Origin of the sequence: Stenotrophomonas sp. 24(2023) (assembly GCF_030913365.1) — a bacterium.
GTDB lineage: Bacteria > Pseudomonadota > Gammaproteobacteria > Xanthomonadales > Xanthomonadaceae > Stenotrophomonas.
This window is the reverse complement of the sequence record NZ_CP133160.1, coordinates 2942115-3054392: the sequence shown is the minus strand read 5'-3', so window position 1 is coordinate 3054392 and position 112278 is coordinate 2942115. Positions and strand designations below refer to the sequence as shown.

The 112278-nt window shown below is 68.6% G+C and carries 107 protein-coding genes (1 of these 107 cut by a window edge); 52 read left to right on the top strand and 55 right to left on the bottom strand.

Annotation, left to right across the window (positions count from 1 at the left end; translation table 11 throughout):
- Together Q9R17_RS13795 and Q9R17_RS13790 are read right to left on the bottom strand one after the other, a co-directional pair.
- Positions 1 to 109: the start of an MFS transporter gene (locus Q9R17_RS13795; protein ID WP_308155175.1), read on the bottom strand. Its footprint begins 1172 nt before the window's first position; only the first 109 of its 1281 coding nucleotides appear in the window; its start codon is at positions 107 to 109; its stop codon lies beyond the left edge, outside the window.
- 91 nt (positions 110 to 200) lie between these two features.
- Complete coding sequence (locus Q9R17_RS13790; RefSeq protein WP_308155174.1) at positions 201 to 1115, bottom strand: LysR family transcriptional regulator; 915 nt, start codon at positions 1113 to 1115, stop codon at positions 201 to 203.
- Positions 1116 to 1211: 96 nt separating this feature from the next.
- On the opposite strand from Q9R17_RS13790, the gene Q9R17_RS13785 reads away from it, so the two are divergent.
- The gene (locus Q9R17_RS13785) at positions 1212 to 2054 is read left to right on the top strand and encodes a type 1 glutamine amidotransferase domain-containing protein (RefSeq protein WP_308155173.1); all 843 of its coding nucleotides are present in this window, start codon (positions 1212 to 1214) and stop codon (positions 2052 to 2054) included.
- Positions 2055 to 2063: 9 nt separating this feature from the next.
- Here the strand turns inward: Q9R17_RS13785 and Q9R17_RS13780 are convergent, their stop codons facing one another.
- The 7 genes from Q9R17_RS13780 to Q9R17_RS13750 form a co-directional block, all read right to left on the bottom strand.
- Positions 2064 to 2837, bottom strand: a complete 774-nt coding sequence (locus Q9R17_RS13780; protein WP_308155172.1) for a LytTR family DNA-binding domain-containing protein — start codon at positions 2835 to 2837, stop codon at positions 2064 to 2066.
- Complete coding sequence (locus tag Q9R17_RS13775; protein ID WP_308155171.1) at positions 2828 to 3895, bottom strand: histidine kinase; 1068 nt, start codon at positions 3893 to 3895, stop codon at positions 2828 to 2830. Before Q9R17_RS13775 ends, Q9R17_RS13780 begins: the two co-directional genes overlap by 10 nt.
- Before the next feature lie 34 nt (positions 3896 to 3929).
- Entirely contained in the window at positions 3930 to 4763 is an 834-nt protein-coding gene (locus Q9R17_RS13770) for a DUF2306 domain-containing protein (RefSeq protein WP_308155170.1), read from the bottom strand.
- A gap of 134 nt (positions 4764 to 4897) precedes the next feature.
- Positions 4898 to 6232, bottom strand: a complete 1335-nt coding sequence (locus Q9R17_RS13765) for a HAMP domain-containing sensor histidine kinase (RefSeq protein WP_308155169.1) — start codon at positions 6230 to 6232, stop codon at positions 4898 to 4900.
- On the bottom strand, positions 6229 to 6969 hold the full coding sequence (locus tag Q9R17_RS13760; protein WP_308155168.1) for a response regulator transcription factor: 741 nt from the start codon (positions 6967 to 6969) through the stop codon (positions 6229 to 6231). The genes Q9R17_RS13765 and Q9R17_RS13760 overlap by 4 nt, the downstream gene beginning before the upstream one ends.
- A gap of 58 nt (positions 6970 to 7027) precedes the next feature.
- Positions 7028 to 7573 carry a thioredoxin family protein gene (locus Q9R17_RS13755; protein WP_308158346.1) on the bottom strand — a complete coding sequence of 182 codons (546 nt, stop codon included), beginning with the start codon at positions 7571 to 7573 and terminating at the stop codon, positions 7028 to 7030.
- A gap of 19 nt (positions 7574 to 7592) precedes the next feature.
- A complete protein-coding gene (locus Q9R17_RS13750) occupies positions 7593 to 8387 on the bottom strand; it encodes an alpha/beta hydrolase (protein WP_308155167.1) in 795 nt (264 codons plus the stop codon).
- A 470-nt stretch (positions 8388 to 8857) separates the two neighbouring features.
- On the opposite strand from Q9R17_RS13750, the gene Q9R17_RS13745 reads away from it, so the two are divergent.
- The 5 genes from Q9R17_RS13745 (at position 8858) to Q9R17_RS13725 (ending at position 12432) form a co-directional block, all read left to right on the top strand.
- A complete protein-coding gene (locus Q9R17_RS13745; protein ID WP_308155166.1) occupies positions 8858 to 9502 on the top strand; it encodes a DoxX family protein in 645 nt (214 codons plus the stop codon).
- A 107-nt stretch (positions 9503 to 9609) separates the two neighbouring features.
- Positions 9610 to 10101, top strand: coding sequence for an EF-hand domain-containing protein (locus Q9R17_RS13740; RefSeq protein ID WP_308155165.1), 492 nt, complete (start codon positions 9610 to 9612; stop codon positions 10099 to 10101).
- Positions 10102 to 10157: 56 nt separating this feature from the next.
- Complete coding sequence (locus Q9R17_RS13735; protein ID WP_308155164.1) at positions 10158 to 11009, top strand: DUF692 domain-containing protein; 852 nt, start codon at positions 10158 to 10160, stop codon at positions 11007 to 11009.
- Positions 11002 to 11745: a putative DNA-binding domain-containing protein gene (locus Q9R17_RS13730; RefSeq protein WP_308155163.1), complete on the top strand. Its 744-nt coding sequence runs from the start codon at positions 11002 to 11004 to the stop codon at positions 11743 to 11745. The genes Q9R17_RS13735 and Q9R17_RS13730 overlap by 8 nt, the downstream gene beginning before the upstream one ends.
- Before the next feature lie 42 nt (positions 11746 to 11787).
- A complete protein-coding gene (locus Q9R17_RS13725) occupies positions 11788 to 12432 on the top strand; it encodes a hypothetical protein (protein ID WP_308155162.1) in 645 nt (214 codons plus the stop codon).
- A gap of 6 nt (positions 12433 to 12438) precedes the next feature.
- On the opposite strand, the gene Q9R17_RS13720 is transcribed toward Q9R17_RS13725, so the two are convergent.
- Together Q9R17_RS13720 and Q9R17_RS13715 are read right to left on the bottom strand one after the other, a co-directional pair.
- Positions 12439 to 13476, bottom strand: coding sequence for a hypothetical protein (locus Q9R17_RS13720; protein ID WP_308155161.1), 1038 nt, complete (start codon positions 13474 to 13476; stop codon positions 12439 to 12441).
- 74 nt (positions 13477 to 13550) lie between these two features.
- On the bottom strand, positions 13551 to 14678 hold the full coding sequence (locus Q9R17_RS13715) for a metallophosphoesterase (protein ID WP_308155160.1): 1128 nt from the start codon (positions 14676 to 14678) through the stop codon (positions 13551 to 13553).
- 136 nt (positions 14679 to 14814) lie between these two features.
- Here Q9R17_RS13715 and Q9R17_RS13710 point away from each other — a divergent pair, with 136 nt between their 5' ends.
- Positions 14815 to 15483, top strand: coding sequence for an NAD(P)H-binding protein (locus Q9R17_RS13710; RefSeq protein ID WP_308155159.1), 669 nt, complete (start codon positions 14815 to 14817; stop codon positions 15481 to 15483).
- A 14-nt stretch (positions 15484 to 15497) separates the two neighbouring features.
- Here the strand turns inward: Q9R17_RS13710 and Q9R17_RS13705 are convergent, their stop codons facing one another.
- From Q9R17_RS13705 to Q9R17_RS13695, 3 genes are read right to left on the bottom strand one after another with little or no spacing between them, the layout of a single operon-like run.
- Positions 15498 to 17036 (bottom strand): TerC family protein, encoded by a 1539-nt coding sequence (locus tag Q9R17_RS13705; RefSeq protein ID WP_308155158.1) that lies wholly within the window; start codon positions 17034 to 17036, stop codon positions 15498 to 15500.
- Positions 17037 to 17087: 51 nt separating this feature from the next.
- On the bottom strand, positions 17088 to 17312 hold the full coding sequence (locus Q9R17_RS13700) for a helix-turn-helix transcriptional regulator (protein ID WP_308155157.1): 225 nt from the start codon (positions 17310 to 17312) through the stop codon (positions 17088 to 17090).
- A gap of 13 nt (positions 17313 to 17325) precedes the next feature.
- The gene (locus tag Q9R17_RS13695; protein ID WP_308158345.1) at positions 17326 to 17835 is read right to left on the bottom strand and encodes a DUF2975 domain-containing protein; all 510 of its coding nucleotides are present in this window, start codon (positions 17833 to 17835) and stop codon (positions 17326 to 17328) included.
- A 196-nt stretch (positions 17836 to 18031) separates the two neighbouring features.
- On the opposite strand from Q9R17_RS13695, the gene Q9R17_RS13690 reads away from it, so the two are divergent.
- Both Q9R17_RS13690 and Q9R17_RS13685 read left to right on the top strand, forming a co-directional pair.
- A complete protein-coding gene (locus tag Q9R17_RS13690) occupies positions 18032 to 18343 on the top strand; it encodes a metalloregulator ArsR/SmtB family transcription factor (RefSeq protein ID WP_308155156.1) in 312 nt (103 codons plus the stop codon).
- Between the two features lie 13 nt (positions 18344 to 18356).
- Positions 18357 to 19751 (top strand): DUF2867 domain-containing protein, encoded by a 1395-nt coding sequence (locus Q9R17_RS13685; RefSeq protein ID WP_308155155.1) that lies wholly within the window; start codon positions 18357 to 18359, stop codon positions 19749 to 19751.
- 18 nt (positions 19752 to 19769) lie between these two features.
- Here Q9R17_RS13685 and Q9R17_RS13680 read toward each other — a convergent pair whose 3' ends face one another.
- Together Q9R17_RS13680 and Q9R17_RS13675 are read right to left on the bottom strand one after the other, a co-directional pair.
- Positions 19770 to 20531, bottom strand: coding sequence for an SDR family oxidoreductase (locus Q9R17_RS13680; RefSeq protein ID WP_308155154.1), 762 nt, complete (start codon positions 20529 to 20531; stop codon positions 19770 to 19772).
- A gap of 26 nt (positions 20532 to 20557) precedes the next feature.
- A complete protein-coding gene (locus Q9R17_RS13675) occupies positions 20558 to 21547 on the bottom strand; it encodes a LysR substrate-binding domain-containing protein (protein ID WP_308155153.1) in 990 nt (329 codons plus the stop codon).
- 159 nt (positions 21548 to 21706) lie between these two features.
- Here Q9R17_RS13675 and Q9R17_RS13670 point away from each other — a divergent pair, with 159 nt between their 5' ends.
- Positions 21707 to 22189, top strand: a complete 483-nt coding sequence (locus Q9R17_RS13670) for a carboxymuconolactone decarboxylase family protein (RefSeq protein ID WP_308155152.1) — start codon at positions 21707 to 21709, stop codon at positions 22187 to 22189.
- Positions 22190 to 22255: 66 nt separating this feature from the next.
- Positions 22256 to 22675: a cupin domain-containing protein gene (locus Q9R17_RS13665; RefSeq protein ID WP_308155151.1), complete on the top strand. Its 420-nt coding sequence runs from the start codon at positions 22256 to 22258 to the stop codon at positions 22673 to 22675.
- Positions 22676 to 22696: 21 nt separating this feature from the next.
- Here Q9R17_RS13665 and Q9R17_RS13660 read toward each other — a convergent pair whose 3' ends face one another.
- Positions 22697 to 23212, bottom strand: a complete 516-nt coding sequence (locus Q9R17_RS13660) for a GNAT family N-acetyltransferase (RefSeq protein WP_308155150.1) — start codon at positions 23210 to 23212, stop codon at positions 22697 to 22699.
- Between the two features lie 136 nt (positions 23213 to 23348).
- Here Q9R17_RS13660 and Q9R17_RS13655 point away from each other — a divergent pair, with 136 nt between their 5' ends.
- Positions 23349 to 23780, top strand: coding sequence for a PaaI family thioesterase (locus Q9R17_RS13655; protein WP_308155149.1), 432 nt, complete (start codon positions 23349 to 23351; stop codon positions 23778 to 23780).
- Positions 23781 to 23789: 9 nt separating this feature from the next.
- Here Q9R17_RS13655 and Q9R17_RS13650 read toward each other — a convergent pair whose 3' ends face one another.
- The gene (locus Q9R17_RS13650) at positions 23790 to 24194 is read right to left on the bottom strand and encodes a helix-turn-helix domain-containing protein (RefSeq protein ID WP_308155148.1); all 405 of its coding nucleotides are present in this window, start codon (positions 24192 to 24194) and stop codon (positions 23790 to 23792) included.
- A 47-nt stretch (positions 24195 to 24241) separates the two neighbouring features.
- Here Q9R17_RS13650 and Q9R17_RS13645 point away from each other — a divergent pair, with 47 nt between their 5' ends.
- Entirely contained in the window at positions 24242 to 25054 is an 813-nt protein-coding gene (locus tag Q9R17_RS13645) for an SDR family NAD(P)-dependent oxidoreductase (RefSeq protein ID WP_308155147.1), read from the top strand.
- Positions 25055 to 25095: 41 nt separating this feature from the next.
- On the opposite strand, the gene Q9R17_RS13640 is transcribed toward Q9R17_RS13645, so the two are convergent.
- On the bottom strand, positions 25096 to 26112 hold the full coding sequence (locus Q9R17_RS13640; RefSeq protein WP_308155146.1) for a glycoside hydrolase family 43 protein: 1017 nt from the start codon (positions 26110 to 26112) through the stop codon (positions 25096 to 25098).
- Positions 26113 to 26215: 103 nt separating this feature from the next.
- Between Q9R17_RS13640 and Q9R17_RS13635 the strand changes: the two genes are divergently transcribed.
- The 11 genes from Q9R17_RS13635 (at position 26216) to Q9R17_RS13585 (ending at position 39393) form a co-directional block, all read left to right on the top strand.
- Entirely contained in the window at positions 26216 to 27142 is a 927-nt protein-coding gene (locus Q9R17_RS13635) for a 2-dehydro-3-deoxygalactonokinase (protein WP_308155145.1), read from the top strand.
- A gap of 121 nt (positions 27143 to 27263) precedes the next feature.
- Complete coding sequence (locus tag Q9R17_RS13630) at positions 27264 to 28379, top strand: aldose epimerase family protein (RefSeq protein ID WP_308155144.1); 1116 nt, start codon at positions 27264 to 27266, stop codon at positions 28377 to 28379.
- Between the two features lie 96 nt (positions 28380 to 28475).
- Entirely contained in the window at positions 28476 to 29624 is a 1149-nt protein-coding gene (locus Q9R17_RS13625) for a cellulase family glycosylhydrolase (protein ID WP_308155143.1), read from the top strand.
- Positions 29625 to 29702: 78 nt separating this feature from the next.
- A complete protein-coding gene (locus Q9R17_RS13620; RefSeq protein ID WP_308155142.1) occupies positions 29703 to 32456 on the top strand; it encodes a TonB-dependent receptor in 2754 nt (917 codons plus the stop codon).
- Between the two features lie 99 nt (positions 32457 to 32555).
- Positions 32556 to 33269 (top strand): FadR/GntR family transcriptional regulator, encoded by a 714-nt coding sequence (locus Q9R17_RS13615; RefSeq protein WP_308155141.1) that lies wholly within the window; start codon positions 32556 to 32558, stop codon positions 33267 to 33269.
- Between the two features lie 10 nt (positions 33270 to 33279).
- The gene (locus tag Q9R17_RS13610; protein WP_308155140.1) at positions 33280 to 33915 is read left to right on the top strand and encodes a 2-dehydro-3-deoxy-6-phosphogalactonate aldolase; all 636 of its coding nucleotides are present in this window, start codon (positions 33280 to 33282) and stop codon (positions 33913 to 33915) included.
- Positions 33912 to 35060 carry a galactonate dehydratase gene (dgoD, locus tag Q9R17_RS13605; protein ID WP_308155139.1) on the top strand — a complete coding sequence of 383 codons (1149 nt, stop codon included), beginning with the start codon at positions 33912 to 33914 and terminating at the stop codon, positions 35058 to 35060. Before Q9R17_RS13610 ends, dgoD begins: the two co-directional genes overlap by 4 nt.
- 5 nt (positions 35061 to 35065) lie before the next feature.
- Positions 35066 to 35854: an SDR family oxidoreductase gene (locus tag Q9R17_RS13600; RefSeq protein ID WP_308155138.1), complete on the top strand. Its 789-nt coding sequence runs from the start codon at positions 35066 to 35068 to the stop codon at positions 35852 to 35854.
- Positions 35851 to 36753: an SMP-30/gluconolactonase/LRE family protein gene (locus Q9R17_RS13595; protein ID WP_308155137.1), complete on the top strand. Its 903-nt coding sequence runs from the start codon at positions 35851 to 35853 to the stop codon at positions 36751 to 36753. Before Q9R17_RS13600 ends, Q9R17_RS13595 begins: the two co-directional genes overlap by 4 nt.
- 26 nt (positions 36754 to 36779) lie before the next feature.
- Positions 36780 to 38339 carry a sodium/sugar symporter gene (locus Q9R17_RS13590; RefSeq protein WP_308155136.1) on the top strand — a complete coding sequence of 520 codons (1560 nt, stop codon included), beginning with the start codon at positions 36780 to 36782 and terminating at the stop codon, positions 38337 to 38339.
- A 4-nt stretch (positions 38340 to 38343) separates the two neighbouring features.
- The gene (locus tag Q9R17_RS13585) at positions 38344 to 39393 is read left to right on the top strand and encodes a sialidase family protein (protein ID WP_308155135.1); all 1050 of its coding nucleotides are present in this window, start codon (positions 38344 to 38346) and stop codon (positions 39391 to 39393) included.
- A gap of 27 nt (positions 39394 to 39420) precedes the next feature.
- On the opposite strand, the gene Q9R17_RS13580 is transcribed toward Q9R17_RS13585, so the two are convergent.
- Together Q9R17_RS13580 and Q9R17_RS13575 are read right to left on the bottom strand one after the other, a co-directional pair.
- Positions 39421 to 40170, bottom strand: coding sequence for an SDR family oxidoreductase (locus tag Q9R17_RS13580; protein ID WP_308155134.1), 750 nt, complete (start codon positions 40168 to 40170; stop codon positions 39421 to 39423).
- A gap of 10 nt (positions 40171 to 40180) precedes the next feature.
- Complete coding sequence (locus Q9R17_RS13575; RefSeq protein WP_308155133.1) at positions 40181 to 40915, bottom strand: SDR family oxidoreductase; 735 nt, start codon at positions 40913 to 40915, stop codon at positions 40181 to 40183.
- Between the two features lie 175 nt (positions 40916 to 41090).
- Between Q9R17_RS13575 and Q9R17_RS13570 the strand changes: the two genes are divergently transcribed.
- Positions 41091 to 42005: a LysR family transcriptional regulator gene (locus Q9R17_RS13570; protein ID WP_308155132.1), complete on the top strand. Its 915-nt coding sequence runs from the start codon at positions 41091 to 41093 to the stop codon at positions 42003 to 42005.
- A 9-nt stretch (positions 42006 to 42014) separates the two neighbouring features.
- On the opposite strand, the gene Q9R17_RS13565 is transcribed toward Q9R17_RS13570, so the two are convergent.
- The 3 genes from Q9R17_RS13565 to Q9R17_RS13555 all read right to left on the bottom strand — a co-directional run bounded on the left by Q9R17_RS13565 (position 42015) and on the right by Q9R17_RS13555 (position 44104).
- On the bottom strand, positions 42015 to 42275 hold the full coding sequence (locus Q9R17_RS13565; RefSeq protein ID WP_308155131.1) for a hypothetical protein: 261 nt from the start codon (positions 42273 to 42275) through the stop codon (positions 42015 to 42017).
- Positions 42276 to 42775: 500 nt separating this feature from the next.
- A complete protein-coding gene (locus Q9R17_RS13560) occupies positions 42776 to 43447 on the bottom strand; it encodes an HAD family hydrolase (RefSeq protein ID WP_308155130.1) in 672 nt (223 codons plus the stop codon).
- 42 nt (positions 43448 to 43489) lie between these two features.
- On the bottom strand, positions 43490 to 44104 hold the full coding sequence (locus tag Q9R17_RS13555) for a TetR/AcrR family transcriptional regulator (protein ID WP_308155129.1): 615 nt from the start codon (positions 44102 to 44104) through the stop codon (positions 43490 to 43492).
- A gap of 82 nt (positions 44105 to 44186) precedes the next feature.
- Here Q9R17_RS13555 and Q9R17_RS13550 point away from each other — a divergent pair, with 82 nt between their 5' ends.
- Positions 44187 to 44834, top strand: coding sequence for an NAD-dependent epimerase/dehydratase family protein (locus tag Q9R17_RS13550; RefSeq protein ID WP_308155128.1), 648 nt, complete (start codon positions 44187 to 44189; stop codon positions 44832 to 44834).
- A gap of 136 nt (positions 44835 to 44970) precedes the next feature.
- On the opposite strand, the gene Q9R17_RS13545 is transcribed toward Q9R17_RS13550, so the two are convergent.
- Positions 44971 to 45999, bottom strand: coding sequence for an NAD(P)-dependent alcohol dehydrogenase (locus tag Q9R17_RS13545; RefSeq protein ID WP_308155127.1), 1029 nt, complete (start codon positions 45997 to 45999; stop codon positions 44971 to 44973).
- An 88-nt stretch (positions 46000 to 46087) separates the two neighbouring features.
- Here Q9R17_RS13545 and Q9R17_RS13540 point away from each other — a divergent pair, with 88 nt between their 5' ends.
- Positions 46088 to 47029, top strand: coding sequence for a LysR family transcriptional regulator (locus Q9R17_RS13540; protein WP_308155126.1), 942 nt, complete (start codon positions 46088 to 46090; stop codon positions 47027 to 47029).
- A gap of 21 nt (positions 47030 to 47050) precedes the next feature.
- Here the strand turns inward: Q9R17_RS13540 and Q9R17_RS13535 are convergent, their stop codons facing one another.
- The 11 genes from Q9R17_RS13535 to Q9R17_RS13485 form a co-directional block, all read right to left on the bottom strand.
- A complete protein-coding gene (locus Q9R17_RS13535; RefSeq protein WP_308155125.1) occupies positions 47051 to 47743 on the bottom strand; it encodes a DUF1349 domain-containing protein in 693 nt (230 codons plus the stop codon).
- Between the two features lie 112 nt (positions 47744 to 47855).
- Positions 47856 to 49232 (bottom strand): efflux transporter outer membrane subunit, encoded by a 1377-nt coding sequence (locus Q9R17_RS13530; protein ID WP_308155124.1) that lies wholly within the window; start codon positions 49230 to 49232, stop codon positions 47856 to 47858.
- Positions 49233 to 49337: 105 nt separating this feature from the next.
- Entirely contained in the window at positions 49338 to 50144 is an 807-nt protein-coding gene (locus tag Q9R17_RS13525; RefSeq protein ID WP_308155123.1) for a MipA/OmpV family protein, read from the bottom strand.
- Positions 50145 to 50295: 151 nt separating this feature from the next.
- Positions 50296 to 51636 (bottom strand): HAMP domain-containing sensor histidine kinase, encoded by a 1341-nt coding sequence (locus tag Q9R17_RS13520; protein WP_308155122.1) that lies wholly within the window; start codon positions 51634 to 51636, stop codon positions 50296 to 50298.
- Positions 51623 to 52309, bottom strand: a complete 687-nt coding sequence (locus Q9R17_RS13515) for a response regulator transcription factor (RefSeq protein ID WP_308158344.1) — start codon at positions 52307 to 52309, stop codon at positions 51623 to 51625. Before Q9R17_RS13515 ends, Q9R17_RS13520 begins: the two co-directional genes overlap by 14 nt.
- Before the next feature lie 58 nt (positions 52310 to 52367).
- Complete coding sequence (locus tag Q9R17_RS13510; protein WP_308155121.1) at positions 52368 to 53366, bottom strand: aspartyl/asparaginyl beta-hydroxylase domain-containing protein; 999 nt, start codon at positions 53364 to 53366, stop codon at positions 52368 to 52370.
- A 76-nt stretch (positions 53367 to 53442) separates the two neighbouring features.
- Entirely contained in the window at positions 53443 to 56547 is a 3105-nt protein-coding gene (locus Q9R17_RS13505; protein WP_308155120.1) for an efflux RND transporter permease subunit, read from the bottom strand.
- Complete coding sequence (locus Q9R17_RS13500; RefSeq protein ID WP_308155119.1) at positions 56544 to 57707, bottom strand: efflux RND transporter periplasmic adaptor subunit; 1164 nt, start codon at positions 57705 to 57707, stop codon at positions 56544 to 56546. Before Q9R17_RS13500 ends, Q9R17_RS13505 begins: the two co-directional genes overlap by 4 nt.
- Before the next feature lie 153 nt (positions 57708 to 57860).
- Positions 57861 to 58886, bottom strand: coding sequence for an AI-2E family transporter (locus Q9R17_RS13495; RefSeq protein ID WP_308155118.1), 1026 nt, complete (start codon positions 58884 to 58886; stop codon positions 57861 to 57863).
- Between the two features lie 164 nt (positions 58887 to 59050).
- Positions 59051 to 60103 (bottom strand): sensor domain-containing diguanylate cyclase, encoded by a 1053-nt coding sequence (locus tag Q9R17_RS13490; RefSeq protein ID WP_308155117.1) that lies wholly within the window; start codon positions 60101 to 60103, stop codon positions 59051 to 59053.
- Between the two features lie 231 nt (positions 60104 to 60334).
- Positions 60335 to 61342 carry a LacI family DNA-binding transcriptional regulator gene (locus Q9R17_RS13485; RefSeq protein ID WP_308155116.1) on the bottom strand — a complete coding sequence of 336 codons (1008 nt, stop codon included), beginning with the start codon at positions 61340 to 61342 and terminating at the stop codon, positions 60335 to 60337.
- A 94-nt stretch (positions 61343 to 61436) separates the two neighbouring features.
- Between Q9R17_RS13485 and Q9R17_RS13480 the strand changes: the two genes are divergently transcribed.
- Genes Q9R17_RS13480 through Q9R17_RS13460 form a run of 5 tightly spaced genes read left to right on the top strand, consistent with a single transcriptional unit; the run spans position 61437 to position 66071 of the window.
- Entirely contained in the window at positions 61437 to 62489 is a 1053-nt protein-coding gene (locus Q9R17_RS13480; RefSeq protein WP_308155115.1) for a sugar phosphate isomerase/epimerase family protein, read from the top strand.
- 27 nt (positions 62490 to 62516) lie between these two features.
- Positions 62517 to 63746 carry a nucleoside permease gene (locus Q9R17_RS13475; RefSeq protein ID WP_308155114.1) on the top strand — a complete coding sequence of 410 codons (1230 nt, stop codon included), beginning with the start codon at positions 62517 to 62519 and terminating at the stop codon, positions 63744 to 63746.
- Positions 63746 to 64870, top strand: a complete 1125-nt coding sequence (locus tag Q9R17_RS13470; protein WP_308155113.1) for a Gfo/Idh/MocA family oxidoreductase — start codon at positions 63746 to 63748, stop codon at positions 64868 to 64870. The genes Q9R17_RS13475 and Q9R17_RS13470 overlap by 1 nt, the downstream gene beginning before the upstream one ends.
- A gap of 19 nt (positions 64871 to 64889) precedes the next feature.
- Complete coding sequence (locus Q9R17_RS13465) at positions 64890 to 65756, top strand: sugar phosphate isomerase/epimerase (RefSeq protein WP_308155112.1); 867 nt, start codon at positions 64890 to 64892, stop codon at positions 65754 to 65756.
- 18 nt (positions 65757 to 65774) lie between these two features.
- On the top strand, positions 65775 to 66071 hold the full coding sequence (locus Q9R17_RS13460; RefSeq protein ID WP_308155111.1) for a cytochrome c: 297 nt from the start codon (positions 65775 to 65777) through the stop codon (positions 66069 to 66071).
- Positions 66072 to 66107: 36 nt separating this feature from the next.
- On the opposite strand, the gene Q9R17_RS13455 is transcribed toward Q9R17_RS13460, so the two are convergent.
- The 5 genes from Q9R17_RS13455 to Q9R17_RS13435 all read right to left on the bottom strand — a co-directional run bounded on the left by Q9R17_RS13455 (position 66108) and on the right by Q9R17_RS13435 (position 71129).
- On the bottom strand, positions 66108 to 66854 hold the full coding sequence (locus Q9R17_RS13455; RefSeq protein WP_308155110.1) for a DUF1080 domain-containing protein: 747 nt from the start codon (positions 66852 to 66854) through the stop codon (positions 66108 to 66110).
- A gap of 44 nt (positions 66855 to 66898) precedes the next feature.
- On the bottom strand, positions 66899 to 67486 hold the full coding sequence (locus tag Q9R17_RS13450) for a gluconate 2-dehydrogenase subunit 3 family protein (protein WP_308155109.1): 588 nt from the start codon (positions 67484 to 67486) through the stop codon (positions 66899 to 66901).
- Positions 67486 to 69171, bottom strand: a complete 1686-nt coding sequence (locus Q9R17_RS13445) for a GMC family oxidoreductase (protein WP_308155108.1) — start codon at positions 69169 to 69171, stop codon at positions 67486 to 67488. Before Q9R17_RS13445 ends, Q9R17_RS13450 begins: the two co-directional genes overlap by 1 nt.
- Before the next feature lie 30 nt (positions 69172 to 69201).
- The gene (locus tag Q9R17_RS13440) at positions 69202 to 70098 is read right to left on the bottom strand and encodes a TIM barrel protein (RefSeq protein ID WP_308158343.1); all 897 of its coding nucleotides are present in this window, start codon (positions 70096 to 70098) and stop codon (positions 69202 to 69204) included.
- Positions 70099 to 70559: 461 nt separating this feature from the next.
- Positions 70560 to 71129: a single-stranded DNA-binding protein gene (locus tag Q9R17_RS13435; RefSeq protein WP_308155107.1), complete on the bottom strand. Its 570-nt coding sequence runs from the start codon at positions 71127 to 71129 to the stop codon at positions 70560 to 70562.
- A 394-nt stretch (positions 71130 to 71523) separates the two neighbouring features.
- Between Q9R17_RS13435 and Q9R17_RS13430 the strand changes: the two genes are divergently transcribed.
- From Q9R17_RS13430 to Q9R17_RS13415, 4 genes are all read left to right on the top strand, one after another.
- Positions 71524 to 72078, top strand: a complete 555-nt coding sequence (locus Q9R17_RS13430; RefSeq protein WP_308155106.1) for a sigma-70 family RNA polymerase sigma factor — start codon at positions 71524 to 71526, stop codon at positions 72076 to 72078.
- Positions 72075 to 73052, top strand: coding sequence for a FecR domain-containing protein (locus tag Q9R17_RS13425; RefSeq protein WP_308155105.1), 978 nt, complete (start codon positions 72075 to 72077; stop codon positions 73050 to 73052). Before Q9R17_RS13430 ends, Q9R17_RS13425 begins: the two co-directional genes overlap by 4 nt.
- A gap of 99 nt (positions 73053 to 73151) precedes the next feature.
- On the top strand, positions 73152 to 75704 hold the full coding sequence (locus Q9R17_RS13420; protein WP_308155104.1) for a TonB-dependent receptor: 2553 nt from the start codon (positions 73152 to 73154) through the stop codon (positions 75702 to 75704).
- A gap of 150 nt (positions 75705 to 75854) precedes the next feature.
- A complete protein-coding gene (locus Q9R17_RS13415) occupies positions 75855 to 76886 on the top strand; it encodes a LacI family DNA-binding transcriptional regulator (protein ID WP_308155103.1) in 1032 nt (343 codons plus the stop codon).
- Between the two features lie 188 nt (positions 76887 to 77074).
- Here the strand turns inward: Q9R17_RS13415 and Q9R17_RS13410 are convergent, their stop codons facing one another.
- On the bottom strand, positions 77075 to 77470 hold the full coding sequence (locus tag Q9R17_RS13410; RefSeq protein WP_308155102.1) for a hypothetical protein: 396 nt from the start codon (positions 77468 to 77470) through the stop codon (positions 77075 to 77077).
- 351 nt (positions 77471 to 77821) lie between these two features.
- On the opposite strand from Q9R17_RS13410, the gene Q9R17_RS13405 reads away from it, so the two are divergent.
- Entirely contained in the window at positions 77822 to 78280 is a 459-nt protein-coding gene (locus Q9R17_RS13405) for a GNAT family N-acetyltransferase (RefSeq protein WP_308155101.1), read from the top strand.
- 283 nt (positions 78281 to 78563) lie between these two features.
- On the opposite strand, the gene Q9R17_RS13400 is transcribed toward Q9R17_RS13405, so the two are convergent.
- From Q9R17_RS13400 to Q9R17_RS13380, 5 genes are all read right to left on the bottom strand, one after another.
- Entirely contained in the window at positions 78564 to 78857 is a 294-nt protein-coding gene (locus Q9R17_RS13400; RefSeq protein WP_308155100.1) for a hypothetical protein, read from the bottom strand.
- Positions 78858 to 78945: 88 nt separating this feature from the next.
- Positions 78946 to 79332: an SseB family protein gene (locus Q9R17_RS13395; protein ID WP_308155099.1), complete on the bottom strand. Its 387-nt coding sequence runs from the start codon at positions 79330 to 79332 to the stop codon at positions 78946 to 78948.
- A 58-nt stretch (positions 79333 to 79390) separates the two neighbouring features.
- Positions 79391 to 81106 (bottom strand): alpha-amylase family glycosyl hydrolase, encoded by a 1716-nt coding sequence (locus Q9R17_RS13390; protein ID WP_308155098.1) that lies wholly within the window; start codon positions 81104 to 81106, stop codon positions 79391 to 79393.
- Complete coding sequence (locus Q9R17_RS13385; RefSeq protein ID WP_308155097.1) at positions 81106 to 82593, bottom strand: MFS transporter; 1488 nt, start codon at positions 82591 to 82593, stop codon at positions 81106 to 81108. Before Q9R17_RS13385 ends, Q9R17_RS13390 begins: the two co-directional genes overlap by 1 nt.
- Positions 82590 to 84782, bottom strand: coding sequence for a Six-hairpin glycosidase-like protein (locus Q9R17_RS13380; protein ID WP_308155096.1), 2193 nt, complete (start codon positions 84780 to 84782; stop codon positions 82590 to 82592). The genes Q9R17_RS13385 and Q9R17_RS13380 overlap by 4 nt, the downstream gene beginning before the upstream one ends.
- A gap of 227 nt (positions 84783 to 85009) precedes the next feature.
- On the opposite strand from Q9R17_RS13380, the gene Q9R17_RS13375 reads away from it, so the two are divergent.
- Complete coding sequence (locus tag Q9R17_RS13375) at positions 85010 to 87061, top strand: glycoside hydrolase family 97 protein (RefSeq protein WP_308155095.1); 2052 nt, start codon at positions 85010 to 85012, stop codon at positions 87059 to 87061.
- Positions 87062 to 87285: 224 nt separating this feature from the next.
- Positions 87286 to 90051 carry a TonB-dependent receptor gene (locus Q9R17_RS13370; RefSeq protein ID WP_308155094.1) on the top strand — a complete coding sequence of 922 codons (2766 nt, stop codon included), beginning with the start codon at positions 87286 to 87288 and terminating at the stop codon, positions 90049 to 90051.
- A 636-nt stretch (positions 90052 to 90687) separates the two neighbouring features.
- On the opposite strand, the gene Q9R17_RS13365 is transcribed toward Q9R17_RS13370, so the two are convergent.
- Positions 90688 to 92301: an alpha-glucosidase gene (locus tag Q9R17_RS13365; protein WP_308155093.1), complete on the bottom strand. Its 1614-nt coding sequence runs from the start codon at positions 92299 to 92301 to the stop codon at positions 90688 to 90690.
- Between the two features lie 225 nt (positions 92302 to 92526).
- Here Q9R17_RS13365 and Q9R17_RS13360 point away from each other — a divergent pair, with 225 nt between their 5' ends.
- Entirely contained in the window at positions 92527 to 93531 is a 1005-nt protein-coding gene (locus Q9R17_RS13360) for a polyprenyl synthetase family protein (RefSeq protein ID WP_308155092.1), read from the top strand.
- Between the two features lie 41 nt (positions 93532 to 93572).
- On the opposite strand, the gene Q9R17_RS13355 is transcribed toward Q9R17_RS13360, so the two are convergent.
- From Q9R17_RS13355 to Q9R17_RS13335, 5 genes are all read right to left on the bottom strand, one after another.
- Positions 93573 to 94364 (bottom strand): dienelactone hydrolase family protein, encoded by a 792-nt coding sequence (locus tag Q9R17_RS13355; RefSeq protein WP_308155091.1) that lies wholly within the window; start codon positions 94362 to 94364, stop codon positions 93573 to 93575.
- 177 nt (positions 94365 to 94541) lie between these two features.
- A complete protein-coding gene (locus tag Q9R17_RS13350) occupies positions 94542 to 95075 on the bottom strand; it encodes a hypothetical protein (protein WP_308155090.1) in 534 nt (177 codons plus the stop codon).
- A gap of 66 nt (positions 95076 to 95141) precedes the next feature.
- Positions 95142 to 96551: a UDP-N-acetylmuramoyl-L-alanine--D-glutamate ligase gene (murD, locus tag Q9R17_RS13345; protein ID WP_308155089.1), complete on the bottom strand. Its 1410-nt coding sequence runs from the start codon at positions 96549 to 96551 to the stop codon at positions 95142 to 95144.
- Positions 96532 to 97884 carry a UDP-N-acetyl-alpha-D-muramoyl-L-alanyl-L-glutamate epimerase gene (gene murL / locus Q9R17_RS13340; protein ID WP_308155088.1) on the bottom strand — a complete coding sequence of 451 codons (1353 nt, stop codon included), beginning with the start codon at positions 97882 to 97884 and terminating at the stop codon, positions 96532 to 96534. The genes murD and murL overlap by 20 nt, the downstream gene beginning before the upstream one ends.
- A gap of 88 nt (positions 97885 to 97972) precedes the next feature.
- Positions 97973 to 100567: a bifunctional aspartate kinase/diaminopimelate decarboxylase gene (locus Q9R17_RS13335; RefSeq protein ID WP_308155087.1), complete on the bottom strand. Its 2595-nt coding sequence runs from the start codon at positions 100565 to 100567 to the stop codon at positions 97973 to 97975.
- 76 nt (positions 100568 to 100643) lie between these two features.
- Here Q9R17_RS13335 and Q9R17_RS13330 point away from each other — a divergent pair, with 76 nt between their 5' ends.
- Complete coding sequence (locus Q9R17_RS13330) at positions 100644 to 101513, top strand: PhzF family phenazine biosynthesis protein (RefSeq protein ID WP_308155086.1); 870 nt, start codon at positions 100644 to 100646, stop codon at positions 101511 to 101513.
- Between the two features lie 150 nt (positions 101514 to 101663).
- Complete coding sequence (locus Q9R17_RS13325; protein ID WP_308155085.1) at positions 101664 to 102542, top strand: PhzF family phenazine biosynthesis protein; 879 nt, start codon at positions 101664 to 101666, stop codon at positions 102540 to 102542.
- A 70-nt stretch (positions 102543 to 102612) separates the two neighbouring features.
- Here Q9R17_RS13325 and Q9R17_RS13320 read toward each other — a convergent pair whose 3' ends face one another.
- A complete protein-coding gene (locus Q9R17_RS13320; RefSeq protein ID WP_308155084.1) occupies positions 102613 to 103044 on the bottom strand; it encodes an OsmC family protein in 432 nt (143 codons plus the stop codon).
- Between the two features lie 355 nt (positions 103045 to 103399).
- Here Q9R17_RS13320 and Q9R17_RS13315 point away from each other — a divergent pair, with 355 nt between their 5' ends.
- From Q9R17_RS13315 to Q9R17_RS13300, 4 genes are all read left to right on the top strand, one after another.
- Positions 103400 to 103798: an HU family DNA-binding protein gene (locus tag Q9R17_RS13315; protein ID WP_308155083.1), complete on the top strand. Its 399-nt coding sequence runs from the start codon at positions 103400 to 103402 to the stop codon at positions 103796 to 103798.
- Positions 103799 to 104054: 256 nt separating this feature from the next.
- A complete protein-coding gene (locus Q9R17_RS13310; RefSeq protein WP_308155082.1) occupies positions 104055 to 104363 on the top strand; it encodes a DUF3861 family protein in 309 nt (102 codons plus the stop codon).
- 58 nt (positions 104364 to 104421) lie between these two features.
- A complete protein-coding gene (locus Q9R17_RS13305; RefSeq protein WP_308155081.1) occupies positions 104422 to 104955 on the top strand; it encodes a hypothetical protein in 534 nt (177 codons plus the stop codon).
- A gap of 85 nt (positions 104956 to 105040) precedes the next feature.
- On the top strand, positions 105041 to 105637 hold the full coding sequence (locus Q9R17_RS13300; RefSeq protein ID WP_308155080.1) for a DUF1439 domain-containing protein: 597 nt from the start codon (positions 105041 to 105043) through the stop codon (positions 105635 to 105637).
- Positions 105638 to 105694: 57 nt separating this feature from the next.
- Here Q9R17_RS13300 and Q9R17_RS13295 read toward each other — a convergent pair whose 3' ends face one another.
- Positions 105695 to 106162 carry an SET domain-containing protein-lysine N-methyltransferase gene (locus Q9R17_RS13295; RefSeq protein WP_308155079.1) on the bottom strand — a complete coding sequence of 156 codons (468 nt, stop codon included), beginning with the start codon at positions 106160 to 106162 and terminating at the stop codon, positions 105695 to 105697.
- Positions 106163 to 106396: 234 nt separating this feature from the next.
- Here Q9R17_RS13295 and Q9R17_RS13290 point away from each other — a divergent pair, with 234 nt between their 5' ends.
- The 6 genes from Q9R17_RS13290 to Q9R17_RS13265 are packed head-to-tail and all read left to right on the top strand — an operon-like array spanning position 106397 to position 112083.
- Entirely contained in the window at positions 106397 to 106852 is a 456-nt protein-coding gene (locus tag Q9R17_RS13290; protein WP_308155078.1) for an SUF system Fe-S cluster assembly regulator, read from the top strand.
- A gap of 17 nt (positions 106853 to 106869) precedes the next feature.
- On the top strand, positions 106870 to 108345 hold the full coding sequence (sufB, locus tag Q9R17_RS13285; protein ID WP_308155077.1) for a Fe-S cluster assembly protein SufB: 1476 nt from the start codon (positions 106870 to 106872) through the stop codon (positions 108343 to 108345).
- Positions 108342 to 108758 (top strand): lysozyme inhibitor LprI family protein, encoded by a 417-nt coding sequence (locus Q9R17_RS13280; protein WP_308155076.1) that lies wholly within the window; start codon positions 108342 to 108344, stop codon positions 108756 to 108758. Before sufB ends, Q9R17_RS13280 begins: the two co-directional genes overlap by 4 nt.
- A 45-nt stretch (positions 108759 to 108803) precedes the next feature.
- On the top strand, positions 108804 to 109568 hold the full coding sequence (gene sufC / locus Q9R17_RS13275; RefSeq protein ID WP_308155075.1) for a Fe-S cluster assembly ATPase SufC: 765 nt from the start codon (positions 108804 to 108806) through the stop codon (positions 109566 to 109568).
- The gene (gene sufD / locus Q9R17_RS13270; RefSeq protein ID WP_308155074.1) at positions 109568 to 110830 is read left to right on the top strand and encodes a Fe-S cluster assembly protein SufD; all 1263 of its coding nucleotides are present in this window, start codon (positions 109568 to 109570) and stop codon (positions 110828 to 110830) included. Before sufC ends, sufD begins: the two co-directional genes overlap by 1 nt.
- Positions 110827 to 112083 (top strand): cysteine desulfurase, encoded by a 1257-nt coding sequence (locus Q9R17_RS13265; RefSeq protein ID WP_308155073.1) that lies wholly within the window; start codon positions 110827 to 110829, stop codon positions 112081 to 112083. Before sufD ends, Q9R17_RS13265 begins: the two co-directional genes overlap by 4 nt.
- Positions 112084 to 112278 lie beyond the last annotated feature (195 nt).

Sequence of the window (112278 nt, the reverse complement as noted above, 5' to 3'; positions counted from 1 at the left end):
ACACCCGCGACACCACCGTGGCGAAGTACAGGTACAGGGTGAAGTCATACCACTCCACCACGGTGGACAAGCCCGCCACCCACATCGAACGCTGGCGCGCCGCCGTCATTGCCTGTCTGCCTTCACTGCCTGCGGGTCCGTATTCGATGGGCCCGCAGCATGCCACGGCAGGGGTGAGGATGCGGTGGACCGCCGCGCGCTCATGGCACCGCCCCAACGGCACCGGCCAGCAGCACCTCGATCAGCGCGCGCGTTGCCGCCGACTGGTGCCGGTGCGGTGCGTACAGCAGCGAGAACGGCCGCGTGCGTCCACGCAGCTGCGGCAGCACTTCCACCAGCGCGCCGCGCGCCACGCGCTCGGCCACGATGAAATCGTAGCTCTGGCAGATGCCCAGGCCGTGTTCGGCCAGGGTGACCACGCCCAGCACATCATCGGACACCTCGATGCCCCCCCGCGGCACCCAGTCGATGTCCCGGCCGTCCTCGCGCAGGGCCCAGGCGGCGATGCGACCGGTGCGGGGCATCACGAACGGCAGGCAGGCGTGCTGCTGCAGCGCGGCCAGGTCCATGGGCATGCCGGCGCGGTGCAGGTAATCGGGCGAGGCCACCAGACACAGCGCGGCCTGTTCCAGCTCGCGCGCGACCAGGCCGCTGTCCGGCAGCGTGCCCAGGCGGATGGCCAGGTCCACGCCTTCGGCCACCAGATCGACATTGCGGTTGCTGATGTGCAGGTCCACCTGCACCTGCGGGTGCTGCTGGCGGAAGCGTGCCAGCAGCGGCGGCAACCGATGGTGGCCATAGGTGGTGGGCACGCTCAGGCGCACCCGCCCGGCCAGCGCAGCGCCCTGCCCCTGCGCCTGGCGCTGCGCATCGTCCAGCAGGGTGAAGGCGGTCCGCGCCTGCTCCAGATAGGCGCGCCCGGCCTCGGTCAGCCCCAGACGGCGGGTACTGCGCTGCAGCAGCTGCTGGCCCAGCCGGGCCTCCAGCCGGGCCAGCGCACGGCTGAGTACCGACGGCGTGCTGCCGAAGGCCGCCGCTGCCGCCGTGAACGAGCCCTGCTCGACCACGGCCAGGAACACCTCGACATCGGCCAGATAGTCGAACTGGCGGGCCATTTTGCTCTCCTGCGAACAGATGATTTGCATTCAAGGCGATTTTTACCTCAAAACGCATGCAATACAGTGCCCGGCATTCCCTTCCGGAGCAATGCCATGACCCGTTTCGCCCCCCTTCCTCTCGCCCTGGGCCTGCTGCTGGCCGCGCACGGCGCGCAGGCCGCCGATGTGCTGGTGGTGCTGTCCGACGCAGACCATCTGGACCTGCGCGACGGCGGCCGCTTCAGCACCGGCTTCTACCTCAACGAGCTGATGCAGCCGGTCAAGCGCCTGCGCGAGGCGGGCCACACGGTGGTGTTCGCCACGCCTGAAGGCCGCGCCCCGAGCCTGGACACCACCTCGGTCGATGCCCAGTACTTCGGCGGGGATGCCGCTGCCCTGCGCGAGCACCAGCAACTGCTGCTGCAGCTGCAGCTGACCGACCCGCGCCACTCACCCGTGCTGAGCCTGGCCCGGGTGGAACAGCAGGGCCTGGGACGCTTTGCCGCGGTCTACATTCCCGGTGGCCACGCGCCGATGCAGGACCTGCTCGACTCGCCGTCGGTAGGCCGCGTGCTGCGCTACTTCCACGACAACGCCAAGCCGACCGCGCTGGTCTGCCATGGCCCGATCGCGTTGCTGTCGACCCTGCCCGATGCGCGCGGCTTCACCACCACGCTGAAAACGGGCGGCACGCCCGCCGCCGTGCAGGACTGGATCTACCGCGGTTACCGCATGACCGTGATCAGCAACGCCGAGGAGGAACAGGCCAAGGGCCTGCTCAACGGCGGGCAGATGCAGTTCTATCCGCAGACCGCACTGCAGGCCGCCGGTGGCAGCTACCGCAGCAATGCGGCGCCCTGGCAGCCGAACGTGGTGATCGACCGCGAACTGATCACCGGGCAGAACCCGGCCTCGGCGATGGCCGTGGCCGACGCGCTGCTGCAGCGCCTGCACTGAACCGGCCGGCTACATCGCGCGGAATGCGCCCAGATAGCGCCGGCTGACCGGCAGCACCTCGTCACGGCCGCGCAGGTGGAGCTGCGCGGTTTCGTTGTCACCGCGCAGCAGCTGCCGCACCGCATGCCGGTTGACCACCGCCGAGCGATGCACCTGCACGAAGCTGTCCGGGTCGAGCTGCTGCAGCAGGTCCTTCAACGGCGTGGTGACCACCGCGTCGCAGGCACGCCCCTCATCGTCGCGCCAGCCGACGCGGGTGTACTTGCTGTCCGCGCGCAGGAAATCGATGGCCGTGCAGGGAATCACCTTGAGCACGCTGCCCACCTGCGCGTGCAGCCAGCGCAGCGGCGTCGGCGCGGGCAATGACAGCCGTGCAGCCAGCTGCTGCAGCTGTGCCTGCAGGTCCTGCAGCGGTGGCGGTGCCAGCAGCCGCTGCTGCAGGCGCTGCACGGTGTCGGCCAGGCGCTGCGGTTCCACCGGCTTGACCAGGTAGTCCAGCGCGCCATGGGCGAACGCCTGCACCGCATAGGCATCGTAGGCGGTGACGAACACCACCAGTGCACGCCGGGCGATGCGCGCGGCCACATCGATGCCGGACAGGCCCGGCATGTGGATGTCCAGGAAGCACACCTGCGGCGACAGGGTTTCAAAAGCCTGCAGCGCATCACGGCCATTGCGCGCCTGCGCCACCACCTGCAACTGCGGCCACGCCTGTGCCAGCTGCGCCGCCAGTGCCTGGCGCAGCAGCGGCTCGTCATCGGCGATCAATGCCGTCACGCGCATGCCGTTGCCCGCTGCGCCGGAAATCGCAGGCGGGCCACCGCCCCGCCCTGCACGCCCGGCTGCAACTGCAGCGAGGCCGCATCGCCGAACAGCAGCTGCAGCCGTTGCCGCAGCGTCGCCAGCCCGGTGCCCAGCCCCGGCGAGGCGCCGGCCAGGCCGGCACCATCATCGCTGACGGTGACCTCGCAGCGCGTGGCATCGGCGCTGACCTGTATGCAGATCTCACCGCCGTCCTCGCGCGGGTCGATGCCATGGCGCACCGCGTTCTCCACCAGCGTCAGCACGGCCAGCCCCGGGCAGGCCAGCGGCCGGGCTGCCTGCGCCACCTCCAGGCGATAGCGCAGACGGTCGGGCATGCGCAGGTGCATCAGTTCCAGATAGGCGGTGACCAGGGCCATCTCATCGGCCACCGGCACCAGTGGCTGCTGCAGGCGCGGCACGCTGCCGCGCAGGTAGGCCACCAGATGGCGCATCACCTGTGGCGCCTGCGGCGAACCACTGTCCACCAGCGCCTGCAGGTTGGCCAGTGTGTTGAACAGGAAGTGCGGCGCCACCTGCCGCTGCAGCAACTGCACCCGGGCTTCCAGTGCCTGCCGTTCCAGCTCGCTGCGCTCCAGCGCGAAAGCCAGCGCCTGATGGCGGGCCAATGCGTCCTTGTGCCGTACCAGCGCAGCCAATGCCACCCACGGTGCCACCAGCAGGCCGGCAATGCTGAGGGTGAGAAAACCGGTGCCGCGTTCGCTGTCTTCCCAGAACGGGGCCGCGCCCGCGGCGGTCCCTGCCAGGTAGATCGCCAGCGTGCCCAACGGCATGGCCATGGCCACCGCCACGATCTGCAGCACCCAGCGTGGCACGGCCACCGGCAGCTGCCGCGGCCAGCGTTCCAGCACGCTGAACACCGCCATCGCCAGCAGGCCCAGCCCCAGCGCGCGTGGCAACACGGCCCACCAGGGATTCCAGTCCAGCGTCAGCAGCGCGCCGACGGCCAGCGACAGCACCGCGCACCACAGCGCGCGGCGCAGCAGCGACACCGGCGGCGATGGCAGGGCATCAGGCATGCGCGGCAGCATAGCGGCTTTGTCGTGGCCCGGGTCACGATGCCAGCGGCGGCCACCACATCAACGCTGCCGCCGCCACGCTGCCGGCCAGCGTCAGCAGCGCGGCCAGGCCCAGCAACCCGCTGCCCAGCCAGGCCCGCCAGACCGTGCCTTGGCGCTGCGCACGCAGGTACAGCTCCAGCAGGGCCAGCGGCAGCAGGGTCTGGGCGAAGGCGAGCGTGGTCAGCGCCGGGCCGGTGAAGCGGTCCGGATCGAACCCCGCCGGGCCCTGGTTGATCACCACCCACAGCATCAGGCCGATACGGAAGAACCAGACCCCACTCACGGCCAGGAACAGACGCAGCGCCCACGGCCGATGCGCGCCGATGCGCCCCTGCCACGCCTGCCACCACGCGGCAGCCGCGAACCACAGCACCAGCAGCGCATTGAGCGAGGTGCCCAGGTGTTGGGCGGTATCACCGGCGGCCCCCCCACGTATCCAGACCATCGACAGCCCGCCAAGGGCCAGCAGCGCCGCCGCCAGCACGTAACCGCGGCCGACCCAGCGATGCAGCGCGGGAGCCGCGCGCCGCAACGGCGGCAACAGCTGCATCAGCCCGGCGATGACGATGGCCGCCGCCAGCAGCAGGTGCACTGCCAGCACCGCATTGAATGCCGTGGCGCCGGGCTGGTAGCCATGCGGCATCACCGCGTTCCAGCGCTGCGGCTGCCCGGCCAGCGTGGCCCGCCCATAGAACACGGCCACGTACAGCGCGAACAGCACCTGGCCCAGCGCGGCACAGGCCAGCCAGGCCGCCGCGCTTCGGCGCAGCAGGCGCTGCGCGCGGGCAGCAGAAGAAAGCGGCGCAGCAACAGCAGGTACGGACATGGCGGCCAATCCAGCGGGGAATGCCGCTTTCATAGCGCCCATGCCAGCGCGGGCGCTGCCACCACCACGACCGGTGACGGCCAGTGCCGATGGGTGACGGCGGGCGGCGACCGATGCCGCCCGCCGTCACCCCATCAGCGCCCGTTCGCGCGTGCCGGCAACTGCAGCAGTACCTGCAGGCCACCGCCCTGGCGGTTGCTCAACTGCAGGCTGCCGCCCAGCGACTGCACCAGCTGCACGGCAATGGCCAGGCCCAGGCCGGTGCCGCCGGTATCGCGGTTGCGCGACACCTCCAGCCGGTGGAACGGTGCCAGCACCGCCTGCAGCTCCGCCTCGGGAATACCCGGCCCACGGTCGCACACGCTGATCCACACCTTGCCGTCTTCGTCGCGCCCGGCAGCGACCTCGGCCGTGCCGGCATAGCGCAGCGCGTTGTCCACCAGGTTGCCCAGCACGCGGCGCAGCGGCTGCGGCCAGGTCTGCACGGTGATCGCCGCGTCGGTGCCGCCGCTGACCGGCTTGCCCATGTCCTGGTAATCACCGACCACGCTGGCCAGGAAGGCGCCCAGGTCCATCGCCACCGGCGCACCGTTGGCCACGTGGCTGCTGCGCGCGTAGGCCACGCCTTCGCGCACCAGCTGGCCCAGGTGGTCCAGATCGGCCAGCAGGCGTTCCTGCGGCGCACCGTCAGGCAGGGTTTCCACGCGCAGCTTCATCCGCGTGATCGGCGTCTGCAGATCGTGCGAGATCGCCGCCAGGATCTGCAGGCGCTCGCTGACGTGGCCGCGGATGCGCGACTGCAGGGCGTTCACCGCCGCGGCCGCCTTCACCACTTCGGCCGGGCCCTGCTCGGGCAATGGCGGGCTGTCCACACCCGGTTGCAGGTGTTCCACCGCGCGCGACAACTGTGCCAGCGGGCGCATCGCCAGGCGCACGGCCAGCCAGGCGCACAGCAGCAGCAGGCCCAGCTGCACCACCAGCACCACCGGCAACCAGCGTGCCAGCGGCAGCATCGAGGGCTTGACCTCGATGGTCAGCGGCTGGCCATCGTGCAGGTGCAGTTCCACCTCGAAACGTTCGGGAATGCGCGAGACCTGCCGTACCTGCAGCGGGTACTGGTGGCGCAGGCTGGCATCGATGATGCCGGTGACCATGCGCGCGCGCTCGGTCTGCAGTTCGGCGCCGGGCGCGGCCGGGCGCAGCAGGTAGCGGTAGGTGCGCCGTTCCAGCCGCGGCACCCACTGCTGGCGCTGGTCGGCCGGCAGGTGTTCCAGCAGGGCCACGCTGACGGCCACGTCCTCGTCCAGGTTGCGCAGCATCATGCCCACCGTGGACTGGTAGCGCTCGTAGAACAGCAGCCCGAAGGACAGGGCATGGGCCAGCACCAGCCCGCCCAGCAGCACCAGCAGCAGGCGTGCGGACAGCGTGCGCGGCCAGAACCAGAACCGGCGCGGGCGCGCGGTGCTCATTCGTCCGGCCCCAGCAGGCGTACCGGCTGGCAGAACACATAGCCTTCGCTGCGTACGGTCTTGATATAGGTCTGCTCGCGCGCATCATCGCGCAGGCGCTGGCGCAGGCGGCTGACCAGCAGGTCGATGGAACGGTCGAACAGTTCCGCATCCCGGCCCTGGGTCAGGCTGAGCAGCTGGTCGCGGCTGAGCACGCGGTTGGGATGGTCCAGGAACACCCGCAGCAGCCGGAACTCGGCACCGCTGAGCGGATAGGCGGTGTCCTGGGTATCGAGCAGGTGGCGTGCGGTGGTGTCCAGGCGCCAGTCACCGAAGGCCAGCTGGCGGCCGGCGTCGGTCACCTGCAGGTTCGGCGGCAGCATCTGCGTGCGTCGGATCACCGCATTGATGCGTGCCAGCAGTTCGCGCGAGGAGAACGGCTTGGTGACGTAGTCGTCGGCACCCATTTCCAGGCCGATGATGCGGTCGGTCTCATCATCGCGCGCGGTCAGCAGCACCACCGGCACCGCGCGGTGCTTGCTGGCCCGCAGGTTGCGGCACAGGCTCAGCCCATCCTCGCCGGGCATCATCACGTCCAGCACGACCAGGTCCACCGCATGGGTGTCCATCAGCGCGCGCATGGCGCGCCCATCGGCCACCTGGCTGACCCGCAGGCCGTTGCGCTGCAGGTAATCGGCCAGCATCTGGCGGATCTCGCTGTCATCGTCGACGACAAGGATGTGCGGTACGTGGTTCATCGCATTCTCGGTAGGCAGGCCAGGACAGTGCCGCGTGACGCGGCCATGGTAGCGCGGCTCATGGCAGGGCCAGCTGGCGTTCGATTTCCGCCTCGGTGCGTGCGTAGTCGCCTTCGCCGTAATGGCGATAGACCACCCGCCCCTGCCGGTCGACCAGGTACAGCGCCGGCCAGAAACGGTTGCCCCACGCATTCCAGATGCGGTACTGGTTGTCCTGTACCACCGGCCAGGTGATGTCCATGCGTTGCAGGGCGTCGCGCACGTTGCCGGTCAGCCGTTCATAGCCGAATTCAGGCGTGTGCACGCCGATCACCTGCAGGCCCTGCCCGGCATAGCGCGCATGCCACTGGTGCACGTACGGCGCCACGTGCAGGCAGTTGATGCAGCTGTAGGTCCAGAATTCCACCAGCACCACCTTGCCGCGCAGCTGCGCCAGCTCCAGCGGCGGGCTGTTGTGCCAGGGCCCGCCGCCGGCCAGTGCCGGGGCCATCGGGGCCTCCAGCGGCTGCGCACCGGCATCGGCCGACGGCCAGGCCAGCAGCAGCGCCGCCCCGCCGAGCACGGCCAGCAGCAGCGGGATGGCATAGGTGCGCACCGTGCGCAGCATCGTGGTGGCCATGGGGTCAGCCCGGCTGTTCGGCCAGCGGCAGCTCGGCCGGCTTCACACCGGCGGCTTCCAGGATGCTGTCGGCCACCTGCGCAGGGTGCGAGAGCAGCGAGACGTGGCTCGCGCCCAGCGTCTGCACCTGTGCACCGATGCGGCGGGCGGTGGCCATCTGCAGCTGCGGCGACAGCATGCGGTCATCCCGGCTGACCACATACCAGCTCGGCCGGGTGTGCCATGCGGCGGTGGTCACCGCCTCGCCCAGCGCACTGGCCTTCAGCGGTGCCTGGGTGGCGTACAGCACATCGGCCACCTTGCGGCGCACGTCGGGGGCGAAATCCTCGGCGAAGGCCGCTGCCGGCAGCGACAGGTAACCGTCGCGGTCCTGCAGCTGCTGCAGGCCCGGGCCCACCGGGAAACCTTCGCCCTGCTGGGCCGAGGTCTGGCCGGCGTCCGGCGCGAAGGCAGCCACGTAGACCAGGGCCTGCACCTTCGGGTCGTTGCCGGCCTCGGTGATCACCGTGCCGCCCCAGCTGTGGCCGACCAGCACCACCTTGCCCGGTGCGGCCGCAATCGCGCGGCGGGTCGCGGCCACGTCATCGGCGAGCGAGGACAACGGGTTCTGCACGGCCACCGCCGGCACGTGCCACGCGCGCAGCGCCTTGATCACGCGGGACCAACTGGAACCGTCGGCGAAGGCGCCGTGGACCAGGATGACGGTGGGCGGTGCTTCGCGGGCAGTCAGCGCGGCAAAGGCCGGGGTGGCGGCGCCGGCCAGGGCCAGTGCGGCGGCAAGAAGCGTGGTGCGGAACATGGGGGGACACTCGTGGGGAAGAGTGCCCATTTCGCCACGCCTGTGTATCGCCGCTGTTTGCCCGGGTGGGCGGAGTTGTACCCGAATGTAGGCCGATGGGGTGTTTCTACACTTTGATACAGAGATTGAAGCGGAGCGTTCATCCACGCATGGCGTGGATCTACCCGGGGCATGCCGGTGGTGGGGGATGTGGGAGGTTCATCCACGCATGGCGTGGATCTACCGGGGGCATGCTGGTGGTGGGGGATGTGGGGGGTTCATCCACGCATGGCGTGGATCTACCGGGGCATGCCGGTGGTGTGGAGATGTGGGTGGTTCATCCGGGTGGGGTGTGGCCGCTTTGTATCGGACTGTAGTGCGGCCCGGGGCTGGCCACAGTTGCTGACAAATCCCGGTGCAACGGCACACGTTGCCGATACCTGCACGGCGCGAAATGGCCTCCATCGACCACCGCCCTGCAGGACCACCCCATGATCCGCACTGCTGCTTCGCTGTACACGCCCCGCCTGGATGCCGTCGGCCGCTGGCTGTCCCCGCTCGCCCTGCGGGCACTGCTGGCCTGGGAATTCTATGAATCCGGCCGCGAGAAGCTGGGCGGTGCCAACTGGTTCGCCGATCTGGACGGTCGCTTCCCGTTCCCGTTCTCGGTACTGCCGGCATCGATCAACTGGCAGCTGGCCACCTGGCTGGAACTGGTCGGCAGCGTGCTGTTGCTGCTGGGCCTGGCCACCCGCTCGGTCGCCTATGTGTTCTGGGTGCTGACCATCGTCGCGGTGGCCGCGGTGCACTGGCCGGACCAGTGGCATGGCCTGGCCGAGCTGTGGCAGGGCTATGCGATCACCGACCAGGGCTACGGCAACTTCAAGCTGCCGCTGCTGTTCCTGGCCATGCTGCTGCCACTGATCCTCGGCGGTGGCGGTGCCCTGAGCCTGGACCACCTGCTGGCCCGCACACCGGCCACGGTACAGCGCGGTGATCGCCTGGGCTGGGGCGTGGCGCTGCTGGCGCTGAGCCTGCCGCTGGCGGCCGTGCTGCCCGGCATCGGCTTTGGCGGTGCGGCACTCGGTGCCCTGCTGCTGGTCCTGTTCGCACTGCGCCAACGCCGCAGCGCCTGATCGTCCCCCGGTCTGCCCGGTGCAGCCGCCCTCCCCCTTTCTTTCCACGCCGCCCTGTGGCGGCGTCCACCCCGCACGCCCTGCGTGCTTTGCAAGGAGTCACCACCATGTCCCACGCTTCTTCCGCTTCCCGTTCCGCCCGCCTGCCGCGTATCGGCGCCCTCGGTGTCGCCCTGGCCGGTGGCCTGATGCTGGCCGGCCACGCTGCCGCGTTCCAACCGCTGGCCATCGCAGCGGTCTCTGCCAGTGCCACTGCCGAAGGCAAGTGTGGCGAGGGCAAGTGCGGTGCCAACAAGGCCGGTCCCAGCGCCAAGGCGGCAGGCAAGACCGCCAGCAAGGCCAAGGTCGGCGAAGGCCAGTGCGGTGAAGGCAAGTGCGGCGATGCCTCGTTTGCCCGCACCGATGCGGACCACGACGGCAAGGTCTCGCGTGCCGAATTCCTGGCCGTGGCCCCCAAGCGCGCCAGCGAGTTCAACACCATCGATAGCGACCACGACGGCTACATCAGCGAACAGGAAGCGCACGACTACCTGCGCGCCACCTACCAGGCCAATGGCAAGCCGATGCCGAAGGGCCTGTTCGCCCGCGTCGCCGACTGACCCGGATGTTCCCCGGCGCCGCCTGCCGGCGGCGCCTTCCTGCTGAAGATGCCCCCATGACGATACCTACCGTCCTTCCCGCCGCCAGCGCCGGCCTCGGCCTGCGCCGTGGCCTGCTCGACGATCTGCTGGCGATGCCGGCTGGCGCCGTGGATTTCCTGGAATGCGCGCCGGACAACTGGATCGGCGTGGGCGGCGCGCACGGCGCGGCACTGCGCCAGCTGAGCGAGCGCTTTCCGCTGAGCTGCCATGGCCTGTCGCTGTCGCTGGGGGGCCCCGATCCGCTGGACCGCACGCTGCTGGCGCAGACCCGTGCCTTCCTGGACCTGCATGGCGTGCAGCTGTACAGCGAACACCTGAGCTACTGCGCCGCCGGCGGCCATGTCTACGACCTGCTGCCGCTGCCTTTCACCGCCGAAGCCGTGCGCCACGTCGCCGCGCGCATCGGCCAGGTGCAGGATGCGCTGGGCCGGCGCATCGCCGTGGAGAACATCTCCTACTACGCCGTTGCCGGTGCGGACATGAGCGAGATCGCGTTCATCAACGCGGTGCTGGCCGAAGCGGACTGCGACCTGCTGCTGGACGTCAACAACGTGTTCGTCAACGCCTGCAACAACGGCTACAACGCCTTCGATTTCCTCGCTGCGGTGCCCGCCGACCGGGTGGCATCGCTGCATGTGGCCGGCCATTTCGACGAGGCCGACGGCTTCAAGATCGACACCCATGGTGCGCCGGTGAAGGGCATCGTCTGGGCACTGCTGCACGAGGCCTATGCCCGGGTCGGCGTGCGCCCGACCCTGCTCGAACGTGATTTCAACTTCCCGCCACTGGACGAACTGCTGCAGGAAGTGCAGCAGATCCGCCAGGCCCAGGGCGACGCCACGCTGGCCGGGGTGCACCATGGCTGAGGCCCTGTCCATGGTGCAGCGCCGCTGGGCGGACCATGTGCGCGATCCCTCGCGTCCGGCGCCGGAGGGCATCGACGCACGCCGGCTGGCCATCTACCGGCGCCTGTGCATCGACAGCCTCGACGGCCTGCTGGCCGGCAGCCTGCCCCGCCTGCAGCAACGGCTGGACACCGCCACCTGGCGTGCCACGGTTGAACACTACTACGCACACCATGCCTGCCACACACCGTTGTTCCCGCAGGTCGCACAGGAGTTCAGCGAATGGCTGGGCAGCCAGCAGGAATGCGTCCTGCCGGCATGGGCCGCCGAGCTGGCACACTTTGAATGCTGCCAGCAGGCCCTGCGCATCGAGCCGCGTGAACCGGGTCCACCGGTGCAAGGGGCGCTGGCGCTGGACACCGTGCTGGCACTGTCGCCACAGGTACGCGTGCTCGGCTATCGGTGGCCGGTGCATGACGATGACGCGGCGTGGCCGGACATGGCCCCCGCCGAACCGACGCTGCTGCTGATGCGACGCCTGCCGGATTTCGACCTGCAGCTCGACGCGCTGGCCACGCTGGCCTATCCGCTGCTGCTGGTCTTCGGCGACGACGGCTGCACCATCGCCGATGCGCTGCAGGCCCTGGCCGATGCGCACGGCGTGGCCAAGGGTGAGCTGCTGCTGGCCTGCGCGCCGCTGCTCGACACGCTGTGCGCCCAAGGCGTGCTGCTGCCTGCCATCGCCTCCCTGCCCTGAACCCGCACGCCTGTCCACCGTTTCCCTTCCGAGGTTCCGACCATGACTTCCTCTCGCACCGCCTTCCTGCACGGCTGGCGCCTGTTCCTGGCCATTGCCGTGGTGGTACTGGCATGTGCCGCAGCGGCCTTCGCCATCGGCAGCGACGCCGCCGACGGCAGCCGCACCGCCATCCGGGTCACGGCCCGCAGCTCGTTCCTGCTGTTCCTGGCCGCGTTCACCGCCTCGTCGTTTGCCAGCCTGCTGCCGGGGCCGTTTACCCAATGGCTGCTGCGCGAGCGGCGCATCATCGGCCTGTCCTTCGCGTTCTCGCACCTGGTGCATGCCATCGCCATCACCACCTTCGGCGTGCTCAACCCGGCGTTCTGGCCGGGTCGCTCGGCGCTGACCAACCTGCCTGGCAGCATCGGCTACGTGGCGATCCTGGCCCTGGCCATCACCTCGCACCGGGGCATCGCACGGCAGATGGGGCCGACGGCGTGGCGGCGCCTGCATGTCACCGGCATGTGGATCATCGCGGCCGTGTTCACCTATTCCTACTTCAAGCGGGTGCCGGGCAACTTCTGGTATGCGGTGCCGTCGGCGCTGATCTTCACCGCCATCGTGGTGCGCTGGATCGCCAAGCGCGCGCAGGCCATCAAGCGTGTCTCCAGCCGCGCGCGCAGCGCCGCACCGGCGCTGCGCTGAACACCATCACGGGCGCATGTAGCGCGTGCGGTGGCCGGTGAAACGCTGGCCATCGAAACCGAAGCAGAAGCGCCCGTTCTCGACCGTGGCACCGGTGTGGAGCGCACCGAGCAGGCAGAACGTGTCGTCCTCGTCGGAGGTTTCGATGACGCCCAGCTCCGGCGCGTGGCCGTCGCGGTCGATCTCGCCGGTCATGGCATCGATCGGCACGGGGTACACCTTGCCATCCAGGCGATCGATCAGCATCAGCGAAAAGCGGGTATGTGCATCATCCAGCGGAACCGACACCAGCAGGTAGTGCTGCTTGAAGTTCGGCTGCTCCTCTGCGATGGCCTCCTCGATGCGCGCGCGGTGCGGCGCATCGCAGAAATCCACCGGGCTGCCCCGGTAGCGGCAGCCGTCGTGCCGATACGGCATCTGCACGCCGGAAAAGAACACGTTGCCGGCCGCACTGAGGTTCTCGCCCACCGCCGGGCTGGTGCAGACCAGCCACGAGCGCTGCGGATCATCCGGGTCGGCCGACAGCATCGGGCTCATCCCCGCCTCGGTGGACAGGTCGCCGCGGAACTCCTGGCCGAGCTGTTGCCGGGCGATGGCACGCGCCTGCTCCAGCGGCAGGGGAATGGTGGCCCCGCGCACACTGGCCACGGTCAGCGATGGCAGCAGCACGCCATCGATCGGCAGGCCTTTCCAGCGCCCGCGCACGCAGAAGGTGGCCAGTTCGAAGCCTTCATCGACCTTGCAGGGGGTGGGTGCATGGGCAGCCAGCCACGGCTGGGCGGGGCGATTGATCTGCAGGTCGATGTACCAGCCGTCCAGCGCGCAGCTGGGCAGGCCATCCAGCAGCGGCCCCAGGTCGGTTTCCGCAGCCGGCGCCCGCCCGTCTGCCGCTGCGGCACTGGCCGGTGCGGACGCCTGCCTGCCAGCGCTTTCCTGTTCCTGCGCCACGTGCGGGCCGGCCGGTTCCGCGCCCGGTGTGCAGGCCGACAGCAGTACCGCGACCACCAGCGCTGCCCACCCACCACGTCCGGCTACCTCCTGCATGTCCTGCTCCCCGGGGCTGCCCTGCCCGCCTGCACCGCATGATGGCAGCGGGCGGGCAGCGGCTCAATGCCCCGTCACGGCGCGCGGTGCAGCGTGAACACGGTGATTTCCGAGGGCACGCCGATGCGCGTGGCGAAGCCCGGCCACAGGCCGGCCCCGTTGCTGACGTACAGCAGCATGCCGTCCACCTGGTAGCGCCCGGATACGAAGCCGTTGTTGCTGCGCTTGACGATCTGGTCCAGGCCGATGATGTGGCCGCCATGGGTGTGCCCGGACAACTGCAGGGCGACGCCGTGCGCGGCATTGGCGCGTGCATCGCCGGGCCGGTGGTCCAGCAGGATGATCGGCGCACCGGGCGTGGCACCGGCCAGTGCGGCGTTGATGTCCGGCGGTGCCTGTCCGTGCTGGGCAGCCACCGGGTCGGTGACCCCGGCAATGGTCAGCACCGCATCGCCCCGGCGCACCTGCGTATGTGCGTTGTGCAGCAGGTGCAGTCCCAGGCCATGGAAGGCCTGCATCCATTGCGCATGTTGTTCGTAGTATTCGTGGTTGCCATTGATGGCGATGACGCCATCCGGCGCACGCAGTTCGCCCAGCGGCGGGTAATCGTTGCGACGGGCCTGCACGGTGCCATCGATCAGATCACCGGTGATGACGATCAGGTCCGGCTGCTGCGCGTTGGCAGCGGCCACCACCTGCTTCACCCAGGCACCGGTCAGCAGCCGGCTGGCATGGATGTCGGTCAGCTGCAGTACGCGGTAGCCCTCGAAAGCCGCCGGCAACCCGCGGATCGCCACGTCCACCGGTTTCACCTTGGGCACGGCCATGCCCTGGCTGACCCCGTACACCGACACCAGCACCACCAGTCCGGCCAGCACCGGGCGCAACGCGCGATGGCGCAGCGCTGCCAGCCCCTGCCGGCGGCGCAGCAACAAGGTCAGCAGCTGGGCGATGTCCAGCACCAGCAGCGCCACTGTCAGCAGCAGCACACTGGTGAAGCCCACGGCCAAGGCGGCAATGGCCAGCCGCGGAATCTCCGGCGAGGCCCACGTGCCCGCGACACTGGCGACGATGCGATGGTGGCAGGCCACGGCCACGGTCAGCAGCGACAACAGCACCTTCAGCGCGCGCGGCAGCCGCAGCGGCCACCACAACCGCCAGGCCACGTACAGCGCCAGCACGAATCCGATCACGCTCAGCATGGTTGTTTCCTGCAACAAGGGGAGGACAGCAGCCGACTATGCTGACGGCCCGCACCGGGCATTGCCACCCCATACGATGACGGCGCGGCAACACGACGGCGGGCACCATGGGCGTCCCCCCGCCGTGGAGCCTGGCATGAGCCACGTATTCGTCATCGGTGCCGCCGGCCAGATCGGCCACCACCTGGTCGCACAGCTGGCCGCGCGCGGCCACAGGGTGCGCGCCCTGCACCGCCAGCCCGGCCAGGCCACTGCACTGGCCGCCACCGGTGCCACGCCGGTCAGCGGTGATCTGGAACAGCTCGACGCCACCGGCCTGGCCGAGGCATTGCGTGGCAGCGAGGTGCTGGTGTTCACGGCCGGTGCCGGTGGCAAGGGCGGTGCCGAACGCACGCGCGCCATCGACGGGCGTGGGCTGGAACTGGCCGTGGCCGCCGCACGCCAGGCCGGCGTGCACCGGTTCCTGCTGGTCTCGGCGTTTCCCGAGGCCGGGCGCGGCAAGCACCTGTCGGACACCTTCGAGGTGTACATGGAGGTCAAGAAAGCCGCCGATGTGTGCCTGGCCCAGTCCGGGCTGGACTGGGTGATCCTGCGCCCGGGCACGCTGGTGGACACCCCCGGCACCGGCCGGGTCAGCGCCGGGCCGGCCATCGCCTACGGGCAGATCCCGCGCGAGGACGTGGCCACCACGCTGGTGGCGCTGGTCGAACGGCCGCAGGTGCGGCGGGTCATCATCGAACTGACGGCCGGCCCGCACGCCATCGCCGAAGCACTGGCCTACCTGGAACCCGGCGCCGTGGGCTGACGGCGCCGGCGGGGTCAGCTTTCAGCGGTCCGTTCCAGCGTGAGGCGGGCGATGCGCCGCTTTTCCATCGCCAGCACGGTGATGCGGTAGCCGGCCACGTCCACGGCATCGCCCACGTCCGGCAGGCGGCCCAGCTGTTCCAGCACCAGCCCGGAAATGGTCATGTAATCGGCACTGCGCGGCAGTGCGATGTGGGCCAGCCGCTGCAGATCGTCCAGGGTCAACGCGCCGTCGGCTTCCCAGCGATCCTCGCCCTGCGCCACCACGCCGTAACGCTCGTCCTGGGTATCGGCCAGGTCGCCGGCAATGGCCGCCAGCAGGTCGTTGGCGGTCACCAGGCCTTCCACGCTGCCGTACTCGTCAACGGCCACCGCCAACGGCACCGGATGCTGGCGGATCAGTTCCAGGGCCTGCAGCGCACTGGCGCTGGACAGCACGTACTGCGGCTCGCGCAGGTTGGTTTCCAGCTGCAGCGGCCTGCCCTGCAGCAGGTCGGCCAGCAGGTCGCGGCTCTGCACCACGCCACGCAGGCTGTCCAGGTCGCCCTCGCCCACCAGCAGGCGCGTATGCGGGGTGGCCACCAGCCGCGCCACCACCTCGTCGTGGCCGCGCGCCATGTCGATCCACTGCACATCGGCACGTACCGTCATCACGCTGGACACCGGCCGTTCGGCCAGACCCAGCACGCTGCGGATCATCTCGTGCTCGGCCGGCTGCAGGCGCTCCTCGCCCGCCTCGGCATCCTCGTCGTGCGCATCGTCCTGACCGTGGCTCGGGCGCGCGCCCAGCAGGCGCAGCACGGCATCGGCGGTGCGCTGGCGGAACGGCTGCCGGCGCTCGTTGCGTTCGCGGTTGAAGCGCACCCACTGGTTGAATGCTTCCACCAGGATCGAGAACGCGATGGCCGCGTACAGGTACCCCTTCGGGATCTTGTAGCCCAGGCCTTCGGCCACCAGGCTGAAGCCGATCATCAGCAGGAAGCCCAGGCACAGCACCACCACGGTGGGATGCCTGTTGACGAAGCGCGTGAGCGGCTTGCTGGCCAGCAGCATCACCGCCATCGCAATGGTGACCGCAGCGTACATCACGCCCAGGTTGTCGACCATGCCGACCGCGGTGATCACCGAATCCAGCGAGAACACCGCATCGAGCACCACGATCTGCGCCACCACCACCCCGAAACCGGCATAGACCTTCTTGCCGTCATCCTGGTGCGCGCGGCCTTCCAGCCGCTCGTGCAGCTCCATCGTGCCCTTGAACAGCAGGAACAGGCCACCGCCGAGCAGAATCAGGTCGCGGCCGGAAAAGCTCTGCCCGAACAGGGTCAGCAGCGGCTCGGTCAGCTTCATGATCCAGGCCAGCGCTGCCAGCAGCACCAGGCGCATCAGCAGGGCCAGGGTCAGGCCCAGCACGCGTGCGCGGTCGCGCTGGTGCGGCGGCAGCTTGTCGGCCAGGATCGCGATGAACACCAGGTTGTCGATGCCGAGCACGATCTCCAGCACCACCAGCGTTGCAAGGCCCATCCATATCGAGGGGTCAGCCAACCATTCCATTGCAGGTCCGTTTCGTCAGTAAAGGGAAAAGCGGGATCGATGCGGTGCGGCTCACTCGGCCTCCTGCGGCCGCGACGGATCGTGGCCCAGCAGGTCGCCCGGCGTGCATTGCAGCTCGCGGCAGATCGCATCGAGGGTGGAAAAACGGATGGCGCGCGCCTTGCCGGTCTTCAGTATCGACAGGTTGGCCAGCGTCAGGTCGACGCGCCCGGCCAGCTCGGACAGGGTCATGCCCCGTTCCTGCAGCATGCGGTCGAGGGTGATGATGATGGCCATCAGGTCACCTTCATCAGATCACACCGTCCAGGTCATCGCGCATCGCCGCGCCCACCGTGAACACCCGCGCCAGCACGAACAGCATCAGCACCGCGATCAGGCCGGTGATGGACATGCCGCCGCCGATTTCCATCCAGGCGAAATCCGGCCCCATCCAGCGGGCATAGACACCGATCACGATCGACAGCACTTCCATGGCCAGCATCAGCCATGCCATGCGCTGCAGGCGCTGGGCGTTGGCATGGGTGAACGGCCGCTCCGATGCCGCCGAACGCAGCAGCCGGCCCAGGTGGCGCAGGAACACCAGCGACAGCGCCAGCAGCGCCACGATGGCGACCAGGCCCAGGCAGAAATGCAGGAACAGGTGCGTGCCGTGGGCGGCCGCCGCCGTGGTGTCATGCACGGTATCGAGCAGCCAGCGGCGGTCATGGGCGACCAGCGGGATGGCCAGCAGCGCGGCCAGGATGCCCAGCCAGCACAGGGCGCGCACGGCCTGTACGGCAGCGTGGGCCAGGGTGAACAGGCCGCGCGCAGACTGTGCGCGGGCAGGACGACGGGTCAAGCGGCCTCCGGCAGGGGGCGGTGGTGCCGCCCGGGTGGGTTTATCGATAAACGATAACACAGGTGGGGCCGGCCGCAAGCCGGCTGCTCCCGCCCGTCCCTTGACAGCCTGCGGGCGGCGACGGATCATCAATTAACTTATTAATTAACTACACTCCATGGACCGCATCTTCGAAGCCCTGGCCTCCAGCGCTCGCCGCCAGATCCTGGCCTACCTCAGCGCCGGTGAACTGAGCGCAGGCGAACTGGCCGCGCGCTTCGACTTCAGCAAGCCCGCGCTGTCCAGCCACCTGCGCATCCTCGAAGAAGCCGGGCTGGTGGAACGCGAAAAGCGTGGCCAGTTCGTGTATTTCCGTCAGGTGCCCGACCGCTTGGCCAACACGCTGTTTTCCTGGGCCGCCGAAGTCTGTCCGGTCGGCGGCCCGATCAAGCGCGAAGCCCGCGCACGCCGCAAGTCCCCCGCCCGCTGAAAGGAATCCTGCGATGCCTGGTTCGACCCGCACCCGCCGTTCGTTTCCATGCCTCCAGTTGCCGGCACAAGCCGGAGCCGGTCCCGTCGAGGTCACCCTGATCGCCCAGCTGGGCATCGGTGCCGGCGATCCGCTGATCGCCGATGCGGTTGCCCGCCAGCAGCACCATCCGGATTTCATCGATGCGCTGGATGAACCGTCCGCACGCCTGGGGGGTATGCACACCGACCGGCAGGACCCTTCCTCGCTCTACAGCTTCGCAGTCGGCAACGACGGCCATCCGTTCCATCGCCATGCCGGCCCCCGCATGTTCACCGCCATCGCCGGCAGCAGCGGTGCGGAGCTTCGCTTTGCAATGACATCCGACGCACAGCTTGCACAGGACCCGGCGGCCTTCTCCCGCGCACTGCGGCGTGTGCAGATTCCACCGGACTGCCTGTTTACCGTCCGCTTCGGGGGTGGCACCTGGCATCAGTTCGTTCCGCGCCACCCCGGCCATCCGGCGCTGTTCGCACTCTCGTGCCACAGCAATGAACTGGCGGGCGCGTTGAGCATGCTGCAGCGCCGGCAGGTGCTGGACAACGCTGCGGATATCCCCTCGCTGACCCAGACCCTGCCAGCAGCCTGCCAGCCCAACCAGCAGGTGCTGCAGGCGGCGCCGCTGGTCCAGCTTTCCCTGCAGGCCACTGCGCCCAGCCTGGCCGGTCGCCTGTGCCGGCAGGCACGTGGGCTGGGCGGGCGCCTGCGCCGCTGGCGGCGTGGTGCCCTGCGCGGCTACGTCGAACGCGCCACGCCTGCCGCCCGCGTGCTCTCCAGCCGCGCCCCGGCTGCCGGGATGCTGGCCGATGCCCTGCCCCTCTGCCACCACGATGACCAGGCAACGCTGACCTTCCGCGCTGGACAGTTCGACGGGCTGCGCGCGTCACAGGTGCTGGCCCTGATACTGGAAGGCTTCCTGCTCAACCCACCCGGCACCGTGGGTTACCTGATGGCGCTGCGCAACCAGCTGGTCGCCCCGCTGCGCCTGCGCACATCACCGCTGGGCTGCCCGGTATCGTCGCTGCTGTCCACGGATGCGCGCCAGCACTTCGTCGGCCGGTTCCCGGTGCTCAGCCAGCACACCGATACAAGCGATCGCCATGCCGAGGTACTGCTGGGCGCCGATGATCGTCACCTGCGCTTCCGCAGCAGCGTCAGCGTGCAGCTGCTCGACGACGGGCAGGTCCAGGCCACACTGGCCACCCGCGTGCTGACCCTGAACCTGTTCGGCCGCCTCTACATGCAGCTGATCGATCCCGTACATCGCCACCACATCGCCCCGGCGCTGCTGCGACGCGCTGCCGAACATGCCGTGGCGCCGGAGCTGTACACCGCGACCTGCGAGCGTGCCAATCCCGCGCCCGCCTGAAACCGTGCGGTTGCCCACTCAGGCCGGCAACCGCACCGGCTGCCGCGCCCACCACGCACGGAAATCCAGCCGGCCCAGCCAGGCCTCACCAAAGGGCACCAGCGAGTCCGCCTGCAGGCGGGCGCCAAAGTAGGTGGCCTGCGGATCGCTCTGCACCGTGCGGGTGTCACCGCTGACACGCAGGAACTCGCGCGCCAATGCATCCAACTGCACGCGCTGCGGCCCGGCAATCTCGATCGTCGCGTTGGCCGGCACGCGCAGGACGGCGGCCACGACGGCATCGGCCACATCATCGGCAGCGATCGGCTGCACGGAAACCGGTGCCAGGTGGATGCGCCCTGCCTGCTCGGCGGCCTGCACGATGCCGCCCAGGAACTCGAAGAACTGGGTGGAACGCAGCAGCGTGTAGTCGCGGCCGGCGTCCTTCAGCAACGCTTCCTGGGCCAGCTTGCCACGCAGGTAGCCACTGTCGGGCAGGCGGTCCGCCCCCACCACCGACAGCGCCACATGATGGCGCACCGCGGCCGCCGCAGCGGCCTGCTGCAGGTGGCGGCCTGCGGTCTGGAAGAAATCCAGCACGTCGGCATCTGCGAACGAGGGCGCGTTGGCCAGATCCACCACCGCCGCCGCACCGGCCAGCGCATCGGCGAGGCCTTGCCCGGTATAGGCATCCACGCCGCTGGCCGGTGATGCAGCCAGCACGTCGTGGGCCTGCGCGCGCAGGCGTTGCACCACCTTGCCGCCAATCAGCCCGGTACCACCGATGACCACGATCTTCATGTACTGCACTCCGTTGGGAAAAGGGATCAGGCCGCCGCGGCAACCGGCGCAGGCGGTGCGTCCAGCGCGCGCAGGCGCGGGACGATGTAGTCGATGAAGGCGCGCGTACGCGCCGGCAGGTGCTGCCGGCTCGGGTAACAGAGCCAGTGCTGCTGCGGCGCCGGCATGCAGGCCGGCAGGCAGGCGATGAGCTGGCCGCTGCGCAGCCATGGGCCGGCCAGGCACGCAGGCAACTGCGCCAGCCCCTGCCCTGCCAGCACGGCCTCCAGCACCAGCGTGCTGTCATTGAACACGCAGGCCGCCGGCGGCAACAGCCGCTGCAGCTGCCCACCGGCCTGCAGCGTCCACGCCTGCCACTGCCCATCGGGCAGGCGGTGGTGCACGGCGGCGTGGCTGGCCAGCTCGGCCAGGGTGCGCGGCAGGCCATGGCCTGCGGCATAGGCGGGCGCCGCACACAGGTGCAGCGCCATCGGCAGCACCGGGCGGGCGATCAACGGGCTGTCGGCCAGCACGCCATCGTGGAAGGCGATGTCCACCCGGTCGCGCTCGAAGGCCGCCGCACGATCGTCCAGCTGCAGGTCCAGCACCACCTGCGGATACTGCGCGTGGAAGCCCGCCAGCAACGGGGCCAGCACCGCACGGCCGAAGCCGGTGGAGGCCTGGATGCGCACCGTGCCGCGGGGTGGCCCCTGGCGCAATGCGCGAAGCTCGTCCATGGCCTGCACGATGCTGGCAATGCCCGGCTGGCATTGCGCATGGAAGCGCTCGCCTTCGCGGGTCAATGCGGTGCGTCGCGTGGTGCGCAGGAACAGCCGCGCACCGAGCTGGTCTTCCAGCTTCTGCACCTGGCGGCTGACGGCGGACCGGCCAATGCCCAGCCGCCGCCCGGCCTGCGCGAAGCTGCCCTCGCGGGCCACCGCCAGGAACGCGACCACGCCGGTGTAGTGCGTGGCGAAACCATGGGCCAGCGGGTCGGGCAGTGGATCCGATGGCAACAGCGCAGGGCGATGGGACATGGGCGCATCCAGTCGGGGGGCATGGACCAGGACGCGGCGGCGGCCCGCGGCGTGACAACGCATTGGTGTGCCACCGGCAACACAGGGCCACCGCAGGCAGGCCTTCTGCACCGCCAGGCACCGGCCTAGCCTGTGCCCATCGCCTTCCACGGATCCCCCATGACACCCCGCCCCGACCACCTGCAGCTGGCCCCCGACCTGTTCCAGGCCTTTGCCAGGCTGTCGCAGCAGCTGAAGCAGAGCGCCCTTGCACCGCAACTGATCGAACTGGTGGACATCCGCGCCTCGCAGCTCAACGGCTGCACGTTCTGCGTGGATCTGCACGTCAAGCGCGCACGGCTGCACGGCGAACGGGAACTGCGCCTGCACCATGTCGCGACCTGGCGTGACTCGCCGCTGTTCACCGCGCGCGAGCGCGCCGCACTGGCCTGGACCGAAGCCGTGACCTCACTTACCGGCGGCCATGTGGCCGATGACGTGTACGTGCAGGTGCGCGCCGAACTGTCCGACCGCGAGCTGGTCGAGCTGACCTACGTGGTCATGGTGATCAACGGCTGGAACCGCCTGAACGTGGCCTTCCGCACGCCCCCCGGCGGCCTGGATACCGCCTTCGGGCTGGACAAGGCCGGCCTGTCCGGCTGAGCGGCGATGGCTGCCGCGCATGCACCACCGGCCTGCGCCGGTCTCCCCTTCCCCGAGGACCTGACCATGACCCGACACTTCGCCAGCACCCTGTTCCTGCTGGGTGTTTCCGCCCCCCTGCTGGCCAGCGCCGCACCCGCTGCACCAGCAGCCACGCCGCACGCGCGTGTCACTGAACTGATGACCCGCGCCCTGCCCGACATTCCCGGGCGGGAGGCCACGATGATCACCGTGGAGTACCCGCCCGGCGCGCGCGATGCCGGCCATCGCCACGATGCCGACGTCTTTGTGTATGTGCTTGAAGGCAGCATCGTGATGGGCGTGAAGGGACAGCCGGAGGTGACGCTGCATGCGGGCGACACCTGGTACGAAGGCCCCAACGATCTGCACACCGTGGGCCGCAATGCCAGCACCAGCGAACCGGCACGCTTCGTGGTGCTGCTGCTGAAGAAGCCCGGTGCGCCGATCCTGGTGCCCCTGGACTGAACCGCGCCGCCGCGGCGCCGGCTACGTGCCGGCCGCGGCCCTGCGGTAGCGGAACGCCAGATCCTGCGGATCGCTGCGCGCGGCCTGCGGGTCGAGCACGCCGCCCAGCCGCCGTGCCACCGCCTGCGAGGCCAGGTTGTCCGGCGCCATGTAGCTGACCAGCGTCTGCAGGCCGCCGGCACGGAAGGCCCAGTCGCGCAGCGCGATGGCCGCCTCGCTGGCATAGCCGTGCCCTTCATGGCCGTCGTACAGCAGCCAGCCCAGTTCCTTTTCCGGGAACAGCGGGCCATGGTTGATGCCCACCTGGCCGAGGCAGCAGCCATCGCTGCGCCGTTCGATCATCAACGCGCCATGGCCGAACAGGGCCCAGCCGGCCAGGTCGTGGCAGAACTGGCCCCACGCTGCCACGCGGTCGAACGGGCCGCCCATGCCCGCCGCACGCGGCGACGCCAGGAACGCGGCATAGGCCGGGAAATCTTCCAGCGCCTGCGCACGCAGGCGCAGGCGCGGGGTGTGCAGCTCGGGAATGGACAACACCGCATGCCCCACGGCAGGCCACCGGGCGTGGCCCGCCTACAGTAGCGCGCCTGGAACACGTCGTTGCACGTGCGGCCGGTATCGCCCACGCATACTGCCTGCTCGACTCCCGATTGCCCCGCCACAGGAAACCACCATGTCCCCTCCCGAAACCTCCGGCCTGCAGGCACTGCGTGCGCTGATCCGCGGCGAGCTGCCCGCACCGTCCATCGGCCAGACCATGGGGCTGAGCGCCGTGGAGGTGGACACCGGGCGCATCACGCTGGAGGCACGTCCTGATGAGCGGCACCTCAATCCGGCCGGCGCCGTGCACGGGGGCTTCGCCGCGACCTGCCTGGATGGTGCCGCTGCGCTGGCGCTGCTGTCGACACTGGACGCCACCACCGTGCATTCCACCATCGACCTGGGCGTGAAGTACCTGCGTCCGCTCAAGGCCGGCCAGACCTACCGGGTGTTCGGCCGCGTCGTGGAACGGACCCGCAGCATCGCCATCTGCGATGCCGAGGTGGTCGATGACAGCGGCCGGCTGCATGCCAAGGGCACCTGCACCTTCCTCATCAAGGACTAGAGCGCCGCGTCATGGCGCGCCAGTAGCCTGCGGCGGATTGTCCGCAGGGTGCTGGTCGGCGAAGTGCCGCAGTGCCCTGAACGCGGGCAGCAGCGCGTGCCCGGCCGCGGAAAGCGCATAGTCCACATGGCGTACCCTGCCCTGGATCTCACGGCGGTGCACCAGGCCATCGGCCTCCAGCTCCCGCAGGTGCTGGGTCAACATCTTCTGCGACACCCCGGGCATGTCACGCTTGAGCTGCAGCATCCGCACGCTCCCGTGCTCGAACAGCCGGAACAGGATGGGCAGCTTCCAGCGGCCCTCGATCATGGCGATCACCCGATGGACCTGGGCCGCCGAACCGTCCGGCCCAAGGCAGGCACCGCGCTGGCGTTCATGCCCAGGCACCTGGAAGTGCGTACTTGTTGCGCTCATTGTCGCCCGCCACAGTCAGCTTCCCCTGGATTATCGGAGTCCTCTGGATGGACCTCAAGCTGGCTGGAAAAACCGCACTCGTCACTGGAAGCAGCAAAGGCATCGGCGAAGCAATCGCCCTGGCGCTGGCACGCGAGGGGGCATCGGTCATCGTGCATGGGCGCCAGGCCAGCCAGGCACGCCAGGTCGCCGAGCGCATCACCGCCGCGGGCGGACAGGCCTGTACCGCCTGTGGTGACATCGCCGGCGAGGACGGGGTCGAGGCCGTGCTGGCCAGCGCCATCGCACAGGCCGGACCCATCGACATCCTGGTCAACAACGCCGGCGGCTCCAGTGCGGGCACGCAGACCTGGAATGACAGCCATCCCGAGCACTGGCGCGCCACGTTCCAGCGCAACGTGCTGTCCACGGCCCAGTTCAGCGCGCGCGTCGTACCGGCCATGCGCGCCCGGCGCTGGGGACGGATCCTCAACATCGCCAGCGTCGCCGCGCTCATGCCCCCGGCCGTGAACCCGGACTACGCAGCTGCCAAGGCCGCCGTCGTGGCCATGACAGCCTCGCTGTCCAAGGCCGTGGCTGCCGAAGGCATCACGGTCAATGCCGTGTCGCCCGGCACCATCCACAGTGCCCGGCTGGAGGCGCGGTTCCGCGACATCGCCGCGCAGGCCGCCGGCGCACCGGTGGACGACTGGCACGAGGTGCAGCAGCGCGTGCTGCCACTGATGGGCGGCGTGCCGGCTGGTCGCGTCGGCACCCTGGACGAGCTGGCCGATGTCGCCACGTTCCTGTGCAGCCCGCTGGCCGCCTATGTCACCGGCATCAACCTGCGTGTCGATGGCGGAATGTTCGTCGGCATCTAACGGCAGCCCTCAGCCGCTCCGGCACGCAGCGGCACAGTGCATCAGCGACTGCCGACACCACGTCCCACCGGCGCGTCCAGCCACGGCCGGCCATCCTTGCCCCAGTGCACCGGCTGGATGCGCGGCGATCGCTTGGCCGTGCAGCCCATCCCGGGGCCGGGATTGGCGTGGTAGACGATCCAGGTCGTACCGTCGGCCAGGGTGAAAAACCCGTTGTGGCCGGGGGCATAGACATTGCCCTGCGGGTTCATCGACAGGAAGGGCGTGGCCGCCTTGGACCAGGCTCGGGCATCCAGCGGATTGCTGCCGGCCTTGGCATGCAGCAGGCCGAGCGCATACCCATCGGACCAGCAGGCGCTGCCCGAATAGGACAGGAACAGGTCGCCGCCCGGGCCCTGCAGGAACTCGGGGCCTTCCAGGATCTGGCGCCCGCCCTGGCGTTCCCATGCCTGGTCGGGACGGGCAATGATCGTTTCCGGCCCCGTCAGCGTCCAGGGATTGGACATCGCCACGATGGCCAGCACGCTGTCCGGGCCGACATAGGGCGAATAGACGAAGTAGCGCTTGCCCGCAGCAGTGAACGTGGTGCCGTCGATGCCCGGATGGGCGGTGGCCAACCGCCCGCGGTCGCGCCAGGTACCCACGGTCGGATCGGCATTGTCGTTCTCCAGCACGAACACGCCGCGGTGTGCGTCTTCATCGTTCTGTGTGGCTTCGCTGGAAAGCGCGGTGTAGTAGATGTACCAGCGCCCCTCGATCCGGTGCAGTTCCGGTGCCCAGATCGAGCGCGCGTTCGGTCCCTTGGCCGGTGGGCGCCAGACCGTGGTTTCCGGGGCCTGCGCCAGCTGCGAAAGATCACGCGTGGTACGGATCGCCAGGCGGTCGCCCTGCGTGCCCATGTAGTAGTAGCGCTCACCCTCGCGCACGATCCAGGGGTCAGGCCCTGAGGCCAGCAGCGGGTTGTCGAAGGCCGGCACAGGGGCTGCGCCTGCAGCTCCACTGGCCATCAGCTGCAGCAGTGCAGCGGCAAGCAGCGTACGTACGGTGCCACGCAACATGGTGTCTTCCTTCACGGTCCGTTCCACGCCCTTGGCCGGATTGCCAAGGCCACACCACGTAACCATATAATCAGACAATTCGCAACGGACCCGCAGGCCCACCATGCAGCACGTGCACGCCGACACCATCATCGGGATCAACTGGGGCAGTTCGAACCTGCGCGCCTATCTGATCGGCCCGGATGCACAGGTGCTGGACCGCTGGGAAACGGCGGCCGGCGTGGCGGCGATCGGGCGCGAGGCGATGATCGAGGCCGCCGACCGGATCCGCAGCCGCTGGCCCACGGCACGACACGCCTATGCCGCAGGCATGATCGGTTCCAGCGTGGGATGGATCGATGCCGGCTACATCGACTGCCCGGCAGGCGTGGCCGATGTGGCGGGCCGACTGGTCGCCGCGCGCATCGGCACCCTGGAGGTGGACATCGTGCCGGGGCTGGCCTGCGTGCGCCAGGTGGATGCGGCGCCTGACGTGATGCGTGGTGAGGAAACCGAACTGTTCGGCCTGTGGGCGCAGGCCGGCTGCGCCGACGCCCCGGTGGTGGCGCTGCCGGGCACGCATACCAAGTGGGTGCAGTGGCACGACGGCCGGATACAGGCGTTCATGACGTCCATGTCGGGGGAGCTGTTCGACCGCCTGGCCAGCGCCGGGCTGCTGGCCTCTGTACTCGACGGCCCCGGGCACGACGGCCCGGCGTTCATCGAAGGCGTACGTACGGCGGCATCGGGAACACTCGGGCTGGGCACGCTGCTGTTCGGCGTGCGTGCCCGGCAGGTCCGCGGCACCCTCGCACGCGATGACACCAGCGCCTACCTGCGCGGGCTGCTGGCCGGCGCGGAAATCGCCGACGCCCTGGCGCTGTTCCCGGCCTTGCGCACCCATACCGTGCCACTGGTGGGAGCCGCGGCGGTCTGCCAGCTCTACCGCACCGCACTGGCCACGCTGGGTATCGCCTCCACGCCGGTCGCCTCGGCCGGCGCGATCGTGCGCGGCTTCCAGACGATCGATGCCTTGCGCCGCCCAGCCTGAGCCCGCGCACAGCCGCTTGCTGCGTCGCAACGTGCATATTGTCTGATTATATGTTTTTGTACGTTCCACACATTGACGGGGGTCCGGGGCGATGCTGGCTGGCAAGGGAAAGACTGCAGGATTGATCGGCGCACTGGCGCTCTCGGCCACGGCCGGTGCCGTCGCGCAGGAGCGCACGGTGATCGGCACCCTGCCCGACGGCACCCCGGTCGAATCGATCCTGCTGCGTGACGGCAGCGGCATGCAGGCCCGCATCATCACGCTCGGCGCAGCGCTGCATTCGCTCGAAGTTCCCGATCGTGACGGCCGCTTCGCCGACGTGCTGCTGGGCGATGCCACGCTGCAGGCCACGCTGGACAAGCCCCAGTACTTCGGCACCATCGTCGGCCGCTTCGCCAACCGCATCGCGCACGGCCGCTTCACGCTGGATGGCAAGACCTACAACGTGCCCGCCAACGATGGCCCCAACAGCCTGCATGGCGGCCCGCGCGGCTTCGACAAGGTGGTCTGGCAGGTGGTTGAAGCCACCCGTGACCATGCCACCCTGCGCCATGTCAGCCCCGACGGCGACCAGGGCTTCCCGGGCACGCTGACCGTCACCGCCACCTATGCCCTGCAGAGCAATGGGCGCCTGGCCATCGACTACACAGCCACGACCGACGCACCGACCATCGTCAACCTCAGCAATCATGCGTACTGGAACCTGTCCGGCGAAGGGTCCGGCACGGCCATGGAGCATGAACTGATGATCCCGGCCAGCGCCTACACACCGGTGGATGCCACGTTGATTCCCACCGGCGTCGTACAGCCGGTGCAGGGCACTGTCTTCGATTTCCGCACACCCAAGCCGATCGGCCGCGACCTGCGCAGCGGCAACGAGCCGCAGCTGCTGCATGGCCATGGCTACGACCACAACTGGGTGGTCAGCCGTACGCCGGCCAAGGCGCTGCGTGAAGTGGCACGCGTGCACGACCCGCGCTCGGGCCGGGTGATGTCGCTGTTGTCCACGCAGCCGGGCCTGCAGTTCTACTCCGGCAATTTCCTGGATGGCAGCACGGTGGGCAAAAGTGGCCGGGTCTACCGCCAGGGCGATGCCATCGCACTGGAACCGCAGCTGTTCCCGGACACCCCGAACCAGCCCGCGTTCGGTTCCGCACGGCTGGCACCAGGCCAGACCTACGAGAACCGGATGATCTACCAGTTCTCCACCGATCGCGGCACGCCGACCCCGCGCTGATTCCGCGCACGCCGCCTGCCTGCCCAAGGCGCTGGCCCCCGGCCCGCGCGACGGCAACGCCGTGGCCTGCCCATGACACCCAAGGAGATGCATCCCATGCGAAAGTGGCTTTCCCCCTTGCTGGCGACGTTGCTCGCCGTGGCCCCGCTGGCCCATGCCGCCGATGCCGAGCGCTGGACGCCGGCCCAGGCCGAGACCTGGTATGCCAAGCAGGACTGGCTGGTCGGTGCCAACTACACCACCTCCAACGCCATCAACCAGCTGGAGATGTTCCAGGCCGCCACGTTCGACCCGGCGCGGATCGACCACGAGCTGCGGCTGGCCCGCGAACAGTTCGGCATGAACACGATGCGCGTGTACCTGCATGACCTGCTGTGGCAGCAGGACCCGAAGGGGTTCATCAAGCGCGTGGACACGTTCCTGGACATCGCCGCCCGGCATGGCATCCGCCCGATGCTGGTGCTGTTCGACAGCTGCTGGGACCCGGACCCGGTGCTGGGCCCGCAGCGCCGCCCGATTCCCGGCGTGCACAATTCCGGCTGGGTACAGAGCCCCAGCCGGCACATGCTGGTGGACCGCGCCAACGACGCGCATTTCCAGGCCTACGTGCAGGGCGTGGTGGGCGCCTTCGCCAACGATCCGCGCGTGCTGGCCTGGGATCTGTGGAACGAACCGGACAACCCCGGCGGCGGCAACTACATCGACAAGCAGCTGGAAGGCGAGCAGGCACGCATCGCCGAACTGCTGCCGAAGGTGTTCCAGTGGGCCCGCGCGAAGAAGCCGGTGCAGCCGCTGACCAGTGGCGTGTGGATCGGCGATGACTGGTCCCCGGGTGCTGCGTCGCTGACCGCCATCCAGCGCACCCAGCTGGAAGCGTCGGACATCATCACCTTCCACAACTACGAACAGCCCGAAGCGTTCGAAGCCCGCATCGCCCAGCTGCGCAAGTACAACCGTCCGCTGGTGTGCACCGAATGGCTGGCGCGCGGCGCCGGTTCCAACGTGGACACGATCCTGCCGATCGCCCGCCGCGAGAACATCGGCATGATCAACTGGGGCTTCGTCGATGGCGCCATCCAGACCCGCCTCCCGTGGGACAGCTGGCAGCGCCCCTACACCCTGGAAGAGCCGACCGTCTGGTTCCATGACCTGCTCAAGGCGGACGGCACCCCCTACCGTGCCCGCGAAGCCGAGCTGTTCCGCACGCTGGCCAAGACCCCGCGCAACGCCGTGACCACCCCCTGACCTTCCCGCGCCGGCCTGTCCCCCGCCCGGCCGGCGCATCTGCCACTGCACCTTCTTCCGGAATCCGGAGCTACCGCCATGACGCCTCGTCCTGCCCGTTCCCTGCTCTCCCTTGCGATTCTTTCCACGCTCAGCCTGCCGACGCTGGCACTCGCCCAGCAGGGCGGCAGCCAGGCGCCCGCGCCCACCAGCACGCAGCAGGCCGCCGAACAGCCGACGGCCACCAACCTGGACACGGTGGTGGTGACGGCCCTGCGGCAAAGCCTGCAGACCGCCCAGTCGATGAAGCAGGAGGCGGAGATGGTGGTCGATTCCATCGTCGCCGAAGACATCGGCAAGCTGCCCGACAACAGCGTGGCCGATGCCCTGCAGCGCGTCACCGGCGTGCAGATTGCGCAGGGCACGCAGGGCGAAACCACCGGCGTGGTGATCCGTGGCCTGCCCAACGTGATCAGCACGCTCAACGGCCGCGAGATCTTCAGCAGCTCCGGGCGTGGCTACGCGTTCCAGAACCTGCCGGCCACGGCCATCAAGAGCCTGAATGTCTACAAGAGCAGCGAAGCCAGCCTGCCGCTGGGTGGCATTGCCGGCCTGGTGGACATCGAACTGCGCCGTCCGCTGGATTTCGATGGGCTGCAGATCGCCGGCACGGCCACCGGTACGCACAGCAAGTACGGTGGCGACATCGATCCGTCCGCCAGCCTGCTGCTGAGCAACCGCTGGGATACCGATGCCGGTGAATTCGGCGCCATGATCAACGCCGGGTACATCGGCAAGCGCTATGCCTATGACGCGGTGTGGGGCGACTTCCCGAAGGTGCTCAACAACAGCGATGGCACGCCCATGCGCACCGCCTCGGGCGACCTGATCGCCGCCCCCAACGGCTGGGGTGCGGCCTACAACCAGGGCGATCGCAAGCGCAGCGCCTTCAACTACGCCCTGCAATGGAAGCCCAGCGAGCGCACCGAGGTCTACGTCGAAGGGCTGTACGACTACGTCCGCGACAACTACGACCAGGCCTTCTTCTTCACCTTCCCGGTCGGTGTGGTGCCGCCCAGCCAGCTGCAGGTCGGCAACAACTGCTACGCCAACCAGCTGGCGGGCCCGCTGGCCGGCCAGACCATCTGCGATGCGACCAGCGGCACCTGGACCGGCGATACCTACGCTGCCAGCAGTACCCAGGCGCACAAGCAGCGCGGCCAGGACATCCAGAACGCCATCGGCTTCAAGTGGCGCGGCGACCAGCTGCAGCTGTCCACCGAGTTCACCCGCACCTCCGGTTACTACCGCGATGAGAACTTCATCATCGACACCTTCCTGCGCGGGCCGATCACCACCGTGTGGGACGGCACCGGCGGCCAGCACCAGAACTGGTCGCTGGCGGGCAACCCGGCAATGGATCCCTCGCGCTTCTACCTCAATGGCCTGTTCCAGACCTGGGGCCAGTCACGCGGCGAGGAAAACAGCTGGCGCGGTGATGGCCGCTTTGAATTCCTGGAGGGCCCCATCGCCAACCTGCAGTTCGGCCTGCGCTATGCCGACCGCAACGCCAGTGCCCGCGGCAGCGTGGAAATCAATACGCCGCCGCCCGGCGGCGCGGGCAGCGGCAACATCACGGCCACGCCCAATCCGGCCAACCAGGTGGTGAACCTGTTCCCGGCATCGGGCTTCTTCTGCAGCAAGGGCGGCAACGCCGCGCTGAACCAGTCGTTCCTGACCCCGTGCTACGACTACCTGATCGGCAATGCCGATGCCCTGCGGGCCTACTACGGGCTGCCAGCGGGGCTGCCCGGCGAAAACCCGGGCCGCTTCTTCGACATCCAGGAACGCAAGTCCGCCGGCTACCTGCAGGCCAAGTACGATTTCGAGCTGTTCGGCCTGCGCGTGGATGGCCTGGTGGGCGTGCGCGCGGAGAAGATCAAGCGCGAACTCAACGCGTTCTCCTTCGATGCCAGCACCGGCGTGTACAGCGCCATCACCCGCAACACGCAGGACACCAACACCCTGCCCAATGCCAGCCTGAACCTGCACTTCAACGAGGCCTGGCAGCTGCGCTTCGTGGCAGCCAAGACCCTGAGCTACCCGGATTTCGGCGCCCTCAACCCGTCCATTTCGCTCAACCCGGGCACGGTCAACCGCGCCGGCGTGGCCAGCAGCGGCAACCCCGACCTGAGCCCGATCAAGTCCACCAACTATGACGCATCACTGGAGTGGTACTTCTCGCCGGTGGGCTACGCCAGTGCCGGCGTGTTCTACCGCGACATCAACGGCTACATCCAGAACTACATCACCAACGTCAACATCGGCGGGCAGGCCTATGAACTGTCCTCGCCGCAGAGTGCCGGCAGCGGCCACCTGCAGGGCGTGGAACTGGCCTACCAGCAGACCTTCGACTTCCTGCCCGGGGCCTGGAGCGGCCTGGGCGCGCAGCTGAACTACACCTACATCGAAGGCAACACCCGTTCGCCGGAATTCATCGGCGGCCCGGTGATCTCCCGCCCGCTGCAGAACGTGTCCAAGAACAACTACAACGCCGTGCTGTTCTACGAGAATTTCGGGCTGTCGGCCCGTCTGGCCTACGGCTACCGCAGCCGCTACATCGACTTCTTCACCCAGCCCACCGTGGCCGGCACCGAAGACCAGGTCGAACCGGCCAGCTCGCTGGACTTCTCGGTCAGCTATGACGTCACCCCGCGCACCACCGTGGTGTTCTCGGCCACCAACCTGCTGGGCAACAACCTGCACCAGTACTGGGGCAGCGGCAACAGCCGGCCGCGCGACATCCGTTTCCAGGACAAGACCCTGGCCATGGGCGTGCGCTTCAAGCTGTGACAGGAACCCCCATGACCCGAGCAGATGCCATGCCCCACCCCTTTTGTCGGATAATACGAGTGGCCGCAGCCTGCGGTGCACGCAGCCAAAGGGGCCCCAGTGAAGCAGATCGCGGTTCGCAACCTCTACGACCAGGTCACCCAGCAGATCGGCCGGCAGATCGTCAGTGGCGCCATCAAGCCGGGCGAGTACCTGCCCCGGGAAGAACTGCTGGCGCAGACGCTGTCGGTCAGCCGCACCGCCCTGCGCGAGGGGCTGAAGGTGCTCGGTTCCAAGGGCCTGATCGAAACCCGGCAGAAGACCGGTACCCGCGTGCGCGAACCCCGGTACTGGAAGCAGCTGGACAGCGACATCCTGGCCTGGCGCTGTGCGTCGATGCCCACCCAGGACTTCGTGGAGAAGCTGGTGGAAATGCGCGAGGTGATCGAACCTGCGGCGGCCGCTTCGGCCGCCCAGCGGCGCTCGCCGGCGCAGCTGGCGCGCATCAAGGCCGCCTACCAGGCGATGGCCGACGCCACCGACCAGGACGCCTGGGCCAGGGCCGACCTGGAATTCCACGAGTGCGTGCTGGAGGCCACCAACAACGAGCTGCTGGCCTCGTTGTTCTCGGTCATCGATGCCGCACTGGGCACGTTCTTCCTGCTGTCGGCGCAGACCGCGAAGGATTTCAAGTATTCGCTGCCGCGCCACTTCCAGGTGTACGACGCCATCCGGCTGAAGCAGCCGGAGGCAGCACGCAACGCCATGCTCGACATGATCGCCGACTCGCGCGCCAACCTGAAGGGCGCGCGATCCCGGAAACCTGCACGCTGACGGAGTCCCCATGAGTACCGCCTGGATGCAACCCCTCCCCTTGGTTGCCATCCTGCGCGGGCTCACCCCGCAGGAAGCACCTGCCGTCGGCGCGGCCCTGGCCGACGCCGGTTTCCATCTGCTTGAAGTTCCCCTCAATTCACCACAGCCGCTGAAAAGCATCGAGCTGCTGGCACGCCAGCTGGGCGACCGCTGCCTGGTCGGGGCCGGCACGGTGCTCACCCCAGGCCAGGTGGATGAGGTGGCCAACGCCGGTGGCCGGCTGCTGGTAATGCCCCACGCCGACGTGGAGGTCATCGCGGCCGCCCACGCCAAGGGCATGCGCTGCACCCCCGGCGTGGCCACCCCGACCGAGGCCTTCGCCGCCCTGCGTGCCGGTGCCGATGCGCTGAAGCTGTTCCCCGCCGAACAGCTGCCCCCCGCCGTGCTCAAAGCCTGGTCCAGCGTACTGCCAGCCGGTACCGCGCTGCTGCCGGTGGGCGGCATCACGCCCGAACGCATGGCGGTCTACCGCCAGGCCGGTGCGGCCGGTTTCGGCATCGGCTCGGCCCTGTACGCCCCCAACACCCCCGCAGCCGAGGTGGGGCGCCGCGCGCGCGCTTTCATCGACGCCTGGAACATGACGAACACGGACCCCCACGCATGAAGATCACCGCCATCACCACGTTCCTCGTGCCCCCGCGCTGGCTGTTCGTCCGCATCGATACCGATGCCGGCATCAGCGGCTGGGGCGAACCCATCGTGGAAGGCCGCGCGCACACGGTGGCCGCTGCCGTGGATGAGCTGGCCGACTACCTGATCGGCAAGGACCCGCGCCATATCGAAGACCACTGGAACGTGCTGTACCGCGGTGGCTTCTACCGGGGCGGGCCGATCCTGATGAGCGCACTGGCCGGGCTGGACCACGCCCTGTGGGATATCCACGGCAAGGCCCTGGGCGTGCCCGTGCACAGCCTGCTGGGCGGCCCTGTGCGCGACCGCATCCGCGTGTACTCGTGGATCGGCGGCGACCGCCCGGCCGACACCGCGCGTGCAGCCACCGATGCCGTGGCACGGGGCTTCACCGCGGTGAAGATGAATGCCACCGAGGAAATGCAGTTCGTCGATTCCCACGCCAAGGTCACACAGGTGCTGGAAAACGTGCAGGCCGTGCGCGATGCCGTCGGCCCCGACATCGGGCTGGCGGTCGATTTCCATGGACGCGTGCACAAGCCGATGGCCAAGGTGCTGATGCGCGAACTGGCACCGTTCGGCCTGATGTTCATCGAAGAACCCGTGCTGTCCGACCACCTTGAAGCCATTCCGGAGCTGGCCGCGCTGTCCCCTGCCCCGATCGCGCTGGGTGAACGCCTGTACTCGCGTTTCGACTTCAAGCGCGTACTGCAGACCGGTGGCGTGGACATCATCCAGCCCGACCCGGCCCACTCCGGCGGCATCACCGAAACCCGCAAGATCGCGGCCATGGCCGAGGCCTACGACGTGGCCCTTGCCCTGCATTGCCCGCTGGGCCCGATCGCCCTGGCCGCCAACCTGCAGCTGGACGCGGTCTGCTACAACGCCTTCATCCAGGAACAGAGCCTGGGCATCCACTACAACGCCAGCAACGACCTGCTGGACTACCTGGCCGACCGTTCCCCGTTCCACTACCAGGAAGGCTTCGTGCGCATTCCCGACGGCCCCGGCCTGGGTATCGAGATGAACCAGGCCTACGTCGATGAGCGTGCGGCCGAAGGCCACCGCTGGCGCAACCCGATCTGGCGCCATGCCGATGGCAGCGTGGCCGAATGGTGAGCACCATGACGCCCTCTTCCCCTACACCGGCCGACACCATGGCACGCTACCCCAGCCTGGCCGGACGTGCCGTGCTGGTGACCGGTGGCGCGACCGGCATCGGTGCCGCCTTCGTCGAGCACTTCGCGCGCCAGGGCGCGCGCGTGGCCTTCCTGGACATCGACGATGCCGGCGCAGCCGCGCTGCTGGACCAGCTGCCGGAAGTGCCGTACCGCCCCCTGTACCTGCACTGCGACATCACCGACCTGGCCGCGCTGCAGGCCGCCATCGACACCGCACGCGCCCATGTCGGGCCGGTGGCGGTGCTGGTCAACAATGCCGCCAACGATGCCCGCCACACACTGGCCGACACCCGGCCGGAGGACTTCCAGCGCAGCATCGCGGTGAACCTGCAGCACCAGTATTTCGCCATCCAGGCCGTGGTACCGGACATGCGTGCGCTGCACGGTGGCTCGATCATCTGCCTGGGGTCCACCGGCTGGATGATCAAGAACAGCGGCTACCCGCTGTATGCCATGGCCAAGTCCGCCGTGCACGGGCTGGTCAACGGCCTGGCCCGTGAATTGGGCCAGGACCACATCCGCATCAATGCCCTCGTGCCCGGCTGGGTCATCACCGAAAAGCAGCAGCGCCTGTGGCTCGATGCCCAGGGCGAGGCCGAGCTGCGCCGTGCGCAGTGCCTGCCCGGCTACCTGCGCGCCGACGACCTGGCGCGGGCGGCCCTGTTCCTGGCTGCCGACGACAGCCGGATGTGCACCGGCCAGGATTTCATCATCGACGGTGGCTGGGTATGAACCCGCCCGTCGAGGTCGCCGTGGCGGCGGCCAATACCCTGGGCGAAGGCGTGCTGTGGTGCGACCGCGAACAGGCCGTGTACTGGACCGACATTCCCGCCGCCCGGCTGTGGCGCCACCACCCCGGCGACGGCACGACCCGCTCCTGGCCGATGCCGGAACGGCTGGCCTCGATGGCGCTGTGCGAGGCCGATGGCTGGCTGCTGCTGGCACTGGCATCGCGGCTGGCCTTCTTCCACCCCGGGCGCAACGAACTGCGCGAACTGCACCGCATCGATACGGTGGCCGAAACGCGGGCCAATGATGGGGCCTGCGACCGCCAGGGACGCTTCGTGTTCGGCATGCTGCACGAACCGGCACAGGGCGCCAAGCAGGCCATCGCACCGTTCCATCGCCTCAACGCCGATCTGTCGCTGCAGCGCCTTTCCCTGCCACCGGTGGCGATCGCCAACAGCATCGCCTTCAGCCCCGATGGCCGCACGCTGTACTTCTGCGATTCCCTGCAGAAAGTGATCCAGCAGTGCGATTACGGCGACGACCTGGGCCCGCCACGCGTATTCGCCGATCTGCGCGCCGAGGCCGGTGAACCCGATGGCAGCGCCGTGGATGCCGACGGTGCGCTGTGGAATGCCCGCTGGGGTGACGCACGGCTGGTGCGCTACCTGCCTGATGGCACGCCGCAGCAGAGCATCGCCCTGCCAGCCCTGCAACCCACGCGCCCGGCCTTCGGCGGCCCGGACGGGCGGACGCTGTTCGTCACCAGCGCCCATGAAGGCCTGCCCGCCCCGGTACGCGCCGGCGATCCCCAGGCCGGCCACCTGTTTGCCGTGCACACCGCTACCGGCGGCCTGGCCGAGCCCCGGTTCGCCGGCAACCCCGACGCCCTGCCGCCCCGCTGACAACGCGCCTTCGCCGCGGAGATTCCATGAGCCTTTCCACACTCGACATCAGCATCGTCCTGGCCTACCTGGCCGGCATCTTCATCCTCGCGCAGTGGGTATCGCGCGAGAAGCAGGGCCAGCAGAAATCGGCGCAGGATTATTTCCTGGCCAGCCGCAGCCTGCCCTGGTGGGCCATCGGCGCTTCGCTGATCGCGGCCAACATCTCGGCCGAACAGATCATCGGCATGTCCGGCTCGGGCTATGCCATCGGCCTGGCCATCGCCTCCTATGAATGGATGGCGGCGCTGACGCTGCTGATCGTCGGCAAGTGGTTCCTGCCGATCTTCCTGCGCAACGGCATCACCACCATGCCGCAGTTCCTGGAAGAGCGCTACGGCAACCGCATCCGCACGCTGATGGCGGTGTTCTGGCTGGGCCTGTATGTCTTCGTCAACCTGACCTCGATCCTGTGGCTGGGCTCGATCGCCATCGCGGGCGTAGCCGGCCTGGACCAGAACGTGGCACTGGTGCTGCTGGGCGCCTTCGCCCTGGCCTACCAGCTGTATGGCGGCCTGAAGGCGGTGGCGCTGACGGACATCGTGCAGGTCTCGCTGCTGGTGCTCGGTGGCCTGCTGGTGACCTTCATCACGCTGGGCCAGATCGGCAACGGCAGTGTCAGCGCAGGCTTTGCCCAGCTCTGGCAGCAGCATCCGGAAAAATTCGAGATGATCCTCAGCCGGGACAACCCGTTCTACAAGGACCTGCCCGGCCTGTCGGTGCTGCTGGGCGGCATGTGGATCGCCAACCTCAGCTACTGGGGCTTCAACCAGTACATCATCCAGCGCGCCCTGGCCGCCAAGAACCTGCGCGAAGCGCAGAAGGGCGTGGTCTTCGCCGCCTTCCTGAAGCTGCTCATCCCGGCCATCGTGGTGCTGCCCGGCATTGCCGCGGTGATGCTGGCACCGGGCCTGGAACGCCCCGACGCGGCCTACCCGACCATGCTGGCACTGCTGCCCAGCGGCGTGCTGGGCCTGGTGTTCGCCGCGCTGGTCGCCGCCATCGTTGCCTCGCTGGCCTCGAAGATCAATTCGGTGGCCACCATCTTCACTCTGGACTTCTACGCCAAGCGCGCGCCGGAGGCCTCGCAGGCACGCCTGGTACGGGTGGGTCGCGTGGCCGCCTCGGTGGCCATCATCGTTGCCGTACTGACCGCCCGGCCGTTGCTGGGGGGCTTTGACCAGGGCTTCCAGTACATCCAGGAATTCACCGGCTTCTTCACCCCGGGCATCGTGGTGATCTTCCTGCTCGGCCTGTTCTGGAAGCGCGCCAACGAAGCCGGCGCACTGGCTGCCGCCACCGGCTCGTTCGTGCTGTCGCTGGCCTTCAAGCTGCTGTGGCCCTCGCTGCCGTTCATGGACCGCATGGGCCTGGTGTTCCTGGCCACGCTGCTGCTGGGCGTGGGCGTGGCCCTGGCCACCCGTGCCAGCGGCGACCGCGACCGCATCCGTACCGATGACGTGGGCTATGCCACCGCCCCGTCGTTCAACATCGCCTCGCTGGCCGTGCTGGCGATCCTGGTGGCCCTGTACGCAACCTACTGGTGAACCCATGGCACTGATCGCTGCCCCTGCCCTTGCCCGCGGCCTGCGCGCCGTGCTCATCGCCGGCCTGCTGGCTGCCGCGCTTCCGGTGGCAGCGGTGGACGTGCAATGGCACGGCACCGCGACGGTGGACGCAGAAAATGCCGGCTGGGGCCGCATGGCCCGCCTGGCCGACGGCCACTGGCTGGCCGTCACCACGCGCTTCCATGCCGGCCAGCCGACCACGCTGCAGGTATCGGCCAGCACCGACAACGCACGCAGCTGGCAGCCCCTGTCCAGCGTGGCCGAACCCGGGCGCATGATCGACAACGGCGAACTGTTCGTACTGCCCGACGGCCGCATCCTGCTGGCGATGCGCTCGCTCATCGAGGGCAGCTCCTACCGGCTGCACCTGTACGCCAGCGATGACCAGGCCCGCAGTTGGACGTTCCTGAGCACCATCGCGCGCAATGAAGCGCCCGCCGGCCGCAAGGACCGCGGGGTGTGGGAACCGGTGCTGACCCAGCTCGATGGCGGCGTACTGTCCGTGGTGTATGCCGATGAAACCCGCGCCGACGAACAACCGTCCTACAACCAGGTGGTGTCCCAGCGCCTGTCCACCGACGGCGGGCGTACCTGGGGGCCGGTGGCCACCATCGCCCGGCAACCCGGTGGCGGCTTGCTGCGCCCGGGCATGCCGGTGATGGCGCGCCGCCCGCAGGGCGGCTTCCTGATGGTGCTGGAAACCTGCGGCGATGATCCGCAGTGCCCGGTGTCCTACAAGGTATCGCCCGATGGCAGGAACTGGCCCGATGGCCTGGGCACGCCACTGGCCGACCAGCGTTGTGGGCCGCACGTGATGGCCACGCGCAGCGGAACGATGTTCGTCACCTCCTGCGCCAACGCGGTGAGCTGGAGCAGCGACAGCGGCGCACACTGGCAACGCGTCCCTGACCCCGCCTGGCCGCTGGGCTTCCGCCATTCCTGGCCGGCCGTGGTGGAACTGGGCCCGGGGGAAATCGGCGTGATCAACAGCGTGGACGGTGCGGTGAAGATCCGCTTCGGCACGTACCACTGAAGCCAGCCGCGGCGCTCACCGGGGCCTTCAGCGTAGCCCGCCCGAGGCAAACAGATGCTCACCGGTAATGAACCCTGCATCGTCCGAGGCAAGGAACACCGCCACGCGGGCAACATCCGCCGTGCTTCCCAACCGTCGCAGCGGCGTGCGCTCGACATAGCTCTGCACGAACGCGGATTCGGTCGAGCCATCGGCAAGGGTTCTTTCCGTTGCGGTCAAGCCGGGCTTGAGCGTGTTGACGCGGATCCCGCGCGGCCCCAGCTCGTTGGCCAGCACGCGGGTAAAGGCATCCACCGCACCCTTGCTTGCTGCATAGACCGACGCACCCGGCGGCGCGAAGTGGGTGACCGACGAGCCGATGTTGATGATGCTTGCCCCATCGCGCAGATGGGGCACCGCCGCAGCCGTCACCAGCATCGGCCCAAGTACATTGGCACGGAACTGGCGCTCGTAGTGATCGGGCACAAACGATTCGATCGGCAGGAATTCGAAGACGCCGGCGTTGTTCACCACCACCTCCAGCGTCCCGAAGTGCGCGATGGCCGCCGCCACCAGCGCGGCGGCGTCTGCCGCGTTGCCGACATCACCGGCTACGGCAACCGCACGCCCACCGGCGGCAACGATGGTGGCCACAACCGCGTCCGCACCGGTACGGTCCGAGCGGTAGTTGACCACCACTGCGGCACCGCAGGCGCCCAGTGCACGGGCGATTTCCGCGCCGATGCCAGTGGATGCTCCGGTGACCAGCGCGACTTTTCCATTGAGGTTCAGGGACATCACGGCCTCCTCAGACCTGGGTCAGGCCGCCGTCGACGCACAGATCGACACCGGTGATGTAACTGGAGTCCGGCGAGGCCAGAAACAGTGCGGCGGTGGCGATTTCATCAGCGCGGCCGAAACGCCCCAGTGGCACGGCGCGGGTCATCATCTCCTTCCATTCCTGCGAAGCCGGTGCCGTGAACGGCGTGTCGATGGGCCCCGGGCTGATCACGTTCACCCGGATCTGCCGGTCCTTCAACTCCATCGCCCAGCTGCGCGCGAACGAACGGACTGCTGCCTTGCTGGCGCTGTACACGCTCATGCCCGGCAGGCCTTTCAGATGCGCAATGGAACTGTTGAGGATGATCGAGCTGCCGTCGCGCAGCAGCGGCAGCGCCTTCTGCACGGCAAACAGCACGTTCTTCACGTTGGTCACGAACGTATCGTGGAACAGCTGCTCGGTAACGTCGGGCAGGAACTGGTCAGCATGACCAATGCCGGCGCTGACGAACACTACGTCCAAGCCCCGCTGCGCCTGACCAATGGTGGCGTACAGCCGGTCGAGATCGGCCATGCGCGCCAGATCCCCCTGCACGCCGACTGCCCCCGGACCCAGTTCAGCCAGTGCCTCATCCAGCGTCTCCTGCCGCCGGCCGGTCACATAGACGGTGGCCCCCTCTTCCAGGAAGCGCTTGGCGCTGGCCAACCCCATGCCCGTCGTTCCGCCAATCACCAGCGCGACCTTTCCGTTGAGTTTCGACATCTGTACTTCCCTCGCTTCGAGCGGATCTGAAAACCAGTCGGAATTGTCAGGACCACATCGCCGCCACCCAAGTGGAATACATGAATTGCTGAAATTCCAAACAGGAATCGCCCAATGACATACTCTGCCGCACCAGCCCCAAAGGGCGCGGCAGGCCACCGGCAGGAATGCAGCAATGGATCACCTCAAGGGCATGCGGCTGTTCATACGGGTCGTCGAAAGCGGCAGCTTCGTCGGTGCCGGCAAGGCCGAAGGCGTTGCACAGTCCACCGTCAGCAAAGAGGTGGCGGCACTGGAACGTCGCTTGGGCACCCAACTATTGCGCCGCAGCTCACGCGGCCTGAGCGTGACCGACGCCGGGCAGGAATACTTCGAATTCGCCACCAGGATGCTGGCCGATCTGGATGCCGTGGAAACCCGGTTACGCGCGGGGGAGGCTGCGCCGCGCGGGCGCCTGCGGGTCGCCCTGCCGCCGGTGCTGTCCAGCCGCGTGATCATGCCGGCGCTACCGGCGTTGCTGCAGCAGTTTCCCGGGCTGGCGCTGGACATCGAGGTGTCCGAACGCTACGCCAACCTGGTGGAAGAAGGCGTTGACGTGGCCATCCGCATCGGCCAACGGCTGTCCGATTCCAGCTTGCGCGCCTGGCAGATCGGCAGCCTGGAGCCGATGGTGGTCGCATCGCCCGGCTATTTGGCCAGCCACGGCGTGCCACTGGCACCAGCCGACCTGCAGCATCACAGTTGCCTGCCGTTCCTGTTCCAGCGTGCGCAGAAGTCGTGGAAGTTCCGCGATGGCCAGACCGTCTTCACCGTAACACCCGAAGCACGGTTGCGCACGAACGATGCCGACGGCATCCATGCTGCTGCACGTGCCGGCATGGGTCTGGCCCAGGGCCCCAGCTGGATGTTTGCCGATGACATCGCCGCCGGCGCGCTGGTACCCGTGCTGACCCGTTACACCGCCCAGCGCGTGCCGATCTGGGCGGTAACCCCCAACCGGCATCGCATGGATGGCGCCGTGCGCCTGCTGGCCGACGCGCTGGCCCGCATCATCGACAGTGCCCCCCATCTGCACCTGCCGCCACGCTGATCGCCGCCCTCAATAGAGCAACCGGTACCGGTGCGCCGTACGCAGGGCGGTAATGCAGTCGCGGCCGCTGTCGGCCAGGCACATCAGTGCGATACCGGTCTGTTCCAGGCTGGGCTGTGGCGTGCCGGCCGGGTCGATACCCTGACGGCGGGCGAACTCACGGTCGCGTACCAGCTGGGCCAGGCCCTCGATGCCATTGAGCGCACGCTCCAGGCGGCGCAGCACGGTGTCCAGGTCGATGCCGGGGGTGGAAGGCAGGAATTCAGTCATGACGTCGGTCTCCCGAAAGGGGTGACGCCACCGCAGAGGTGGCGGACAGTGCGTGGTTGGAATGCCGGGCAAACCATCGAAACCGGTGGATCCGAAGATCCCCACGCACCGCCCGCCATGAAAGGCCGACGTTGCACCACAGGACATCGCGGCTGCGATGTCCTGTGGTGATCGTAGTCAATGGTTTAGCAACGGGATTCCAAGCCCGGCAGCCACACAGGCAGCTGCGCACGCAGCCTGCCCATGGCAGGCGCTGCAAATCCAATTGAATCAGCCATTCCCGCGCGCGCCATCGCGCAGACAGCATCAATCGATCGGCCGTCGCTGTCGTATCCATCCATGCGCAACGCGACAATCTGCGCATCGCGCGACATCTGTCGTCGCGGTCCACACGCCACTCATCATCGCGGCCCTGCTGCCATCGCCATCGCCGGCCCCCGCTGTCTGCGATCACACAGGATGCGGCGGCGTCGGCATCAGTGCAGTTGCGTCAGTGCGCCTCAGGCCCAGTGCAGCACCGTCACCGCCGTGTCCAGCTGCTGCTGGATGCGCGCCAGGCAGCGTGGCTGCGGGTTGACCACGTAGCACGCGGCACTGTGCTGCAGCACCGGCAGATCGGCGTGGTGGTCGGTATAGGCCACCGCCCAGGGCGGCGTGAAGCCCACGGCGGCCAGCATCGGAATCTTGTTGGCGCCCACGCAGTGCTGGTCACGCACCAGCCCACCCAGGCCACGGCGCAGCGTGGAGCCCACCAGCGGCACGTCGGCCAGGCCCTGCCCATCGAGCAGCGCACGCGCCAGTGGCTGCAGCGAACCGGTCGCCACCACTACGCGATGGCCGCCAGCCATATGCAGGCGCAACTGCGCCAGCGCATCGGGCAGGAACACGGTGTCGCGCACGTCTGCCGGCAGCGCCTGCAGGAACGCCTGTACCTGTGCGGGCAGATCCCCGGGCTGCAGCCCCAGCGTGGCCACCCACACGGCATAGCGGATCACCCAGCGCCGCGTGCCACGCAGCACCAGCAGCGGCAGCAGCACCGGCACTGCCATGGCCACCAGCAGCAGGCGCCAGGCATCCCGCCGCAGCCGCCAGCGGAAGAAGCGGGACGCGGTATCCCACCGGGTCAGGGTAAGGTCGAAATCAAACACCACCACCGGCGGCGATCCTGCCATCTGCTGCACTCCCTGCGGCCTGTCGTGGCGGCAGCGTAGCAGCTAGGCCGCGCCCTGTTCCGGTGCACCCTTCATCAGGATCTGGAACACCGGTACCAGCAGTTCCTCCAGTGCGGCCTCATCGGCATCGGCCAGCGCTTCCAGCTTGACCATCTGCCGCATCATCTGCATGCCGGCGATCATCGACAGCAGCAGCGCGGCGCGCTCGGGCCGATGCGCGCCGTCCAGCACGTCGGTGACCCGGCGCAGGTGATGGCTTTCGATCATCTGCTTGCCCACATCCGCCGCCCACGGGCTGGACACCGACATCAGGGACATCATGAAGCCGTTCAACGGCGGCGTATCGGCGCGGGTGATCGGCAGGATCGCGTGGGCCAGCTCGCGGGCCGGCTCGGCCGTCTTCATCACTCCGCCGGCAATGATGCTGTTGCGGGTCATGGTGCTTTCCACCGCTTCGCGGAACAGCTGCTCCTTGGAGCCGAAGTAGCGGTTGACCAGCATGGCCGTCACCCCGGCGCCGGCGGCGATTTCACGTACCCCTGCACCTTCATAGCCATGCTGTGCAAATGCCTGGCAGGCCGACGCCAGGATGGCTTCGCGGGTGGCGGCGGCATTGCGCCGGCGCGGCGCGGCGGGGGGGGGAGCGGCAGTCGGCATGGCGGCACCTCTGGCGGTTCGATACGATATTGTCTACGATTGTATACATATTCCCCAACCCTTGCCTGACCCGGAGATTTCCATGCGACTGCTGCTGACCGGTGCCACTGGATTCGTCGGAGGTGAAGTGCTGCGCCAGGCCCTGGCCGACCCGCGCGTGGATACCGTGGTCGTGCTGACCCGGCGCGCCGTGGCGCTGCAGCACCCCAAGCTGCAGCAGCTGGTGCTGCAGGATTTTCTCGATTACAGCAGCGTCGACCCGCAGCTGCTGCAGGTCGATGCCTGCATCTGGTGCCTGGGCGTCTCGCAGACGGCCGTGGATGAGGCCAACTACATCCGCATCACCCACGATTACACCCTGGCCGCCGCGCACGCCCTGCGCCAGCACGCCCCGCAGGCGCGCTTCTGTTTCCTCAGCGGTTCACGCGCCGACCCGGACGAGAAGGTGCGCATTCTCTATGGCCGCATCAAGGGCCGCACCGAGCGCGCTCTGGCGGGCGTGCTGGCCGATACCTATCACTTCCGCCCGGCGCTGATCCGCCCCACCCGCCCGGAACACACCGTGCCTACCGTCGCCCGCGTGTTCGGCTGGCTGTTCCGCCCGGTGGACCTGTTCACCGATACCTTCAGCGTGGACTGCGATGTGCTGGCCGCGTGCCTGCTGGACGTGGCCATCAACGGTGCAGGCGAACGCCTGTTCGACAACGCGCGCATCCGGCACTGGCGCTGAGGCCCGGCACCTTAAGGCGCGACCGCAGCAACGGGCCGCCGGGCGATCACCCGGCGTGCGACCCAGTGCCGCCCGTGCACGATGAACCCCGGTCTGCGCGGATGAAATGCGTGCTACCGGCCTTGCGCGCGCAGGCTCAGCTGCTGGCCGCCGACGTACCCAGATCCAGCACGATCTTGCCGAACGGCGCCTGTTCCAGCGCGCGCAGGGCATCGGCCCATTCGCTCGCCGGGTAAACGCGCTCGATCACCGGGTGCAGGTTGCGCGCCACCATGAACTGCGTCATCCGCTCGAACATCGCGCGCGAGCCGGTTTCCACGCCGCGCAGGCGCAGGTTGCCGTTCATCACCGGGAAGATGTCCAGCGGCGCGGTCAGCACCTGCACCACGCCGATGATGGCGATGGTGCCTTCCACCGCGGTGGCGGCGATGGCCCGGCGCAGGCCGTCGTCCAGGCCCATGTCCAGCACCAGCTGCGCACCACGGCCCTCGGTCAACCGACGCACCTCGTCCTGCCACTCCGGGGTGACGGTACTGTCGAGGGTCGCGGTGGCGCCCTGCAGGCGCGCCAGTGCCAGCTTTTCCGCGCTGCGCGATACCACGATGACCTTCGCCCCCAGCGCGGCAGCAAACCGTATCGCGAAGGTGGCCACACCGCCGGTGGTCTGCACCAGCACGGTATCGCCGGCCTTCAACGCCCCCAGTTCCACCACGGCATGCCAGGCGGTCAGCGCGGCGATGGTCAGGGTGGAAGCCTCATGGTCGTCCAGGTGCGGCGGTGCCAGCACCAGTTCGTCCTCGTGCCACTGCAGGTGGCTGGCCATCACCCCGTCACGCCGGCGCGAACCTGGCGAGGCCTCCCAGCCGGCTTCGGTCAACGGCCCGTCCAGCCAGCGCGGCAGCACCGTGGTGCACACCCGCGCGCCCGGCTGGAAGCGGGTGACCGCCGCGCCGACCTCGGTCACCACGCCCACCGCATCGGTGAACGGCACCCGCCCGATCAGCGGTTCACGGCCCCAGCCGCCGTTGACCACCACGCGGTCGCGGAAGTTCAGGCTGACCGCCGTCACCTGCACGCGCACCTCGTGCGCGCCCAGCGCCGGCAGTTCCTCGCGTACCGGCTGCAGCACACCTGCCGCGCTTGTCCGCCATGCATCACGCCACATACCCTAGACCTGCTGTGAGAGAGAGTGGCCAGTATCTGGACGCCCCCCTTCCGCCCACAATCCGGCATGCCGGTAAAGGCCTTTTGTCGTGAGCGCAACAAAGCCGACGGACATCGCGATGCTGGAAGAGATGGCCGTGTTCGCCCAGGTGGTGGACAGCGGTGGCTTCTCGGCAGCGGCACGCAAGCTGGGCATGGCCGTGCCCTCGGTCAGCCGCCATGTATCGCGGCTGGAAGCCCACCTGGGCGAACGCCTGCTGCTGCGCAGTACCCGCAGCCATGTGCTGACCGAGATCGGCCAGCAGGTCTACACCGCCTGCCAGGCGCTGTTGAGCCAGGCCCGCGAAGTGCACGCCATCGCCGATCGTTTCAGCGCGCGCCCGGCGGGGCTGCTGCGGGTCTGCGCGCCCATCGTGTTCGGCCAGACCTGGCTGGCCCCGCGCCTGCCCGGCTTCCTCGACGCGCACCCGGAGGTACGCCTGCAGCTGACCCTGGCCGACCGCATGGTGGACCTGATCGACGAAGGCGTGGACGTGACCCTGCGCATCGCCCCGGCGCTGGCACCGGGCCTGGCCTCGCGGGTGCTGTGCCCGCTGGCCTATGTGCTGGTGGCCAGCCCGGCCTACCTGGCCGCCCACGGCACGCCCGCGCAGCCGGAAGACCTGGCCGCGCACCGCTGCATCTACCTGGGCTATGGCCGGTTCGGCCGCCAGCTGCAGCTGCACCAGGGCGAACAGACCGCAGAGGTGGCTCTGGCCGATGGCGTGCAGGTGAACAACAGCGCTGCCATCCTGGCCATGGTCGAGGCCGGCGGTGGCATCGGCCTGGTGCCGGATTTCACCGCGCGCGCCACGCTGCACGCCGGGCAGGTGCAGACCGTGCTGCCGCAGTGGCGCATCGGCGAGCCTTACACCGGCAACGTGCATATCGCCTATACGCCCGGCCGGCACCTGGCACTGAAGGTACGCGCCTTCATCGACTACCTGGTGGCAGCGGCAGCGGCCGATACCCTGCCGCCGCCCTCGGCCTGAGCGTGCTTCGGCCCGCGTGCTTCAGCTCAGGTCGTGCAGGTCCTTGCCCAGCGGCGGGCCCAGCATCCAGTCGGAGAACCGCACCTGCAGCCCCTTGCGCTCGGGCGTGCAGGTCATCGGCCCCACCTGGTAGCGCGATGCCACCGGGAACGGGCACAGGCGCACCAGCGGCCAGTGCCGGCCATCGGCCGAGACCTGCAGGCGCAGCACGCCGGACTGCACCGTGGCACGCATCCAGAAATCGGACGCATCGGCTTCATAGGGGCCGGTGGCCCAGTCCGAGCGGCCATCGGTCAGCACGCTGCTGAGCATGGCGCGGCCATCGCTGAGTTCGATACCCGCCTTGACCCATTGCCGCTCGTTCACCCGCACCATCACCCCGGCCTGGTCATAGAGCTTCTCGAAGCGGCTGCGGATGCGCAGCTGGCAGGTGAACGCCGCCGGTGCCTCGATGCCGAGGAAGTGCCCGCTGTCGCGGGTGAAGCCGTAATGGGTTTCGCGCCAGAAATCGGTGCCTTCATCGGTCACCACCTCCAGCACGCCACCGTCGAGCACGCGGTGCTGCTTCGGTTCGTTGAGCCACGTCCCGCCGTGCCAGGCATCGGCCTTGGCCGCGGCCTGCACGCCGGTGGCCAGCAGCACGCCGCCCGCCGCCAGGCCGCCCACGGTCACCCGTCGCATCACATCCACCCCGTTGTCATCCGCCGTCGCCACGTATGCGCCCTCCCAGGCCGGGCCCGGCGAAGGTGCCGGGCATCGCGGTGATGATGCCGCTGCCGGGCGCACGCGAACAAGACGGGCTGCCCGGATCCGGCCGATGCCCGCATCAGGGAGCCGACGCCTCCCAGCCACCGCCCAGGCTGCGGAACAGCGCCACCAGTGCAAGCTGGCGTTCGGTGCGTACCTGGGCCAGCGCCATCCGGTTGCTGTAGTCGGTACGCTGCGCATCCAGGTAGCGCAGGCCATCATCGATGCCACTGCGGTAGCGCAGCGATGCCAGCCGCAGCGCTTCGGTACCGGCCCGTGCCGCTTCGGCGCTGGCCTGCTCCTCCCGCCGCAACGTATCGCCAGCGGCCAGCGCATCGGACACATCGCGGAACGCCCCCTGTACCGCCTGCTCGTAGGCGGCCACGGCGGTGTCACGGCGCACCCACGCCAGGTCCAGGTTCGCCCGGTTCGTGCCGGCATCGAACAACGGCAACGTGATCTGCGGTGAAAATGCCCAGGTCCGGCTGCCACTGCCGAACAGGCCGGACAGTTCACTGCTGCGGGTACCGGCAGCGGCGGTCAGCGCGATGCGGGGGAAGAACGCGGCGCGTGCGGCACCGATGCTGGCGTTGCGTGCCTGCAGGCGCTGCTCCGCGGCGCGGATGTCCGGCCGCTGCTCCAGCAGGCTCGACGGCAGCCCCGGGCGGATGTCCTGCACCAGCAGGGCTTCGGTGCTGGGCAGCGCCGGCAGCTGTGCCTGTGCATCGGCCGTTCCCATCAGCAGGGCCAGCGCATTGCTGGCCTGGCGGAACTCCCGGTCGATGCGCTCCAGGTCGGCCTGCCCCTGCTGCTGCAGGCCCAACGCATCCAGGTAGTCCAGTTCGCTGGCCAGGCCGGCACTGCGCCGCTGCGCCACCAGCCGCAGGCTCGCATCGCGCGCCTCCAGTACCTGCACGCCCAGCAGGTAGCGGTGCTGCGCGCCATCGCGCTGCAGGTAGGCGCTGATGACGTCGGCCACCAGGCTCACGCGGGCGCTGTCGGCCACCTCACGGCTGGCCAGGTAATCGTGCCGGGCAGCATCGGACAGGCTGCGCACGCGGCCGAACAGGTCCAGCTCGAACGCCGCCAGCCCCACCCCGGCCTCATAGGACGCCTGCACCCCGGGTTGCCCGGGCGTGCGCTGGCGGCTGCCGGTGGCATCCAGCTGCACCTGCGGCACGCGCGTGGCACGCTCGATGCGGTACTGCGCCCGCGCCGCCTCCACGTCCAGCACGGTCTGGCGCAGGCTGCGGTTGTTCGCCAGCGCCTGCGCAACGCAGTGGGCCAGCCCCGGGTCGGTGACAAAGCCTCGCCAGTGCAGTGGCACCACCGGTGCCTGCTGGGGCGCCGGCGCAACCGGCGTGCCATCGCTCCAGTGCGTGGCGATGGGCGCGGCCGGGCGCTCGTACAGCGGTGCCATCGAGCACGCCGAGGCCCCCCATGCCAGCAGGGCCATGGCAGCGGCCCGGCATCCACATGCCATCGGGAAAGCAGAAGAATCCAACACGCGATACCTTTCCAGGAAGGCCGGCCAGCAGACCACCGGCCGGCGTGACAGGGCTTAGAAGCCGCGCGAGAAGCCAACGAAGATCGTCGCGCTGTTCTTCTTGTCCGCTTCCACCAGCGGGCTGTCCTGCAGCGCGCTGGGCAGGCGGCTGTACTTGGCGAACGCCATCACCGACCACTTTTCGCCGATCGGCCGGAAGTACTGCACCCCCACGAACGGCAGGGTCACTGCGCCAGGCTTGTAGTCCACCACCCCGCGGGCGACCTCCGAATCCAGCGTGCCGTAGTAGTAGTTGGCCATGTCCTTGGACTGCCAGGTGACACCGGCCATCGGCGTGATGGAGCCGATGCCCAGCTGGAAGGGATAGCCGTACTGCAGCGTGGCTTCCTGCCCGCCACTCTTGTCGGTCACGTCGGCAAGCAGTTCCAGTTCCAGTTCACCGGCACGGCCGGTCCACTTCGCTCCGATACCCAGGTCCAGTGCCTTGTCACGGTCTTCAAGCAGGGTGCGGTCGATGCCGTTGCGCGCCAGTTCGCTGCGCCCCAGGTCATCAACGCTGAAGCCATCAAAGCGGAGCTTGCCCAGCGCGTTCAGCTCGAACGCCTCATTGCCCACCAGCTTCCAGCCTGCGGTGATGCCGCGGAAGAAGAAACGGTCGCCGTTGTAGTTCACCAGGGGGATCGGCATCACCTGCGAACCTTCGCCGGCATAGGCACCATCCTTGGCGATGGCACCCAGCCCCAGGCTCCAGCGCGGCGGGCCACCGGGGCCGCCCTCGTCGCCGTCGGCGGGGCCGGCCTGGGCAAGGGCATTGAACGACAGCCCGCACAGCAGTGCGGGCCAGAGCAGCTTGATCTTCACGTGGGACCTCTCGGGGGCGGTGGAATGGTGCGTCCGCCACCTGCGCCGCGCTGCGCGGGCCCGGTACCGGACGTCCGCCGCAGGATGAAGAGGCCATGTCGGCACAATGTCGCTGCTGCCCCGGACGGGGTGAACTCCGCCTGTACCGATGCTAGAGCGGAATGATGCTGGCGGTGACATCCAGCTGCGCCACCGTGCCACCGGTGGTGCGCGGGTCGATGCGCAGCCGCCAGCCGAAGCGCTCGCAGATGCGTCCGATCAGGTACAGGCCCAGGCCCTGCCCACGCGTCGGCGCCAGCTGCCGCAGGCTGTCGCGGTAGCGCCGGGCGGCTTCGACCGGGTCAAAGCCGCTGCCCGAATCGGACACGCATACCACGCCCTGCCGCAGGGCCACTTCGATGGCCCCGGCCGGCGTGTTTTCCACCGCGTTGCGGATCAGGTTGCTGACCGCGATGCGCACCATCGCCTCCGGGGCGGCGATATAGGTGGGTTCAAGCGTGCCCAGCACCAGCTGCGTGGCGACGCTGCGCAGCAGGTGCTGGTGGTCGTCCAGCACCTTGGGCAGCAGGGTGTGCAGCTCGACCACCTCCGCCGGTGCATCATCCGGCAGCGGCTCGCGTGCCAGGTAAAGCAGGGCGACCATGGTTTCGGACAGGTCCGACACGGCATGCTCGATGCGGCCCAGGGCCGGCTGCGCCGAACCGGGCAGCTGCTGCTGGCGCAGCAGGTCCAGGGCACCGGCGATCACCGCGATCGGCGTGCGGAACTCGTGGCTGGCCTGGTCCAGCAGGCTGCGCTCGCGTTCCATGAACTGCGCCACCCGTTCCAGGTGGGCATTACTGGCCTGGGCGATGATCTGGATCTCCTCACGGCGGTAATCCGTGGGCAGGCGCGCTGTCGGGTTCCCGGGCTCGATGGCCTGCATGCGCCGGGCCAGGTCGCGCACCGGGCGCGCCAGGTTGGCATGCAGCCAGACGATCACCGACACGATCAGCAGCCCCAGCAGGAACACCCAGCCGGCGCTGCGCAGCGAATCGCGGTTCTGCTGGTCTTCCAGTTCGGCGATGTCCAGCTGCGTGACCAGCCGCCCGCCGGGCAGGTCCACCACCAGCGCATGGAACGGCGGCGCCCCATCGAACGCCTCCCGGCGCTGGAATTCGCCATAGCCGTCTTCGGTGGAATACCGGCCTGGTGGCAACGTGGCCAGGTATGCCGGCAGGTTGGCCGGTACCGTCCCGCGCGGCAGGTACCAGGAGCGCACCAGCCCGGTGTGCGGCAGCGTGGCGGCCCCGCCGCTGCGCACGCGCTGGGCATGGTCGGCCGATACCGCCTGCAGCAGGTGCACCCAGTAGCGGTGCTCGATCAGGTACTGGCTGCGGAACCCCTGCACGGTGAATGCCAGCACCATCAGCAGCCCGAACCCCACCAGCGCCGCACTGACCCAGCCATGCACGCTGCGTGCGCGCCGCGATGGGGCCTCAGGCGCCGGCATTGTCGAACAGCCGGTAACCGGACCCGGGCACCGTGTGCAGCAGGGTGGGCTCCCCACCCTGCTCGATGGCCCGCCGCAGCACATACATGTGGGACCGCAGCAGGTCAGTACCCGGGGGGTTCTCGCCCCAGGCCACCTGCTCAAGGCGCGCACGCGTCACCAGCTGCGGGCTTTCGCGCATCAGGACCTCCAGCAGCCGGCGGCCGGTGCGCGTAAGCACGATGCGGCGGCCCCCCCGCTGGATTTCAGCGGTGGCCATGTCAAAGCGCAGGTCGCCCACCACCAGCGCATCCTCCGGGGCGGCCGACTGGCGCAGGCGGGCCACCAGCGAACGCAGCCGGACCTCGATTTCCGGCAGCGCCACCGGCTTGACCAGGTAGTCATCCAGCCCGGCCTCGAAGCCGTCGATCTTGTCGGCCAGCTGATCGCGCGCGGTGAGCATGATGACCGGCACTTTCTTCTTCGCCTCGCCACGCAGGCGGCGCAGTACCGTCAACCCGTCCATCCGCGGCAGGTTCCAGTCCAGCACGATCACATCGTAGTGGCGCGCGGCGGCCAGGTGCAGGCCGGACACGCCATCAGGGGCTGCGTCGAGTACGTGGCCGCAGGCTTCCAGGTAGTCGTACAGGTTCGCCGCCAGCTGGGCGTTGTCCTCGATGATCAGGATCGACAACGGTTCCTTGCTCATGGTGCCCGTGCCTCCACGGTAGAGCGGCGGGCGATGGCCCGGATCACGGCGCGGCCACCTGCTCAAGCACGGTGCCCAGCGCTGCGAACCACTCTAGCATGGCGTACAGACCCAGCAGCAACGACAGCAGCAGGCTGCCGTTGAGCAGCAGCTTCAGCAGAACATACAGCTTGCGGTGGCGCCGTTTCAGGCCCAGGCCGGCCTGTCGCCAGGGCGAGAGCACCGCAAACAGCCAGGTCAGCACGCCGCGCGTATCCTCGCCGGTGTTGGGCACCCGCATCGCCCTGGCCAGCAGGGTGAACCCGCCGTTGGCCAACCGCCCCAGCAGGTTCATCGGGCGGACCACGTCGCACATCAGGATCAGGCGCATGGCCTGGGTATCGTTGCGGGCATGGTGCGGGTAGGTCTCGTCGAAAACGAAGTCCTTGCCATCGCGCCAGGCCACGGCCTGGCCATCGATGTTGATGAAGCAGCGCGCGTCGTTGGGCGTGGCCAGCCCCAGGTGGTAGCGCAGCGAACCGGCCAGCGGGTCCGAATGCAGGGTCAGTTCCGCACCGGGGGGCAGCAGCGAGAACATCGCCCCGCGCACGCCGGGAACCCGTGCCAGCAGGCGCAGGGTTTCCGGGCAGGTCCGCTGGGCCGAGCGGTGCGTGGTGCCGTACCAGGTGAGGTAGTACTTGCGCCAGCCCCGCTTGTAGAACGTGCGGAAGCCCAGGTCGTGGAAGCCCTGCGAGCCTTCGTGGCAGGTGGCATCCAGATCACCGTTGGCCAGCAGTGCCAGCCCTTCGCGCCGGATCAACTGCCAGTTGGCGCGCAGCAGGCAGACGCCATGCAGGTAGCCGGCATCGATGACCGGGGCACGGGCGCTGCGCCGGGTGGTCATGTACAGCAGGCAGTTCAACGGTGCGAACACCGGCCAGCTCTTGCGCAGGTACTGGCGCAGGCTGCCGTAGCGCTGGCGCCCGCGCCAGCGGTAGACATAGGCCAGACACGCGGCGCAGTACAGCAGCAGGAGGGCCACGAGGGCGGCACTGTAGGTCATGGGTCGGTCTCGGTGCTGCCCGCAGGGGCAGCGGTTGGGGACGACGCTGCGCCGGCGGGCTGCCGGCACGCAGGCATCAGGGGTCCAGGGCGGGGGAAGCGCCGGCCGGCGCGGTGGCGTCCGGTTTCCAGCGCGTGCGCAGCCAGCGCACCAGATCGTCGGCCTGGCTGTATGCCACCGGGATCACCAGCAGGCACAGCACGGTCGAGGTCAGCAGGCCGCCGATGACCACGATGGCCATGGGGGCGCGGAAACTGGCATCGGCCCCCAGCCCGAGGGCGACCGGCAGCATGCCCGCCCCCATCGCCAGGGTGGTCATCACGATCGGCCGTGCGCGTTTGCGGCAGGCATCCAGGATGGCGCGGCGGCGCCCCATGCCCTGCTCGCGCCGTGCCATCACGATGTAATCCACCAGCAGGATCGCGTTCTTGGTGGTGATGCCCATCAGCATGATCAGGCCGATCATCGAGGGCATGGACAGCGATGCACCGGTGATCCACAGCGCCAGGAAGGCACCGGGCATGGACAGCACCAGGGCGATCAGCACGGTGAGCGGCTGCATGAAATCCTTCAGCAGCAGCACCAGTACCGCATAGATGCACAGCACGCCGGCCAGCATCGCCATCGCAAAACCGCTGGCCAGTTCGCCCATGGCTTCGGCATCGCCGGTGGCTCCCACGCTGATGCCCGGCGGGACATGCTGCAGCGCCGGCAGGGCGGCGGCGGCCTTTTCCACCTCGCCCAGCGGCAAGCCGTTGAGTTCGACCTGTAGCGTGACATTGCGCCTGCGGTCATAGCGGGTCAGTTCGGCCGGCCCCGCCAGCAGGTCCAGGTCGGCCACGCTGCCCAGCGGCACGAAGCCGCGCGCACCGGCCACCGGCAGCCGGCGCAGCATCTGCAGGTCGTCGCGCCCCTGGTCCTGCAGCCGCACCACCACCGGAATCTGCCGTTCACTGACATTGAGCTTGGCCAGGTCCTGCCGGTAGTCGCCCACCGTGGCCGTGCGCAATGCATCGGCAATGGCTTCGGCGGTCACCCCCAGGTCGGCGGCACGCGCCATGTCCGGGCGCACCACCAGTTCCGGCCGTACCAGGCTGGCCGAGGACACCACCGCGCCGATGCCGGGAATCGTGCGCAGTTCCTGTTCCAGCCGGCGCGCATGCCGCGCCAGCGCCGTTGCGTCCTCCGCCGCGAGCACGATCGCATAGCTTTCGCCGCCACCGCCGGCCCCCACCTTGATGCGGGCACCGGCCACGACCGCCAGCGCCTGCCGGAACTGCGCCTCGATCTGCTGCCGCCGCACCTCCGCCCGTTCCCCGCGCGGCCGCAGGTTGGCGGTCAGCGTTGCCGTGGTCACGCTGGCGCGGGTACCGCCATCGTCATCGCCGTCATCACCGGCAACAGCCGTGCCGATGGCGGTGTACACCGAACGCACGGCCGGGTGCTGCTGCAGCACGGCACGCGCCTGCTCGGCCAGCGCCCGTGTCTGCGCAAGCGTGCTGCCCGGCGGCAAGGTCACGGTGATCGAACTGGTGTCGCCATCATCGGCCGGCATGAACTCGCCCGGCAGCCGCGCCGCTACCGCCAGCCCAAGCACCACCAGCACCGCCGCGCTTGCCAATGTCGCCCGCCGGTGCTGCAGGCACCACCGGGCCAGCCGCAGGTACAGGCGCAACCAGCGTGGCGTGCGTGCCACATGCGTGGGCATCCGCAGCAGGTAGGCCGCCATGGTGGGGGTCAGCATGCGCGCCACCACCAGCGAGAAGAACACCGCCACGGCTGCCGTCCAGCCGAACTGCACGAAGTACTGGCCCACCACACCGCCCATCAGCGATGTCGGCAGGAACACGGCGATGAGGGTGAAGGTGGTGGCGATCACCGCCAGGCCGATCTCATTGGTCGCCTCGGTGGCCGCCTGCAGGGGGGGCTTGCCCATCAGCAGGTGGCGTTCGATGTTCTCGATCTCCACGATGGCGTCGTCCACCAGCACGCCGATCACCAGCGACAACGACAACAGCGACACCGTGTTCAGGCTGAACCCCATCAGGTGCATCACCGCGAAGGTAGGCACGGCCGACAGCGGCAGCGCCACGGCCGCGATCACCGTCGCGCGCCAGTCGCGCAGGAAGCACAGCACCACGATCACGGCCAGCACTGCCCCTTCCAGCAGCAGCATCATCGAGCCGCGATAGTTGTCGGCGATTGGATCGACATGGTTGACGGCTTCGATGATGTCCACGCCCGGGTGGGCCGCACGCAGCGCCGCCACCGCCTGGCGCACGCCATCGGCCACGTCCAGCTCGCCCGCGCCACGCGAACGCAGTACATCGAACGCCACCACGGGCCGGCCATCGAGCAGCGCCATCGACCGGGGCTCGGCATGCGTGTCGGATACCGCGGCAACCTGGTCCAGCCGCAGCCGCCGGCCATCGCCGAGCGACAGGTGCAGCTGGGCGACATCGCCGGCGGTCTGCACGGTGGCCAGCGTACGTACCGAATGTTCCTGCCCGCCCAGGTCCGCACGCCCACCCGCGGCTTCCTGCTGCTGCACGCGCAGCCGGCGCGACACATCCACGGCGGTGATGTTCAGCGCCTGCAGCCGTGCCGGGTCCAGCGCGACGCGGATTTCCCGGTCCACGCCCCCCACCCGGCTCACCGCGCCCACGCCGGGCAGGCCCAGCAGTTGCCGGCTCAACGCACCATCGACGAACCAGGACAGGTCCGCCGCATCCAGCGATGAGGACGACACCGCATAGGTAACCACCGGCATGCTGGCCACTTCCTGCTTGCGGATGGTCGGGTCAAGCAGATCCGCCGGCAGGTCCGCACGGATGGCGGCCACCGCGTCGCGCACGCCGTCCATGGCCTCCTGCACCGGCTTTTCGATGTGGAATTCGGCCGTTACCGTGGCCGTGCCGTCGGCCAGCGTGCTGGTGATGTGCTTGATGCCCTGTACGTTGGCGATGGCGTCTTCGATGCGGCGTGCCACATCGTTTTCCAGCTGTGCAGGCGACGCACCGGGCAGCTCGGCATTGACCGTGATGACCGGAAAATCCATGTCGGGGAAGTTCTGCACCTTCATCGCCCGGAACCCGGCCACGCCGGCGACGGTGAGCAGGACGAACAGCAGGCTGATCGCCACCGGGTTGCGGATGGACCACGCCGAGACATTGAGGTTCACGGGCTGTTCCCCTGCGCGGCGGCCGGGGGCGTGATCGGCACGCGGGTGCGGGCGGCGGGCGTGCGATCCGGGCGCACATGCACGGTGTCACCACTGCCGAGGAAACCCAGCCCGCTGGCGATCACCGCCTCCCCTTCGCGCAGGCCGTCCACCACCACGCGGTCACCAATGCGCTGCCCGGCCGTGATCTTCCGCTCCACCACCGTTGCCGCCGGCCCGACCTGCATGACGTAGTGGAAACCGTCGCGCAGCAGCACGGCCTCCTGCGGCACAGTCAGCACGCGGGTACGCCCCACCTCGATGTCCCCGGTGGCGAAGGCCCCGGCCCGCAGCGCACTGTCGGCGGGAAGATCGACATAGACCAGCCCGGTGTGGGAGGTGGCATCCACCACCGGCGACACCATGCGTACCGTGGCACCGATCCTGGACTGCCCCGGCAGGGACAACCGCGCCGGCTGGCCCGGCTGCAGGCGATCCAGGTCATCGGTGGCCACCACGGCACGCCATTCCAGCCGGCCGTCGCGGATCAGCCGGAACAGCTCCTGGCCGGCCGGCACCACGGCCCCCACCGTCGCCGCTCGCGCACTGATCACCCCATCGCCGGGCGCCACCACGCGGACCTGTGACAGGCGCAGGCGCTGGCGCTGTTCAACGGCCTGGGCAGCCTCCAGGCGCGCCTGCGCGACCTGCCCTTCGGCCACGTACTGGCCGACGACCTGCGGCGACATCGCGCCGGAGCCATCCAGTTCCTGTGCGCGGCGCTGGTTGCGCCGGGCATCGGCCGCCTGGGCCCGGGCCAGCGCGACGCTGGCGGTGGCTTCGGCCAGCTCGGCACTCACCATGGCGGCCTCGAACACGGCCAGCACTTGTCCCTTGCGCACGGTGTCGCCCACGTTCACGCGCACATCCACCAGCTTCAGGCCATTGGATTCGGCACCGATGCTGGCTTCCTGCCAGGCACTGACATTGCCGGTCGCAGGCACCTGCAAGGGCACGTCCATCATGCGGGCCGGGGTGAGGGTCACGGTGAGCACTGCGGCCGGCGCGGCCTTGGCCACGCCACTGGACGGCCACAGCGCCGCAGCGACGAGTACCAGCAGCACCAGGGCAGCGAGCACGCCACCGGCAAGCAGGAGATTTTTGTGGGAAGCAGCAGGCATCGCGGTCAGGCCAGGCAGGGCGGCAGGACGGCCACCTGGCATACGCAAGCGGCCACTCGTTCGGATCGAGTGGCGATGATCGGCAGGGCATGTCGTTGCAATGTCGCACGGGCTGCCCGGCCCCGTGCGGCGATCAGCCCGGTGGAGCGGCGATCAGATCCAGCGCTGGTCCAGCAGTTCGCGCTTGATGTAGGCGTAGAACACCGGTGCGGCGACCAGCCCGGGCAGGCCGAAGGCCGCTTCCATCACCAGCATGGCCAGCAGCAGCTCCCAGGCACGCGCCTGGATTTCCCCGCCCACGATGCGCGCGTTGAGGAAGTATTCCAGCTTGTGGATCACCACCAGGTACAGCAGCGCGGCCACCGCCACGTAGAACGACACCGACAGCGCGACGATGGTGATGATGGTGTTGGAGATCACATTGCCCACCACCGGCAGCAGGCCGGCCAGGAAGGTGATCAGCACCAGCGTCTTGGACAGCGGCAGGTGCACGCCGAACAGCGGCAGCACACCCAGCAGGAAGATGCCGGTGAACACCGTGTTGAGCAGGGAAATCTTCACCTGCGCGAACACCACCTGGCGGAACGCGGTGGCCAGGCGCGTGGTGCGCCCGACCAGTTCCTGCGCCAGCGGCCCCAGGCTGGGCTGCGGCAGCTCGTCATACAGGGCGATCATCGCGCCCAGCACCATGCCGATCAGCACGCGCACGCTGACCTGCACCACCGAGGTGCCGGCGATGCCCAGCTGCTGGCGATGGGTGGCGGCCCATTCGTTCAACGCCGCACGCAGGGCCTGCAGGTCTTCGGGAATGTACGGCTGCAGCACGGCCGGCACCTGGTGCCGGGAGGTGTTGAGGATGTCCATCAGGCGCATCAGCAGCGCGTCGGGGCCGCCGGTTTCGTTGCGGAAGAACGCGGCGATGCCGATGCCGGCCAGCGCCAGCCCACCGATGATCAGCGCCGACAGCACGATGACCGAGATCGCCCGCGCCCGCCCCGGCGGCAGCCGGCCTTCCACGGTGGACGCCAGCAGGTGGGTGAGGTGGAACACCAGCAGGCCCGACAGCAGGGTCACCACCAGGCCCAGCTTCAACGCCAGCCACATGCCCAGCAGCATCAGCAGCCAGGCCGCGATGCGGGCGTTGGGGGGCCGGGACGGGGCGGACAGGGCAAGGGACATGGGGCGCTTCCTGGCGGGGTGGCCCATGGTAGTGGAACGGCGTGACGCGCCGGTGCGGGCGCATAGCGGTCGCACCGCACGGTTCAGGGATGTCTCCCCCCGCTTGAGTGCCGGGGATTCCTGCCACGCACCAAAGCCCTGATCGGCCCAGGTGTCCGGCCCCCTCACTCCGCGCAGCTGGCCGTATCCTTGCCCTGCCGCTTGGCGTGGTACAGCGCCTTGTCGGCCATCGCCAGCCAGTCTTCCACCGTGCCGTGCTGCGGCGTGGCGGCAATGCCGATGCTGACGCTGTAACCGACCACCACCGCGCCCTGCGAACGGGCCACATGCAGCCACTGCCGGATGTCACCGGCCACCCGCATGGCATCGGCGGCACTACAGGCCCCCAGCAACACCACGAATTCATCCCCGCCCAGCCTTGCCGGGATGTCCCCGGGCCGCACGAACGCACGCAGGGTGCTGGCCACATGGCGCAGCACTTCATCGCCGGCGCGGTGGCCATGGGCATCGTTGATCTGCTTGAAGTCATCGACATCAAGCATCAGCAGGCAGGCGACCCCACCCTGCTGGTGGGCCTGGTCCAGGACCTGCTGGGCGCGCCGGATCAGGTAGCCGCGGTTGGCCAGTTCCACCAGCGGGTCCATCCGGCTCAGCCGCTGCAGCTGGCGGTTCTGCGATTTCACCCGGCGCGCCAGCCGCCAGCTCAACAGGCTCAGGCCGATGCCGTAGACGAACAGGAACGGCAGGCTGAGCAGGATCGTGCGCTGCGAGGTCATCGGCTGGTACGGGAACCCCAGCGCCAGCCAGGCCACCGCAAAACCCAGCACCAGCGCCAGGGTCGCACGCAGGGCCAGGCGCACGCCGCCGGCGGCGATCTTGTCGGCCACCAGCAGTGCGGCGAACAGCGCGCTGGGCACGGTACTGAGCGCCATGAAGGCGATCCATGCGCCACCAAAACCGGAATCAAGCACCATGCAGCGGAACTGCGCGGCAGCCGGTTCGCGCGACCGGTGGATCAGCACCAGCGCGATCGCCGGCCACACCACCGCGTTGAGCAGCAACAGCACCCAGGGCAGCAGCCCGTCGTGGCGCTCCAGGATGATCGACGCAATGGGCAGCGTGCCCAGCCCGTTGCCCACGAACCGCATCCAGCCGATGCGCCGTGCCGCGCCCCTCCCTTCGCCGGCCGTTTCGGTCGAATCAGTGAAGAAGGGCATGGCATCCCCCGCTGGGCAATCGCACGTTCCACCCTCGCGCCGGGTCGAAAGCTGGGGGCAAGTCTGACATCGACACGTCAATGGAAAGCGAAGGGAGATGGCGCATCTTCGGCCACCCCGCGCGTTTCGTCATCCCTGCGGCGCCGGATGGGCCGGGCAAGCGGACACGGCCGTTCGCTGCCCCCCGGAACGGGAGATGCCCCGCAGGCGGGGCGCTTCCGGTTCCCTCCCTTACCCGCCGCCCGGCGCCCCCGTCGAGCCGCGCAGCATCAGGCTGAAATCCAGCGTCTGCTGGAGCGGCACGTCCACGCTCTCGATGATCGCCAGCAGCAGGTTGACCGCGCGGGCGCCGATCTCGCGCATGGGCTGCCGGACGGTGGTCAGCGGGGGCGTGAGGTACTGCGACGAGGCCAGATCGTCGAAGCCGACGATGGACAGGTCCTCCGGCACGCGGATGCCCCGGTCCCGGCAGGCGGCCAGGGCGCCCAGCGCCATCTGGTCGCTGAAGCAGAAGATCGCGGTCGGTACCGGCGTGTCGGCCAGCAGCGCGAGGGCGGCCGCATGGCCGGATTCCACGGAAAAATCGCCCGGCGCGACGCTGAGCTGGCGCAGGCGGCCACGAGCCTTGCCGGCCGCGCGCACCCCTTCCAGCCGCTGGGTGTGCAGGGGATTGTCCGGCGGGCCGCCGATCACGGCGATCCGCTCGTGCCCCAGCCCATACAGGTGCTCCATCACCGCGCGTGCGGCCGCCGCGTTGTCGATGTGGACGCTGGGAATGCCCAGCGCGGGGTCGAACTCGCAGCCATTGACCACCGGCGCGGCGGCCCCCTGTTGCTGGACGATCTCCCGCGCGGTCGGCGGCAGCCGATGCCCCAGCACGATCAGGCCATCGGCCTCGTTGCGCCGGAGCATCTGCGCATACCGCTCCTCACGGTCGGGGCGATGCTGGGTATCGCCCAGCAGCACCGCATAGCCAACGGCCTGCGCCGCTTCTTCGGCGCCCTGCAGGATCTGGGCGAAGAACGGGTTGGCGATGTCCGGCACGGTAACCAGGATCTTGCCGCTGCGCTGGGTCTTGAGCGTCCGGGCGATCGTGTTGGGCACATAACCCAGCGCGGCGGCGGCCTGCTCGATGCGCGCGCGGGTGGCCGGCAGGACTTTCTCCGGCCGGGAAAGCGCCCGCGAGACGGTGCCGGCGGAGACGCCGACGTGCTTTGCGATGTCGTAGATGGTGGCCATGGCTTCAGTTCTTCATGCCGCTGTGCACTGCACAACAGGTCCTGCGGAAAGCCCGTGTAGGATAATGCAATCGATTGCATCGGGGCGAATCCGCTTGAAGACACTCAAGGGTCCAGCGCTGTTCCTGGCGCAGTTCATCGGCGACACACCTCCCTTTGATCGGCTGGACACGCTGGCTGGATGGGCCGCGGGCCTGGGCTATTCTGGCCTACAAGTGCCGACCAGCGCGCCCCACCTGTTCGATCTGGCCGAGGCGGCGCGCAGCCAGGCGTACTGCGATGACATCGCCGGCATGCTGGCCGGGCATGGCCTGCAGATCACCGAGCTGTCCACCCACCTGCAGGGCCAGCTGGTCGCGGTCCACCCGGCGTACGACAGCCTGTTCGACGGATTCGCACCGGCCGACAAGCGCGGCGACCCGGCCGCCCGCCAGGCCTGGGCCGTGGAGCAGCTGCTGCTGGCCGCCAAAGCCAGCCAGCGCCTGGGGCTGACCGCGCATGCCACGTTCTCCGGCGCACTGGCCTGGCCCTACTTCTACCCCTGGCCACAACGCCCGCCCGGGCTGGTGGAGGCGGCCTTCGCCGAACTGGGCCGCCGCTGGCGCCCGATCCTCGATGCCTTCGATGCCTGCGGCGTGGACCTGTGCTTCGAGATCCACCCGGGCGAGGACCTGCACGACGGCGCGACCTTCGAGCGCTTCCTGGACGTGGTGGACCACCACCGGCGCGCGAAGATCCTCTACGACCCCAGCCACCTGCTGCTGCAGCACATCGACTACCTGGGCTTCATCGACCGCTACCACCCGCGCATCGGCATCTTCCACGTCAAGGACGCGGAATACCGCGCCAGCGCGCGCAGTGGCGTATATGGCGGCTACGAGGACTGGATCGATCGCCCGGGGCGGTTCCGCTCGCTCGGGGATGGCCAGATCGACTTCAAGGCGATCTTCTCGAAGTTCGCACAGTACGAGTTCCCGGGCTGGGCCGTGCTCGAATGGGAATGCTGCCTGAAACACCCCGAGGACGGCGCACGGGAGGGCGCCGCCTTCATCCGCGACCACCTCATCCGCGTGACCGGACGCGCCTTCGACGATTTCGCCGACAGCGGCACCGATCCGCAATCACTGCACCGCATGCTGGGACTCTGAGCCGTTACCGCCCCGGGAGGGCAAGCCATGACGCACGCCATGTCGCGCTTGGGCGCGATGATGTTTCTGCAGTTCTTCATCTGGGGGGCATGGTTCGTGACCCTCGGCACGTACCTGGTGCAAGGCCCGTTGCAGGCCAGCGCGAGCCAGGTGGCGACGGCCTTCCTCAGCCAGTCCATCGGCGCGATCGTCGCGCCCTTCCTGGTCGGCCTGGTCGCCGATCGCTACTTCGCCGCGCAGCGCATCCTGGCGGTGCTGCACCTGGCCGGCGCGGTGCTGATGTGGCTGGCCTCCACGGCGACCAGCTTCAGCGTGTTCTCCGCCTGCGTCATGGGCTACATGCTGCTGTTCATGCCGACCCTGGCGCTGGCCAACAGCGTGGCGATGCGGCACATGCAGTCGCCCGAGAAGCAGTTCCCGCTGGTGCGGGTGGCCGGCAGCATCGGCTGGATCGTGGCCGGCGTGCTGATCGGCTGGCTCGGCTGGGAACAGGCGCACCGTCTTGAACTGACGTTCCGGATGGCCGCGCTGGCTTCGCTGGCCCTGGGCCTGTACGCCTTCACCCTGCCGCACACGCCGCCGCTGGCACAGCAGCGCGACGCCGGGCTGGGGCAGATCCTGGGCCTGGATTCGCTGCGGCTGCTGAAGTCGCGCTCGTACCTGGTGTTCTTCCTGGCCTCCATCGCCATCTGCATCCCGCTGGCGTTCTACTACAACTTCACCAACCCGTATCTCAACGATCTGGGCGTACACGGCGCGGCCGGCCTGCAGTCGCTGGGCCAGGTCTCCGAAGTGCTGCTGATGCTGGCCATGCCGTTCCTGTTCGTGCGGCTGGGGGTCAAGACGATGCTGGCGGTGGGCATGGCCGCCTGGGTGGTGCGCTATGCCCTGTTCGCCTTTGGCGATGCGGGCAGCGGCTTCTCGCTGCTGGTGCTCGGCATCGTGCTGCACGGCATCTGCTATGACTTCTTCTTCGTCACCGGCCAGATCTACACCGATGCGCACGCCGGCCCCGCCGTGCGCAGCAGCGCGCAGGGCTTCATCACCCTGGCCACCTACGGCGTGGGCATGTTGATCGGCACGTTCCTGTCCGGCGCGGTGGTCGAGCACTACACCACCGCCGCCGGGCCGGACTGGCGGCAGATCTGGCTGTTCCCGGCCGGCGTCGCGCTGGTCGTGCTGATCGCCTTCCTGCTGCTGTTCCGCGACCGGCCAGCCACGGCAGCCGCGCCCTCCCCTGCCGGGGCACGCCGCTGATGCGCACGCTGGGAATCGCCATCGTCGGCACCGGCATGATCGGCGCCGTGCATCATCGCGCGGCCCTGCTGGCCGGTGCCCGGATCCGCGGGATTGCCGGCTCTTCCCCGCAGCGCGCAGATGCGGTGGCTCGTGCGTGGAATGTCCCGCGCGCCTACCGGGACATCGAGGAGGCCGTCGCTGATCCGCAGGTGCAGGTCGTGCATGTCTGCACCCCCAACCATCTGCACCGCGCCATGGCGCAGGCGGCGCTGGAAGCGGGCAAGCACGTGATCTGCGAGAAGCCGCTGGCCACGACGCTCGAAGACGCCCGGGCCCTGGCGGCACTGGCTGCCGCCAACGGGCGGGTCGCCACGGTGCCCTTCGTCTACCGCTACCACCCGGTGGTGCGCGAGGCACGCGCGCGCATCGCCCAGGGTGAACTGGGGCCGCTGCACCTGATCCACGGCAGCTACCTGCAAGACTGGCTGCTGGACCCGGCCAGCAACAACTGGCGCGTTGATCCTGCGCTGGGCGGCACCTCGCGCGTGTTCGCCGACATCGGTTCGCACTGGTGCGACCTGGTGGAATGGGTCAGCGGCGAACGCTTCACCGAGGTCAGCGCGGCCTTCGCCACGGTCATCGCCGAGCGCGGCGCCACAGCCGGGCAGAGCTTCGCCACACCGGCAGCCGGCGGGGCGATGCAGGCGGTTGCCAGCGAGGACGTGGCCACCGCGATGTTCAGGACCGGCGCGGGCACACTGGCCTCGTTGACGGTCAGCCAGGTGTCGGCCGGGCGCCACAACCGCCTCTGGTTCGAGATCGACGGCGCGCGGGCCAGCGTGGCCTTCAACCAGGAGGACGCCGAGCGGCTGTGGATCGGCCTGCCCGACCAGCGCGAGGAGATCTTCGTGCGGGGTCCGGGGGCCGGCAGTGCCGAGCAGCGTCGGCTGTCGGTCCTGCCGGCCGGGCATGCCCAGGGCTACGGCCAATGTTTCGAGGCGTTTGTCGCCGACACCTATCGCGCCATCGACGGCGAGCAGCCGCAGGGCCTGCCCACCGTTGAAGACGGCGTGCGCTCGGCGCTGATCGTCGATCGTGTCATCGCATCGGCCAGGTCGCGTGCCTGGGCCCCCATCGAATGAATTCCGGGAGAACTTTCTGATGAACACCGCTGCACGCAGGACCGCCACCCTCGCACTGCTGCTTCTGTCTGCCCTGCCGGCCTTCGCCCATGAGGCCGCCGCCCCGCGCAAACCGATCGCCGTGCAGATGTACACGCTGCGCAACGCCGGCCCGCTGGACCAGCAGCTGAAGATCGTCCACGACGCCGGCATCGGCGCGGTGGAAACGGTCGGCACGCAGAACGTCAGCGCCACCGAACTCAAGCAGCTGCTCGACCGCTATGCGATCAAGGCGATCTCGTCCCACGTGCAGCTGGCCGAACTGCGCCGCGATCTCGACGGCGTGGTCGCCTTCAACCGCGCCATCGGCAACACCGTGCTGGTGGTGCCCTACCTGGACAAGCCGGACCGGCCGACCGATGCCGCCGGCTGGACCGCGCTGGGCAAGGAACTGGGCACGCTGGCGGCGCGCGTGCGGGCCAAGGGCCTGCAGCTGGCCTACCACAATCACGATTTCGAGCTGGTCGACTTCGATGGCAGAACCGGCCTGGAGTTGCTGTTCGCCGCCGCCGGCCCCGACCTGCGCACCGAGCTGGACCTGGCCTGGGTGGCACGCGCCGGCCACGACCCGGCGGTGATGCTGGGGAAGTTCAAGGGCCACCTGTTCGCCGTACACGCCAAGGACAACGCGCCCAAGGGCCAGGCCGTCGACGAAGGCGGATTCGCCGCCGTCGGCCAGGGCGTGCTGGACTGGAATGCGATCCTGCCCGCCGCCGCCCGTGCCGGGGTGAAGTGGTACATCATCGAACATGACCAGCCGCGCGATCCGGCCAAGGTCATCCAGACCGGGGCGGACTACCTGCGTGACCACCTGACCGTCAGCGCGCCCGCCGGCGCGCAGCACTGACACGCGAAGGAGCCCGGCATGAAGACGATCCTGGGAATGGCCGTGCTGCTTGGCACGGCGACGCATGCATCCACGGCGTGGTCCAAGGAGGACCCTGCGGCCGGTGCGCAGCTGTATGCAGCCAACTGCACCGCCTGCCACGGCGCCAACCGCGCCGGTGTCCCCGGCGCGTTCCCGGCGCTCACCGATATCGGCAAGCGCCTGCAACCTGCACAGATCAAGGAAAAGATCCGCAAGGGCGGCGGGTTGATGCCGCCCTTCTCCCAGCTGTCCCCGCAGGAGATCGACGATATCGCCAGCTACCTGGCGAAGTAGGCCGCTGCCGCCGGCGCAGGTTCCGGCGGCACGCTGTTACAGCTCGCGCACCCAGATGTTGCGGTAACTGACCTTCGAATCGTGCTCCTGCAGGTAGAGCGGCGCACAGGCATGCGGCGCGTAGGAAGGCGCGCCGATGTATTCGGTCTTGCCGGCCAGCACCGTGTCATCCTGCACCAGCACCCCGTTGTGCAGCACCGTGATGCGGGCAGGCGAAGCGAGCCCGCCGCCCGGCGAGAAGCGCGGCGCCTTCCAGATGATGTCGTACACCTGCCACTGGCCCGGCGCACGTGAAGCATTCACCAGCGGCATGGCCTGCTTGTAAATCGAGCCGGCCTGGCCGTTGGCATAGGTCGGGTTGTTGTAGCTGTCGAGCACCTGCAGCTCGTACAGCTCCTGCAGGAAGATGCCGCTGTTGCCGCGGTGCTGGCCATCGAAGCCGCGCGTTTCCGTGGGTGTGCGCCACTCGACGTGCAGCTGGATATCGCAGAAGCGTTGCCGGGTGCGGATGCCCTTGCTGCCCGGCACCACGGTCAACGCCCCCTTGGCCACCGTCCAGGGCACGCGGCCGCCCTGCTCCGCTTCCCAGGCGGACACATCCTTGCCATCGAACAGCACGATCGCATCGGACGGTGCGGCGCCGGCGGGCGTGGCCACCACCGCAGGCACGGGTTTCCACACTTCGGTGCGGGCCGGATCACGCGCAGGATCGGCGGTCTGCGCCAGCGCCAGCGCCGGCGCTGCAGCCAGCAGGCAGGCCGCGATCAGCAAGGGTCGGGTCATCGGGTTTCCTGGAGAGTGAGGCATCAGCGAAGAGGGGCGGTCCATCAGCTGGTCGCCCAGGCAGGCGTACCCGGCGCATAGGCAAGATCGCCGTCGTAGCGGCCGGGTACGGCCACGTACTTCAGCACCTCGGTCGCACCGACCTTGGAGGTGAAGAAACCGAAGATGGTCAGCTGCTTGATCATCGTGAAGTAGTGCGGTGCCGCCTTGGCCGACGCGGTGGTGCCGGTTTCGTTCACCTCGACGCTGCGCGCCCTGGCCTCTGTATCCAGCGTGCGCAGCAGCGCGGTGCGGGCCTGCGGTGTGAGGGATACGAAGCGGCCGCCGGCGCGCGCGTCGATGTCGGCCAGGCCGGCACGGAACGTCGCCTGCTGCTGGGCGGTGTAGCAGGCGCTGACGAACTGCGCCATGAACTGCCCGGCAGCGGTGTCCTTGGCACCCGGCGTGCCGGTGCGCGGCAGGATGGTCTCGGCAATCTCATCCAGCATGACGATGTCGGCAGCGGTGAACAGCGGCGCAGCCCCCGCAACCGGCGCCGGGGCCGGGGCCTGCGCCTGCCCTGGGAGCGGCAGGCCTATCATCGCCGCACCGGTGGCAGCGACGATCATCTTCAGCAGTTCGCGGCGTTCCATCACAGGTTCCCCGCTTTCAGTTCGCGCACGGCGTGGTCGGCCGCCCGCGCGGTCAGCGCCATGTAGGTCAGCGACGGGTTCACGCACGCGCTGGAGGTCATGCAGGCGCCATCGGTGACATAGACATTGGGCGCATCCCACAGCTGGTTGTGCTGGTTCAACACCGAGGTGCGGCGGTCACGGCCCATGCGCGCGGTTCCCATTTCATGGATGCCCTTGCCCGGGGCGTAGTCGTTGTCGTGCATCTTCACGTCCTTCACCCCGGCGGCCTCAAGCATCTCGGCGGCATCGGCGGCCATGTCCTTGCGCATGGCCTTCTCGTTGGCGCGCAGGGAAACATCCATCGCCAGTACCGGCAACCCCCATTTGTCCTTGACGTGCCGGTCCAGGCGGATCGTGTTGTCGTGGTGGGGCAGCATTTCGCCGAACCCGGTCATGCCGATCTGCCAGTCGCCCGGCTGGGTGAGCGCCTCCTTCAGGTCGGCACCGATGCTCAGCTCGGCGATCTCGCGCGACCAGCCGGTGCGGCTGGCACTGCCCTGGTAGCCGAACCCGCGCAGGTAGCCCCGCTTGTCCGCGGCCACGTTGCGGAAGCGCGGCACGTAGAAGCCACAGGGACGGCGCCCGAAGTAGTACTTGTCGTCGTAGCCCTCGACCCGGCCGGAGGCACCGGCGCCGAAGTGATGGTCCATCACGTTGTGCCCCAGCTCACCGGACGACGAGCCCAGCCCGCCCTCCCAGACATCGGTGGCCGAGTTCATCAGCAGCCAGGTCGAGTTGAAGGCCGAGGCGTTGAGGAAGATCACGTTGGCCGTGTACTGGTAGGTCTGGCCGGTTTCGGCATCGATGATCTCCACGCCGCGTGCCCGCTTGCGGTCCTTGTCGTAGAGCACTTCCTTGACGATCGAGAACGGCCGCAGCGTCAGGTTGCCGGTCTTCATCGCCGCCGGCAGCGTTGCCGCCTGGGTCGAGAAATAGGCGCCGAAGGGACAGCCCAGGATGCATTTGTTGCGGTACTGGCAGTTGACGCGGCCCTGCTCGGGCTTGGGCTGGGTGATGTTGGCCGTGCGCGAGTGGATCATGTGCCGCGTGCCGCCAAAAGCTTTCTTGATGCGCGCGGCCACGTCCTTCTCGACGATGTTCAGCGGGATCGGCGGCAGGAACTCGCCATCCGGCAGCACATCCAGCCCCTCGCGCGTACCGGCGATGCCGGCGAACTTCTCCACGTGGTCATACCAGGGCGCGATGTCGGCGTAGCGGATCGGCCAATCGGTGGCGATGCCGTCCTTGAGGTTCGCCTGGAAATCCAGGTCCGACAGCCGGTAGCTCTGCCGCCCCCACAGCAGCGAACGCCCGCCCACGTGATAGCCGCGGAACCAGTCGAAGCGCTTGGTCTCGATGTACGGCGATTCCTTCTCGTCGGCCCACATGCCCTGCAGGTTCTCCACCAGGCCGTAGTCGCGCATCAACACCGGATAGGCGGCCTTCATCGCCTGCGTGGGCCGGTTGCGGTGCGGGAAATCCCACGCCTCCTTCATCGCATTGACGTAGTCCTTGACGTGCTCGATGTTGCGTCCGCGTTCCAGCATCAGCACCTTCAGACCCTTCTCGGTCAGTTCCTTTGCCGCCCAACCGCCACTGATTCCCGAGCCGACGACGATCGCGTCGTAGTGATTATCTGCCATGGGTTCTACTTCACCTGGGTGGATATCGTTTCAGACATCGCAGAGGCGGATCGCCTCGCGCAGCGAGCCGATGGGGTCCGGTGCCGCAGGCATGAATTCCTGCGCCAGATACCCATCGAAACCGGTGTCGCGGATCGCGCGACAGATGGCGGGATAGTGCAGTTCCTGCTGGTCGCCGATCTCGTGTCGGCCAGGCACGCCCGCGGTGTGGTAGTGCTTGAAGCACGCATGATGCTTGCCGATGGTGGCGATGATGTCGCCTTCCATGATCTGCATGTGGTAGATGTCGTAGAGCAGGCCGAAGTGATCCGAGCCGATCCGCTGGCACAGCTCCACGCCCCACGCGGAGTGGTCGCACAGGTAGTCGTGATGATCGACCTTGGAGTTCAGCAGCTCCATCACCAGCACCACGCCGCGCTTTTCGGCATGGCCGAGGATGCGCTTGATCCCGGCTTCGGCATGGGCCATGCCCTGCTGCGGGTCCATGCCATCGCGGTTGCCGGAAAAGCAGATGAGGTTGCGATAGCCGGCGTCGGCCACCAGGTCGATGTGGCGCATGTAGCGCGTGAACAGTTCATCGTGGAACTGGCGGCCGGCAAACCCTTTGGTCAGCCCCAGCTCGGCGCCGTTGCACATCGAACTGTAGACACCGTGGGCCTTGAGCGTGGGCCAGTCGGCCGGCCCGACCAGATCGATGGCGGCAAAGCCAATGCCCTTCACCGTCTGGCAGAGCTGGGCCACCGACAGCTGCGGAAACGTCCAGCGGGCCACGGAATGCTTCAGCGTGCCCTTGAGCGGGGCCTCGGCAGCGAACGCGGGCAGGACGCCCGCCGCGCCCAGGCCAACGCTCCCGGCAACCGCAAGGCGCAGCGCATCGCGCCGCGTGAACCCCGGCGCAGGCGCCGGTCCGATCGAATCGATGGACATCCACGTACCGGCCTCCCAACCGGTATCAAACCCTGATGATTCGCCGCAATGCAATCGATTGCACCATACGGGAGGAATTCGTTTTTTTGCAAGCCGCGGTGCACGAAAAAAGATGCTGCGGGGCACAACGGAAAGACCGATGCCGGCCCCCTCACCGTTGGGCAGGTGCAGGTGTGCAGCACATCAGCAGCGTGGGAAGCGCAGGCAGCGTTGGGCTCAGGGCGTCGACCGTTCCCTATCGGCCCCGGCCAGCGCGCGCAGGTGCGGGTGCCAGCGCGGCCCGACGTCCGCGTCGTTGCCGATCAACGGCTGGAATGCCGGCATCGCCGCAGCCACCGGGAATCAGCAGCAGCGCCATGCAGGCAAGGCGGGAGGGCGTCATGTGCGCCCACGCCACAACAAAAAACCCCGGCAGGCGCTGGGGCATGCCGGGGTTCTGTGCAGGCTCGAGCCTGGCGGAATCAGAACGGAATATCGTCGTCAGCAAAGTCGTCCATCGGCGGCGCCTGCTGCGGCTGCGGGCGCTGGTTGCCACCCTGGTTGCCATAGCCGCCCTGGTTGCCACCGCCCTGGTTGCCGTAACCACCGCCCTGGCCGCCACGCTGGCCGCCGCCACCGCCGTACTCCTGGCGCGGGGCCTGCTGGCGCTGCGGACGGTCACCGTAGTTACCGCCACCGCCACCGCCACCGCCTTCACCGCGGCCGCCCAGCATCTGCATTTCGTCGGCGATGATGTCGGTGGAGTACTTCTCCACGCCGTCCTGGCCGGTGTACTTGTCGTAGCGCAGGCTGCCTTCGACGTAGACCGAGCTGCCCTTGCGCAGGTATTCGCCGGCGATTTCGCCCAGCTTGCCGAAGAACACCACGCGGTGCCATTCGGTGCGTTCCTGCTGGTTGCCGTCCTTGTCCTTGCGGACGCTGGTGGTGGCCAGGCTGATGCGGGTGATCGCCATGCCACCCTGGGTGTACTTCACGTCCGGGTCGTTGCCGAGATTGCCGACCAGGATGACTTTGTTGATGCCACGCGCCATAGGGTTGCTCTTCCTGCTGTGTGCCAAAAGTGGGTGAAACGTGGCAAAGGCCGATGGCGGTGGCCGAACGCCTTGCGCGTCGTCCGACCGGCCTGCGATGGCACGGGTCCACCACTTCCAGCAAGGGATGTGGGTGAAGGCAGACCATCATAACAGCCCGACCAGAATCCACACAGCCTCTTGCATTTCAATAGCTTAGGAAGAATGCATACCCCATCGACCACGCGCCGCTGCTATCGCCCGGCGCCCTCCCTGCGCAGGCCGTCGCGCTTTATGGCGGCACGACGGTCGTCGCCCGCCCCGCGTTGCAATCGGCGCGCCCATCAATGAGAATGGATCTCATTCCCTGACTCATCTCTCCACCGGCCGCAGGACGCGGAAGGGCTCCCACTGCATGTCCCCGAGCAACGGCCTGTCCACCCTGCCCCGCCCTGCTGCCGCGCCCGACGAGGGCGTGCAGTCGCTGTATCGCGACCACCATGGCTGGCTGGTGCGCTGGCTGGCCCGCAAGCTGGGCAATGCCTTCGATGCCGCCGACCTGGCCCAGGACACCTTCGTCAGGCTGATCACCGCGCCGGAGGCAAACAGCGAAAAACAGGCCGGCTGGTCGCTGCAGGAGCCGCGCGCCTACCTCACCCTGGTGGCCAAGCGCCTGCTGGCCAACCTGTACCGCCGCCGCGCGCTGGAACAGGCCTACCTGGATGCGCTGGCACGCCTGCCTGAAGCGCAGGCGCCCTCATCGGAACAGCACGCGATCGTGCTGCAGGCGCTGCAGGACATCGATGCGATGCTCGATGGCCTGCGCCCGGAGGTCCGTCGCGCCTTCCTGCTGTTCCAGATCGAAGGGTTGGACCAGGCCACCATCGCCCAGCGCCTGGGCGTGAACGTGCGCACGGTCAAGCGCCACATCGCACAGGCACTGGCCCGCTGCATCATGGTTGCACCATGAGCGGCACCGCCGGTGCAGGCCCGGCGCGGATCAGCGAATCCATCGCCCTGCAGGCCGCCGAGTGGTTCCTGCGGCTGCGCGACGGTGACGCCAGCGCGCGCGACCAGGAGCGCTGCCAGCAGTGGCGCCGGGCCCATCCGGAACACGAACGCGCGTGGCAGCGCGCGCAGCAGCTGAGCCAGACGCTGGGCGCGCTGCCGGCGGCGCTGGCGATGCCGGTGCTCGACCGGCCGGCCGCGCGCCGCCGGGCTGCACTGAAGACCCTGGCGGTGGTGATCTCCACCGGGCCGGCGGCCTGGCTGGCGTGGCGCTATGCGCCCGCCCCGACCTGGCTGGCCGACCACCGCACCGCCACCGGCGAAGGCCGCACCGTGCAGCTGGAGGACGGCACGCGCCTGCAGCTGGACACCGCCAGTGCCGTGGACATCCACTTCAACGATGAGGCCCGGCTGGTACGGCTGCGCGAGGGCGCGGTCGCGATCTGGACGGCACCGGACCCGCAACCGCGCGCGCGCCCGTTCGTGGTCAGCACGGCAGAAGGACACCTGCGTGCGCTCGGCACCCATTTCATCGTGCGCCAGCAGCCGGCACTGACCCATGTGGCCGTGCTGGAAGGCGCCGTGGCGGTACGCGCACGCACCAGCGGCGCCGCGCAGGTACTGCAGGCCAACCAGCAGGCGGCGATGTCCACCACCACGATCCAGCCGCCGGCCCCGGCCGATCCGCACGTGGACGACTGGACCCGGGGCGTGCTGTACGCGCGCGACATGCGCCTGGGCGCGTTCCTGGCCGAGCTCGGCCGCTACCGGCCCGGCGTGCTGCGCTGCGACCCGGCCGTGGCCGGCCTGCGCATTTCCGGCGTGTTCCAGCTGGCCGACACCACCCCGCTGCTGGACAGCCTGCCGCAGGCGCTGGCGGTGCGCGTGGTCTACCACACGCCCTACTGGGTGACGGTGACCACGCCGGCGCGGTAACGCGTCCCTTCGGGTGCATATCGCCTGTCCCTTCCTGCCGCTTCGCGTGTGAAAGGTAGCGAGACCCCAATCACTGCCCCGCAGGAAGGAACGATCCGCATGCCCCGTTGGTCCCCCCGCCCCTCGCTGCCGCGCGCCCTGGCGCCGGCCCCCCTCGTGCTGATGGTGCGCTGCGCGCTGGTGGCGATGGCCGGCATCCCCGCCGTGCAGGCCGCTGGCGCCCCGGCCCCGCAGGCCATGGCTGCGGACAGCACGCGCCGCAGCTATGACATCGGTGCCGGCCCGCTGGACCTGGCCCTGGGTGATTTCGCCGCGCGCGCCGGGGTCAGCATCACCATGCCGCCAGCCCTGCTGCAGGGCCGGACCAGCAGTGGGCTGAAAGGCCAGTACAGCGTGCAGGAAGGCTTCGCGCAGCTGCTGGCCGGTTCCGGGCTGGCGGTGGTGGGTGGCCGTGGCGGCAGCTACGTGCTGCAGGCCGCACCTGCCGCGTCCAAGGCGGCAGGCAACGAGGCGATGACCCTGGCCACCATCCAGGTGATGGCGCGCCGCGCCGCCGATGGCACCACCGAGGACGCACGCTCGTACACCAGCCGGGTGACCTCGATCGCCTCCAAGAGTGACCAGTCGTTCCGCGAGATTCCGCAGTCGGTCTCGGTCATCACCCGCCAGCAGCTCGACGACCACGGCAGCGTGGACATCCGCGATGCGCTGGCGATCACCCCCGGCATCACCAGCAGCCAGCTGAACTTCGATTCGAACTACTTCTATTCGCGCGGGTTCCAGATCGACAGCATGCAGGTCGATGGCGGCGCACCGCTGAACATCGCCAGCTACACCTACAACGTCAACCAGAACATGGATTTCTACGACCGCGTGGAAGTCATGCGCGGTGCCTCGGGCCTGCTCGGCGGCGTGGGCGACCCGGGCGGCATCATCAACGTGGTGCGCAAGAAGCCGCTGCCCACCGCGCGCTTCATCATCGAACAGCAGGTCGGCAGCTGGAACCACAGCAAGACCATGCTCGATGCCACCGGGCCGCTGGGGCTGGACGGACGCATCCGCGGCCGTGCGGTGCTGTCCTACCTGGACACCGACTACTTCGTGGACATCCGCCACCAGCGCGCGCCGCAGGGCTATGCCGTGCTGGAGGCCGACCTGACGCCGCGCACCCTGCTGACCGTCGGGGCCAGCCGCGCCATCGTCGACAGCCGTGGCGTGGGCGGCGGTGATGTGCCGCGCTACAGCGATGGCAGCGACATCGGCCTGCCCCGCCACACCAGCCTGACCCAGCCGTGGTCGACCGCACAGAGCCGCACCACCGAACTGTTCGGCGCGCTGGCGCACGAGTTCGACAACCACTGGAAGCTCAAGCTCAACGTGATGCGCTCCACGTCCGACTACAACGGCACCACCGCCTTCGGCTACGGCGCGCTGGACAAGGCCACCGGCAAGGGCGTGGCCTGGTACGGCGGCGGCCATTACCTGTACGAGAACGAGCAGACCCTGGCCGATGCCAGCCTGTCCGGCGCGTTCACCGTGGCCGGGCGTACCCATGAATTCCTGCTGGGCGTGGACCGGCAGGAAATCGAAAGCCTCTGGAACGTGGGCTATTCCCCCACCCCGACCGGCGTGCAGGACATCGACCTGGCCCATCCTGGCGCCTGGAACCCGGCACCGGCCAACCCGCCCTCGCGCCGCTACAACCCGTGGGGCCAGACGCAGAAGGGGGCCTACGGCGTCCTGCGCCTGCACCCGGCCGACCGCCTGCATGTGATCCTCGGCGCGCGCGTGTCGCGCTATGCGTTCAACCAGGTGTACGAGTCGCTGGCGGGCAATGGCAACTGGACGCTGACTTCGGGCAGCCGCTTCCGCGAGCCCTCGCGCACCACGCCCTATGGCGGGGTGATGTACGACCTCAACGACCAGTGGACGGCGTACCTCAGCTACGCCTCCATCCTCAAGCCGCAGGCCCTGTCCAAGGCCGGCCCGCCGCCGGGCACGTCACTGGACCCGGTGGAAGGCAAGAGCTACGAAGCCGGGCTGAAGGGGGAACTGTGGGAAGGCCGCGCCAATGCCACCTTCAGCGTGTTCAACGTGGCGCGCACCGGCAGCGCCGTGGTGGACCCCCGCTACCCCACCAGCCGCCAGGAATGGTCGGGCAACTGCTGCTACCTGCCGCAGGGCAAGGTGACCAGCCGTGGCTTCGACGCCGAACTCAGTGGCGAAGTGCTGCCGCGCCTGCAGCTGGCGGCCGGCTACACCTTCACCCGCACCCGCGACGAATCCACCCGCACACTGTTCAGCACCATCACCCCGCGCCACCTGTTCAAGCTGTCCACGTCCTACACGCTGGACGGTGCGCTGTCGCGCTGGAAAGTGGGCGGCAGCGTGAACGTGCAGAGCCGCCAGTACGTCACCGACACCCTGTACGACGCCGACTGGAACGCCCTGGGCACCTACAACTTCAGCCAGCCCGGCCATGCGGTCTGGAACGCGATGGCGCAGTACCAGATCAGCCCGCGCTGGACGGCGACGGTGAACGTCGACAACCTCTTCGACAAGGTCTATTACCAGACCGTCGGCTACGCCACCGGGGGCAACTTCTACGGCACGCCGCGCAGCTATCTGCTGACCCTGCGCACACAGTTCTGAGCGGGGCCGTCGGGGGGCTGCTGCCGGCAGTCCCCCGCCGGGCCGGGCCGCAGGTGGCCGGGCAGGCCGGCGGGGCCGGGCGCAGGCAGACCGCCTGCGCGCCGCCCATGGCATGATGCGGGTCGTCGTTGCCGCTTTCCCCGCCCTGCCATGACCATCAAAGGCAAAGCCACCTCCCTGGACATCGCCCACCTGGCCGGGGTGTCCCAGCCCACGGTGTCGCGTGCCCTGCGCGGCAGCCCGATGGTCAACGCCGAGACCCGCGAGCGCATCCTGCGCATCGCCCGCGAACTGAACTACAAAGTCGACAAGAACGCCTCCAGCCTGCGCCTGCGCAATGCCGGCACGCTGGCCCTGCTGTTCTTCGAAGACCCCACCAATGACGATTCGCTGATCAACCCCTTCTTCCACTCGATGCTGGGCTCGATCACCCGTGCCTGCGCGCTGCACGGGCAGGACCTGCTGGTGTCCTTCCAGCAGCTGTCCACCGACTGGCAGGCCGACTACGAGGACAGCAACAAGGCCGACGGCATCATCCTGCTCGGCTACGGCGACTACCACGAATCGCGCGGGCGCCTGCAGCGCCTGGTCGAACAGGGCACCCACTTCGTGCGCTGGGGGGCGGCCCTGCCCGGCCAGCCCGGCGTGTCGATCGGCAGTGACAACTTCCAGGGTGGCTTCGACATCACCACCCACCTGCTACAGCAGGGCTGCCGGCGCATCGCCTTCCTCGGCCATGCGTCCAGCCATTACCCCGAATTCGAAGAACGCTACCGCGGGCATGTCGAGGCCCTGCGTGCGCACGGGCAGGTGGCCGAACCGGCCCTGCAGCACGATGCCATCACCACCGAGGCCGAAGGGCAGCAGGCCTGCGAGGCCCTGCTGGCGCGAGGCGAAGCGGTCGATGCGATCTTCGCCGCCAGCGACCTGATCGCCATCGGCGCGGTGCGCGCCCTGCGTGCACGCGGGCTGCGGGTGCCGCAGGACGTGGCGGTGGCCGGCTTCGATGACATCCCGCTGGCCGCCTCGGTCTCGCCACCACTGACTACCGTGCAGCAGGACACCAAACAGGCCGGCCAGCTGCTGGTGGAACGGCTGCTGGCGCTGATCGGCGGGCAGCCGGTGGACAGCCAGAGCATTCCAGTGAAGCTGGTGGTGCGCGAATCGTCGTTGCGCGGTTGAGCGCTGCTATCCACGCATGGCGTGGATCTACACGGCGGCATCATCCACGCATGGCGTGGAGCTACACGGCCGCATCATCCACGCATGGCGTGGATTTACCTCCACGGCATCGTCCATGCATGGCGTGAGGATGTAGATCCACGCCATGCGTGGATGGGAGCCGGGCCGCTGCACCCACCGGGCCGGGCTCAGCGTGGCACGGGTGCGCTGCGATCACGGTGCAGCCCTGTCACCCGGGTCACCTCACCCACCGCGACCACGTGCGGGCCTTCGTGGCAATGAAAACACACACCTTCAGAGATACGTGCACGATGCTCGCTCACCCGAAGCGCATCGTTCACGATCGTCATCCGTGCCTGCAGCCAAGGCCCCACCGGCAACTCATCCCCGTCCGGTAGCGGCTGGCCATCCTGCCCCAGGAACAGCGGCCAGATCATGAAAAGCGCCAGTCCGCCCTTTTCGCTGGCATAGGCGAAATCCCAACGGATGCCATTGCGTGGCGGACTTTGTCGGCCTCCCTCGGCGCGCGACAGCACGCGGATGCGGGCCTCAAAATCATCCGGCACTCGCGTGGTTCCCTGCATGTCGTGCTCCCATGGCCTGCCCTGCCGCCGATGATGCCGGAGATTCCGGTACCCGTGGGACGGGGCACGCACCAGGATGGCGCTCATCCACGCATGGCGTGGATGGAGGCCGGGCCGCTGCACGCACCGGGCCGGGCTCGGCTATGCTCACCCTGTCGCCGGTCATCACCGGGCGGCCACCCGCACCGCATCGCACCTACCTTCCGGGAGAAGGCCTTTGTCCTCCGCCAGCGCTCGACCTACCGCACCGGTGACGGCGACGACTGGCAGGCTGCGTCCGCGCTGACGCCTGCCCGTGTCCTCCTCGCACCGGTCTTGCCCGTTCCGGGCGAACTCCCTGTCGAGGTTCCCATGCTTGTTCCTGTTTCCGCGCACGCTGTGCGCGCGCTGCTGCTGCGCCCCAGTGCGGCCGATGATGCCATTGCACCACCGCCGGTGCTGGCGATGCTGGCCGATCTGGCCGAACGCATCGAAGCCGGCTTCACCCCTGCCGCGTGGCAGGTGATCGAGGCGGGCCAGCCGGTCGGCCTGTTCTCGCTCACCCGTGCCCCCGAGGCCGGCGCGCTGGACATCGGCTATGGCATTGCCCCGGCCTGGCAGGGCCGTGGCCTGGCCCGCCAGGCACTGGCCGAGCTGGTGCAGTGGGCGCTGCACGACCCGCGCGTGCAGCGGCTGACGGCTGAAACCGCCGTGACCAACCTCGCCTCGCAGGCGGTCCTGCGCGGCAATGGGTTCGTGGTCACCGGCCAGCGCATCGATGCCGACGATGGCCCGTTGCTGTGCTGGCAGCTGCTACTGGTTGTACCTTGAGGCAGCGGAGGGCGGCGGCGCTGGGTCGCCGCCCTCCAACGCAGGACACCCCTGCTATCTCCTCAGGTGGATGCGGCGTGCCGCCATGGCGCGGATAACTCGCAGTCATCACCCAGGCCCAGCCCGACGTCGCGCCGGGTTGCACATGACGAGCAAAAGGGGCAATCCATCAGCGGGAGGATTCCCATCGGCGCCAGCCTGCGAACGATGGCGGCTCCATCCACGCATGGCGTGGATCTACAGCAAGGCGTCACGCCGAACGGCATGTGCCATGCGTGGATGACTACGCATCAAGCGCGTAGTGAAGCCAACCGTAGACGGCAAATGCGGGCACCGGGCCCAACGCCGCCAGGGCTGCGTAGCGCCACCCGCGCCGCCCCTGCAGCCGTGCCAGCCAATACAGATGGTAGGCCGCGCCCCAGCTGCCCACCCAGGCGAGCAGTGGTGCGGGCGTGTCATCCCGACCGAACCCGAAGCCAAGCACCATGCTCAGCACCATTGCAAGACCGACGCCGGTCACCAGCCACACCGCGGCCAGACGCTTGTGCTGGGACACCGTACGTTCGTAGTGGGTCATGACGAAATCCTTTCCGGGCAGCGTCCTGGAGGGCGCGATCCCAATACAGCGGTAGATCCACGCCATGCGTGGATGAACCACGGCCGCTTCATCCCTGGGCGAAATCCTTCAGGATCTCACCCACACCGGCCGGGGAAATCTCGAAGCCCAGCGCGGTCCCCGGGTTGACCACCACGCCATAGCCGCCCGGCACGCGCCGCAGCACGTCCAGCATCAGCCAGCGGATCTGGTGCGGGGCCTGCTGGTGGTGGATGCCCACGCGCGATGGATCGGTGAACACCGCCACATGCAGGGTGCCCTGCTTGTCGAACAGCAGCGGATCGAAGCCGCTGCCGTCGGGCGTGACCAGGCTGCCGGCAAGCAGCACCACGTCCGAGGCCACGAAGGCTTCCATGAACGCCTTGATCGGCACGGCCCCGTCCATGGCCGCCTTGAGCAGGGTTTCGATCGGGGTCTGCGGGGCAAGGTCGGTCATCGGTCGGCGGTACCAGAGGGGGGCGATAGTGTATCGCGCCCCCGGCAGGCTCCCGGGGTCAGCGCTTCAGCCGCTGGTCCCGTGCCTTCTGGTCGGCCATGGCCGCGTCCAGTTCCGCCTGCAGCGCGGCCTGCTGCACCGGCGCATCAAGCAGATAGACCTTCACCCCGTGCGCCGGCACCTCGGCCTGCAGCGCGCGCTTCACCGCCACCGTGCCACCGCCCAGCGCATCGCGCCAGGTACCCGGCTGCAGGTAACGCGACACGCTGATCGTCTGCGCTGCATCGCCCTTGTTCAACAGCACCAGCGCGGTCTGGTTGACCCCACCCTGCTGCAGCACGCGGAAGAATACCGCCGTATCACCCTGCAGGCGCTCGTTCACCTGCAGGCCGCGCTGCAGTGCCGGGGTCGCCTCGCGCAGGCGGGCGATACGCTGCAGCGGGGCGAAGATCGGGCTCTGCGGTGCTGCATCCACGCGCGGCTGGCCGAAGTAGGCGCGGTTGCCGGCATGTTCGGCACGGCCACGCATGAAGCCGGTTTCCGACCCGTAATAGACCACCGGAATGCCACGCGCAGTGAACAGCCAGTTGTGCGCGTCGATGAAGCCGTTGTCGCTGGCCTGCAGGCGCGGCATGTCGTGGTTATCGTAGAAGCTCATCAGCTCGTACGGGTTGGCATACGGCCCGCCAGTCAGATGCAGCGGCTCGGCCAGGGTTTCAAAGCCCTTGCCGGCGGTGCCGAAGGTCTGCTCCAGCGCGCCGCGCAGCGGGAAATCCAGCACGCTGACATTGGCATTGGCCGGCCAGGTATGTTCGGCAATACGCGCGGCGTCATAGTCGAACGCTTCGCCGAACATGAACATGCCCGGGTGCGCGGCACGGATGCGGTTGACGAACTGGTGCCACCACGGGTGCGGCAGCCAGGCGATGGTGTCGATGCGCAGCGCGTCCACGCCCTGCCCGATCCACTGCAGGTACGCACCGACCAGGTAGTCCATCACCGCTGGATTGTCCTGGTTGAAGTCGGACAGTTCGGCCAGGTTGCCATCGAAGATCGAGCCCTTGTCCGCGTCGACCGGGCCGATGCTGTTGTAGAACGCATGCAGCGGGTTGTGCTTGGGGTCCAGCTGCTGCGGGGGCAGGTTCTGGTGGTCGGCGATCAGCGTGCCGTCCTTGTCGAAAATCTGCCCGAACTGCGGCTGCCGCTCCGGCATGGTCCAGGCCGGCGAGCCGTGGTTGCCGACGATGTCCAGCACCACCTTCAGGCCAGCTGCGTGCAGGCCCTTGTTCAGGCCGGCGAAGTCCAGGTCCTTGCTCGGCAGGTGTTCGTCCAGCCGGTAGAAATTGACACCCCAGTAACCGTGGTAGCCGGTCTTGCCGCGGTCGGTCAGCGTGCTGCTGCAGCTGATCGGCTTGCTGCCGGTGAACGCCTCATCGGGATTGTCGACGATGGGTGTGATCCACACCGCGCCGAACCCCAGGTTGCGGATGTAGGCGGCATTGTCCAGCACGCCCTTGAAGTCGCCACCGAGGTAGCCGATGTTGCCGTCGATCTTGTCCGGGCACGGCACCGGAATATCGAAGGTCGGGTGTTTGCCGCCCTGGTCGCGATGGTCGTTGGACGGGTCGCCGTTGACGAAGCGGTCGGTCACCACGAAGTACACCGCATCGCTGGCGAACGGTTCGGTGGTGCCCACGTACTCCGGGCGTGGCGTGGCCAGCGCCTGGCCAGCGAACAACGCAAGGGAAACAGCAACAGCCAGGGCACCACGCATCACACCACCTCCGGACGGGACGGAACCCGCAGCACGCACAGCCCGGCCACGACCAGGCTGCACCCACCGAGCACGAGCACGTGCATCGGCTGGCCACCCAGCCATGCGCGCAGGGCAAAACCGAGCGCACTGGCCGCGACCAGCTGCGGGATCACGATGAAGAAATTGAAGATGCCCATGTACACGCCCATCTTGGACGCGGGCACGCTGTCGGACAGCAGGGCATACGGCAGCGACAGGATCGATGCCCAGGCAAAGCCCACCCCGACCATCGACAGCAGCAGCCAGCGCGGATCGTCGATGAACATCAGCGAGACCAGGCCGGCGCCGCCCAGCCACAGGTTGACCAGGTGGCTCCAGCGCAGGCCGATCGCGCGCACCATCAGCGGGATCAGCAGCGCGGCCAGCGCGGCGAACCCGTTGTAGGCACCGAACAGCACACCCACCCAGTTGGCCCCTTCGTTGTACGCGGCCGAGGCCGGATCGGTCGAACCGAAATGGGTGCCCGCCACGGCAGCGGTGGTGTAGATCCACATCGCGAACAGGGCGAACCACGAGAAGAACTGCACCCAGGCCAGCCGCCGCATGGTGGTGGGCATGGCCCGCAGGTCGGCGACGATGGCCGCCAGCATGTGCGTGCCGGGCAGCACCCGCGCCAGGGCCAGCAGCAGGCCGTAGCCCGCGCACAGGCCGGCCAGTACGTACAGCATCCTGTCGCCCTGGCGCCAGGCGATCAGCGTGGCCAGGACCACGCCCACGGCCAGCCACAGGCCCACCTGCACCCAGGGCGCGGGACCGGCCAGCGGCGCGGCCGCCTGCGCGTGCGCCGGTTCGGCATCGTCGAAGCTGGCCAGTTCGGCCGGCGAATACTCGCGGGTGCTGAACACCGTCCAGCTGATCGCCACCAGCAGCACCACCGCACCGAAGTAGAAGGCGTAGCGTACCGTGTCGGGCACTTCACCGGCGGCCGCGGTGTTGGCCACGCCGAGGTGGGCCAGGATGAAGGGCAGGAAGCTGGCGATGATCGCACCGACGCCGATGAAGAAGCTCTGCATCGCATAGCCGGTCGGGCGCTGGCGCGGTGCCAGCTGGTCGCCGACGAAGGCGCGGAACGGCTCCATCGAAACGTTGATGGAGGCATCCAGCACCCACAGCGTGCCGGCGGCGATCCACAGCGTAGGCGAGTTGGGCATCACCAGCAGCGCCAGCGTGGTCAGCACCGCGCCGATCATGAAGAACGGCCGGCGACGGCCCCAACGCGTCCAGGTGCGGTCGGACAGGTAGCCGATCACCGGCTGCACCAGCAGGCCGGTCAGCGGCGCGGCGATCCACAGCCCCGGCACTGCGTCCATCGAGGCCCCCAGGGTCTCGAAGATACGGCTGGCATTGGCGTTCTGCAGGGCAAACCCGAACTGGATGCCGAGGAAGCCGAAGCACATGTTCCAGATCTGCCAGAACGACAGCTGCGGCTTGGACGGACGGCTCATGGTGCGGCCTCCGGCGCGGCCACCGGGGCCACCAGCAGCGCGTGCACGTTGGCGGCGTTGAGCACGCCGGAACGGCCGCCCTTGCCACCGGTGTACTGGGCGAAGTGCTGCAGGCCGCTCATGTTGAAGCCGTCCTGCAGCACCAGTTCGCAGCGGCCCGCCGCCACGGTGAAATCGGCCGAGGTCGATGCCTGTACTGCCACGCTGTGCGGCAGGGCCACCGTGCGGCGCTGTTCGGGCTGGCCGGCACAGCGCAGCACCAGGTCCTTCACGGCAGCGGTCACGCCGGTGTTGATCGGCCCGTTGGGATTGTCATAGCGCAGGCGCACGCGCACGCTGCCGGCCTTGGCCGCCGTCCACTGCCACTGCGTGCTGCCGGGCAACTGCTGCTGCGGCCCGACGCAGACGGTCGGGCTGTGCAGCGATTCCAGCGTGCCCTCGCGACGGGTCAGGCTCAGGCAGTGCTGCAGGCCATCGGCCGGCACCTGCGCTACGCCGGCCTGCGCCGCCAGCGCGCGGCCATCGCGCCACAGCACCTGCCCCGCCGGCACGGCAACGGTCCAACCGTCCTTGCCCGGCGTGGCGATGGGTGCGGCCGGCGTGGTTGGCGCGCGTGCATTGGCATCGCCCAGTGCGGCAACCGGCGCGGCCGCCACGGCAGCGGCCGGCACCAGTTGCACCGTCACCTGCCCCGCGCGGCGCTCCACCTTGCCTGCCACCAGCAGCGCGCCGTGCACCTGCGCCGGGCGCTCCAGCACATAACGGGTATGGCCATCGAACAGTTCGATGCGCCGGCTGGCGCCAAACAGGTCCGGCACCAGCGCGGTGGGCAGCTTGGGCACGACCTGGCCATCGGCCTGCACGCCGAACACGCCTTCGATCACCATCGACAGATACCCGGCCACCGACCACAGCTGCCGCTCGGAATTGACCACCGGCCCGCTCAGCGGGCCCTCGTCCACGTGCACGGCCTGGCTGACCAGCTCGTAGTTTTCCATGTTGGAACCCGCCAGCGCCGCCCCACGCATCAGCGAACGGATTTCCAGCGCGATGCGTGGCGCGTCATCCAGCTGGCGCGCGGCGCGCAGGGCATAGGCACTGACGAACGGCCAGATGGCGCGGTTGTGGTAGATCGGCTGCTGCGCTTCCTGCGGCCACACCACCGGACTGCCGGCGGCACTGGCGGGATAGCCGGCCAGCGCACGCTGCGCACGTCCGCTGGGCAGCACGTCGGCCAGGATGCCCAGCGACAGGCCCAGCAGGTCGTACTTGGCGTAGGGCACCGGATGCGCCGTTTCGCCGATGTAGCTCATGTACTGGCCGGCATCCTCGCGCCAGAATGCGGCATCGATGCGCGGCGCCAGGGCATCGGCCCAGGCCTGGTACTGCGTGGCGCGGGCATCGCCGCGTTCGCTGGCCAGGCGCTGCGCCAGGCGCAGGGCCTGGTAATGCAGCACGTTGGTGGACAGGGCGAAAGAATCACCGATGAAGCGCACGTCCTCGCGCGTCCAGTCCGGGTAGGTCTGCTCACGCCAGTCCAGGAAAGAGGTTTCGCCGCGATACAGGCCCATCACCGGATCGAACACCCGCGCGCGGTCCTGCGCCAGCGTGCCCTGCAGCGCCTGCCAGACCTGGTCGGCGAAGGCGCGGTCATCGAGCAGGTCGCGGGCCGCCAGGAACCACACCACGCGGTCGCTGCTGATCGGCCAGCTGCCACCGGAGCCGGTGTCCTGGGCCACGAACAGGCCGGGGGTGTGGCCATCGCGCGCAGCCGACAGCTTGAACTGCAGCGACTGCCGGGTGCGCTGCGGGTCCAGCCGGGCCAGCGCCAGATCGGCGGCGAAACTCATGTCGCGCGTCCACACGTAGGGCCAGCGCGTGCCGGTCTGGAAGCACTCGCACGGCACCGGGCGGCCTTCGTCGAAGGAGGGATCGCGGATGGCATCGACGCGGTCCTGGTCCAGGTCCTGCTGGGCCAGCGCGAACAGGGCATCGAACAGCACGCTGCCGGTCTGGCTGCGCATCGGCCCGGTGGCAATGTTTACCTGCCGCGCATCGGCCTGCAGCAGGTAACCGTCGGCGGTGGCTTCGGCACGCGCCTGGCGGCCATTGAATTCAAGCCCGGCCGCCGCGGCGGTCGAGCACAGCGCTGCCCCGAGGGCAGCGGTCAGGCAAATGATCTTCAGCATCGAAGCGGCGGACCGGCTTGCGCCCGTCGGCCTCCCTCCCTCTTTGCACGCGTTGTGGTTACGCAGCGCCGTCGCCGGCCTGCGCGCGCGGCCCCTCCCTCAAGGTGCCTGCCGCCATGGTAGACGGGGCGTGACGGCCTGCGTCTGCCTGCATACGTATTCATGGCCGGGCATGGCGGCAGGCTGGGTAAGGTCGCTGCCAGCTACCGGCTGCCCTGGGAGGGGAAATGCTGTCGTTGTCATCTGTTGTCCGTGGGCCCGCACGCTGGTGCGGGCTGTTGCTGCTGGCCCTGGCCGCGCCGCTGCTGGCCGCACCGATCGAAGCCAGCGTGGAATCGCCTGGCGGCATCCTCAAGGTCACCCTGGCCGTGGACGGCGGTACCGCGCGCTACCGCGTGCAGCGCCTGGGCGAGACCGTGGTGGCCGATTCCAAGCTCGGCTTCCAGCTGCGCGATGGCCGCCTGGACCGCGATTTCAGCGTGCTCGGGCAGGAACGCCGCAGCGTGGACGACACCTGGGAACAGCCCTGGGGCGAGCGCCGCGTTACCCGCAACCACTTCAACGAACTGACCGTGCACCTGGCCGAAACCACCGGCCGCCAGCGTCGGCTGGACGTGGTGTTCCGCGTGTACGACGACGGCTTGGGCTTCCGCTACCAATTCCCGCAGCAGCCCAACCTGCGCGAAGCGATCATCGATGACGAACTGACCGAGTTCAGCATCGCGCCCGAATCCACCGCGTGGTGGATTCCGGCCGGCGAGCCGATCCACTACGAATACCTGTACCAGCGCACGCCGCTGGACCAGGTGCCGCTGGCACACACGCCGCTGACCCTGCGCAGCCACGACGGCCTGCACGTGGCCATCCACGAGGCCGAGCTGGTGGACTACGCCGGCATGTGGCTGCGCCGCGTGGACGGCCAGCGCCTGCGCGCGCAGCTTTCGCCCTCGGCCGAAGGCTGGAAGGTCCGCCGCACCCTGCCCTTCAACACGCCCTGGCGCACGCTGCAGATTGCCGACCACGCCGGCGGCCTGGTCGAGTCGGACCTGATCCTCAACCTCAACGAACCCAATGCGCTGGGCGATGTGAGCTGGGTGAAACCGGCCAAATACCTGGGCGTGTGGTGGTCGATGCACCTGGACCAGGAAAGCTGGGCCACCGGCCCGCGCCACGCGGCCACCACGGCCAAGACGAAGAAGGTGATCGACTTCGCCGCCGCGCACGGCTTCCGTGGCGTACTGGTGGAAGGCTGGAACCCGGGCTGGGATGGCAACTGGGTCGGCAACGGCTATGACTTCGATTTCACCCGGCCGACCGCCGACTTCGATATCGAAGCCCTGTCCGCCTATGGCGCGAAGAAGGGCGTGCACCTGATCGGCCACCACGAAACCGGCTGTGCCATCGAGCATTACGAAGACCAGCTCGGTGCTGCGCTGGACCTGTACGCGCGGCTGGGCGTGGACCAGTTCAAGACCGGCTATGTCTGCGATGACGGCCAGGTGGACCGGCGCAATCCGGCTGGCGGCCCGCTGTGGCGGGAGTGGCATGACGGCCAGTTCATGGCCCGCCATCATCTGAAGGTGGTGCAGGAAGCCGCGGCCCGGCACCTGTCGGTCAACGCGCACGAGCCGATCAAGGACACCGGCCTGCGCCGCACCTACCCCAACTGGATCTCGCGCGAAGGCGCGCGTGGCATGGAGTACAACGCCTGGGGCCAGCCGCCGAACCCGCCCGAGCATGAGGTCAACCTGGTGTTCACCCGCATGCTGGCCGGGCCGATGGACTACACCCCGGGCATCGTCAGCCTGAAGGGCCGCCACGGCCAGGCGATTCCCAGCACGCTGGCACGCCAGCTGGCGCTGTACGTGGTGATCTACAGCCCGATCCAGATGGCCGCCGACCTGCCCGAGCACTACCTGCAGCACCGCGATGCGTTCCGCTTCATCGAGGACGTGGCCGTGGACTGGGAACAGACCCGTGTGCTCGATGGCGAAGTGGGCGACTACGTGACCATCGTGCGCAAGGACCGCCACAGCCGCGACTGGTTCCTGGGCAGCATCACCGATGAGCACGGCCGTGTGCTGCCGGTATCGCTGGGCTTCCTGGAACCGGGCGTGCGCTACCGGGCGGAGATCTACCGCGATGGGGCCGGTGCGGATTTCCGCAGCAATCCGTTCGCCTTCGCGCGTGAAACCCGCGAGGTCACCCGTACCGACCGGCTGGACCTGGTGCTCGCGCCGGGCGGCGGCCAGGCCATCCGCTTCACGCCGGTGAAGTGAACAGACAGGCCCTGCATGCGCCGGGCATCGCCAGGCGCATGCGGGCACTTGTCTTGGAATCGATTACAACCCTGCACACGCCATTGAATACGTATGCAGGGTGATTCACGCCGAACACGCGCTGCCTACCATAGCCACGCAGTCAACGGCCACCTCGCCGCGACGCTCCCGGGTCCTCCGGGCCAACCACAGAATCGATCCGCAACATTGCCTGGGAGGGGAAAATGTTGAACCACAAGCGCAGTGCGCTGAGCCTGGCGCTGGCCGTCGTCCTGTCGCCGACGCTGGCGTCGGCCCAGTCCGCCCCGGCCACGCAGGCACCGACCGGCAGCGCCGCCGTCAACCTGGATACGGTGCAGGTCACCGGCATCCGCCGCGGCATCGAAAATGCCATCGCCATCAAGCAGGACGCCACCTCGGTGGTCGAGGCGATCTCGGCCGAGGACATCGGCAAGCTGCCGGATGTGAGCATCGCCGAATCGCTGGGCCGCCTGCCCGGCCTGGCCGCCCAGCGCGTGGCCGGCCGTGCCCAGGTGATCAGCGTGCGCGGCCTGTCGCCGGATTTCGCCACCACCCTGCTCAACGGCCGCGAAGTGGTCAGCACCGGTGACAACCGCAGCGTGGAGTTCGACCAGTACCCCTCGGAACTGGTCAACGGCGTGACCGTGTACAAGACCCCCGATGCCGCGCTGGTCGGCCAGGGCCTGTCGGGCACCATCGACATGCAGACCGCACGCCCGCTGAGCTATTCCGAGCGCGTGATCGCCGTCAGCGGCCGCTATCAGAAGAGTTCGCTGGGCAAGGCCGCCAACACCGATGCGTTCGGCAACCGCTTCAGCGCCAGCTACATCGACCAGTTCTTCGACAAGACCCTGGGCATTGCCATCGGCTATGCCCACAGCGACACACCGATCCAGGAAAACCAGGTCGGCCTGTACGAGCCGTGGAGCACCGAGAACACCGACAAGGGCGCCCGTCCCGGTGTTGCGCCGGGCACGTTCTTCAGCGATGGCATCAAGGCGCTGCGCCGTACCGGCAACAACAAGCGCGATGGTGTGATGGCCACCGTGCAGTTCCGCCCGTCCAACACCTGGACCAGCACCTTCGATGCGTTCCACACCGAAGCCGAGCAGATCGACACCGCCAACCAGTTCGAGCTGAGCCTCAGTGGCAACGGTGAAGACAGCAACAATCCCAACGCGCAGCTGCCGGTGTTCAGCAATGTCGGACGCAATGCCAGTGGCACCTTCACTGGCGGCACGTTGAACAATGCCTACCCGCTGGTACGGGGCATGTACAACAAGCGCAAGGACAAGATCGACGCCTTCGGCTGGAACAACGAGCTCAACTTCGACCGGGTCAAGCTGGTGGCCGACCTGAGCTACTCCAAGGCCACGCGTGACGAGCTGAACCTGGAAAACAACCTGCAGCTGACCCCGCGCCCGCAGTTCGACACCATCGGCGTGGTGGTCAACCCGAACGGCTTCTCGCAGATCAGCCCCGGGCGTGATTACTCCAATCCCGATGCGCTGTTCCTGACCAACACCATCTACGGCTCCGGCTACGGCAAGGTGCCGCAGGTGGAAGACCGCCTGAAGAGTGCCAAGCTGGCCGCTACCCTGCCGATGCCCGAGGCGCTGCCGTGGTTCTCCGGGCTGGATGTGGGCGTGAACTACGCCGACCGCCGCAAGCAGAAGACCCAGGCCGAAGGCAACATCCTGCTCGGCGCGCAGGGCGATGCCAACATCGCCCAGGACCTGCAGTACAACCCGGTCAACCTCGGCTTCGCCGGCCTGGGCTACATCCCGGCCTGGAACGTGCCGGCGGCCGTGCAGCGCTACATGACCTTCAACCCGGTCACCAACCTGGACTACCTGATTCCCAAGTCGTGGACGGTGCAGGAAAAGATCACCACCGCCTGGGTGCGCGCCAACATCGATACCGAATGGGGCGTGGTGGGCGTGCGCGGCAACATCGGCGTGCAGATGCAGCACGCCGACCAGAGCTCGCAGTCGAACTACTTCGACAGCTCGCGCCCGGCCGGCCAGAACGTGCTGCCGATCGATGCCGGCAAGAAGTACAACGACTGGCTGCCGAGCCTGAACCTGGTCTTCATGTTCCCGCACCAGCAGACGCTGCGCTTCGCCGCCGCCAAGCAGGTCGCGCGGCCGCGCGTGGACCAGATGCGTTCGGGCCTGGAATTCGGCGTGGATACCGCTACCGGCAAGCCCGGCGGCAGCGGCGGCAACCCGCTGCTGGATCCGTGGCGGGCCAACGCACTGGACCTGTCCTACGAGAAGTACTTCGGCGAGAAGGCCTACGTGGCCGCGGCGATCTTCTACAAGGACCTGAAGAGCTACGTCTACACCCAGTCGGTGGACAACTACGACTTCAGCAACCTGCTCGGCAGCTATGTCATTCCGCCGGGCATGACCGCGCCGCTGCTGACCACCGGCACGTTCTCCACTCCGGAAAACGGCAAGGGCGGCACGCTCAAGGGCCTGGAACTGACCGCCTCGCTGCCGCTGGACATGCTCACCGACAGCCTGCGTGGCTTCGGTGTGCAGGCCAGCGCCACGTTCAACAAGAGCGACATCCAGATCCGCGATCCGGAAAGCGCATCGAGCGTGGGCGACGGCCCGATCAGCCTGCCGGGGCTGTCCAAGCGCGTGTTCAACCTCACCGCCTACTACGAGCGCAACGGCTTCGAAGCGCGCGTGAGCCAGCGCCGCCGCTCGGATTTCATCGGTGAGATCGGCAACTTCAACGGCAACCGCACCCTGCGCTACGTGGTGGGCGAGAACGTGACCGATGCGCAGGTCAGCTACACCTTCAGCGACAGCAGCAGCCTGCGCGGGCTGACCCTGCTGCTGCAGGGAAGCAACCTGACCAACGAGCCGTACCGCACCTACGCCGGCACCAAGGATCGCCCGCTGGAATACACCGAGTGGGGCCGCACCTACATGCTGGGCGTGAACTACAAGTTCTGAGCCTCCGCCACGGTCCTGCAACACTGGAAACCCGCTGCATGCGTGCAGCGGGTTTTTTCATGCCACCGCGCGCGCCCATCCATGCATGGCGTGGATCCATCGTGTCGCGTAGGGATGAGGTGCGCCATCCACGCGTGGCGTGGATCTACCGTGCCGCGCGGGGATGGGGTGCGCCATCCACGCGCGGCGTGGATCTATCGTGTCGCGTGGGGATGGGGTGCCCCATCCACGCGCGGCGTGGATCTATCGTGTCGCGTGGGGATGGGGTGCGCCATCCACGCGTGGCGTGGATCCATCGTGTCGCGCGTGGATGGGGTGCGCCATCCACGCATGGCGTGGATCTACCGTGCCGCGCGGGTATGGGGTGCGCCATCCACGCGTGGCGTGGATTAACCCTGCCGCGCGGGTACGGGGTGCGCCATCCACGCATGGCGTGGACCCATCGTGTCGCGTGGGGATGGGGTCCGCCATCCACGCGCGGCGTGGATCATCCCGGGTGGCGGCCGGGAACGCCGTTGTAGATCCACGCCATGCGTGGATGGGGCTTCACCGGCCAACGCCGGCAAATGCCGCCCATAAAAAGGGGACGGGGCCTTCCGGCCCCGTCCCCGCAAGTACCGCCACCGGAGAAACAGGTCAGACGCGCCGCGCGCAGTACACCGCATGGGCCGGCAGATGCAGTTCGCCCGCTTCGGCGTGGCCTGCATCCGGCCCGGGTACCGCTACCGCCTCCCAGCGGCCTTCCGGCAGCCGGTGGCGGACGCTCTCGCCAGCCAGGTTGAACGCCAGCAGCAGGGTCTGTTCCCCCAGCGTGCGTTCAAACAGCAGGACCGGCTCGGCGCTGTCCAGGAACCTGATCGTACCCTGCAACAGCACCGGCTGGGTACGGCGCCAGGCCAGGAAGGCCCGGAACGCGGCCAGAACCGAGCCCGGATCGGCCGCCTGGGTGGCCACCGAGCGGGCCCGGTGCTCGGCCGGGATCGGCAGCCACGGCTGGCCGGCGGTGAAGCCGGCCTGCGGCGCATCGGTCCACGGCAGCGGGGTCCGGCAGCCATCACGCCCCTTGAAGTTCGGCCAGAACGTGATGCCGTAGGGGTCCTGCAGGGCCTCGAACGGCACCTCGGCCTCGCCCAGGCCCAGCTCCTCGCCCTGGTACAGGCAGATCGAACCGCGCAGCGAGCACAGCATCGCCACCAGCATGCGGGCCAGGCGCGGGTTGGCCGGCTCGCCGCCCCAGCGGGTGACCGCACGCACCACGTCGTGGTTGGAAATGGCCCAGCACGGCCAGCCTTCGGTCATCGCCGCTTCCAGGCGCGAGACCGTGTCGCGGATGTAGGCCGCGCTGTAATCATCCACCAGCAGCTCGAAGCTGTAGCCCATGTGCAGGCGGCCGGCGCTGGTGTATTCGGCGGTGGTGGCCAGCGAATCCTCCGAGGAGATCTCGCCCAGGCTCACCGCGCCGGGGTACGCGTCCAGCAGCGCGCGCAGCTGTTCCAGGAACGGCAGGTTTTCCGGCTGGGTGTTGTTGAAATAGTGGTACTGGTAGGCGTACGGGTTGTCCGGGCTGAAGCCACGCCCCACCCGCTTGTCGGCCGGCTTGGGCGGGTTGTCGCGCAGCTGGCGGTCATGGAAGCAGAAGTTGATCGCATCCAGGCGGAAGCCGTCCACACCGCGGTCCAGCCAGAAGCGCACGTTGTCCAGCGTGGCCTGCTGCACCTGCGGATTGTGGAAGTTCAGGTCCGGCTGGTCGGCCAGGAAATTGTGCAGGAAGTACTGTTCCCGGCGTGGTTCCCACTGCCAGGCCACGCCACCGAACAGCGACATCCAGTTGTTCGGCGCGGTACCGTCCTCGCGCGGGTCGGCCCACACGTACCAGTCGGCCTTGGGGTTGGTGCGGTCCTGCCGGCTTTCACGGAACCAGGCGTGCTCGATGGAGGTATGGCTGAGTACCTGGTCGATCATCACCTTCAAACCCAGCCCATGGGCCTTGGCCAGCAGGCGGTCGAAGTCGTCCAGGGTGCCGAACAGCGGGTCGACATCGCGGTAATCGGCGATGTCATAGCCGAAGTCGGCCATCGGCGATTTGAAGAACGGCGAGATCCAGATCGCATCGACGCCCAGGGCGGCAATGTAGTCCAGCCGCTCGATGATGCCGGGCAGGTCGCCCACCCCGTCGCCGTTGGCGTCCAGGAAACTGCGGGGATAGATCTGGTAGATGACGGCTCCGCGCCACCATGGATTCTGCGACATCGAGCGCCCCCCTCCGGGCTGCTGGGCCCGCCGGCGGGCGGGCTGGAACGAACCCCTCAAAGCTTAGCGGCGGCCCCGCTGCCATGGCCGGATCTGCATACGTATTCACGGCCAACCGGGCCATCGGCCCACCCGCCCGCCCCGCCACTGGGCAGGTCGATACGGCTTTCCGCCCGAATTCACAGGCAGCGCCTATAATTGCCCCACGCCTGAAAGCCTGATCGCATGACCATCACCGAAGACACCCGTCCCGCCCTGGGCCTGCCCCAGATCCAGTCGCTTGCCGCGGCCGACATGGCCGCCGTCGATGCCCTGATCCGGCGCCGGCTGTCTTCGGACGTCGTACTGATCAACCAGATCGCCGACCACATCATTTCCGCCGGCGGCAAGCGCCTGCGGCCGATGCTGGTGATGCTGGCCGGCCACGCCGTCGGCGGCAGCGGGGCCGGGGCCGAGCACCACCAGCTGGCGGCGATCATCGAATTCATCCATACCTCCACCCTGCTGCACGACGATGTGGTGGACGAATCGAGCCTGCGGCGCGGCCGCAGCACCGCCAACGCCCTGTGGGGCAACGCCCCGAGCGTGCTGGTGGGCGACTTCCTGTATTCGCGCAGCTTCCAGCTGATGGTGGAACTGGACCGGATGGCGGTCATGCAGATCCTGGCCGACACCACCAACCGCATCGCCGAAGGCGAAGTGCTGCAGCTGCTGCACGTACACAACCCGGACACCGACGAAGCGGCCTACCTGCGCGTGATCGAGCGCAAGACCGCCGTGCTGTTCGCCGCCGGCACGCGCCTGGGCGCGCTGGCCAGCGGCGTGGACGAGGCCACCCAGCAGGCGCTGTACGACTACGGCATGAACCTCGGCTACGCCTTCCAGATTGCCGATGACGTGCTGGATTATTCGGCCAACGCCGACGAACTGGGCAAGAACCTGGGCGATGACCTGGCCGAAGGCAAGGCCACCCTGCCGCTGATCCATGCGATGGCCCATTCCGATGCGGCCACCCGCGAGCGCCTGCGCGGCATCGTGCAGAACGGCGATGCCTCGGCCATGCCCGAGGTGCTGGCCGCGATCCGCGCGACCGGTGGCCTGGATTACAGCCGCACCCGCGCCGAGGAATATGCCGAGCGCGCCGAGCGTGCCCTGGACGGCCTGGCCGACAACGATGCCGTGGCCGCCCTGCGTGGTCTGGCCCGCTACGCGGTACAGCGGTCGCATTGATTCACCGGGTCCGCCGGGCACGGCCCGGCGGACGGCACGGCTCAACGTTTCGCGAACCGTTCCTCGAAGAATTCATCCAGCGCCTTCCATGCGCGCTTGGCCGCCCGTTCGTTGTACTGGCAGCCCGGCGGGCTGTTGGCATCGGCTTCGGCGAAGCAGTGCACCGCACCGCTGTAACTGGTGAACTCCCAGTCCACCTTGGCCGCGTTCATCTCGCTCTGGAAGCTGGCGATGTCCTGCGCGCTCACACTCTTGTCGTCGGCGCCGTTGAGCACCAGCACCGACGGATGCGTGCCCCCGGCCTGCGCCGGCAGGGGCGAACCGAGCCCGCCGTGCAGGCTGACCACGCCGGCCAGTGGCGCACCGGCCCGGGCCAGTTCCAGCACCGTGGTACCGCCGAAACAGAAACCGACCGCACCGATCCGGCTGGCGTCCAGCGGCGCCTTGCCCGCCTGCGCCTTGAGCACGTTCACCGCCTCCAGCGCCCGCGCACGCAGCAGCGGCCGGTCGTTGCGCAGCTTCGTCGCCACCGGGCCGGCCTCGCCATCGGTCTTGGGCCGCACGCCCTTGCCGTATACATCGGCCACCAGCACCACGTAGTCATCGCCGGCCAGCTGCTTGGCCTTCTCGATGGCCGATTCGTTCACGCCCTTCCAGTTCGGCACCATCACCAGGCCCGGGCGCTTGTCGTTGTCGCCATCGTCATAGACCAGCACGCCGCTGAAGGTCGTGCCCTGGTGTTTCCACTCCACCGGCTGGGTCTTCATCGCCGCCCAGGCCGGCATCGCCGCCAGCCCCAGCACTGCCACCGCACCCCATCGCCACTTGTTCATGCTTCTGCTCCAGAGAAAAGGGAAGCCCCACCACGTGCGCTGCATTCTGCCCCGCCAGCGTGACGGCCGGGTCGAAGCCTGACGGCCGATGGAGTCGACTGCCCTTCACCCGATACCGGGAAAACCTGCCCTTCGCGCGACAGCCGGCTCTACCACGTCGGTGCCGGCGGTACCGCCTCACCCACGCTCGATCCAATGCAACGTGCCCGGCTCCAAGGCCAATAGATCCGCTGCGGCCATCGGCGCGCGCGACCAGCGGCGCTCCGGCGGTGCCGGCTGCCGGGCGCCGACCGCACCGTCGTAATTCCGCACCAGCACACCGATGCGCGAAGCACCGGCCTGCAGCAGCGCGTCGATGCGCTGCAGCCATTGGCCGGCCTCCTCGAGGCGCTCGCTCTGCCGCGCCTGCCGTTCCTGCTCGAAATGCGCGTGTTGCTCGGCCAGGGCACGGGCGATCTTCGCCTCGCTCCATCCCTTCTTCCGCCAACGCTCGGCATCGCCCTTCCACTCCTGCTCGGCATGCGCCGAGGCCAGCGCGGTGCCGCAATCGCAGTGGGCCGCACTCAGCCACGGCTGCCAGCCAGGTCCGACGGCTGCCTGCAGGCTGGGCGAGACCTGCGCGAACAGCGGCCGGCCGCTGCGTTTGAAGATCGCGGCGGCCGTATCGTGGGCCAGTGTGCTCGGCAGGAACACGGTGATGAAGGTGCACATGTGGGCATCCGGGTCCGTCCGGGGGAGCGCGCAGGGTAGAGCCACGCTCTGCGTGGATACAAAACGTCAGCCGATCCCCAACCCCGGGATCGCACTGATGCTGTCCGGGTCGAAGCCGGCCAGTTCCGCGAAGTGGCGGCCACGCGCCACATAGTCACGGTAGGCACCAAAGCTCGGCGCGCCCGGCGACAGCAGCACCACCCCGCCCTGCGCACCCAGCGCGGCACGCGCCAGCGCCATGGCCTCGGGCAGGTCGCCGGCGGCATGCAGGCCGAAGCGGCCGGCATCGGCCAGCGGCTGCAGCATCGCGTGGATGCGCGGGCCGTTGCTGCCCATGGTCACGATCTCCACCGGCGGCACGTCGTGGGCCATGTGCTGCACGAAATCGGTCCAGTCCAGGCCACGGTCGTGCCCGCCCACCAGCAGCGCGATGCGCTGACCGGCGAAGCACTCCAACGCGGCCAGGCTGGCATGCGGCGTGGTGCTGATGGAATCGTTGATATAGGTCAGGCCATCGGCCACGCCGATGCGCTGCAGGCGGTTGGGCAGCGGGCGGAAATCCTGCACCGCCGGTGCCAGCGCCACGGCGTCCAGCCCCAACGCTTCCAGTGCGGCCAGTACCGCGCACAGGTTGCCGCGGTTATGGCGCCCCGGCAGCGGCGTGTTGCGGGTATCGAACACGGGCTGTTCGCCGCGGTGCACGACATCGCCCCGCATGTGCCAGCCCTGTGGCTGGTTGAACCAGACCACCTCGCTGTCGGGCAGCGACAGCGCTGCCAGGTGCGGATCGGCGGCGTTGAGCACGGCAATACGCGGTGCCGCTTCGGTCACCAGCCGCAGCTTGTCGTCGATGTAGCGCTGCTCACTGCCATGCCAGTCCAGGTGTTCCGGGAACAGGTTCAGCACCACCGCCACCTGCGGATGGGCGCCACTGCGCGCCACCTCGCCAGTCTGGTAGCTGGACAGTTCCACCGCCCAGTAGTCGGGTGCCGGCTGCGGGTCCAGCACTTCCAGCAGCGGCAGGCCGATGTTGCCGACCAGGCCGGTGCGATGGCCGGCGGCGCGCAGCAGGTGCGCCACCAGCGCGGTGGTGGTGCTCTTGCCCTTGGTGCCGGTCACACACACGGTGTCGTGCACGATGCCATCCCCACCCGCGTGCTCGGCAAACCACAGCGCGGTACCACCGATGAAGGTGGTGCCCTGCGCTGCCGCCGCCAGCGCGATCGGCTGGTAGGGGCTGATGCCGGGTGACTTGATCACCACCTCGAACGCGGCCAGCGCGTCGGCGGTGGGTTCGCCACGCACGTCCAGCACGCCCTGCGTTTCGGCACGTGCCGCCTCGGCCTCGGCGGCCGGGCAGAACAGGCTCAGCGCCAGCGAAGGCAGGCGCGCGCGCAGCACGGCAAACGCCGCGCGGCCCTCACGCCCCCAGCCCCACAGCGCAACGCGCTTTCCTTCAAGCTGTGAAATCTTCACGCACCCGTTCCCACAGCGCGGCCGGAATACGGTGTTCGCCCTGCAGCTGCAGCAGCGGTGCCAGTTCCAGCTCGGCCGCGTCCAGCTGCGGCTGGATTTCATTGCAGAAGCGCTTCACCAGCACGTCTTCCTTCCATTCCGGGCGCTGCGCCAGGGTCGCCATGGCCGCACGCGATTCGCGGCCTTCGCCCACGCATTCGAACGGCTTGTGGTCCTGGAATTCCAGCAGCGCATCGAAGCCACCGGCCTGGCCGGCATCGTCCAGCAGGTTGCGGCCGAAGATGCGTACCAGGCGGGTCTTGGGCATGAACGGGGCCAGCGCCAGGAACACGAAGTGGCACTTGGGGCACACGCCGCACCAGCGGTTCACCGGGCGCTCGCCCAGGATGTGGAAGTTGCGGTTGCAGCTGGAGAAATGCGCGTCGTAGAAATCGCTCTTGGCGAACTGGCGGGCCACTGCCAGCTCGGACATCGGCCGCAGCAGCGAGTAGTACTGCAGGTCCGCTGCGACGTGCTGCTGCACGTGGCTGCCGAAGGCCTGCTCGAACGCCCAGCCCTTGGACCACTGGTGGTTGACCTCGCCGGTGCCCGGAATCTGGCTGCCGTAGCTGGCCGAACGCTCGTTGGAAAACACCACCTGGTCCACGCCCTGCAACAGCGCGGCCAGCACCATGATCGCCGAGTTCACCGCAGTGACCGGAATATGGCCGTTCCAGGCGCCCTGGCGGTTGAGCTCGAACAGTTCCGGCGCCAGCGCGCGGCCCAGGTTCAGGGTCGGCAGGCCGGTGCGCTCGGCACAGGCGCGGATCAGCTGAGAGCTGCCGATCCAGGTGACCGTCTCGTCCACGCCGGCACGGCGCAGCGCTTCAATGCTGACCAGCGAATCCTTGCCGCCGCCGATGGCCACCAGCGCATGCGGCTGCAGGCCCAGCACCGGCGCCTGCACCGCTTCGCCCTGTACCGGCAGGCGGAAGCGCCCGCGCAGGTTCAGGCCGTTGCGGTAGGCGAATTCGCCCAGGCCGTTGAGGTAGATGGTTTCGACCAGGGCAGCGGTGTCGGCATCGATGGCATAGCTGTCGATGCTGACCGTGTCCGGCACGCCGGCCTTGTAGTAGCTGACACCGGCAATCAGGTGCAGCAGCTGCAGAGCACGCTGCACGGCCGCGGCACGGGCCGCGTCCAGCACGAACGGCGCGCCGGGGAGGGTGACGGTCTCCACCATCTCCGGGCCGTCGTCGAAGGCATAGACCAGCCGGGCCACGCCGGTGTCCGCAGCGAAATCGCAGCGGACGAAGCGGAAGCGGGCAACCTGGTGTTTATCGAAAGCAGTCATGGTGTATCCGGTCAGGCACGGGCCCGCGCGATGGCGCGGGACGTGTCGGTGGGCGGGTGCAGCGCGCGGGCAGTAACCGGACCGGCGGTCATTCGATCACGTCCTCGCGCGGCAGCACGCGCTGGTTGTAGGTGTTGGCCATCACATAGCCGTAGGCGCCGGCGTCGGCGATCAGCATCACATCGTCCGGCGCGGTGGACACCGGCAGCTTGCGGCGCTTGCCGAACACATCGCTGGATTCGCAGATCGGCCCGACCACATCGAACATCGCCTCGGCATAACCGCCCTGGCGGCTCAGGTTCTCGATGTCATGCCAGGCGTCGTACAGCGCCGGGCGCATCAGCGTGTTCATGCCGGCATCCAGGCCGACGCGGCGCACGCCGTCCTTTTCCACCACCTGGGTGGCATGGGTCAGCAGCACGCCCGATTCGGCCACCAGGTAGCGGCCCGGCTCGATCGCCAGGCGGAATGCCGGGTGCAGTGCCTTGACCTCGGCCAGGCCCTGGGCCCAGGCGTCCAGGTCGAACGGTTCATCGTCGGCACTGTAGGGAATCGGCAGGCCGCCCCCGATGTCGATGGTCTGCACGCTGCCGATGCGGCGGGCGAAACCGGCCAGTTCATCGCACATCAGGCGCCAGTGCTGCGCGGTTTCCACGCCACTGCCCAGGTGCGCGTGCAGGCCGACCACGCGGCTGCCCAGTTCGGTGGCCACGCGCACGAACTCGTCCACCCGGCCCATCGGCAGGCCGAACTTGGAGTCCTTGCCGCCGGTGCGCACCTTGGCATGGTGGCCTTCACCCCGGCCCAGGTCCACGCGCAGCCACAGCTCGCGGTTGCGGAACAGGTCCGGCCAGCGCTGCAGCGCTTCGATGTTGTCCACGGTCACCTGCACGCCCAGTGCGAAGGCCGCTTCGAACTCCTCGCGCGGGCAGAAGCTGGGGGTGAACAGCACGCGCTTGGGCGACAGCGCCGGCAGGTGCTGAAACACGTGCTTGAGCTCACCGTGCGAGACACATTCCAGGCCGAAACCTTCGGCTTCCAGCAGCTGCAGGATGGCCGGGTGGCTGTTGGCCTTGATCGCGTAGTAGCGCTGGTCGATCGGCGTGATCGCCGCCAGCGCGCGGGCACGGGCACGCACGGTCGGCAGGTGGTAGACGTAGCGCGGCGTGCCGGCATCGGCCAGCTGCAGCAGGTGCGCACGCTGGCCACGCCACCACGGCGTGCCACGCGGGCGCACGGTGCCGGCGATCTCGCGCCAGCGCGGGCCGAACACTTCGGTCTCTTCCACCGGCATCGCGCCGCTGTCGATCAGCTCGGCGTGCAGGATCGGCAGCAGGCCATCGGCATCGGCTTCGTCGATGACGAAGGTCAGGTTCAGGTCGTTGGACGACTGCGAGATCATGTGCACGCGCTCGCGGCCGAAGGTGGCCCACACGTCCGAGAGCTTGTGCAGCAGCGAACGCATGCCACGGCCGACCAGGGTGATGGCCGCGCACGGCACGATCACCTTCACCTTGCAGATCTGCGACAGGTCGGCCGACAGCGCGGCCAGCACATCGGTGTTGACCAGGTTCTCGGACGGGTCCAGCGACACGGTGACGTTGGTTTCGGCCGAACCGATCAGGTCCACCGACAGGCCGTGCTTCTTGAACAGGCCGAACACATCGGCCAGGAAGCCGACCTGCTGCCACATGCCGATGCCTTCCATCGACACCAGCACGATGCCGTTGCGGCGGCTGATCGCCTTCACCCCCGGCACCGGCGCGGCACTGCCGTCGATGCTGGTACCCGGCAGTTCCGGGCGCTCGGTATCGAGGATGGCCATCGGCACGCCGGCATCACGGCACGGCTTGATCGAGCGCGGGTGCAGCACCTTGGCGCCGGTGGTGGCGATTTCCTGCGCTTCGTAATAGTCCAGGCGGGTCAGCAGACGCGCATCGGGCACGTCCTTCGGGTTGGCACTGAACATGCCCGGCACGTCGGTCCAGATTTCCACGCGGCTGGCGCCCAGCAGCGCGCCGAAGTAGGCCGCCGAGGTATCCGAGCCCCCCCGGCCGAGGATGGCGGTGCCGCCGTCGGCATGGCGGGAAATGAAGCCCTGGGTGATCAGCAGCCGGGTCGGCTGGGCGCGGAAGCGCTCGGCCCAGTCACCTTCGCCCCGCCACTGGCAGTTCACCGACAGGCGCTGCGACCACGCGCTCTGGCTCGGCTGCGGCGGCAGCGCATGCAGCCACTGGCGGGCATCCATCCAGCCCATGTCCAGCCCGTTCTTGTGCAGGTAGGCCGCGCCCAGGGTCGAGGACAGCAGCTCGCCCTGGCCCAGCACTTCAGCCTGCCAGTCCAGCGTGCGCTCGCCCGCACGGGCGTCGTCCAGCAGGCCCTGCAGCACCGCCAGGCGCTCGCCCAGCACGTCGTGGCCCAGTTCCAGTTCATCCAGGAACGCCAGGTGGCGCTCGGCCAGGGCGGCCACGCGCTGGCGGCTGTCGGCGGCGCCATCGGCGATCGCGGTCAGCTCGTTGGTGACGCCGGACAGCGCCGACACCACCACCAGCACCCGCGAATTGGTCTCTTCCGCGCGTTTTTTCGCCAGCTTCCCGATCGTGTCCCAGCGGTGGCGACGCGACACCGAGGTGCCGCCGAACTTCAGTACGATCCAACGATCGACAAGGGGGGAAGCTGACATGGATAGGTAGATGTGTATGGTGGGGAAGCCGCCCACCGGGGGCGGAACCTTTGATTCTAAGCCCAATACGCCGCCCATGACCGCCTACCGCTACCTCCAGCTTGATGTCTTCGCCCACCGCCCCGGCACCGGCAACCCGCTCGGGGTCATCTTCGATGCCGACGGCCTGTCCAGCGAGCGCATGCAGGCCCTGGCCGCCTGGCTGAACCTGTCCGAGACCGTGTTCTTCCTGCGCCCCACCGCGCCGGGCGCGGACTACCACATCCGCATCTTCACCCCCGGCAGCGAACTGCCCTTTGCCGGACACCCCAGCGTCGGCGCGGCCTGGGCCGCGGTGACCAGCGGACTGGCGACGCCGCGTGAGGGCGCGCTGGTGCAGCAGTGCGCGGCCGGCCTGCTGCCGGTGAGCGTGGACGGCCCGGCCGACGCCCCGGCGATCACCCTGGCCACGCCCCGTGCACAGCACCTGCCGACCGCCCCCGGGCAGGTACCGCCGCAACTGCTGGAAGTGGCTGCCGACGGCCAGCGGCCGCAGCTGTGGGACAACGGCCCGCACTGGTGGCTGCTGCCGCTGCGCGATGCCGCCAGCGTGCGCACGCTGGTGCCGGACATGGCCGCGCTGCGCGACTGGACCAATGCCACCGGCGGCACCGGCGTGGCCGTGTTCGCACCGGAGCCGGCCGACGGCCACGACCTGGTGCTGCGCGCGTTCTGTCCCGGCGATGCGGTCAACGTGCCCGAAGACCCGGTCACCGGCAGCGCCAACGCGCTGGTGGGGGCCTGGCTGCAGCAGCACGGCCAGCTGCCCGGCAGCGGGCAGTACCTGGCCAGCCAGGGCCGCGAGGTCGGCCGCGACGGCCGCGTGCAGGTGCGCGTGGACGCACAGGGCACGGTCTGGATCGGCGGCCAGGTACAGCCGGTGATCGACGGCCACATTCACTGGTAGCGCCGGCCCACACACGGCGGCCTCACCACGCCGCACGCTCGCGGGGCACGGCAGCGCGCTACCCTATTGCGCTGCGCTGGTAGTGCCGGGCCATGCCCGGCGGCCTCGCCGCGCTGCCGCGCTTCCCCCCTTTTCCTGGAGTTGTCACCGATGCCCACCCGCCGTTTCCTGCAGCTGGATGTGTTCTCGCCGCGCCCCGGTGCCGGCAACCCGCTGGCGGTGGTGCTCGATGCCCAGGGCCTGGATGATGCCGCGATGCAGGCCATCGCCCGCTGGACGCGGCTGCCGGAAACCACCTTCGTGTTCCCGCCACAGGCACCCGGCAGCAGCTACCGCCTGCGCATGTTCAGCCCGCAGAAGGAAGTACCGTTCGCCGGCCACCCCAGCGTCGGCACCGCCCACGCCGTGCTGCAGGCCGGCCTGGCCACCCCGGTGGACGGGGTGCTGGTGCAGGACGGCATCGCCGGCGCGCTGCCGCTGCAGGTGATCGGTGAAGGCGCGCAGCAGCGCATTGCCATCCGCACCCCGCGCGCGCAGCTGGCCGAGACCGCAGCAGCCGATGATCCACGCCTGCAGGCCGCCCTGGCCGGCTGGCCCCTGGGCACGCTGCCGCCGGCCCGCATGCAGGGCGGGCGCAGCTGGTGGGTGGTGCAGGTGGCCGATGAAGTCCAGCTGCGGGCCCTGCGCCCGGACTGGGACGCGATCGCCCAGCTGGCCGAATCCACCGACAGCATGGGCGTGTTCGCCTATGCCTTCAGCGACGGCAGCGAGGGCTTCGATCTGGCCGTGCGCGCGTTCGTGGGCAATGGCCGCCGCTTCGAGGATGCCGCCTCCGGTGCGGCCAACGCCGTCCTTGCCGCCTGGCTGGACCAGCGCGATGCCCTGCCCCGTGGCCGCCAGCCGTTCGAGGTCAGCCAGGGCCGCGAGGTCGGCCACGATGCGCGCCTGACGCTGCGCGTGGACGATGCCGGCGATGTCTGGTCCGGTGGCCAGGTGCAGACCGTCATCACCGGCGCGATCGACTGGTGATCGCCACCGCGGGATAGCGCCGGGCCACGCCCGGCGCCTTTCCAGCCCGCGTGCCGGGCATGGCCCGGCACTACACCAGCGCAGCTTCCAGGGTGATCGGCACGGCGCTCAACGCCTTGGAGACCGGGCAGTTCTGCTTGGCATCATCGGCGATGGCACGGAACTGTGCCGCCTCGATGCCCGGGATCACCGCCTTGAGCGTCAGCGTGATCTTCGACAGCTGCGGCCCGCCTTCCAGCGACAGGTCAACCTTGGCTTCGGTATCCAGCGATGTGGCGGTGAACCCGGCCTCGCCGAGCTTGGCCGACAGGGCCATGGTGAAGCAGCCGGCGTGCGCGGCGGCGATCAGTTCCTCGGGGTTGGTCCCCTTCTCGTCACCGAAGCGGCTGTTGAAGCCATAGCGCGTGCTGTCCAGCAGGCCACTCTGCGGTGTACTCAGTTGTCCCTTGCCTGTCTTCAGGTCGCCTTCCCAGTGCGCGCGGGCGTGTCGCGAGATTCCCATGTCCTGCTCCGGTGGTGGTGGATGAACCGTGAGCCTAGCCCGCACGACGTTAGCCCTGCGTCGCTCCGTCGCAAGCGTGGCCGGGCCGGTACCACCGCGGCCACGATGCCATCCGCGGGAATGAGCTGAAAACCACTTGTTTTCAGCCATTTGCATGAGCCCTGGCGGAGGCTGAGGGCGCATATTCCGCAGGCTGGACCGGGCCCCGGGGGCGCATCACGGGCACCGCAATGCAAAAAAACCTGCACTTTTACGCCTCCGGGCTATTGGCGCGGCCCGAGAGTTGCCCTACATTGCGCTTGCCGACGGGGTTCGGCGCCGACCAAACAACCAACCGTTCACGGAACAGGAAACCATGGCAAAGACCGCTAAGAAGGCTGCCCCGAAGAAGGCAGTGAAGAAAGTCGCGACGAAGGCTGCCGCCAAGCCGGCCGCTCCGAAGCCGATCAAGGAAGTGCTGACCAAGTCGGGCCTGGTTGCACACATCGCCGAAGCGTCGGGCGTCGTCGCCAAGGACGTGCGCGCTGTGCTGGCCTCGCTGGAATCGGCCGTGCATTCTTCGGTGCACAAGAAGGGCGCCGGTTCGTTCACCCTGCCGGGCCTGCTGAAGATCAGCACCGTCAACGTGGCCGCCAAGCCGAAGCGCAAGGGCATCAACCCGTTCACCAAGGAAGAACAGTGGTTCGCCGCCAAGCCGGCCACCACCAAGCTGAAGGTCCGCCCGCTGAAGAAGCTCAAGGACGCCGCGCTCTGATCGCGCGCGCCTGAAGCGGACACCCGACGGGACGGCCATGCCGTCCCGTTTTTTTTACCGGCCATGCCGGCGAAACACAGCGTTGCCGGAGGGCGCCCCTCCCCCGCCGTCAGGCGGCGGCCCCTGCCGGGCAGGGCCTTCAGGCCCGCTGGGCAGGCCCGGAACGAAGCGGGTGGAACACTGCGTCCAGCGCTGGCTGTCGCCTGCGCCCCGGTGCTTGCCTATCGTGGGCCCATCCCCCCACACCGAGCACGCCATGGCCAGCCCCTCCACCCGCTACCGCGTTTCGGTGACCCCGATCGAAAAAGACGGGCTCCAGTGCACCGGGCGCTGCACCATCGAACTGGAACACCGCGCCAGCCGCGACCTGATGCGCCTGCTGGAAGCAGCGCCACGCACGCCCGGCCTGAGCGGCGATGAACGGGCCACCCTGGTGGTCGCCACCCAGCTGGTGCGCGACATCGTGCAGCGCCACGCCGACACCGACGGCCACGCCCTGGCCACCATCGCCGGCACCGTGCTGCCCGCCCTGGATGCGCTGGAGAACCTGCCTTCGGCACGCTGACCCCGGCGCTGGCTACACTGGCTCCTTGACCATGCCGATGTCGGGGAGGAGCCGGGACATGCGCCAGGCGTTGTGGCTGATGCCGTTGTTGTTCGTGGGATGTTCCTGCCAGCGTACGCCGGCTGCAGAAGACGCCGGTACAGCGCAGGCATCGCCCGCCGCGGCCGTGGCCGCGCATGAGGACCTGGCCGCTGCCACGCCCCTGGCATCGGTGCAGGCGGACATGCTCGGCGCGGCAAGCGCCGATGCCCCCTCGCCCAACGATGTCCTGCAGCGGTATGCCTTCGCCGTGCTCAACCGCGACCAGCCGGCCATGGATGCCGCATGGTCCATTGCCTCGGGTGACGCCCGCCACGCCGACGACGCGCCCCTGCGGGTGCTGGCGGACATCCGCACGCTTCGCCTGCAGACCCAGCCGCCGCAGCCGATAGGCGATGCCCGCCCGCCGCGGATGCTGGAGGTACCGGTAAGCGTGCGCGCGGTGACCGCCAGCGGTACATTCCGATACACGGGCTGGTACCGCCTGCAGCCCAACGCAGAAGGCACCGCCTGGGTCATCCAGTCGGCGAAACTGCAGCCGACTCTGGACTGAATCGTTCCGCCGGCATGTACCCCTGATTCAGCGCCCGCCGCTACTCTGTAGCCCTCTTCCCGAATTTCCCCAACGGCCATCGCCCATGCGACTTCGCCCCCTGCTCACCCGCCTTGCCGTATCCGCCGTCCTGGTGGCTGCCGCCGTGGGCGCCCAAGCTGCCCCGTCGATCAACGGCCGCCAGTTGTCGGTCGGTGCCGGTGATGTGCAGCAGTACCTGGATGGCAGCTTTCCCCATACCCAGAACGCCCTGGGTGGCCTGATCGCACTGACCATGAGCCACCCGCAGCTGACCCTGCCGGCCGGTGAGCGGCTCAACCTGGGCATGGACGTGGCCCTGGCCACCGCCGGCGGTGCGCCGTCCAGGCTCGGCACGGTCAAGCTCAGCAGCGGCCTGCGCTATGACGCGCAGACCCAGGGTTTCCACCTGCAGCAGCCCAGCGTGGATGACTTCCAGCCGGCCAACCAGGGCGGTCGCCTGGATTCACGCACGCGCGGCCTGCTCAACGCCTGGCTGACCGATTACGCGCAGCGCGAACCGATCTACAAGATCGACCCGGCCGTGGCCGGCGTGCTCGGCGCGCTGCAGGTGCAGTCGGCGCAGGTGAAGGACGGCAAGCTGGTCGTCACCTTCAACCAGGACCTGGGCAAGCTGGTCCCGGCCGGCCTTCTCGGCAAGTAAGGCAACGCCTGGGGCAACGCCGGGCCATGCCCGGCGTGCAGGTACGGCAGCGCCGGCTCAGCGCTTGGGCTGCAGCATCGTGCCGGTGCACCTGGGCGAGCCACAGCGGCATTCCCAGATCTTCTTCAGCTTGGCCGTGTGGCGTTCGGCCAGCACGATGCCGTAGTTGTAGGTCAGCTCCTCACCCGGGGCGATATCGCGCATCGCCTCGATGAATACCTTGTCACCCCGGCTGTCGCCGTCCTCGTCCTCCTCGATCAGCGCCTCGCAGTTCGGGTCGCAGCTGTGGTTGATCCAGCGTGCATCGTTGCCCTTGTAGTTGGCATCGATCACCCAGTCATCGTTGAGGGTGAACAGGAACGTGTGGCCGCTCTCCACATCGCCACTGTCATCGGCATCGACATCGCCGTGGCTGCGCAGCAGGCCCTTGTACTGGATCACGCGCTCGCCCTGCTTGATCGGGGCGACGGCGAACACGCCGTTGCCGTGGATGGCGGACGTGCGGGCTTGGATCTTCTTCGGCATCGGCAAGGGAATGTCTGCAGCGAAAGGAACACCGATTCTCGCTCAATAACGGTGATTGCGAAAATCACCCTGATCGCGCAGCATGTGCCCCGCCCGGACCCGGGCGGCCCTGGCCACCGGCCCGCTGGCCAAGGCCCCGGGGCCCCTCCGCAGCGCCGCCTGAATGGCCGGGTTGGATGCGGGCGAAGAAAAGCGTACAATTTCAGTCCGCTTTAAGAATCACTCGCATCCCCCATGTTGCGCGTCACCAAGCTCACCGATTACGCCACCGTCGTGCTGACCGTGCTTGCCGCCCGTCCGGGCGACGTGCTCAGCGCGACCGAACTGGCTGAATTCACTGGCCTGGAGCCTCCCACCGTCAGCAAGGTGCTCAAGCCGCTGGCCCAGGCCGGCCTGGTCGAAGGCCTGCGTGGCGTCCGCGGCGGCTACCGGCTGACCCGCCCTGCCGGCCAGATCACCCTGTTCGAGGTGGTCGAGGCCATGGAAGGGCCACTGGCGCTGACCGAGTGCAGCCATGACCACCACCAGTGCAACATGGCGCCCAAGTGCGGTGCCCGCAGCAGCTGGCGGCTGATCAACGATGTGGTATCCGAAGCGCTGCGCAATGTCAGCCTGGCGCAGATCCTGCCCCCTCTTCCCCTTGTCGATGACGAACAGCGCCGCACCATCGCTGTCGATGTCGTCTCCTGATCCGTAGGCAGCCCCCCATGGCCACCGAAACCATCGATACCGTCGCCCACGACGACACCCCCAACCGCGAGATCCACGAGCAGCTCGGCCGCAAGTATTCGGCCGGCTTCATCACCGAGATCGAATCGGACTCCCTGCCGCCGGGCCTGGACGAGGACACCATCCGTGCCCTGTCGGCCAAGAAGGACGAACCGGAGTGGATGACGCAGTGGCGCCTGGACGCCTACCGCCACTTCCTGACCATGCCGATGCCGGACTGGGCCAAGCTGCAGATCGCCCCGATCGACCTGCAGGCGCTGAGCTACTACTCCGCGCCGAAGGGCCCCAAGTACGCCTCGCTGGACGACGTACCCAAGGAACTGCTGGATACCTACGACAAGCTGGGCGTGCCGCTGCACGAGCGCGCCAAGCTGGCCGGCGTGGCGGTGGACGCGGTGTTCGACTCCGTATCCGTCGGTACCACCTTCCGCAAGGAACTGGCCGAGAAGGGCATCGTGTTCTGCTCCATGTCCGAAGCCATCAAGGAACATCCGGAGCTGGTGCGCCAGTACCTGGGCTCGGTGGTGCCGGTGGGCGACAACTACTTCGCCGCGCTGAACTCGGCGGTGTTCTCCGATGGCAGCTTCGTGTTCATCCCCAAGGGCGTGCGCTGCCCGATGGAGCTGAGCACCTACTTCCGCATCAACGCCGGCCACACCGGCCAGTTCGAGCGCACGCTGATCATCTGCGAGGACAAGGCGTACGTGTCCTACCTGGAAGGCTGCACCGCGCCGATGCGCGACGAGAACCAGCTGCACGCCGCCGTGGTCGAGCTGGTCGCGCTGGAAGACGCGGAAATCAAGTATTCCACCGTGCAGAACTGGTACCCGGGCGATGAGAACGGCGTGGGCGGCATCTACAACTTCGTCACCAAGCGTGCCGAATGCCGTGGCGCCCGCAGCAAGGTCACCTGGACCCAGGTCGAGACCGGTTCGGCGATCACCTGGAAGTACCCGTCCTGCGTGCTGCTGGGCGATGACTCGGTGGGCGAGTTCCACTCCGTGGCGCTGACCCACCACCGCCAGCAGGCCGACACCGGCACCAAGATGATCCACGTCGGCAAGCGCACCAAGAGCAAGATCGTCAGCAAGGGCATCAGCGCCGGCCGTGGCCAGAACACCTACCGTGGCCTGGTCAAGGTGGACCGCAATGCCGAGGGCGCGCGCAACTACACCCAGTGCGATTCGCTGCTGATCGGCAAGCAGTGCGGCGCGCACACCTTCCCGTACATCGAGGTCAAGAACCCGGCGGCCACCGTCGAGCACGAGGCCACCACCTCCAAGATCTCCGACGACCAGCTGTTCTACTGCCGCGCCCGTGGCATCAGCCAGGAAGACGCGGTATCGATGATCGTCGACGGCTTCTGCAAGCAGGTGTTCCGCGAACTGCCGATGGAGTTCGCGGTGGAAGCCAAGAAGCTGCTGGAAGTCTCGCTGGAAGGGTCGGTCGGATGAAGGCCTTGCTCGCCCTGGCCCTGCTACTCGGCACCGCCGCGCCGGCATGGGCGGAAGGCGCCGACGCCGACGACTGCAACGCCGAAGGCACGCAGACCGAGCTCAACGCCTGCGCCGACCGCAATTTCCGCAAGGCCGACGCCGAGCTCAACGCGGTCTACCGGCAGGTGCTGGCCAAGCTTGCCGGGCAGCCGGTGGCGCTGACCCGGCTGAAGGACGCGCAGCGCCTGTGGGTGCAGTTGCGCGATGCCGACCTGGAGGCGCGCTACCCGGTGGGCAAGGACGAGAATCCGCGTTTCCTGTACGGCTCGATGTACCCGATGCTGTATCTGCACGCCAAGACCGGCCTGACCGAAACGCGCACCGCCTACCTGCGCAGCGAATTCCTGGAGCGCAGCGAATACGACCTGTAAGTCGCGCTGCCTGCCATCCCCCAATTCGACAAGACAACCATTCCAATGCTGAAGATCGACAACCTCCACGCCCGCATCGGCGACAAGGAAATCCTCAAGGGCCTGTCGCTGGACGTAAAGCCCGGCCAGGTGCACGCCATCATGGGCCCCAACGGCGCCGGCAAGTCCACCCTGGGCAACGTGCTGTCCGGCCGCGATGGCTATGAAGTGACCGAAGGCAGCGTGCAGTTCGAAGGCATCGACCTGCTGGAGCTGGCGCCGGAAGACCGCGCCGCCGCCGGTCTGTTCCTGGCCTTCCAGTACCCGGTGGAAATCCCGGGCGTGAACAACACCTACTTCCTGCGTGCGGCCCTGAACGCCCAGCGCAAGGCGCGCGGCGAAGAAGAACTGGATTCGATGCAGTTCCTCAAGCTGGTGCGCCAGAAGCTGGCCGTGCTGCACCTGAAGGACGAACTGCTGCACCGTGGCGTCAACGAAGGCTTCTCCGGTGGCGAGAAGAAGCGCAACGAGATCTTCCAGCTGGCCGTGCTGGAGCCGAAGCTGGCGATCCTGGACGAGACCGATTCGGGCCTGGACATCGACGCGCTCAAGAGCGTGGCCGACGGCGTGAACGCGCTGCGTGGCAGTGAGCGTTCGTTCCTGGTCATCACCCATTACCAGCGCCTGCTGGACTACATCAAGCCGGACGTGGTGCACGTGCTGGCCGACGGCCGCATCGTCAAGAGCGGTGGCCCGGAGCTGGCGCTGGAACTGGAAGCGCACGGCTACGATTTCCTGAAGGACCGCGTGGTGCGCGAGGCGGCGGTCTGATGAGCGCCCTGCTGGATTCGATGGCCAACGCCTTCTGCGGCAGCGATGCGCGCCGCGACGTGCTCGACGCCGTCCTGCGCGATGGCCTGCCCGGCCCGCGCACCGAGGCCTGGAAGTACACCTCGCTGCGCCAGCTGGAACGCCGCAGCTTCGGCGCCGCGCCGCTGGCCGCGCCGATGCTGGATGCGGCCGTGCTGGCCGATATCCCGGCCCCGCGCCTGGTGTTCGTCAACGGCCGCCTGCACGATGGCCTTAGCGATACCCACGGGCTGCCGGCCGGCGTGCAGCTGGAACCGCTGTCGGCCGCGCTGGCCGCCGGCGAGGACGCCGCGCGTTTCCTCGGCCGCCGCTACGAGCGCAGCGATGAAGTCTTCGCCCGCCTCAACGCCGCCCTGGCCGATGAAGGCGTGGTGCTGCGCGTGGAGGAAGGCGTGCAGGTCGAGGTGCCGGTGCAGCTGGTGTTCGCCAGCGTGGCCGGTGATACCGACCTGGCCTGGCACCATCGCCACCTGGTTGAACTGCGTACCGGCGCCAGCCTGGGCCTGGTCGAGCACCGCCTGGCCATCGGCGAGGCCGCGCACCTGGACAACACCGTGCTGCACGCCCACCTGGCCCGTGGCGCCGTGCTCAAGCACGCCCGCGTGCAGGCCGGCAGTGCGCGCCAGACCAGCTTCCTGCGCACCGATGCCGTGCTGGCCCGCGATGCGCAGTACCACCGCGTGGACCTGGAACTGGGCGCCGCCCTCAGCCGCCATGAACTGAACGTGCGCCTGGAAGGCGACAACGCCCACCTGACCGCCAATGGCGTGCTGCTGGGTACCGGCCGCCGCCACGTCGATACCCGCCTGGGCATCGAGCACATCGCCCGTGACACCAACGCCGAACTGCTGTGGCGCGGCGTGGCCGCCAACCGCAGCCGCGTGGTGTTCCATGGCGGCATCCACATCCGCGAAGGCGCCGATGGCACCGACGCCAACCTGTCCAACAAGAACCTGCTGCTGTCGGCCGATGCCGAGATCGATACCCAGCCGACGCTGGTGATCGACGCCGACGAAGTGAAGGCAGCCCACGGCGCCACCGTCGGCCAGCTCGACGCCAACGCGCTGTTCTACCTGCGCTCGCGCGGCCTGCCGCAGGCCCAGGCGCAGGCCCTGCTGAGCGCCGCGTTCTGCCATGAGCCGCTGAAGGTGCTGCCCGATGCGCTGCGCGAACAGCTGGGCCGCCAGCTCGACCGCGCCCTGGCCGAGGCGGGCGTGGCATGAACCTGTCCACCCCGCGCCCGCAGCCGGCCAGCACCGGCACGCCCGACTGGGACCGCGTGCGCCTGGACTTCCCGCTGCTGATGCGGGAAGTGCACGGCAAGCCGCTGGTGTACTTCGACAACGCCAACACCGGGCAGAAGCCGGTGCAGGTGATCGGCGCGGTGGACGAGTTCTACCGCCGCTACAACGCCAACGTCAGCCGTGCCGTGCACGCGCTGGGCACCGAGGCCACCGACGCCTACGAAGGTGCGCGCAACAAGCTGGCGCGCTTCCTCAACGTGCGTGCCAACGAGCTGGTGCTGTGCAGCGGCACCACCTTCGCCATCAACCTGGTGGCGTACTCGTGGGCGCTGCCGCGGCTGAAGGCCGGCGATGTCATCCTGGTCTCGCGCATGGAGCACCATGCCAACATCGTGCCGTGGCAACTGGTCGCCCAGCGCACCGGCGCGACGATCCGCGTGGCCGAGATCACCCCCGACGGCGCCCTGGATCTGGACGCACTGCGCCGGGCGATGACCCCGGAGGTCAAGCTGCTGGCCGTGGCCCATGTGTCCAACGTGCTGGGCACGGTGAACCCGGTGCGCGAGATCTGCCGCGAAGCACGCAAGCGCGGCATCGTCACCGTGGTCGACGGCTCGCAGGCGGTGCCGCACCGCAAGGTCGACGTCGCCGCGATCGGCTGTGATTTCTACGCCATCACCGGCCACAAGATGTGCGGCCCGACCGGCACCGGCGCGCTGTGGGCGCGTCGCGAGCACCTGGATGCGATGCCGCCGTTCATTGGCGGCGGCGAGATGATCAAGGAAGTCAGCTTCGAGGGCACCGTCTTCAACGATGCCCCGCACAAGTTCGAAGCCGGCACCCCGAACATTGCCGGCTTCATCGGCCTGGGCGTGGCCGTGGACTACCTGGAAGGCCTCGGCCTGGACCACGTGGAAGCGCGCGAAGCCGAACTGCTGGCGCACTTCACCGAGGAACTGCAGAAGATCGACGGCCTGCGCATCTTCGGCACCACCCCGGACAAGGCCGCCGTGGTCTCGTTCCTGATCGACGGCGCCCACGCCCACGATCTGGCGACCCTGCTGGACCTGGAAGGCGTGGCCGTACGCTCGGGCCAGCACTGCGCCCACCCGCTGCTGCAGTACTTCGGCGTCGCGGCCACCTGCCGTGCCTCGCTGGCGTTCTACAACACGCACGCGGAAATCGAGCGGTTCATGACCGCGCTGACCAAGGTACGGAAGCTGCTGGGCTGAGGATTCGCCAGAATCAGGGAAGTACAGGAACGCCGCAGGAAACTGCGGCGTTTTTTATTGCGCGCCGGAAGCAAGCAGAGGTGTAACCGGGAAACGCTGAGTGATGCCAGGAACGGGCCATCTCACCGTAATGCCGATCCATCCATCATCAACGGCCTTGAGACACCGTCTTCTACATGCCAACAAGCATGAATA

Coding starts and splice junctions, on each gene's coding strand:
- Q9R17_RS13790 (WP_308155174.1), bottom strand. CDS start 1,115: ATGGCCCGCCAGTTCGACTATCTGGCCGATGTCGAGGTGTTCCTGGCC.
- Q9R17_RS13785 (WP_308155173.1), top strand. CDS start 1,212: ATGACCCGTTTCGCCCCCCTTCCTCTCGCCCTGGGCCTGCTGCTGGCC.
- Q9R17_RS13780 (WP_308155172.1), bottom strand. CDS start 2,837: ATGCGCGTGACGGCATTGATCGCCGATGACGAGCCGCTGCTGCGCCAG.
- Q9R17_RS13775 (WP_308155171.1), bottom strand. CDS start 3,895: ATGCCTGATGCCCTGCCATCGCCGCCGGTGTCGCTGCTGCGCCGCGCG.
- Q9R17_RS13770 (WP_308155170.1), bottom strand. CDS start 4,763: ATGTCCGTACCTGCTGTTGCTGCGCCGCTTTCTTCTGCTGCCCGCGCG.
- Q9R17_RS13765 (WP_308155169.1), bottom strand. CDS start 6,232: ATGAGCACCGCGCGCCCGCGCCGGTTCTGGTTCTGGCCGCGCACGCTG.
- Q9R17_RS13760 (WP_308155168.1), bottom strand. CDS start 6,969: ATGAACCACGTACCGCACATCCTTGTCGTCGACGATGACAGCGAGATC.
- Q9R17_RS13750 (WP_308155167.1), bottom strand. CDS start 8,387: ATGTTCCGCACCACGCTTCTTGCCGCCGCACTGGCCCTGGCCGGCGCC.
- Q9R17_RS13745 (WP_308155166.1), top strand. CDS start 8,858: ATGATCCGCACTGCTGCTTCGCTGTACACGCCCCGCCTGGATGCCGTC.
- Q9R17_RS13740 (WP_308155165.1), top strand. CDS start 9,610: ATGTCCCACGCTTCTTCCGCTTCCCGTTCCGCCCGCCTGCCGCGTATC.
- Q9R17_RS13735 (WP_308155164.1), top strand. CDS start 10,158: ATGACGATACCTACCGTCCTTCCCGCCGCCAGCGCCGGCCTCGGCCTG.
- Q9R17_RS13730 (WP_308155163.1), top strand. CDS start 11,002: ATGGCTGAGGCCCTGTCCATGGTGCAGCGCCGCTGGGCGGACCATGTG.
- Q9R17_RS13725 (WP_308155162.1), top strand. CDS start 11,788: ATGACTTCCTCTCGCACCGCCTTCCTGCACGGCTGGCGCCTGTTCCTG.
- Q9R17_RS13720 (WP_308155161.1), bottom strand. CDS start 13,476: ATGCAGGAGGTAGCCGGACGTGGTGGGTGGGCAGCGCTGGTGGTCGCG.
- Q9R17_RS13715 (WP_308155160.1), bottom strand. CDS start 14,678: ATGCTGAGCGTGATCGGATTCGTGCTGGCGCTGTACGTGGCCTGGCGG.
- Q9R17_RS13710 (WP_308155159.1), top strand. CDS start 14,815: ATGAGCCACGTATTCGTCATCGGTGCCGCCGGCCAGATCGGCCACCAC.
- Q9R17_RS13705 (WP_308155158.1), bottom strand. CDS start 17,036: ATGGAATGGTTGGCTGACCCCTCGATATGGATGGGCCTTGCAACGCTG.
- Q9R17_RS13700 (WP_308155157.1), bottom strand. CDS start 17,312: ATGGCCATCATCATCACCCTCGACCGCATGCTGCAGGAACGGGGCATG.
- Q9R17_RS13690 (WP_308155156.1), top strand. CDS start 18,032: ATGGACCGCATCTTCGAAGCCCTGGCCTCCAGCGCTCGCCGCCAGATC.
- Q9R17_RS13685 (WP_308155155.1), top strand. CDS start 18,357: ATGCCTGGTTCGACCCGCACCCGCCGTTCGTTTCCATGCCTCCAGTTG.
- Q9R17_RS13680 (WP_308155154.1), bottom strand. CDS start 20,531: ATGAAGATCGTGGTCATCGGTGGTACCGGGCTGATTGGCGGCAAGGTG.
- Q9R17_RS13675 (WP_308155153.1), bottom strand. CDS start 21,547: ATGTCCCATCGCCCTGCGCTGTTGCCATCGGATCCACTGCCCGACCCG.
- Q9R17_RS13670 (WP_308155152.1), top strand. CDS start 21,707: ATGACACCCCGCCCCGACCACCTGCAGCTGGCCCCCGACCTGTTCCAG.
- Q9R17_RS13665 (WP_308155151.1), top strand. CDS start 22,256: ATGACCCGACACTTCGCCAGCACCCTGTTCCTGCTGGGTGTTTCCGCC.
- Q9R17_RS13655 (WP_308155149.1), top strand. CDS start 23,349: ATGTCCCCTCCCGAAACCTCCGGCCTGCAGGCACTGCGTGCGCTGATC.
- Q9R17_RS13650 (WP_308155148.1), bottom strand. CDS start 24,194: ATGAGCGCAACAAGTACGCACTTCCAGGTGCCTGGGCATGAACGCCAG.
- Q9R17_RS13645 (WP_308155147.1), top strand. CDS start 24,242: ATGGACCTCAAGCTGGCTGGAAAAACCGCACTCGTCACTGGAAGCAGC.
- Q9R17_RS13640 (WP_308155146.1), bottom strand. CDS start 26,112: ATGTTGCGTGGCACCGTACGTACGCTGCTTGCCGCTGCACTGCTGCAG.
- Q9R17_RS13635 (WP_308155145.1), top strand. CDS start 26,216: ATGCAGCACGTGCACGCCGACACCATCATCGGGATCAACTGGGGCAGT.
- Q9R17_RS13625 (WP_308155143.1), top strand. CDS start 28,476: ATGCGAAAGTGGCTTTCCCCCTTGCTGGCGACGTTGCTCGCCGTGGCC.
- Q9R17_RS13620 (WP_308155142.1), top strand. CDS start 29,703: ATGACGCCTCGTCCTGCCCGTTCCCTGCTCTCCCTTGCGATTCTTTCC.
- Q9R17_RS13610 (WP_308155140.1), top strand. CDS start 33,280: ATGAGTACCGCCTGGATGCAACCCCTCCCCTTGGTTGCCATCCTGCGC.
- dgoD (WP_308155139.1), top strand. CDS start 33,912: ATGAAGATCACCGCCATCACCACGTTCCTCGTGCCCCCGCGCTGGCTG.
- Q9R17_RS13600 (WP_308155138.1), top strand. CDS start 35,066: ATGACGCCCTCTTCCCCTACACCGGCCGACACCATGGCACGCTACCCC.
- Q9R17_RS13595 (WP_308155137.1), top strand. CDS start 35,851: ATGAACCCGCCCGTCGAGGTCGCCGTGGCGGCGGCCAATACCCTGGGC.
- Q9R17_RS13590 (WP_308155136.1), top strand. CDS start 36,780: ATGAGCCTTTCCACACTCGACATCAGCATCGTCCTGGCCTACCTGGCC.
- Q9R17_RS13585 (WP_308155135.1), top strand. CDS start 38,344: ATGGCACTGATCGCTGCCCCTGCCCTTGCCCGCGGCCTGCGCGCCGTG.
- Q9R17_RS13580 (WP_308155134.1), bottom strand. CDS start 40,170: ATGTCCCTGAACCTCAATGGAAAAGTCGCGCTGGTCACCGGAGCATCC.
- Q9R17_RS13575 (WP_308155133.1), bottom strand. CDS start 40,915: ATGTCGAAACTCAACGGAAAGGTCGCGCTGGTGATTGGCGGAACGACG.
- Q9R17_RS13570 (WP_308155132.1), top strand. CDS start 41,091: ATGGATCACCTCAAGGGCATGCGGCTGTTCATACGGGTCGTCGAAAGC.
- Q9R17_RS13565 (WP_308155131.1), bottom strand. CDS start 42,275: ATGACTGAATTCCTGCCTTCCACCCCCGGCATCGACCTGGACACCGTG.
- Q9R17_RS13560 (WP_308155130.1), bottom strand. CDS start 43,447: ATGGCAGGATCGCCGCCGGTGGTGGTGTTTGATTTCGACCTTACCCTG.
- Q9R17_RS13555 (WP_308155129.1), bottom strand. CDS start 44,104: ATGCCGACTGCCGCTCCCCCCCCCGCCGCGCCGCGCCGGCGCAATGCC.
- Q9R17_RS13550 (WP_308155128.1), top strand. CDS start 44,187: ATGCGACTGCTGCTGACCGGTGCCACTGGATTCGTCGGAGGTGAAGTG.
- Q9R17_RS13545 (WP_308155127.1), bottom strand. CDS start 45,999: ATGTGGCGTGATGCATGGCGGACAAGCGCGGCAGGTGTGCTGCAGCCG.
- Q9R17_RS13530 (WP_308155124.1), bottom strand. CDS start 49,232: ATGGCCCTGCTGGCATGGGGGGCCTCGGCGTGCTCGATGGCACCGCTG.
- Q9R17_RS13520 (WP_308155122.1), bottom strand. CDS start 51,636: ATGCCGGCGCCTGAGGCCCCATCGCGGCGCGCACGCAGCGTGCATGGC.
- Q9R17_RS13510 (WP_308155121.1), bottom strand. CDS start 53,366: ATGACCTACAGTGCCGCCCTCGTGGCCCTCCTGCTGCTGTACTGCGCC.
- Q9R17_RS13500 (WP_308155119.1), bottom strand. CDS start 57,707: ATGCCTGCTGCTTCCCACAAAAATCTCCTGCTTGCCGGTGGCGTGCTC.
- Q9R17_RS13495 (WP_308155118.1), bottom strand. CDS start 58,886: ATGTCCCTTGCCCTGTCCGCCCCGTCCCGGCCCCCCAACGCCCGCATC.
- Q9R17_RS13490 (WP_308155117.1), bottom strand. CDS start 60,103: ATGCCCTTCTTCACTGATTCGACCGAAACGGCCGGCGAAGGGAGGGGC.
- Q9R17_RS13485 (WP_308155116.1), bottom strand. CDS start 61,342: ATGGCCACCATCTACGACATCGCAAAGCACGTCGGCGTCTCCGCCGGC.
- Q9R17_RS13475 (WP_308155114.1), top strand. CDS start 62,517: ATGACGCACGCCATGTCGCGCTTGGGCGCGATGATGTTTCTGCAGTTC.
- Q9R17_RS13470 (WP_308155113.1), top strand. CDS start 63,746: ATGCGCACGCTGGGAATCGCCATCGTCGGCACCGGCATGATCGGCGCC.
- Q9R17_RS13465 (WP_308155112.1), top strand. CDS start 64,890: ATGAACACCGCTGCACGCAGGACCGCCACCCTCGCACTGCTGCTTCTG.
- Q9R17_RS13460 (WP_308155111.1), top strand. CDS start 65,775: ATGAAGACGATCCTGGGAATGGCCGTGCTGCTTGGCACGGCGACGCAT.
- Q9R17_RS13455 (WP_308155110.1), bottom strand. CDS start 66,854: ATGACCCGACCCTTGCTGATCGCGGCCTGCCTGCTGGCTGCAGCGCCG.
- Q9R17_RS13450 (WP_308155109.1), bottom strand. CDS start 67,486: ATGGAACGCCGCGAACTGCTGAAGATGATCGTCGCTGCCACCGGTGCG.
- Q9R17_RS13445 (WP_308155108.1), bottom strand. CDS start 69,171: ATGGCAGATAATCACTACGACGCGATCGTCGTCGGCTCGGGAATCAGT.
- Q9R17_RS13440 (WP_308158343.1), bottom strand. CDS start 70,098: ATGTCCATCGATTCGATCGGACCGGCGCCTGCGCCGGGGTTCACGCGG.
- Q9R17_RS13435 (WP_308155107.1), bottom strand. CDS start 71,129: ATGGCGCGTGGCATCAACAAAGTCATCCTGGTCGGCAATCTCGGCAAC.
- Q9R17_RS13430 (WP_308155106.1), top strand. CDS start 71,524: ATGTCCCCGAGCAACGGCCTGTCCACCCTGCCCCGCCCTGCTGCCGCG.
- Q9R17_RS13425 (WP_308155105.1), top strand. CDS start 72,075: ATGAGCGGCACCGCCGGTGCAGGCCCGGCGCGGATCAGCGAATCCATC.
- Q9R17_RS13420 (WP_308155104.1), top strand. CDS start 73,152: ATGCCCCGTTGGTCCCCCCGCCCCTCGCTGCCGCGCGCCCTGGCGCCG.
- Q9R17_RS13415 (WP_308155103.1), top strand. CDS start 75,855: ATGACCATCAAAGGCAAAGCCACCTCCCTGGACATCGCCCACCTGGCC.
- Q9R17_RS13410 (WP_308155102.1), bottom strand. CDS start 77,470: ATGCAGGGAACCACGCGAGTGCCGGATGATTTTGAGGCCCGCATCCGC.
- Q9R17_RS13405 (WP_308155101.1), top strand. CDS start 77,822: ATGCTTGTTCCTGTTTCCGCGCACGCTGTGCGCGCGCTGCTGCTGCGC.
- Q9R17_RS13400 (WP_308155100.1), bottom strand. CDS start 78,857: ATGACCCACTACGAACGTACGGTGTCCCAGCACAAGCGTCTGGCCGCG.
- Q9R17_RS13395 (WP_308155099.1), bottom strand. CDS start 79,332: ATGACCGACCTTGCCCCGCAGACCCCGATCGAAACCCTGCTCAAGGCG.
- Q9R17_RS13390 (WP_308155098.1), bottom strand. CDS start 81,106: ATGCGTGGTGCCCTGGCTGTTGCTGTTTCCCTTGCGTTGTTCGCTGGC.
- Q9R17_RS13385 (WP_308155097.1), bottom strand. CDS start 82,593: ATGAGCCGTCCGTCCAAGCCGCAGCTGTCGTTCTGGCAGATCTGGAAC.
- Q9R17_RS13380 (WP_308155096.1), bottom strand. CDS start 84,782: ATGCTGAAGATCATTTGCCTGACCGCTGCCCTCGGGGCAGCGCTGTGC.
- Q9R17_RS13375 (WP_308155095.1), top strand. CDS start 85,010: ATGCTGTCGTTGTCATCTGTTGTCCGTGGGCCCGCACGCTGGTGCGGG.
- Q9R17_RS13370 (WP_308155094.1), top strand. CDS start 87,286: ATGTTGAACCACAAGCGCAGTGCGCTGAGCCTGGCGCTGGCCGTCGTC.
- Q9R17_RS13365 (WP_308155093.1), bottom strand. CDS start 92,301: ATGTCGCAGAATCCATGGTGGCGCGGAGCCGTCATCTACCAGATCTAT.
- Q9R17_RS13360 (WP_308155092.1), top strand. CDS start 92,527: ATGACCATCACCGAAGACACCCGTCCCGCCCTGGGCCTGCCCCAGATC.
- Q9R17_RS13355 (WP_308155091.1), bottom strand. CDS start 94,364: ATGAACAAGTGGCGATGGGGTGCGGTGGCAGTGCTGGGGCTGGCGGCG.
- Q9R17_RS13350 (WP_308155090.1), bottom strand. CDS start 95,075: ATGTGCACCTTCATCACCGTGTTCCTGCCGAGCACACTGGCCCACGAT.
- murL (WP_308155088.1), bottom strand. CDS start 97,884: ATGACTGCTTTCGATAAACACCAGGTTGCCCGCTTCCGCTTCGTCCGC.
- Q9R17_RS13335 (WP_308155087.1), bottom strand. CDS start 100,567: ATGTCAGCTTCCCCCCTTGTCGATCGTTGGATCGTACTGAAGTTCGGC.
- Q9R17_RS13330 (WP_308155086.1), top strand. CDS start 100,644: ATGACCGCCTACCGCTACCTCCAGCTTGATGTCTTCGCCCACCGCCCC.
- Q9R17_RS13325 (WP_308155085.1), top strand. CDS start 101,664: ATGCCCACCCGCCGTTTCCTGCAGCTGGATGTGTTCTCGCCGCGCCCC.
- Q9R17_RS13320 (WP_308155084.1), bottom strand. CDS start 103,044: ATGGGAATCTCGCGACACGCCCGCGCGCACTGGGAAGGCGACCTGAAG.
- Q9R17_RS13315 (WP_308155083.1), top strand. CDS start 103,400: ATGGCAAAGACCGCTAAGAAGGCTGCCCCGAAGAAGGCAGTGAAGAAA.
- Q9R17_RS13310 (WP_308155082.1), top strand. CDS start 104,055: ATGGCCAGCCCCTCCACCCGCTACCGCGTTTCGGTGACCCCGATCGAA.
- Q9R17_RS13305 (WP_308155081.1), top strand. CDS start 104,422: ATGCGCCAGGCGTTGTGGCTGATGCCGTTGTTGTTCGTGGGATGTTCC.
- Q9R17_RS13300 (WP_308155080.1), top strand. CDS start 105,041: ATGCGACTTCGCCCCCTGCTCACCCGCCTTGCCGTATCCGCCGTCCTG.
- Q9R17_RS13295 (WP_308155079.1), bottom strand. CDS start 106,162: ATGCCGAAGAAGATCCAAGCCCGCACGTCCGCCATCCACGGCAACGGC.
- Q9R17_RS13290 (WP_308155078.1), top strand. CDS start 106,397: ATGTTGCGCGTCACCAAGCTCACCGATTACGCCACCGTCGTGCTGACC.
- sufB (WP_308155077.1), top strand. CDS start 106,870: ATGGCCACCGAAACCATCGATACCGTCGCCCACGACGACACCCCCAAC.
- Q9R17_RS13280 (WP_308155076.1), top strand. CDS start 108,342: ATGAAGGCCTTGCTCGCCCTGGCCCTGCTACTCGGCACCGCCGCGCCG.
- sufC (WP_308155075.1), top strand. CDS start 108,804: ATGCTGAAGATCGACAACCTCCACGCCCGCATCGGCGACAAGGAAATC.
- sufD (WP_308155074.1), top strand. CDS start 109,568: ATGAGCGCCCTGCTGGATTCGATGGCCAACGCCTTCTGCGGCAGCGAT.
- Q9R17_RS13265 (WP_308155073.1), top strand. CDS start 110,827: ATGAACCTGTCCACCCCGCGCCCGCAGCCGGCCAGCACCGGCACGCCC.